Consider the following 113728-nt stretch of genomic DNA (forward strand, 5'->3'; position numbering starts at 1 on the left):
CGTTGGACCCGGACGCGATCAAGGGCTGGGCCGCCGGCACCCCGCTGGAGGGGCGCGACTACACCGAGATCGTCACCTCCCCCGAGGCGCGGGAGATGGTCGAGGGCTACGTGGCCGAGCTGAACACCAAGCTCAACCGCTGGGAGACGATCAAGAAGGTGACGATCCTCCCCCGCGACCTCACCATCGAGGACGGCGAGGTCACCCCGTCGCTGAAGATCAAGCGCCGCAGCGTGGAGACCAACTTCGCCGGCGAGATCGACAAGATGTACGAGGGCACGCTCGCCGAGCTGTAGGCGACGCCCGCGAGGCCGTGCCGGCCGTGCCCCACCGTCCCGGGGCACGGCCGGTCGGCCCCGTCGCGGGGCCGGGACGTCGATCACAGGTGCCGCTGCCGCCACCGGCTCTGCTCGGCCTCCGCGGCGAGCTGCTCCTCCAGGGCCAGCCGGCGCACCCGGCGCCGCCGCCCGTCCTCGCTGCGCGTCTCCCAGGCGATGCCGGCGGCGGTGAGCGCCGCCAGCACGCCCAGCGCGCCCACCTCCGGGATGCGGAACGCGAACGGACCGGCGGCGGCGAGCGCCGCCGCCGTGACCAGCAGCGGCCAGTGCGTCTCGCGCAGCGCCAACCACCAGCAGCCGGCCAGGCTGAGCAGGTAGAGCGCGACGCCGCCGAACAGCACGCCGCCCCAGAAGTCGCCCAGCGGCCACCCCCACGTGGGCGTCTCCCGCGCGGCGACCTCGGCCAGCAGGTCCTTGAGGCCGAGCGCGTAGAGGATGGTGCCGGTGATCATCGGCAGGTGCAGGAACGTGTAGACGTCGCGGGCCAGCCGCAGCCGGGCGACGCGGTCCCGGGCGTGGTGCAACGCCTGCTCCATCGCGAACGCCAGGGTGTCGAAGTACGCCCACCAGAGCGCCGCCACGATCAGGATGCCGAGCAGCGCGGCCACCGCCACCGGGCCGGTCAGCGGCAGTCCCCGCTTCGGGCCGAGCCCGAGTGCGATGATCGACTCACCGAGCGCGACCAGCACCATCAGCGCGTGCCGCTCCGCCCAGTGCCCGGCCGAGACCACCACCCACCAGCGCCGCGCCAGCGTCACTCCGACGCCGTACTCGACCAGCAGCGCCAACGTCCAGAGCGTCAGTTGCAGCCCGACCGCGAACCGTCCCTCCGGCAGCCGGGACGGCACGGTTCCGGCGACCACCAGCAGGACGGTGGCCACGACCGGGACCAGGGCGCGTATCAGGAGACGGCGGCGGCGGACCGGGTCGGCGCGGTCCGTCCAGCCGAGGACGGCGAGCTGGGCCATCCGGATCACGAAGTAGGACCCGGCGAAGACCAACGGCCCGGGCAGCCCGCCCGGGCGGTCCACGAACGCGCCGGGCACGCTGAGCACCAGCAGGAACGTGGCGGCCACGGTGACGAACCCGACCAGCGGCAGCACGCCCTGGTCGGCGCGCAGCGCGTTGCCCATCCGGGCGAACCCGGTCCACGACCACCACAGCAGGGCCAGCACCAGCACGAAGCGGTAGAGGTTGGCCGGGGTGAGTTCGCTGGCGGTGAGCGTGGTGACGCTGAGGAACGCGAAGACGAAGACCAGGTCGTAGAAGAGCTCCAGCCGGGTGGTCCGGGAACCCGGCGCGCCGGGCCGCACCGACCGCGACCACCGCGCACCACCCCCGTTGCCCACCCGCGCAGTCTGCGGGGCCGGGCCGGGCCGGTGACCCGGTTCCCCGGACACCCACCGGATCGGGCGGCGGGCGGGTCAGGCGATGACGCTCGGCTCCCGCCACTGCGGCCGGCCGGCCCGGTCCAGGTCGTAGCGGACCGCGGCGAGCCGCCCGACCGCCTCCACCAGCTCGGCGGCCGGCAGCGTGAAGGGCAGCCGGAGGAACCGCTCCAGCGTCCCGTCCAGGCCGAACCGGGGACCGGGCGCCAGCCGTACGCCGACCTCCTCGGCGGCCCGGGCCAGGGCGCTGGAGATCGGGCCGTCCAGCTCGGCCCAGAGCGTGACGCCGCCGCACGGCACGGTGACCCGCCAGTCCGGGAGCCGCTCGGCGAGCGCCGCGACCAGCGCGTCCCGCTGGGCGGCGAGCTGCGCCCGGCGGGCGGTCACGATGGCCGGCGCCTGGTCGAGCAGGTGCACGGCGACGAGCTGGTCGAGCACCGGGCTGGCCATGTCCACGCCGACCCGGGCCGCGGCCAGGCGCTGCACCTGGGGCGCGGAGGCGCGCACCCAGCCGATCCGCAGGCCGCCCCAGTAGGGCTTGCTCATCCCGCCGATGCTGATCACCCGGGAGTGCCGGTCGAAGACCGCCACCGGCGGTGGCAGCGGGGTGCCGTCCAGCGGCAGGTCGACGAAGGACTCGTCCACCACCAGGTCGGTGCCGGCCGCGTGCGCCGCGCCCACCAGCCGCTCGCGCAGGTCGGCGGCCATCAGGTGACCGGTCGGGTTGTGGAACTCCGGGATCAGGTACGCGAGCTTCGGCCGGGTCTGCCGGATGCTGCCGAGCAGCAGGTCGGCGTCCCAACCGTCGTCGGAGAGCCCGTGGGTGGTGATCCGGGCCCGGCGGGCGGCGAGCGCGGCGAGCGCGTTGGGGTAGGTCGGTGACTCGACCAGCACCCCGCCGCCGGGTGACAGGGCCAGCCGCAGCACCAGGTCCAGCGCGTGCTGGGTGCCGCTGGTGACCATGATCTGCTCCGGGCTGGTGGGCAGCCCGCGCTCGGTGTAGCCGCGGGCGACCGCCTCGCGCAGCTCGATGATGCCGGTGGGGTGGTAGCCGGCGCCGCCGAGGTAGCGGGGCAGGTCCTCGGCGGCCGCCCGGGCGGCCGGGACGAGCTGGGCCGGCGCGGAGAGCGCGGCCACCCCGAGGTCGATCATGTCCCGGTCGTCGAGCGGGGTCCACAGGCCGGTGCTGGCGACCCGGTGGGTGCCCGGCAGCATGGTCCAGCTCCCGGCGCCTCGGCGGCTGGCCAGGTGGCCGGTCTCCCGCAGCTCCCGGTAGGCGGCGGTGACGGTGGTCCGGCTGATCCGCAACGCCTCGGCCAGCTCGCGCTCGGCCGGCAGGCGTACCCCCAGGGGCAGCCGGCCGTCGGCGAGCAGGCCCCGCACGGCGCCGGCGAGCGCGGCGTAGTCGGGGCTGCGCCGGCGGCCGGGCAACGCGTGCCACTGGCCGAGAAGACGCGCCAATTGGACACCGCGCACCTGGGTCGTCATGGCCACACCTCCGGAATTGGCCCCTTTGCACTCCGCAATTGGCCCCTAGGGTGGCATGCATGGCTCAGCTTGGCAATCTCCGGCACCGGCCGGCGCGACGGCTCACCCAGCTCTACGCCGGTCTCGCCCTCTACGGCGTGAGCATGGCGCTGATGATCCGCTCCGGGCTCGGCCTGGACCCCTGGGACGTGTTCCACCAGGGGCTCGCCCGGCAGACCGGCCTCTCCTTCGGCACCGTCACCATCGCCGTCGGCGCGCTCGTGCTGCTGCTCTGGATCCCGCTGCGGCAACGCCCCGGCCTGGGCACGGTGAGCAACGTCGTGGTGATCGGGCTGGTCGTCGACGCCACCCTGGCCGCTCTGCCGCCGGGCGAGGGCCTGCCGGTGCGCACCGCGTTGCTGGTCGTCGGCATCGTCGCCAACGGCGCCGCCACCGGCCTCTACCTGGGCGCCGGGCTCGGCCCCGGCCCCCGCGACGGCCTGATGACCGGGTTCGTCGCCCGCCACCCGCGCTGGTCGGTGCGGCTGGTCCGGACCGTCATCGAGGTCACCGTGCTGGCGCTGGGGTGGCTGCTCGGCGGGACGGTCGGGCTCGGCACCGTGGCCTACGCGCTGGCCATCGGACCGCTCGCGCAGATGTTCATCCCGATCTTCGCCATCCCCACCCGACCGGCGGACGCTTACGCTACGTGACGGCCGCCGGGCCGACCGCCACGGGATGGGACGAGCCGGACGGCCCTGAGCTGCGACGACGTACGGCACCGAAACCAGGTGTTTTCTCCGCCGCCGTCGCCGGGCATCATTCGTGCATGGGGGAGAACGGATGGCGTTGGAGCGACGCCTGGATCTTCGTCGCGTTGGTCATCGCGAGCGGTGCCGGCCGGCACCGCCGGGCCGCCGCCACACGCCGCCCCGAGGGGGTGCGCCTCGCCGACGTCCTCTCCACCGCCGACCACCTCAACCAGGCCATTCCCGAGCGGCACGAGGTCGAGGGGGCGGTCCGCCGGCTCGTCGGCGCGGGGCTGGTCAGCGTCGCCGACGGCTGGTTCCGGGTCACCCCGGACGGTGAGCGGCTCTGGCGCACCCGGCCCAGCGCCGGGCTGGGCACCACCGTCGACACGGTGCAGGGCGTGCTGAGCCGCCGGCACCCGCCGGGCGAGTCCGAGTGGCACCTCGACGAGGACGACCACGCCGCCGCCGTGCAGGAATATGTCGTCCGGTCGATCCCGATGCCGCGCCGCTCCCCCGAGGGACACTCCGGCCGGCCCTGATCCCGCAGTCAGCGCACCGGGTGCCCGGCGCCGCGCAGCGCGTCCTTGACCTCGCCGACGGTCAGCTCGCCGAAGTGGAAGACGCTGGCCGCGAGCACCGCATCGGCGCCTGCGCCGACCGCCGGGGGGAAGTGCGCCACCGCGCCCGCGCCACCGCTGGCGACCACCGGCACCTCGACCACCGCGCGAACCGCCTCGATCAACGGCAGGTCGAAGCCCGTCTTGGTGCCGTCGGCGTCCATCGAGTTGAGCAGGATCTCGCCCGCGCCCAGCTCGGCGCCACGCGCGGCCCACTCGACCGCGTCCAGGCCGGCGCCCCGACGACCACCGTGCGTGGTCACCTCGAAGCCGCTCGGCGTCGTGCCCGCCGGCGCGCGCCGCACGTCCAGCGAGAGCACCAGCACCTGCCGGCCGAACCGGTCGGCGATCTCGGCGATCAGCTCCGGCCGGGCGATCGCCGCGGTGTTCACCCCGACCTTGTCCGCCCCGGCCCGCAGCAGCGTGTCGACGTCGGCGACCTGCCGGACGCCACCGCCGACGGTGAGCGGGATGAAGACCGACTCCGCGGTGCGCCGAACCACGTCGAGCATGGTGCCCCGATCGCTGGAGGAGGCGGTCACGTCGAGGAACGTCAACTCGTCCGCGCCGGCCCGGTCGTAGGCCGCCGCCAGCTCCACCGGGTCGCCGGCGTCGCGCAGGTCGAGGAAGTTGACCCCCTTGACCACCCGACCGGCGTCCACGTCCAGACACGGGATCACGCGTACCGCCACCGTCATGCCCCGAAGCCTAGCCAACGCGCGGGCGGCGGCGACCGGCCTGTGAGGCCGGCCACCGCCGCCGGGTCGCCCGCCGGTCAGAGCCGGACGAGCATCTTGCCGAGGTTCTCGCCGCGCAGCAGGCCGAGGAACGCCTCGGGCGCCTGCTCGATGCCGTCGACCACGGTCTCGTCGTAGGACAGCCGGCCCTCGCGCAGCCAGCCGGCCATCTCCTGGACGAACTGCTCGCGCAGGTGCCCGTGGTCGCCGACCAGGAAGCCGCGCAGCGTCAGCCGCTTGCCGATCACCAGCGCCAGGTTGCGCGGGGCGGCCGGCGGCTCGGTCGCGTTGTACTGGGCGATCATGCCGCAGATGGCGGCCCGGCCATGCAGGTTCATCGCCCCGATCGCGGCCTCCAGGTGGTCTCCGCCGACGTTGTCGAAGTAGACGTCGACGCCGTCCGGGGCGGCGGCCTTGAGCTGCTCGTACACCGGTCCGTCGTGGTAGTCGAAGGCGGCGTCGAAGCCGAGCGCGGTGAGCCGCTCGACCTTCGCCCGGGAACCGGCGCTGCCGATCACCCGGCCGGCGCCGCGCAGCTTCGCGATCTGGCCGACCATGCTGCCCACCGCGCCGGCCGCGCCGGAGACGAAGACGGTCTCGCCCGGCTTCATCGCGGCCACGTCGAGCAGCCCGGCGTACGCGGTCAGCCCGGTCATGCCGAGAACGCTCAGGTAGGCGCTGACCGGGGCGAGGCCGGGGTCGACCCGGCGCACGGCACGGGCGTCGACGAGCGCGTACTCGCGCCAGCCGAAGCCGTGCAGGACGACGTCGCCGGGCTTGACGCCCTCGGCCTCGCCGGCCACCACCTCACCGATCGCGCCGCCGTCGAGCGGGGCGTCCAGCGCGAACGGTGGCACGTACGACTTGACGTCGTTCATCCGGCCGCGCATGTACGGGTCGACCGACATGAACTGGTTGCGGACCACGACCTGGCCCGGACCCGGCGTCGGCACCTCGGTGGTGACCAGCCGGAAGTTGTCGGCGGTCGGCCACCCCTGCGGGCGGGACGCCAGGTGGATCTCCCGGTTCACAGTCACAGTGCCTCCCGGACGGTCAGGGCGACCTCGATGTTGCCGCGGGTCGCGTTGGAGTAGGGGCAGACCTGGTGCGCCGCGTCGACCAACCGCTCGGCGGCCGAGCGCTCGACGGCGGGCAGGTCCACCACCAGCGTGACGGTCAGGCCGTAGCCGCCGCTGCCGTTCGGGCCGATGCCCACCTCGGCCTCGACGACGGAGCCGGTGACGTCCGCCTTGGCCTGGCGCGCGACGATGCGCAGCGCGGAGTGGAAGCAGGCGGCGTAGCCGGCCGCGAAGAGCTGCTCCGGGTTGGCCGCGCCGCCGGCGCCGCCCATCTCCTTCGGCACGGCGAGGTCCAACTCGACGGTGCCGTCGGAGGTGCGGACGTGGCCGTCGCGGCCGTCGCCGGTGGCCCGGGCGGACGCGGTGTAGAGCACCTGCATGTCACTGCTCCTTCTGTGAGTGGATCGTCTCGGTGACCCGGGTGAGGGTGTCGCGCAGGCCGATCAGCTCGGCCTCGGTGAGCCCGGTGGCCATCGCCACCCGCATCGGCACCTCCGCCATCCGCTCCCGCAGGGCCCGGCCCCGGTCGGTGAGGCCCACCTCGACCCGGCGCTCGTCGGCCGCCGAGCGGGTACGCACCACCAGGCCGGCCGCCTCCAACCGCTTGAGCAGCGGGGAGAGTGTGCCGGAGTCGAGCCGGAGCCGCGCGCCGAGCTCGGAGACCGTGGGGGCGTCGTCGTCGCGCTCCCAGAGAACCAGCAGCACGAGGTACTGCGGGTAGGTCAGTCCGTGCGCGTCGAGGATGGGCCGGTAGACGTCGGTCAGGGCGCGCGACGCCGCATAGAGGGCGAAGCACACCTGCCGGCGCAGCACCAGATCATCGGTCACGCGTTGAACAGTAGCGCGCAATCAAGTTGTGCACAACTTGATTGCGCCGACGGTGTCGGACACGGGCGGAGCGGGCCACCGCCGGCCACCGCCTTTCGAGCTGATATCGGAAACGACTCAGGAACCGCGCCGGGCGTCCGGACGGGCCGCGCCCCGCCGCCGCCGGCAGCTCCGGACATCCGGAGCGACCCGGCTCTTCCCGGCCTGCCGCCGCAGCCCCCGCCGCCGCCTCGGGTCAGCCCTCGCCCCGCCGCGGGTCAGCCCTCGCCCCCGCCGCGGGTCGGGCCCCGCCGCCGGACGTGGCCGTGTGGGTGAGTCGTTTCCGATATCAGCTCGAAAGGCACCGGAAAGGCGACCCTCCCCCGCCCGGCCGCGGAACCGGGAGGGGGCCGGCTCAGCCGACGGGGAGATACGCCTCCAGCTCGACCTCGACCAGGTGCTCCGGATCGATCAGCCCGGCCACCACCACCATGGTCGCCACCGGACGCACCGGGCCGAACACCGCGTTGTGCGCCCGGCCGACCTCGTCGACGTAGAGCCGGTCGGTCACGTACATCCGGGTCCGTACCACGTCGGCCGGGGTGGCGCCCACCTCGGCCAGCGCGTCCAGGCCGATCCGGATCGCCTGCGCGGTCTGCGCCGCCGCGTCCCCCACGTGCGCCACCCGGCCGTCCACCGTGGAGGTGCAGCCGGCCGTGATCGCCAGGGACCCGGCCCGGACCACCCGCGAGTAGCCGTAGAGCGCCTCCCAGGGGCCGCCCGAGCCGAGCCGGGTCACCGCCGTGCCGTCGACCGGCAGCTCGCCCGGGCCTGCCGTCACGCGCCGGCCCGCAGCGTGGCGATCGCCTCGGCGACGGTGAACGCGCCGGCGTAGAGCGCCTTGCCGGCGATCACACCCTCGACCCCGACCGGCTCCAAGGTGGCCAGCGCCCGCAGGTCGTCCAGCGTGGACACGCCACCGGAGGCGATCACCGGCGCGTCGGTGCGGGCGCACACCTCGCGCAGCAGGTCCAGGTTCGGCCCCCGCATGGTGCCGTCCTTGGTGATGTCGGTGACCACGTACCGCGCCGCGCCGGCGGCGTCCAGCCGGGTCAGCACCTCCCACAGGTCACCGCCGTCGCGGGTCCAGCCACGCGCCGACAGGGTACGGCCGCGCACGTCCAACCCGATCGCCACCCGGTCGCCGTACTCGCCGCAGATCCGGTCGCACCACTGCGGGTCCTCCAGCGCGGCGGTGCCGATGTTGACCCGGGCCGCCCCGGTGCCCAGCGCCGCCCGCAAGGACTCGTCGTCGCGGATGCCGCCGGAGAGCTCCACCTTGACGTCGAGCTTGCCGACCACCTCGGCGAGCAGCGCGGCGTTCGAGCCACGGCCGAACGCCGCGTCCAGGTCCACCAGGTGGATCCACTCGGCGCCGTCGGACTGCCAGGCGAGGGCCGCCTCCAGCGGGTCGCCGTACGCGGTCTCGCTGCCGGCGGCGCCCTGCACGAGCCGGACGGCCTGGCCGTCGGCGACGTCCACGGCGGGCAACAGGTCAAGGCTCAACGCTTCTCTCCTCGCATCCTCAACGACGGTCCAGCGCGATCACCACGATCGCCGGCAGGACCAGCAGCAACAACACGACCAACGCCAGACGCAGGGCGAGGTCGTCGACGAAACTCCAGATGCCGACCACCGCGACGGCGGTGAACAGCACGATCGCCGCCCGCTCGCCGCGGCTGTGCCGGCGCAGTCGACCGGTACGCCCCCGGCGCAGGCGCGGTGTCAGTCGGCGTACGAGGGCCTGCCGCCACTGGCGACGGGCCGTGCGGCGGGCGCGGGCGGCGCGCTCGCGCTCCTGCTCGGCCTCGCGGGCCGCCCGGCGCCGGGCCCGTTCCTTACTCAAGCGTGCCGAGCCAGTTGCGCAGCAACGCGGCCCCCGTGTCGGCGGACTTCTCCGGGTGGAACTGGGCGGCCGACAGCGGGCCCCGCTCCACCGCCGCGACGAAGTCCGCACCGTGGTGGGCGGTGGTCACGGTGGCGCCGGCGGCGGCCAACGCGGTCGGGTCGGTGACGCCGTAGGAGTGGACGAAGTAGAACCGGGCGTCGGCCGGCAGCCCGGCGAAGAGCACCGAGCCGTCCGGGGCCGCCACCGTGTTCCAGCCCATGTGCGGCAGCCGGGGCGCGGGCAGCCGGGTGACGCCGCCCGGCAGCAGCCCGAGCCCCTTGGTGACCACGCCGTGTTCCTCGCCGTGCCCGAAGAGCACCTGCATGCCGACGCAGATGCCGAGCACCGGCCGGCCGGCGGCGACCCGGTCGGCGATGACCGGACCGGCGCCCAGCTCCTCGATCCCGGCCATGCACGCGGCGAACGCGCCCACGCCCGGCACCACCAGGCCGTCGGCGGAGGCGGCGGCGGCCAGGTCGGCGGTGACCGTCACGGCGGCGCCGGCCCGCTCCAGCGCGCGCTCGGCCGAGCGCAGGTTGCCCGAGCCGTAGTCGAGCACCACCACCCGCGCCATCAGCCCTCCCCAGGCAGCAGCCAGAGCAGCCCGCCGGCGGTGGCCAGCGCGGCCAGCAGGCCGGTGACCACGACGGCGGCCCGGTTGGCGCCCTGCTTGTAGAGCGACCAGGTCCCGCCGACCAGCACCCCGGCCAGGATCAGCAGCAGCGTCGGCCACACCCGCATCAGAGCGCGCCCTTCGTGCTCGGCACCACGCCCGCGTTGCGCGGGTCGAGCGCGGTGGCCTCGCGCAGCGCGCGGGAGACCGCCTTGAACTGGGCCTCGACCACGTGGTGCGCGTCCGGGTGGCCACCGGGACGGGCCGCCCGCAGCACGTCCACGTGCAGCGTGATCCGGGCCGCCTGACCGAACGACTCCCAGATGTGCCGGGTCATGCTGGTCGGGTAGACCGGCCCGATGTACGGGGCCAGCGCCGGCTCGTCGTGCACCACGTACGGGCGGCCGGACAGGTCGACCGCGGCCCGGACCAGCACCTCGTCCATCGGCACGGTGGCCGAGCCGTACCGGCGGATGCCCGCCTTGTCGCCCAGCGCCCGGTCGAACGCCGCGCCCAGCGCGAGCGCGGTGTCCTCCATCGTGTGGTGCGCGTCGATCTCCAGGTCGCCCACGGTGTGCACGGTCAGGTCGAAGCCGCCGTGCCGGGCGATCTGGTTCAGCATGTGGTCGTAGAAGCCGACGCCGGTGGAGATGTCGGCCTCGCCGGTGCCGTCGAGGTCGATCTCGATCAGCACCTTGGTCTCGTTGGTGACCCGCTCGATCCGGGCGGTGCGGCTCATGACAGCTTCTCCGTTGCGGTGAGGAAGGCGTCGGTCTCGGCCGGCGTCCCGGCGGTGACCCGCAGCCAGCCGGGCAGGCCGACGTCGCGGACCAGCACGCCGGCGTCGAGCAGGGTACGCCAGGCGGCGCCCTGGTCGCCGTCGACGGCGAAGAGCACGAAGTTGGCGTCGCTGTCGGCGACGCGGTGGCCCCGGGCGCGCAGCACGGCGACGATCCGGTCGCGCTGCTCCTTGATCGCGGTGACGGTGCCGAGCAGCGCGTCCCGGTGGGCCAGCGCCGCCCGCGCGGCGGCCTGGGTGAGCGCGGAGAGGTGGTAGGGCAACCGGACCAACTGCACCGCCTCCACCACCGCCGGGTCGGCCGCCAGGTAGCCGAGCCGGCCGCCGGCGAAGCCGAACGCCTTGCTCATGGTGCGGGTGACCACCAGCCGCGGGTGGCCGGGCAGCACCGCGAGCGCGCTGATCGTGCCGGGGCGGGCGAACTCGGCGTACGCCTCGTCCACGACCACCATCCCGGGCGCCTCGTCCAGCACGGCGGCGGCCACGGCCGGGTCGAGCGCGGTGCCGGTCGGGTTGTTCGGCGAGCAGAGGAACACCACGTCGGGCCGGTGCCGGCGCACCTGGGCCACCGCGTCGGCGGCGGTGAGGCCGAAGTCGGCGCCCCGGGCCCCCGGGACCCACCGGGTGCCGGTGCCGAGCGCCAGCAGCGGGTGCATCGAGTAGGCCGGGGTGAACCCGAGCGCGGTGCGCCCGGGTCCGCCGAACGCCTGCAACAGCTGCTGCTGGATCTCGTTGGAGCCGTTGGCCGCCCAGACGTGGTCGGCGGTGAGCCCGTGACCCAGGTAGGCGGCCAGGTCGGCGCGCAGCGCCACGGCGTCCCGGTCCGGGTAGCGGTTGAGGTCGCGCAGCTCGGCCGCGACGGCCTTGCCGATCGCCTCGACCACCGGCTCGGGCACCGGGTAGGAGTTCTCGTTGGTGTTCAGCCGCACCGGCACGTCGAGCTGCGGCGCGCCGTACGGCGTCCGCCCGCGCAGGTCGTCCCGGATCGGCAGGTCGTCGAGCGTGGTCACGAGGTGCCGCCCGCGGGGAAGCGGACGCTGACCGCCTGGCCGTGCGCCGGCAGGTCCTCGACGCCGGCCAGCGTGACCACGTGCGGCGCCACCTCGCGCAGCGCGTCCTGCGTGTATTCGACCAGGTGGATGCCGCGCAGGAAGGACTGCACGGACAGGCCGGACGAGTGCCGCGCGCAGCCGCCGGTGGGCAGCACGTGGTTGGAGCCGGCGCAGTAGTCGCCCAGCGAGACCGGCGACCACGCGCCGACGAAGACCGCGCCGGCGTTGCGCACCCGCAGCGCCCACTCGCGGGCGTTCTCGGTCTGGATCTCCAGGTGCTCGGCCGCGTACGCGTCGACCACCCGCAGCCCCGCCTCCAGGTCGTCGACGAGGACCACGCCGCTCTGCTCGCCGCGCAGCGCGGTGCCGATCCGCTCGGCGTGCTTGGCGGCCGGCGCCTGCCGGGCCAGCTCGGCGTCGACCGCGTCGGCCAGCTCGGTGGACGGGGTGACCAGCACGCTGGCCGCGAGGGGGTCGTGCTCGGCCTGGCTGATCAGGTCGGCGGCGACGTGCGCCGGGTCGGCGGTGTGGTCGGCCAGGATGGCGATCTCGGTCGGGCCGGCCTCGGCGTCGATGCCGACCACGCCGCGCAGCAGCCGCTTGGCCGCGGTGACCCAGATGTTGCCCGGCCCGGTGATCATGTCGACCGGCTCGCAGCGCTGTGCGCCGGCCGGGTCGACGGTGGCGCCGTACGCCAGCATCGCCACCGCCTGGGCACCGCCGACGGCGTAGACCTCGTCGACGCCGAGCAGCGCGCAGGCGGCGAGGACGCGCCGGTCGGGCAGGCCGTCGTTGTCCTTCTGCGGCGGGCTGGCCACCACCAGCGAGCGGACCCCGGCCGCCTGGGCCGGAACGACGTTCATCACCACGGTCGACGGGTACATGGCCAGGCCGCCGGGGACGTAGAGGCCGACCCGGTCGACCGGCACCCACCGCTCGGTCACCGTGCCGCCCGGCACGACCTGGGTGGTGTGGTCGGTGCGACGCTGGTCGTCGTGGACCTTGCGGGCCCGGGTGATCGACTCCAGCAGCGCGGCCCGGACCTGCGGGTCCAGCTCGTCCTCGGCGGCGCGGATCACCTCCACCGGCACCCGCAGACGCTCCGGCGAGACACCGTCGAACCGCTCGCTGGCCTCCCGGATCGCCGGGTATCCATGCTCGCGGACCGCCTCGACGAGCGGGCGGATCCGCTCGACCGCCACGGAGACGTCGAGCTGGGCACGGGGCAGCAGGCGGCGCGGGTCGCGTACCCCGCCGCGCAGGTCGATCCGATTCAGCACGTCTGCGAGTCTAGGCCGCCGCCGCGCGGACCGGTCGGGGCCGCCCGCACGCCGGGACGGTGAGCCGGGACACGCCGGACGGGGCGTCCGGGGGATACGCTCGATCACGTGAGCGCACGGCTGCCGGTGTTCCCCCTCGGGACCGTCCTCTTCCCCGGGCTGGTCCTTCCGCTGCACATCTTCGAGGAGCGCTACCGGGCGTTGGTCCGCCACCTGGTCGGGCTGCCCGAGGGCGCGCCCCGCGAGTTCGGGGTGGTGGCGATCCAGGCCGGGTGGGAGGTCGGGCCCGCCGGGCCGCCGGGGCGGTCCGGGCTGGCCGGCGGCCCGGTCACCCTGCACGAGGTGGGCTGCACCGCCGAGCTGCGGCAGGTCACCGAGCTGGCCGACGGCGGTTTCGACATCGTCACCGTGGGGCGGCGGAGGTTCCGCATCGCCGAGGTCGACGACGCCGCCGAGCCCTACCTCACCGCCGAGGTGGAGTGGCTGCCCGAGCCGACCGGCCCGGACGAGACGGCCGATCTGCTGGCCGCCCGGGTGATCTCGGTGTTCCGGCACTATCTGGGCCTGATCCGGCCGGACCCGGAGGACATCTCCGAGCAGCTGCCCGAGGACCCGACCGTGCTGTCGCACCTGGTCGCCGCGACCGCCGCGCTGACCGTCGCGGACCGGCAGCGGCTGCTCGCCATCGACGACACCCCCGGCCGGCTGCGCGCCGAGCTACGCCTGCTGCACCGGGAGACGGCGCTGCTGCGCCAGGTGCGGGCCGTGCCGGTGCCGCTCAGCGAGCTGGCGGGTCTTCCGGCGCCGAACTGATCCCGGGCGGCGGCCGGTCGCCCGCCTGACCCGTCGGGGGCGGCCAGTCGCCCGCCTGACCCGTGGGGGGCGGCCAGTGGCCGCCGGGCTCCGGTTCCGGGCGCAGCGACGGCCAGCGGGACCACCCGGCCAGCAGCGTGTATGTCACGGCCGCGCCGAACGCGGCGAGCAGCAGGCTGCCGTGCGGCACGGGCAGCGGCCCGTACCAGTCGACGCCGCCGGCGCGCAGGTCGGCGGGCTTGGTGAAGTCGGTGCCCGGCGGCGCGGTGTCCAGCAGCCGTTGGAACGTGGCCAGCCCGATCCGGCGGCCCACCTGCCAGGCCACCACGGCCGCGCCGAGCCCGCCCAGCGTCACCGCGAGCAGGCCGGCCGGGCCACGTCGACGACGCAGCAGCACCCAGAGCGCGACCGCGGCGAGCACGCCGAAGCCGAGCGCCAGGAGGCTGAACCAGCCGTCGGCCGCGATCGGCTGCTCCGGCTGCGCCGTGGTGTAGACCGCCCCGTCCGGGGTCTGCCGCACCGGTGTGTCCGGCGCCAGCCACGCCCAGAGCAACCCCAGCGGCGCGCCGAGCGCGGTCAGGAGCGCCGCCAGGCCGAGGACGGTCGCGACCGGGCGGCCGACGGCACGCCGGGCGGCCGGGGACGCTCCGGGCAGCTGGCCGACGACGCCCGGATGGCCGGCGAGCGGGTCCGCGCCGGGCGCGGTGACCGGGGTGCCGGCGGGCACCGGCAGCCCACCCGGCCAGGCGGGCGGCTGCGCGTCGGCCGGGCGGGCGCCCCCGGACGGCTGCGCGTCGGTCGCGCGGGCGCCCTCGGGCGACCGCCCGTCGGTCGCGCGGGCGCCGGCGGACGGCGCCGCCTCGGGCGCCTGCCGGTCGGTCGGTCCGCCGCCGGGACGCTCGGGATCAGGGGTGTCCGGACTCACCCGGTGATCCTCTCAGGCCGGGGCCCGGCGCGGGGCGGTGGTGGGCGGTCAGCGCGCGAACGGCTCCACCATCACCGCGGCCGCCTTGAGCCAGGCGTCCCGGGTCTCCGCCTGGAGCTGGTGGTATTCGATCGAGGAGCCGGTCTCGAGCGCCGGGTCGTAGGGCACCACGGCGACCGCCCGGGTGCGGGTGGCGAAGTGCCGCTCCAGGTCGTCCTGCAGGGAGGTGCGACCCGGGGTCGGGCAGGAGATCAGCGTGACCGCGTTGTCGGCCAGCTCACCCATGCCGACCTCGTGCAGCAGGTCGAGCATCCAGTCGGCGCTGAAGGCGGCGTCCTCGCGCGGCACGGTGGTCACCACGAGCTGGTCGGCGGCCTGCATGACGGTGCGCCAGTTCGGGCTCTCCACGTTGTTGCCGGTGTCCACGCAGACGACCTCGTGGGTCCGGCGCAGCAGCTCCAGCACCCGCTTGACGGTGAACTGGTCGAGGCGCTGGGCGAAACGCGGGCTCTCCTCGCCGGCCAGCACGTCGTAGGAGCCGTCGGAGGCGTGCCGCAGGTAGTCGTCGAGGTGCGACAGCAGCGTGTCGCCCTCCAGGATCTCGATCTGCGCCAGGTCGTGGACCAGGTGGCGGATGGTGCGGGCGTGTCGGGCGCTGCCGGCCCGCAGACCGAGCGTGCCGCGCAGCTCGTTGTCGTCCCAGGCGAGCACGCCGCGCCCGCGCACGCTGCCCACGGTGGCCGCGGCGAGCACGGTCGCGGTGGTCTTGTGCACGCCGCCCTTGGGGTTGGCGAACGCGAGCACCCGGGGCGTGCCCAGCTCGCGGCGGAGCACCCCGGTCGCCCGCTCCAGCTCGGGGTCCTGCTGCGGGGCCCGGGCCCGCCACCGCGCCGGCGCCGGCTCGACCGGGCCGGGCCGGGCCTCCACCGGCCGTCGCGGGGCGGGCAGCACCGGCTCCGGGCCGGGCGGGGTCTCCGGGCGGTAGCGGCCCCGGTCCAACAGCGCGTAGCGGGACTCCGCCGGGGGCGGCGCGGGCCGGTAGCCGCCGTCGAGCAGCGCGTAGCGGGACTCGACCGGCGCCTCGGCCCGCCCGCGCGGCTCGGGGACCGGCTCGCCGCCCCACGACGGTTCCGCGCGTGGTTCCGGGGCGAGGGGCGCCTCGGCGCGCCAGGACGGCTCGGGGGCGTACGACGGCTCGGCCCGCCAGCTCGGCGCGGCCGGCGGCTCCGGGTCGGCGCGGTACGCGGGTTCCGCGCGGTAGGCCGGCTCGCCGTCGAGGCGCGGGTCGGCGCGGAAGGCGGGGTCGACCCGGAACGTGGCCTCGGCGCGGTAGCCGGGCTCGGCGCCGTACGACCCGTCGGCGGCGCGGCCGACGGCGGCGGCGCGGCCGGTCCACCCGTTGCCCGCGCCGCGACGCGGCAACGGCTCGGGCGGTGGTGCCGCGTTCTCCTCGGCGCGCCGGTCGGCGTCGGTGTGCTCCGCGCCGCGACCGCCCAGCCGGGCCCGGTCGAGCAGCGCCCGCCACCGCGGTGCCGGCTCACCCTGCCGACCCCAGCCGGTCTCGCTGCCGTCCAAGGATTCGCCCTCCCCCAGCCCATCGATCTCCGCCTGACAGGCTACGAACGAAACCCTATTCGGACCACTCCCCGCTCCGCACATCGCCCGGTGGCCCTCCTCACCGTGTCACCCGTCGCGCCGTCGCGCACCGGGGTGTCTCAGGAGGTGGGAGCGGGATTGGGCGACCCGGACCCGGTGGTGGCCGGGCGGGCGACGGGTGAGGGTCCGCTCACCGTCGGTGCGGCTTCCGACGAATCACCCATACCGTCGCCGGACGCCAACCCGGTGTCGGCCGGCGGCCGGGCCACGTCGCGCTGCTCCGGCAGCGGCGGGGTGAACACCGTGCGGTCCAGGCGGGTCACCTCCGGCGCCGGGTCGACCCCGCGTACGCCGGGACGGCCGGCGAGGGTGCGCAGCACGTCCGGCCCGCCCCGCACCACGGCGGCGTAGACGCAGGCGCACCCGGCCCGGTAGGCGTCCGCCTCCCGGGCCGCCACGTCGGCCCCGGTGGCGTACACCCGGCGCGCCTCGGGGTCGGCGGTGGCCGCCGGCGCGGCGGCGCGGGACCGGTAGTCCGCCGCCTCGCGGTCCTTGCGCGCGGCGACCTCGGCCATCCCACCGACCACGTCGTCGGGCAGGCGCAGCGCGGCGATGCGCACGATCTCGGTCTGCCGGCCCGGCAGCGGCACCCGCGCGACCACGGCCGAGGCCGGTGTGCCGCCCAGCGTGGACGCCACCCGGGCCGGCGTCAGGTAGGCGGTGAACGAGACCAGGGCGTAGCCGTCGGGCGCCTGGAGCCGGGCCAGCTCGTCCCCGGCGGCGCGCAGGTACGCCGGCACCGCGTCGCCGTCGGCCACGCCGACCCGGGTCACCTCGCCCACCGTACGGTCGCCCACCGGCCGGTCCCGTCGCTGCGCCACGGCCACGACCAGCACGATCAGCGCACAGGCGAGGGCGAGCCAGGTCAGCGCGGCGGTGCGCGACCGGCGCGGCGGCGCGGGACGGTCGGTCACGGTCAGTCGCGCAGGATCTCCAGCGCCCGGGCCAGGTCGTCCGGGTAGTCGCTGACGAAGGTGACCTCGTCGCCGGTGCGCGGGTGCGCGAAGCTCAACGAGCGGGCGTGCAGCCACTGCCGGGACAGGCCGAGCCGGGCGGACAGCGTCGGGTCGGCGCCGTAGGTCAGGTCACCGACGCAGGGGTGCCGCATGCTGGAGAAGTGCACCCGGATCTGGTGCGTACGCCCGGTCTCCAGCCGCACGTCGAGCAGGCTGGCGGAGGGGAACGCCTCCAGCGTGTCGTAGTGGGTGATGCTCGGCTTGCCGCCGGAGACGACCGCCCAGCGGTAGTCGTGGTGGGGGTGCCGGTCGATCGGCGCGTCGATGGTGCCGCGCAGCGGGTCCGGGTGACCCTGCACCACGGCGTGGTAGCGCTTCTCCACCTCGCGTTCCTTGAACGCCCGCTTCAACGCGGTGTAGGCCAGCTCGCTCTTGGCCACCGTCATGATTCCGGTGGTGCCCACGTCGAGCCGGTGCACCACGCCCTGCCGCTCGGCGGCGCCGCTGGTGGAGATCCGGTGACCGATGCCGGCGAGCCCGCCGATCACGGTCGGGCCGGTCCAGCCGGGGCTCGGGTGGGCGGCCACCCCGACCGGCTTGTCCACCACCACGATGTCGTCGTCGGCGTAGACGACGGTCAGCCCGGGCACGGCCTGCGGCACCACGGTCGGCGGCGCGGCCGGCGCGGGCAGCGTGACCTCCAGCCAGGAGCCGGCCCGGACCTTGTGCGAGTTGGCCCGGACCGCGCCGTCGACCAGCGCGTCCCCGGCGTCCACCAGCGCCGCCGCGGCGGTGCGGGACAGCCCGAACAGCCGGGACACGGCCTGGTCCAGCCGCATGCCGTCGAGCCCGTCCGGGACGGGCAGGGACCGGTGGTCGCCGCCGGTGGCGAACGCGGCGGTCACGCGCGCTCCTTCTGGTCGGCCGGGGCGTCCTCGGTGGCGGGTTTCGCGGCGGCCCGGGAGCCGTCGCGCTGCCGGCCGGTCAGCTCCAGGAAGACCGCCAGCACCACGCCGCAGAACAGCGAGCTGTCGGCCAGGTTGAACACCGGGAAGAACTCGCCGTACGGGCCGAACACGCTGATCATGTCGACCACGTGGCCGACGAAGTGCCCCGGCGCGCGGAAGATCCGGTCGGCCAGGTTGCCCAGCGCGCCGCCCAGCACCAGACCCAGCGACACCGCCCAGGGCAGCGAGCGCAGCCGCAGCGCCATCCAGGCGATCCAGCCGATCACGCCGAACGTGATCAGCGGGAAGACCCAGGTGTGGTCGGAGCCGATGCTCCAGGCCGCGCCGCTGTTGCGGGTGAGGGTGAAGTAGACGGCGCCGCCGAGCACCGACACCGGCTCCTCCCGGCCGGGCAGCTCGCTGAGCGCGAGCTGCTTCGTGCCGAGGTCCGCCAGGAGCGAGACCAGGGACACGCCGAGCAGCAGGCCGACCGCCTTTCGGCGGGGCGCGCCGGCGCCCGTCTCGGTGGTGCCGGACCCGGCGGGCGGTGCTGCGGTCATCTGCTCCCCATCGACGCTCGCGACGGTGGCGGTCACCGTCTGCCGTACGGCCGCCGGGGAGCGGACGTCAGCGCCGCTCCTCCAGCTGCTTGCAGCTCACGCAGAGGGTGGCCGACGGGAACGCGGCGAGCCGCTCCACCGGGATCGGGTTGCCGCACCGCTCGCACCAGCCGTAGCCACCCTCGTCGAGGCGCTCCAGCGCGCGCTCGACCTGCGTGATCCGCTCCTTGATGCTGTTGGCGAGAGAGATCTCCTGCTCGCGCTCGAACGTCTTGGTGCCGGTGTCGGCCTGGTCGTCCCCGGCCGAGTCGGTCAGCCGGTCGCGCTGCAGCTCGGTGATCTCGCTCAGCGTCTGATCGTACTCGGCGTTGAGCTCGTCCCGCCGTGCCGCCAGGGCGGCCCGGATCTTCTCGGTCTCCGCCGCGCTGCGGGTGGCCTTCGCCACCGGCTTGCGGCCGGCGGTCCTGGTCTCGGCTGGCTTCGCCATCGTCAGCTCCCTCAGCCGCGTGGGCGCGGCGCTCAGCGGTACGTGGGCAGGGGTCACCGGCGCCGGCGTCCCCCACGAACAGACGGGCGCACGGCGACCGCGCCGCGCACTCCGGAGGTTGGCAAGAATACGGAACGTACAGGCGTCCGACAACGTGCCGCACCGTCGCTCCGCGTTTCCGCCCCGGAATGCCACTAACCGGGGCAAAAGGAACGCTAGCAGATCAGCCGGTCCGGTCCTCCCCGTACTCCCCAAACCAGCGGGCCAACCGGCCCCGGCGACTGACCGCCCGCAACCGCCGCTCGGTGGCGTCCCGCACCCCGGCGGTGGCGACGATGAGCAGGCTGTCCCCCACCTTCAGCCGGGTGTCCGGACCGGGCACGAAGCCGACCCCGTCCCGCAGCACCAGCGTGACCGCGGCGCCCACCGGCAGCCGCAGCTCGTCCACGTGCACCCCGGCCAGCCGGGAGCCGGCCGGCACCTCCAGCTGGAGCAGGTCGGCCCGCATCCGCTCCAGCGGCGCGGTCTCCAGCAGGATCTCGCTCGCCTCCGCGGGCGCGGTCACGCCCAACCGGCGGGCCGCCCGGGCCAGCGTCCCGGCCTGGAGCAGCGTGAAGATCACCACCAGCACGAACACCGCGTCGAAGAGCCGGTCCGCGCCCGGCACCCGCAGCGAGAGCGGGATGGTGGCCAGCACGATCGGCACCGCCCCGCGCAGGCCGGCCCAGGACAGGAAGAGCTGCTCGCGCAGGTTCACCCGGAACGGCAGCGCGGACACCGCCACCGACAGCGGCCGGGCGAGCAGCAGCAGGGCCAGCCCGGTGATCACCGCCGGCAGCACCGCGGCGTCCAGCCGGCTCGGCGACACCAACAGGCCCAGCAGCACGAACAGGCCGATCTGGGCCAGCCAGGCCAGCCCGTCGGCGAAGCCGAGGATCGCCTGCCGGTGCGGCAGCCGGGAGTTGCCGAGCAGCACCCCGGCCACGTAGACGGCCAGGAAGCCGGAGGCGTGCAGCACCGACCCGGCCGCGTACGCCAGCACCGTGAAGCCGACCACCGCGATCGGGTAGAGCCCGGACGAGGGAAGCGCGGCGCGCCGCAAGGCGTACCGCCCGGCCAGGCCGGCGCCCACCCCGACCGCCGCGCCCGCCCCCAGCTCGTAGCCGAGCACCAGCGCCTCGTACCACCAGGGGTGGGCCGCCTCGGCCCCGGCCCGCGACAGCAGCAGCACCAGCAGGACCACCGGGGCGTCGTTCATCCCGGACTCGGCCTCCAGCGTGGCCACCAGTCGCGGTGGCAGGCGCAGCCGGCGCAGGGTGGCGAAGACCGCCGCCGCGTCGGTGGACGACAGCACCGCGCCGTAGAGCAGGGCCAGCCGCCAGTCCAGGTCCAGCAGCAGGTGCACCACCACGCCGACGACCACGATGCTGACCACCACGCCGACCGTGGACAACGCCGAGGCCAGGCCGAGCACCGGGCGCAGCGTGCTCCACCGGGCGCTCAACCCGCCCTCGGCGATGATCACGATGAGCGCGCAGAAGCCGAGCACCCGGGTCAGCTCGACGTCGTCGAAGTCGATCCCCAGGCCCGCCTCGCCGATCAGCACGCCCAGCGCCAGGTAGACCAGCAGGCTGGGCACGCCGAGGCGGGTGGAGAAGCGCACCGCGCCCACCGCGACCAGCAGCACGGCCGCGCCCACCAGCAGCGCGAGGTTCAGCCCCGGGGTCATCGCCGACCGGCCCGACGGTTCCTCACCCGGCGCTGCCGTCGCGCAGCCGACGCAGCACCTCGGGCAACCCGTCGGGCGGGTGCGCCACCAGGAAGATCTTGTCCCGGCTGGCCGCGCCGGACCGCAGCGACACCGCGGCGGGCCGGACGCCCAGCGCGTCCGCCAGCGCCCGCCGGACCGCCTCGGTGGCCCGGCCGTCGACCGGCGGCGCGTGCACGGCGACGACGAGCGCGGGACCGTGCGGCCCGTCGTGGCGACCGCCCACCCGGGCCCGGGACGCGCCGGGCTTCACGCGCACCGCGACGGTGAGCGGGGTGTCCGCGATCGTCATGGTCAGTACGGCCGGGCGTCGGCGAGCAGCGTGGTGCCCGCGGCGCAGTGGGCGCACGGGGTGAAGCCGAGCTCGACCGCCTCGGCGACCGGCAGCGGTTCGTCCGCCCGGCCCACCAGGTGCGGGCAGTCGGTCAGGTGGAAGCGGGGGTGGCCGTCGACGACCCGGACCTCCTCCGGCAGCCGCACCAGCCGGGCCAGTTCGCCGGCGGTGAGGTGTTCGGCCGGGGGCTCACCCTCGGACAGGTCGCCCGGCGCGGGCGAGGTCGGTGTCACCTCGGCGCGGGGCACCGGGGGCGCCCAGGCGTCGGCCGGCGGGTCGTACGGCTCGGCCACCGGCGACCCGGGCGGTTGCCGCCACCCGGATCCGCCGGCGCCGACCGTCGACGTGTGGTGCGGGACCGGGCTCACCGGCTCGTCCGGGGACGGGCCGGAGCGCGCGGTCCGGGTGCGCGGGCCGGCTTCCCGACCCGCCGTGGCCCTCGCGGCGGCCGCCTGGCGGGCGAACGCGACGAAGGCGACGGCGGACAGCAGGCTGGCCGCGATCGACACGATCAGCAGCGGGCTCGACCCACCGGCCAGGCCCACCACCAGCAGCACGACCGCGACGAGGATGAGCAGGACGCTCGCGGCTATCACAGCTCACCCCCGGCCGCGTCGTGTCGGTCTGGGCGGTCGGTGGCCGTCCCGGGGACGGCCACCGACGCGGGATCAGCGGCCGGACTCGAGCGAGCCGGCGCGGCCGCCACCGTACGAGCCGGCGAGGCCGGCCGTGGCGAGGCCGTTGCTGCCGCCGGCGGCACGGGTGCCCTCGGCGCGGTTCATCTCGACCTCGAGGCCCTGCCCGCGACCGTCCAGGTCACGCAGCTGGCTCTCCAGGTAGGCCTTGAGACGGGTGCGGTACTCCCGCTCGAACTGCTTGAGCTCCTCGATGTGCTTCTGCAGCGCGGTCCGCTTGGCGTCCAGGCCGCCCATGGCCTCCTGGTGCCGCTGGCGGGCGTCCCGCTCCAGGGCGTCGGCCTTGGCGCGCGCCTCGCGGGTGACCTCCTCGGCCTTGGACCGGGCCTCGGAGAGCAGGCTGTCGGCCTCGCGCCGGGCGTCGGAGACGTGGTCGTCCGCGGTGCGCTGGGCCATCATCAGCACGCGCAGCGCCTGCTGCTCGCCGTCCCCGGTCACCCCCGCCGGGCCGCCCTGCGTGCGGACCTGCTCCAGCTCGGCCTGCATCGCCCGGGCCGCCTGCTCGGCGGCCGCCTTGTCGCGCTGCACCCGGTCGAGCTGGGCCTTGACGTCGTTGAGCTCCGCCGCGAGGCGGGCGTCGCCGCCGGGGCCGGCGGGCGCGCCACCCCGACCGCCGCGCTCCACCTGGGCGCGCAGCTCGTTGTTCTCCTCGATCAGACGGGCCAGCTCACGCTCGACCTCGTCCAGGAAGGCGTCGACCTCCTCCTCGTCATACCCCCGCTTGCCGATCGGCGGCTTTTTGAAGGCGACGTTGTGGACGTCGGCCGGGGTCAGCGGCATCGAAACTCCTCGGGTCAGTTGCGGCCGCGAAAGCGCTCTGGTCAGGCGAACGCCACGATCAGGCGCTGTAACACGAACTCCATCAGCACGAACAGGATAACCAGGAGCACAAGGGAGGCCAGGTCGATGCTCACGGTACCAATTCGCAGTGGTGGGATCACACGCCTCAACGCTCGCAGGGGCGGATCAGTGACGCTCCACACGACTTCCAGTCCCGCCGATGCGCCACGCCCCGGCTGCCAGCGGCGACCGTAGGCCAGCACCGCGCCGAGAACAAATCGGGCAAGAAGGACGAGCAGGAAGAAGTACAGCAGCAGGTAGAGCACCTGGAACAGGATCGACAACACGGCAGGCGACGTCCCTCGGTCGTGCGGGCTAGCTCAGGCTGAAAAAGCCGCCCTCAGCGATCTTGGCCTTGTCCTCCGCGGTGACCTGGACGTTGGCCGGTGAGAGCAGGAACACCCGGTTGGTCACGCGCTCGATCGTACCGCGCAGGCCGAACGCGAGCCCGGCGGCGAAGTCCACCAGCCGGCGGGCGTCCGCCTCGTCCATCTCGGTGAGGTTGATGATCACCGGCACCCCGTCCCGGAAGTGCTCGCCGATGGTCCGCGCCTCGCGGTACGTCGTCGGGTGCAGGGTGGTGATCTGGTAGCGCTGCTCCTCCTCCGGAGCCACCACCCGCTCGCGCGGCTGGGCCTGCGGCGCGAGGGCGAGGTTGTCCCGGGTGTGGTAGCTCAGCGCGCCGGAGCCGTCGGAGGAGCGGGTGATCGACCGGACGCTGGAGCGCTCGGTCCGCTCGGCCCGCTCCGGGCGCTCGACCTCGGACCGGTCGGCGTCGACGGCGCGGCCGGTGCGCTCGCTCAGCCGACCCCGCTCGCCGACCCGGCTCCGGGTCGTCGGCGCCTCGTCGGCCTCGTCGTCGTCCTCGTCGGCGAACTCCTCGGCGTACCGGCTCGACCGGTAGCGCGACGAGTCCCGGTAGCCACCCTTGTCGTAGCCACCGTCCTCGTACGCCCGCTCGTCGTCCTCCTCGACGAGACCGAGCCAGACCCCCGCCTTGCGCAGTGCACCCATCCCCGCGCCCTTCCGTCCGCCGTGCGGCACGCGCCCCCGTGCCGTGTCGCTTGATCACGAGTGGACGATCATGCCCACCGGACCGGATCGGCAATCCCCTGACGTGCGGTTCGCGGCCCGCCCGCCACGGCCCCCGGCTACGGGAACGCCGTCCTGAACAACACTGATGTAATTTGCTTCCGTCGTGGTCAGGCTACCCCAGCGTGGGGCGCATTCCGAGCAACGCGCTGCCGACGCGGACATGTGTCGCGCCGTGCGCGACAGCGCTCTCCAGGTCGCCGCTCATCCCCGCCGACAGCACCGTGGCACCCGGATGGTCGCCGCGCAGCCGCGCCGCCACCTCGGCCAGCCGGGCGAACGCCCGGTCCGGCTCCCAGCCCAGCGGCGCCACCGCCATCAGACCGGCCAGTCGCAGCCCGTCCGCGCCGGCCACCGCCGCGGCCACCGGGTCGAGCCCCCGATCGGGGTCGGCCAGGCCCGGCAGCGCCCCGCCCCGGGCCGCGTCGCCGTCGATGCTCACCTGCACCAACACGTCCAACGGCCGGTCCCGGGCGGCGGTCGCGGCGGTGGCGAGCGCGGCGGCCAGCCGGACGCTGTCGACCGACTGGACCACGTCGGCGTACCGGACCACCGACCGGGCCTTGTTGCGTTGCAGCTGGCCGATGAAGTGCCAGCGCGGCGTGGCCCCGGCGGCGGCCACCGCCGCCGCCTTCGGCGCCGCCTCCTGGTCCCGGTTCTCCCCCACGTCGCGCACCCCCAGCTCGGCCAGCGCGAGCACGTCGACCGCCGGGTACGTCTTGGTGACCGCGACCAGGGTGACCGAGTCCGGGGACCGGCCGGCCGCCGCGCAGGCGTCCGCGATCCGGGACCGGACCCGGGCCAGCCCGGCCGCGAGCTCGGTGCGACGCTCCGGCCGCACCGTCAGGGGTGACTCCGTCATCGGGGCGGCTCAGGACCCGTTCTTGAGGAAATCGGGCACGTCGACGTCGTCGAAGAGCACCCGGCGCGACGGCTGCTGCGGGGCCGGCATGGTGGCCGGCGGGCTCACCGGCGCGTTCGACTGCGCCGGCGGGTTCTGGTTGCTCTTGCGCGGCGGCTCGACCGCCTTGTACGCCGGAGCGCCCCCGTCGAAGCCGGCCGCGATCACGGTCACCCGCACCTCGTCGCCGAGCGCGTCGTCGATGACCGCGCCGAAGATGATGTTCGCGTCCGGGTGGGCCGCGTCGGTGACCAGCTGCGCGGCGTCGTTGATCTCGAACAGGCCGAGGTCCGAGCCGCCGGCGATGGAGAGCAGCACGCCCCGCGCGCCGTCCATGCTCTGCTCCAGCAGCGGGCTGGAGATGGCCGCCTCGGCCGCCTCCACGGCGCGGTTCTCGCCCCGGGCGCTGCCGATGCCCATGAGCGCACTGCCGGCGCCGCTCATCACGCTCTTCACGTCGGCGAAGTCCAGGTTGATCAGACCCGGCGTGGTGATCAGGTCGGTGATGCCCTGGACACCGGAGAGCAGCACCTGGTCCGCGGTGCGGAACGCGTCCATCATGGAGATGTTGCGGTCGCCGAGGGCCAGCAGCCGGTCGTTCGGGATGACGATGAGCGTGTCGCACTGGTTGCGCAGCTCCTCGATCCCCGCCTCGGCCTGCACCTGGCGGCGCTTGCCCTCGAACGAGAACGGCCGGGTGACCACGCCGATGGTGAGCGCGCCGAGCTTGCGGGCGATGTTCGCCACCACCGGCGCGCCGCCGGTGCCGGTGCCGCCGCCCTCGCCGCAGGTCACGAAGACCATGTCGGCGCCCTTGAGCACCTCCTCGATCTCGTCCCGGTGGTCCTCGGCGGCGTTCTTGCCGACGTCCGGGTTGGCGCCGGCGCCCAGCCCCCGGGTCAGCTCCCGGCCCACGTCGAGCTTCACGTCGGCGTCGCTCATCAGCAGCGCCTGCGCGTCGGTGTTGATCGCGATGAACTCGACGCCCTTGAGCCCAACCTCGATCATCCGGTTGACGGCGTTCACGCCGCCACCCCCGATGCCGACGACCTTGATGACCGCCAGGTAGTTGTGCGGAGGTGTCATCTCCGGTCCTTTCCCTTCGAGATTGGCATGGGCCGACCCCACACGGCTTGGCCGGACCAGCGGCGGAGCATCTGCCCTGAACTCTCCGACGGCTGAACCCTCACCCTCTACTAGAGGCTTAGGGCTATGTCAACCACTGATCTCTTCGGGGCAACGTATGCGCCGCCGCGCCAGGAGCCAAGGACCCTTCCGGCGTGTCGCCGACCGAGCGACCCGGGACACAAGGGCCGCTCGCCGCCCCGGGGCTACTGGAACGTGACCACGTCCGGGGCGCTGACGTCGATGCGGTCGGCCCGGCGCCCCAGCAACGCGGTGGCCACCGTGGACTTGTCCGAGCTGCGCGAGGCGTCCCCCCAGAACACCTCGCGGTCGCCGCGCAGCAGCAACGTGATCCGGGCCAGCCCGGCCACGTCGACCGCGACCAGCTCCGCGCGCAGCTTCGGACCGAGCGCGGCCAGCACCGCCAACCCGGCCCGGGTGCCCGGGTCGTCCGGGCCCGGGCGGGCGACCCTGACCAACGGCATCCCCGTCGGCGCCTGGTCCAGGTGCTGGAAGACCACACCGGAACCGTCGACCACCGCGAACCGCTCGCCCTGCGGCACCGCCGCCACCGCCACCCGCTCCTCGACCCGGATGACCAGCGTCCCCGGCCAGTCCCGCTCCACCGTGGCCCGCGCCACCGGCGGCAGCGCGCCCACCCGGCGCGCGGTCGCGGCCAGGTCCACCCGGGCCAGCGGCGCGTTGTCCGGCACCGCCGCGGCGTCCCGGATCTCCACCGGCGTGACCGTGCGCGCGCCGACCACCCGGACGTCGCGCACACCGAACAGGCCGGTGCCGAGCACCGTCCAGGCGACCAGCCCGGCGACGGCCGCCACCGCGGCGGCGACCGCCCAGGGCAGCGCCGCCCGCATCCGCCGCTGCCGGGCCCGGGCCATGAAGCGACGGGTGGACGGCGGCACCGCGTCCGCGCCGGCGCGCACCAGCTGCCAGCGCCGGACCGGGCTGCGCCGCCCCGACCCGCCGTCCTGGCCGGGGGTGCGGCCGCGGGCCGGCCCCGGGCTCATCCGGCGGTGGCCGCCGCGCCGTCCGGGTCGACGCCGGCGCCCAGCGCCGCGGCGCCTCCGGCCCGCGCCAGCAACGCGTCCAGCAACTGGTCGCCCATCAGCGAGATCGGCGGCGCGCCCATGGTCACCACCACGTCTCCGGTACGGGCCCGGCGGGCCACCTCGGCCGGCACGTCGTCCCACGCCTCGACGAACACCTTGTGCTCGGCCGGCAGCGGCACCGCCTCGATCAACGCGGCCGAGCCCTCGCCGGGCCGGCGCATCTCGCCCGGGCCGAACACCTCCAGCAGCACCAGCTCGTCGGCGATGCCGAGGGCGGCGGCGATCTCCGCCTGCAGGTCCCGGGTGCGGTAGAGCCGGTAGGGCTGGAACACCACGATCAGCCGTCCGTCGCCGGCCACCTCGCGCAGCGTCTGCAGGGCCAGCGTCATCGAGGTCGGGTGGTAGGCGTACTCGTCGTAGACCAGCACGCCGTCCGCGACACCCTTGCGCTCGAAGCGCCGCCGCACGCCGGGGAACGCGCCGAGCGCGGCCTCCGCCGCCGCCACCGGCAACTCCAGCAGGTACGCCGCGAGCACCGCGGCGGCGCTGTTGAGCGCCATGTGCCGACCCGGGATCGGCAGCCGGATCTCGCCCAGCGACCGGCCCTCGACCTCGGCCAGGTAGCGCACCCCCTGCGCGGAGGAGGTGACGTCGCTCATCCGCAGGTCGGCGTCGGCGGACTCGCCGTACGTCCACACCCGACGCCCCTCCGCCCGCAGCGTCTCGGCCAGCCGCCGGCCGCCCGCGTCGTCGGCGCAGGTGACGACGAACCCGTCCGGGTCGGTGAGGCGGGCGAACTCCGCGAACGCGGCCTCCAGGTTGGCCAGGTCGCCGTACGTGTTGAGGTGGTCCGCCTCGATGTTCGTGATGATCGACACGTACGGGCGGTAGATGAGGAAGGACCGGTCGCTCTCGTCCGCCTCGACCACGAAGTGCTCTCCGGTGCCGTGGTGCGCGCCGGAGCCGACCTCGGAGATCTCCCCGCCGATGACGAAGGACGGGTCGGTGCCGGCCTGCTGGAGCACCATGGTGACCATCGACGTGGTGGAGGTCTTGCCGTGCGTGCCGGCGACCGCCACCGTGCGCCGGCCGGTCATCGCCGCCGCCAGCGCCTCGGATCGGTGCAGCACCCGCAGGCCCCGCCGGCGCGCTTCAACCATCTCCAGGTGGTCCTGCGGGATCGCCGAGGAGTAGACGACCGTGTCCACCCCGTCCAGGTTGGCCGCCTCGTGCGTCGAGTGGATCGTCCCGCCCAGCGCCCGCAGGCCGGCCAGGGACGGCCACTCCCGCAGCTCGCTGCCGGAGACCGGCAGGCCCCGGGTGAGGAAGAGCCGGGCCAGGCCGGCCATCCCGACCCCGCCCACCCCGATCAGGTGGATCCGGCCCAGGTCCTCCGCGGTCGTCGTGCCGGCGGGCGTGAACTGCGCGGTGTTCATGAGAGGTACCTTCCCGTCGCGGCGCGGCCCATCACCGGCCCACCGCCTCGTAGACGAAGTTCAGCAACGCCACGTCCCCGTCGCGTCGGCCGTACGCGGCCGCGGCGTGGCTCATCGCCCAGAGCCGCTGCGGGTCCCGGATCAGCGGGATCACCGTGCGCTCCACCCAGGCCGGGGTCACCTCGGCGTCGTCGACCAGCAGGCCGCCACCGGCCTCCACCACGGGCAGCGCGTTGCGCTTCTGCTCCTGGTTGCTGTGCGGGTAGGGCACGTAGATCGTGGGCAGGCCGATCGCGGCGACCTCGGCGCAGGTCATGGCGCCGCCCCGACCCAGCATCAGGTCGGCCGCCGCGTAGCCCAGCTCCATCTCGGACAGGTAGGGCAGCGTCACGTACGGCACCGGCAGGTCGGTGGGGACGGAGACCGCCTCGTTGCGGGCGCCGATCACGTGCAGCACCTGCACGCCGTTGCGGGCCAGCTCCTTCGCTGCGCCGGACACCGCCAGGTTGATCGAGCGGGCGCCCTGCGAGCCACCGGCCACGAAGAGCACCGGCAGGTCGGGGCGGAGCCCGAAGTGGGCGCGGGCGGCGTCGCGCAGGGCGGCCCGGTCCAGCCCGGCGATGCCACGGCGCAGCGGTACGCCGACCACCCGGGCGTCGCGCAGCGCCTCGGCCTGGGCCGGCTGGTGCGGGAAGCCCACCGCGACGTTCTTGGTGAACTTCATGCCGAGCCGGTTCGCCACGCCCGGCGGCACGTTGACCTCGTGGATGACGATCGGCAGGTCGCGGCGCCACGCGGCCAGGTAGCCGGGCACCGAGACGTACCCGCCGAAGCCGATCACCACGTCGGCCTGGACCTCGTCGATCACCTTGCCCGCCGCGCGGGCCGCCTTCCACATCCGGTCCGGCGTGCGCACCAGGCTCATGTTGACCGACCGGGGCAGCTGGTAGGCCGGGATCTGGCGCAGGTCGTAGCCGGCCGGCGGGATCAGCTCGTTCTCCAGGCCCTTGGGTGTGCCCAGACACGTGATCCGGACGCTCGGGTCGTGTCGGCGCAGGCAGTCGGCGAAGGCGAGCAGCGGGTAGATGTGCCCGCCCGTACCCCCTCCGCAGAGCACCACCGAACGCAGCGGACCCATCAGCGTCTCCTCTCGCTCGCCGAGCCGGCGCGCGCCCGGTCGGGCCGGGCGCCGCGCGGCGCGGCCTGGTCGTCCTGCCGTCGCTGCCGGGACCGGGGCACGGACCCACGGTCCGCCGGGGGCGGCGCCGGTCGACGGCGCCGGCCGGGAAGCGGCGGCAACGGGGCCCACACTAGTCGGACCCATCGGGCCGGCGGACGGGCATGCAGGGCGCGGGCCGCGTCCGGCTCGGCGCGGGCGAAGGAGGCGAGCATGCCGATCGCGGCCAGCGTCACCACCAGGGCGCTGCCGCCGTCGGAGATGAACGGCAGGGGTACGCCGGTCAGCGGCAGCAGACCGGTGACGCCACCGATGTTGATCACGGCCTGGCCGACCAGCCAGGCGGTCACACCGGCGGCGGCGAGCCGGCGGAACGGGTCCTCGACCCGGCGGGCGATCCGCATCCCGGTGTACGCGAGCACGGCGAACAGCGCCAGGATCACGGTGCAGCCCACCACGCCCAACTCCTCGGCGACGATGGCGAAGATGAAGTCGTTGTGCGCCTCGGGCAGGTAGTTCCACTTCAGTGAGCTCTGGCCCAGGCCGACGCCGAACCAGCCGCCGTTGCCGATCGCGTAGCGGGCCTGCACGAGCTGGTAGCAGTAGTCCAGCTCCTGCTCGAAGCAGGTCTTCGGCGACGGCGGGTCGAGCCACATGGTGAGCCGGCCGAGCCGGTAGTTGTCGGCGTCCCGCGAGCCCGAGCCCGCGCCGAGCGAGGCGGCGGCCACCAGCAGGCCGATGCCGGCCAGCCCGATCGTGGAGAGCGCGGCGAAGACCCGGCCCCGCACGCCGGCCGCCCACAGCAGCCCGACCACGAGCGCCAGCAGGCAGAGCATGCTGCCCAGGTCGTTGAAGCCGACCAGCACGAACAGCAGACCGACCACCGGGAACAGCGGCGTGGCCAGTTCCCGCCACCAGCCCAGCGCGGCGCCCTTGCGGGCCAGCACGTGCGCCGCCCACAGCACCAGCGCGAACTTCGCCACCTCGACCGGTTGCAGCGAGATCGGGCCGAGGGAGAGCGACAGGAGTTCGGCCTTCAACGGCCCGATGGACGCCACCCCGAACAGCGATTCCAGCGCGACGAGTAGGTTGAGCAGCAGCATCAGCGCCACCGCCACGCCGAGAGCCGGGCGGCTCACCGCCCGGAACGTGCGTGCGGGCAGCCGCTGACAGGCCCAGAACGCGCCGATGCCGATCACCGCGAAGACGGCCTGCTTGGTCAGCGACGCCGACGCGTCGCCGCCCTCGGCGAAATCCTTCACGCTGGTCGCGGAGAAGACCATGGTGAGGCCGATCAGCAGCAGCAGGCCGGTGCTGGACAGCAACAGGTAGTAGGAGGCGAGCGGGCGGGCCAGCAGGCCGCGCAACGCGGCCAGGCCGCCGGCCGGATCCCAGCCCGCCGCGACGGTCGGTGGATCGGCCGGCGGCGTGGCCGCGGGCGCGCGGCGGATCGGCGGGTCGCTGCTGGCCTGGATGTCTCGTCCCTCCCCCACACGCCCATCATGGCGGCTCGACCCGCCCGCCCGTGGCGCAACCGCCCGGTCGGCGTGTCGGAACTGAAGGAAGGGCCCCTTCTTAACAGACGTCTGTTAAGAAGGGGCCCTTCCTTACACCTAGCTGACCGCGGCGAGGAACTCGCTGTAGAACAGGCCCAGCGCGATGGCCACCCCGATCCCGGCGATGATCCAGAACCGGACCACGATGTTGACCTCGCTCCAGCCGGCCAACTCGAAATGGTGCTGCAGCGGCGACATCCGGAACACCCGCTTGCCGGTGGTGCGGAACGAGATGATCTGGATGACCACCGACATCGTGATGATCACGAACAGGCCGCCCAGGATCGGCAGCAGCAGGACGGTCCGGGTGGACATCGCCATGCCGGCGATCAGGCCGCCCAGCCCGAGCGCGCCGGTGTCACCCATGAAGATGCGGGCCGGCGAGGTGTTCCACCAGAGGAAGCCGACGCAGGCCCCGGCCGCCGCGCCGGCGATCAGCGCGATCTCCAGCGGGTCGCGCACGGTGTAGCAGTATTCCCCGGCCGGGTAGTTCGGGTCCGCACACCAGTGCCGGTACTGCCAGAACGCGATCAACGCGTACGCGGCGAGCACCATCACCGAGGCGCCGGTGGCCAGGCCGTCCAGGCCGTCGGTGAGGTTGACGCCGTTGGTCGCCGCCATCACCACCATGATGATGACGATCACCGCGCCGATCTTGCCGATCTCCAGCGCCGGGATGTCCCGGATGAAGCTCAGCGTGGTGCTGCCCACCGTCTCGGTGTTGGTCGCGTTGCCGCTGACGTCGGTCATGCTCGACGGGAAGTAGACCGCCACCGCGCCGAAGACCGCGCCGACGAGGATCTGCCCGGCCAGCTTGCCCCGCTTGTTGAGGCCGCCGCTGTGCCGCTTGCGGACCTTCAGGAAGTCGTCGATGAAGCCGACCGCGCCGGAGAACACCATCAGCCCCAGCAGCACCAGCGCCGTGATGGTCGGCTCGACCTGGGCGATCTGCGCGTCCGGCAGCGTGGTCAGGGCCAGGTGCCCGGCGACGTACGCGATGACCGTGGCCAGGATGAAGACCACGCCGCCCATGGTCGGCGTGCCCTTCTTGCCCTCGTTGCTGGCGAGCCCGAGGTTCGATCGGATCGGCTGGCCGGCCTTCAGCCGGGCGAACACCTTGATCGCGATCGGGGTGCAGAACAGCGAGATCAGGAACGCGACCCCGATGGCGACGATGACCGCCCTCATGCGGCGCCGCCCTCCGTCCCGTCCGCACCGGCGTCCGCGCGCAGCGCGTCGGCCACCTCCCAGGTCCGGTACCGGGAGCCCTTCACCAGCACCACGTCACCCGGACGCAGCTCGCTCCGCAGCACCTCGACGGCCGCCGCCTGATCGGTGAGCAGCACCGACTCTCCTCCCCAGTTGCCTACCGCTGTCGCGCCCTCGTGGATCGGCGCCGCCGGCTCGCCCACCACGAGCAGCCGGTCCACACCCAGCTCGGCCGCGAGCCGGCCGACCTGCTGATGTCCCTCCCGTTCGAAGTCGCCCAGCTCGGCCATGTAGCCGAGCACCGCGACGGTACGCCCCTCGCCGCGCATGCTGGCCAAGGCGCGCAGCGCCACGCCGGTCGAGGCCGGGTTGGCGTTGTACGAGTCGTCGATCAGGGTCACGCCGTCGGAGCGTTCGACGACGTCCATCCGCCGGGTGGAGACCAGACCCAGCTCGTTCAGCGCCGCCGCCAGGTCGGACAGCGGCAGGCCGAGCTCCCGGCCGACCGCCGCGGCCGCGAGGGAGTTGGACACCTGGTGCCGGCCGGTCAACCCGAGCCGCACCGGGGCGCTGCCCTCCGGGGTGACCAGCGTGTACGAGGGCCGTCCCCGGCCGTCCAGCGTCACGTCCACGGCGCGCACGTCGGCGTGCGCGGACTCGCCGTAGCGGACCACCCGGGCCGGCGTCCGCGACGCCATCGCGTCGACCCGGGGGTCGTCGGCGTTCAGCACGGCCAGCCCGTCGGCGGGCAGCGCCTCGACCAGTTCCCCCTTGGCCAGCGCGATGGCCTCCACCGAACCGAACTCACCGAGGTGCGCCACCCCGACGTTGAGCACCACCGAGATCCGCGGCGGCACCACGTCGCACAGGTAACGGACGTGGCCCACCCCGCGGGCGCCCTTCTCCATCACCAGGTAGCGCGTCTCCGGCGTGGCCTGCAACGCGGTGTAGGGGTGCCCCAGCTCGTTGTTGAACGATCCGGGCGGCGCCACGGTCGGGCCGAGCCGGACCGCCAGCTGGGCGATCAGATCCTTGGTGGTGGTCTTGCCGGAGGAGCCGGTCAGCCCGATCACGGTGAGTGCGGGAAGCCGGTCGACCACGGCGCGGGCCAGCCGGCCCATCGCGTCGAGCGCGTCGTCGACCAGCACCATCGGCACGCCGGGCACCTCCCGGGTGCCGAGCACGGCCACCGCGCCGGACTCCACCGCGCCGGCGGCGTAGTCGTGGCCGTCGACCCGCTCGCCGGGGAAGGCGACGAAGAGGCCGCCCGGCGCCACCTTGCGGGAGTCGAACTCCACCGTCCCGGTGACCCGGGCGTCCGGGTCGGCGCCGGTCAGTCGGCCGTCGACCGCGGCGGCCACCTCGGCCAGCGTCAGCGGGATCATCGCCGACCCACCAGGTCACCGAAGCGGGCGCGCAGCGCCGCCGCCAGCTCCACCCGGTCGTCGAACGGCAGCACCTCGCCGCCGATCTCCTGGCCACGTTCCTGGCCCTTGCCCAGCACCGCCACCACGTCACCCGGTTCGGCCACCCGGACCGCCTCCTCGATCGCCGCCCGCCGGCCGGGCACCTCGATGATCCGGGCCGGTGCGGCGGCGGCGTACGCGCCGGCCAGCACCTCGGAGCGGATCAGGGCCGGGTCCTCGGTACGCGGGTTGTCGTCGGTCACCAGCACCACGTCGGCGCCCCGGGCGGCCACCTCGCCCATCACCGGGCGCTTGCCCCGGTCCCGGTCGCCGCCGGCGCCCAGCACGCAGACCAGCCGGCCGTCGGTCAGGCCGCGCAGCGCGGTCAGCACCGCCTCGATGGCGTTCGCCTTGTGCGCGTAGTCGACCACCCCGCGCACCGGGGCGTCGCCGCTGACCAACTCCAGCCGGCCGGGCACGCCGCCGCAGGCGGCCACGCCGCGCGCCGCGACGGCCGGGTCGACGCCGGCGGCGACCAGGGTGGCCACGGCCAGCAACGCGTTGGCCACGTTGTGCCGGCCGGGCAGCGCCACGGCGGTGGGCAGCGTCAGCCCGTCCGGGCCGTGCAGCGTGAAGCGCTGGGCGTAGCCCTCCCCGTCGATCCCGTCGGCCCACCAGGTTGCGGTCGGGTCGCCGGCCGCCGAGTAGGTCACGGTCTCCGGCTTGTGCAGCGGGCGCAGCGCCGGGTCGTCGTGGTTGAGCACCTCCACCCGGCAGCGCCCGTCGAAGAGGCGGGCCTTGGCGGCGAAGTAGTCCGCCTCGTCGGCGTGGAAGTCCAGGTGGTCGGAGCCGAAGTTGGTGTAGCCGCCGACGTCGAACCGGACCCCGCCGACCCGGCCCATGGCGAGCGCGTGGCTGGACACCTCCATGACCACCGCGTCCACTCCCCGCTCGCGGGCCACCGCGAGCATGGCGTGCAGGTCGGTGGCCTCCGGGGTGGTCCGGACGCTGTCCACCACCAGGTCACCGAGGCGGGTCTCCACGGTGCCGATCAGGCCGGTGGTGTGCCCGGCGGCGCGCAGGCCGGACTCGATCAGGTAGCTGGTGGAGGTCTTGCCGGCGGTGCCGGTCACCCCGATCACGGTCAGCCCGGCGGTCGGGTCGCCGTAGACCATGGCGGCGACCTCGCCGAGCGCGGCCCGGGGGTCGTCGACGACCAGCACGGGCAGCCCGGCGTCGGCGGCCAGCGCCACGCCGGCCGGGTCGGTCAGCACGGCCACCGCGCCGGCGCCGGCCGCGGCGGCGGCGAACTCCGCGCCGTGCCGGCGGGCGCCGGGCAGGGCGGCGTACAGGTCGCCGGGACGGACCTCCTGGCTGGCGTGGGTGATGCCGGTGACGGCCGGCTCGGCGGCGGCCTCCGGCGGCGTCAGCGCCAGTCGGGCGGCGAGGTCGCCGAGCCGGACGGGACGCACGGTGGCGGGACGTGGATTGCCGGGCACGGCGTCAGACCCTACCCGGTCGTCCGGTTCCGACCGCACAGCCGCCCCGGTGGTTCGTCGCCACTCACCGATGATGTCCCGCCGTGCCGACTCAGCGCGGAAAGACCTCGAACTTCGGGGACTTGTCGGTCAGCGACGGGGGCACCCGGTTCTGCCGGAGCGTGTAGCCCATCATCTCCCGGAACGCCGGCGCGGCGACCGAGCTGCCCTCGCCGCCGGGGCTCCAGGCGAACACCGCCACCACGTAGCGCGGGTTCTCCGCGGGAGCCATCCCGATGAACGAGCCGACGTCGCCGGGCTGCCGCTTGCCGTTGTCGTAGCGCAGCCCGGTGCCGGTCTTGCCGGCCACCCGGTAGCCCGGCACCGCGGCGGCCAGGCCGGTGGCCCGTTCCCCCGGGCCGTTGTCGACCGTGGTGACCGCCTCCAGCATCCGGCGCAGGTCGGCCGCGTTGTCCGGGCTGAGCACCGAGCGGGTGACCGGGGCGGCGGCGGGCGTCCGGGTGCCGTCCGGCCCGATCGTCTCCTTGATCAGGTGCGGCTGCACGTACGTCCCGTTGTTGGCGATGGCGGCGTACGCGGCGGCCATCTGCAGCGGCGTGGCGTCCACGCTGTGCCCGATCGGCACCGACCCGTACGCCGAGCCGCTCCACTGGTCGGCCGGGAGCAGCCGGCCGGGCGCCTCGCCCGGCAGTCCCTCTCCGGTCGCCTGGCCCAGCCCGAACCGCTTCTGGTAGTCGATCAGCCGCTCCTTGCCCAGCTTCTCGGCGATCTCGATGGTGCCGACGTTGGACGAGAAGGCGAGCATGCCCGGGATGCTCATGGTGCGGCCGTTCGCCGGGTGGGTGTCGCTGAAGGGCACTCCGCCCCGGACGATCGTGTTCGCCACCGGGAACGTGGTGTTCGGCGTGATCACGCCCTCCTGGAGCGCCGCGCCGTAGGTGATCGCCTTGTGGATCGAGCCGGGGTCCACCACGAACGTGGTGGCGGTGTCGTCCCGGTCGGACGGCGAGTCGACCTTGCCCGGGTCGGCCGCGTTGTAGGTGGGCTGGCTGGCCTGGGCCAGCACCTCGCCGGTCGGGACGTCGATGATCACGGCAGCGCCGACGCTGCCCTTGGCGTCGGCCAGGTGCTTGGACAGAATCCGCTGGGTCATGAACTGGAGGTCGCGATTGATGGTGAGGCGCAACGAGCTGCCCGGCTTCGGCTGGGTGGTGCGGCTGTAGCCGCCCGGGATCGGCGCGGCCAGGTCGCCCAGACCCACCTCGTAGGTCCGCTTGCCGGCCTGCCCGCGCAGCACGTCGTCGTACTTCGCCTCCAGCCCCTCCAGGCCGTTCATGTCCTGGCTGACGAAGCCGATCAGGTTGGCGGCCAGGTCGTCGCCGGGCACCTCGCGCCGCTCGTCCCGGTGCACGTTGATGCCGGCCAGGTCCAGCGCCATGATCTGCTTGGCCCGGCCGATCTCGACGCCGCGCGCCAGGTAGACGAACTGCGACGGGGTGTCGGTGCCGGGCAGGGTGCGCTTGCGCATCTTGTCGGCCAGGTCCGAGGCCGGCACGCCGAGCAGCGGGGAGAGCAGCCGCGCGGTGGCGAACCGGTCCTTGACCCGGGTCGGGTCGGCGAAGACGTACCGGGCCTCGACGCTGTGCGCCAGCGGCTCGCCGGCCCGGTCGAGGATGGCCCCCCGCGGCGCCGGCAGCTCGACCACGGCGAGCCGGTTGGGCAGGCCGCCGTCGGCGTACGCCGGGGTGTCCACGGTCTGCAGGTAGACCAGCCGGACGCCGATGCTGGCGAACAGCGTCAGCGCCAGCACGGTGCCGAGCCGCAGCCGGCGGCCCGCGTCGCCCAGCTTGGGCGGGCGGCGGGGCTTGCGTACCGGCCGGCGGGCCGTCGGACGGCGCGGGCCGGGCCGGCGCCGTGGCGGCGGGCCCTCGTCCTCGTCGTCGAACGGTTCGCGGGCGGAGCGGTCCGCGACGGTCCGGACCACGCCGGCGCGGCCGCCCGACGTGGTGGTGCGGCGGCCGGCGCGGGCCGGCTCGCCCGCCGGCGCCGGCTCCCGGCGGCCGGCCCGACCGGCCCGACCGCCGTCGAGCACCTGCAACGCCGGCCGGAACGGGTCGCCGGACCGGCTGCTGCGGGGGGTACGACGCTGCTCGGCGCCGCCCTCCCGGATGGTGCGCCCGCGCGGCGTGTAGGCCCGGGCGTCGGAGATGCCCCCGACGCCCGGCTCCCGTGGCTCGGCCCCCCGTGACGAGCCGCGCCGGGAGCCCGTGGCGTCCCGGCGCGGTTCCTCCGACCTCGGTGGCACTGCTCAGCCTCCGTTGCCCTGCTGGCTGGTGACCGACGGCGCACCCTCGGCGGGGTGCGGGACGCCGATCGTCTTCCCGTCCGGCAGCCGGATGTAGGCCGGGTCCTCCGACTCGACCAGGCCCAGCTTGCGGGCGTTGGCGGTCAGGTTGCCGGGATCCTTCTGCTCGGCGATCTCCTTGTTCAGCTGCTGCTCGTCCACGTCGAGCTTCGCCTGCTGCTGCTGGAGCTTCTCCAGCCGGAAGGCGTTCTCGTTGATCTTCGTGTTGATCGCCAGGATGCCGAGCACCCCGCCGACCACGAGCACCAGGATCAGCCCGACGAACGGCGCCCGCGGCACCCGGATCGGCGGCGGCGGGGCGACCCGCAGCCGCGGCGTCGTCGCGCCGGTGGTCCGGGTGCGCTCGGCCGGCCGCAGCGCGGCGCTGCCCTGGGTCGGGAACTCGCGCGCCCCCCGGGCGCGAGTCCCCTCCCGACGGTCGGTCGCCGCCGTCGTGTCCCGCGTCATGCGCTGCGCCGTGGTCCGGCCCCCCGACCGCGGTGCGCGCTGCCCGACGGCGCCCCGGCCGTCGCGCTTCTCGACGTTCATGTCCCCTCCCCCTCCTCGTCCGTCCCGTTCCCGTCCCCCGGGGCCGACCGCGGGTCCGTCGCGGACCCCGGTGACCCCGTCCCCGGTTGGTGCATCGCCTTCACCCGGCGGCGGTACCGTTCGCGGTCGGTACGCCCCTGCCGGGTCGCCTCCGGGTCGAGCCGTTCCGCGGCCCGCAGCCGCACCGAGGCGGCCCGCGGGTTCGCGGCCACCTCGTCCTCCCCGGGAAGCTCGGCGCCCCGGCTCAGCAGCCGGAACGTCGGGCCCGACCCGGGCAGTTCGACCGGGAGGTCGACCGGGCCCTTGCTGCGGACCCGGTCGGCGAGCGCCTGCTTGGTGAGCCGGTCCTCCAGCGAGTGGTAGGACAGGACCACCATGCGGCCGCCCACGGTGAGCTTGTCCAGAGCGGCCGGCAGCGCCGTCTCCAGCGCTGCCAGTTCTCTGTTTACCTCGATCCGTAAAGCCTGAAACGTTCTCTTTGCCGGGTGTCCGCCGGTTCGTCGGGCCGGTGCCGGAATGGCGTCCCGGACCAGCTCGGCCAGCCGGGCCGAGGAGGTGATCCGGGTGCGCTCCCGTTCCCGGATGATCGCCGAGGCGATCTTCCCGGCGAACTTCTCCTCGCCGTACACCCGCAGCAGCCGGGCCAGATCCGGGTGGGAATAGGTGTTGACCACCTCCTCGGCGGTCACCCCCCGGGTCTGGTCCATCCGCATGTCCAGCGGCGCGTCCTGCGCGTACGCGAACCCGCGGTCGGGCGCGTCCAGTTGCAGCGACGAGACGCCGAGGTCGAACAGCACCCCGTCGATCGCCGGGTAGCCGAGCCGGTCGAGCACCTCGGGCAGTTCGTCGTAGACGGCGTGCTCCAGGTGGATCCGGTCGGCGAACCGGGCCAGGCGGACCCGCGCGTGGGCGAGCGCCTCGGTGTCCCGGTCCAGGCCGATCAGCACCGTCTCCGGGTGCGCCGTGAGCACCGCCTCGGCGTGCCCGGCCAGGCCGAGCGTGGCGTCGACGTGCACGGTCCGGCCGGGGCGGCCCAGCGCGGGGGCCAACAGCTCGAGACACCGCTCGAGCAGCACCGGCACGTGCGTGCCGCGTAGCTCCCCCATCTCGACCCCCACCCGTTCGTCAACCGTTTCCGTCACGTGTCCGTCGTCGCCACGGCGCCTCGCCATACCGCCAGATCCCCATCCGCTCCCGCCCGCCGGAGGCCGCGGCCCTCCGTGTCGGATCGTGCGCCTGGCACCGGGGAAGGGGTGCCAGGAACTCGAAAGCGGCTGGAGATCTCGCAGTACGTCGGGCGCCGTCACGCCCTACAGACCGCCGGGCAGCACCCCCTCCTCGATGTCGGCGAAGTCGTCTTCGCTCTCCGCGAGGTAGGCCTCCCAGGCCGCCCTGTCCCAGATCTCCACCCGGGTGCTCGCCCCGATCACGACCAGGTCCCGATCGAGGGCCGCGTACGACCGCAGGTGACCGGGAATGGTGACCCGGCCCTGCTTGTCGGGCACCTCGTCGTGCGCGCTGGCGAAGAAGACCCGGCTGTAGGCCCGGGCCGCCTTGCTGGTCATCGGCTGCGCGCGCAACTGGTCCGCGATCCGCTGGAACTCGGGCATCGGGAAGACGTAGAGGCAGCGCTCCTGCCCTTTGGTGATCACGACACCCCCCGCCAGCTCGTCCCGGAACTTCGCCGGCAGGATCAACCGGCCTTTGTCGTCCAGGCGCGGAGTGTGGGTGCCGAGGAACATCGGCCCAACCCCCTCGCCCTGAGCGGCGTTCGCGGCGCCGCTGACCCCCCGGGCCGGTGTGGCCCTCCCGGCCTCACCATCGCGCCCCACTCTACTCCACTTCCCTCCACCTGCAACCAGAATCGCCCGTCCGGCGTGGCGTGTCCGCGCGCAAAACCGCACGTCAATGCGGGTGGGGCGGAGTGGAGGGGGTGGCGGCCCCCTCGGCGCGGTCCGCTACCCGACATCGACCGCCGCCGTCCGGGCGAGCGCGGCCCGACCGTCCGCCGCGCCGTCCCCGGCCGAACGGTTCACCGTCGGCGGCGATCTGGCGGGGGCCGTGGTCCGGTAACCTCGCTCGGGTGACGGACGCGAAGATGCCCTTGCGGGCAAAGGTGGCCAGCTCCGTGTCGCGCACCGCCGCGGCGCTGTCGCGGGCCGCGGGCCGGGGCGACGGCTCGGTGATCGGCGGCTGGATCGGCCTCAAGATCGACCCCGACCTGCTCGCCCACCTCTCCACCGGGCGCGCGATCGCCCTCGTGTCCGGCACCAACGGCAAGACCACCACCACCCGGCTCACCACCGCCGCGGTCGGCGTGCTGGGCCGGGTCGCCACCAACTCCTTCGGCGCCAACATGCCCACCGGCCACACCTCGGCGCTGGCCAAGGCCGGCAGCACGCCCTACGCGGTGCTGGAGGTGGACGAGCACTACCTGGCCCAGGTGCTGGAGGCGACCGAGCCGCACGTGGTGGCGCTGCTCAACCTCTCCCGCGACCAGCTCGACCGGGCCAAGGAGGTCGCCATGATGGCGCAGCTCTGGCGCTCCGCCCTGGTCCGGCATCCCGACGTACGGGTGGTCGCCAACGCCGACGACCCGATGGTGGTCTGGGCCGCCTGCCCGCCGGCCGACCCGGCCCAGGGGCACGTGCCGCCGCACGTCACCTGGTTCAGCGCCGGCCAGCGGTGGCACGACGACTCGTGGGTCTGCCCCGAGTGCGGCTCCACCATCCAGCGCTCCGGCGAGCAGTGGTGGTGCACCGGCTGCCCGCTGCGCCGCCCCGAGCCGCAGTGGACCGTCGAGGACGACGGCGTGCTCGACCCCACCGGCGCCTGGCACAAGATCCAGCTCCAGCTCCCCGGCAAGGTCAACCTCGGCAACGCGGCCACCGCCCTGGCGGTCGCCGCCGAGTTCGGCGTACGCCCGGTGGACGCGGTCTCCCGGCTCGGCTCGGTCACCTCGGTGGCCGGCCGCTACGCCCAGGTCGACCGGGACGGGCGCAACATCCGACTGCTGCTGGCCAAGAACCCGGCGAGCTGGCTGGAGGCGTTCGACATGGCCGACGTCGCGCCGACACTGCTCTCCATCAACGCGCGCGACCCCGACGGGCTGGACACGTCGTGGCTCTTCGACGTCGACTTCTCGCCGCTGGCCGGCCGGCAGGTGCTGATCACCGGCGACCGGGCGTACGACCTGGCGGTGCGACTCGACGTCAACGGCGTGCCGTTCCGGCACGTGCGCACGTTCGACGAGGCGGTCCGCGCGGTGCCGCCGGGCCGGCTGGAGGTCATCGCCAACTACACCGCCTTCCAGGACATCCGAGCGGAGCTGGACCGTGTCAACTGAGAGCCTGCGCATCGTCTGGATCTATCCCGACCTGCTGTCCACCTACGGCGACCGGGGCAACGCGCTGATCCTGGCCCGCCGGGCCCAGCTGCGCGGCATGCCGGTCGAGGTGCTGGAGGTCCGCTCCGACCAGCGGCTGCCCGCCACCGCCGACATCTACCTGATCGGCGGCGGCGAGGACGGCCCGCAGGCGCTGGGCGCCCAGCGTCTGATCGCCGACGGCGGCCTGCACCGCGCGGTGGCCCAGGGCTCGGTGGTGTTCGGGGTCTGCGCCGGCTACCAGCTCCTCGGCACCTCCTTCTTCGCCAAGGGCACCAGGTGCGCCGGCCTGGAACTGCTCGACCTCTCCTCCGACCGGGGGCCGACGCGGGCGGTCGGCGAGCTGGCCGGCGAGGTCGACCCGCGGCTGGGCATCCCGCACCTGTCCGGGTTCGAGAACCACGGCGGGCGCACCCACCTCGGCCCGGGCGTGTCACCGCTGGCCCGGGTCACGGCCGGCGTCGGCAACGACGGCACCACCGAGGGCGCGTGGCGGGGCAAGCTGCTCGGCACCTATTCGCACGGCCCGGCGCTGGCCCGCAACCCCGACCTGGCCGACCTGCTGCTGCGCTGGGCCACCGGCATCCACCAGCTCCCCCCGCTCGACGACACCTGGGCCGACCGGCTCCGGTCCGAGCGCCGCACCGCGGTGGCCGCCGCCGCCCGGGCATGACCGGCGCCGCCCGGCCGGGGCGGCGACCGGTGGCCCGCCGGCTCGTCGGGTTGCTGCGGCAACCGTCGGCGCGCCGGTTCGGACTGCTCCTGATGCTGCTCGCCGGGTTCGGCGTGACGCTGCTGCTGGTGCCCCGGCCGGACCCGGCCGAGCTGCCCCGGCTCGCCGACGCGCTCGGCGGCTATGGTCCGGTGGCGGCCGTGGTCGGCGGCGCGCTGCTGCTGGTGGCGCTGGTGCCCCGCACGTTCGTGACGCTGGCCGCGGGCGCGATCTTCGGTCCGGTGCAGGGCGCCGCGTACGCGCTCGGCGCGGCGCTGCTCGCGGCGGCGCTCGGTTTCACCGTCGGCCGGCTGCTGGGCCGCGACTTCGTCGCTGAGCGGGTACGCGGCCGGCTGGCCCGCCTCGACGGCTGGTTCGCCCGGCAGAGCGTGTTCGGGGTGATCACCGTCCGACTGCTGCCGATCGCCGGCTTCGGGCTGGTCAGCTACGGCTACGGCACCACGGCGGCCCGGATCCTGCCGTTCCTCGCCGGCAGCGTGATCGCCTCGGCCCCGACCGCCATCGGCTACGCCGCGATCGGCGCGGCGGTGAGCAGTCCCGGTTCGATCAACTGGTACGCGGCCGCGCCGGCCAGTCTCGGCCTGATCGCCAGCGTGCTGATCATCCATCGGTGGTGGCGGGCCGAACGGCAGCGCCGGATCGGTCCGAGCTGACGTGACCGGCTCCGGCGAGATCCTGCCCGGCGGCTTCGTCGCCGAGGTGGTCCGCGTCGGTGACACGGTCCGCCGGACCCCACCGGCCGACGCCGCGTTCGTCGCCGCGCTGCTGCGCCACCTGGCGGCCACCGCGCCCGGGGTCGCGCCCGCGTACCTCGGGGTGGACGAGCGGGGCCGGCAGGTGCTGTCCCACGTCGAGGGCCGGGTGCCGTGGCGCGACCGGGAGGACCCGGCCTTCTTCACCGACGCCGCGCTGACCCGGCTCGCCGGGCTGGTCCGGTCGCTGCACGACGCCTGCGCCGGCACCGACCTGGCCGCCGGCGCGGAGACGGTCTGCCACCGGGACCTGTCGCCGAAGAACACGGTGTACCGGGACGGCCCGGACGGTCCGGTGCCGGTGGCGCTGCTGGACTGGGACCTGGCCGCGCCGGGGCGGCGGATCGAGGACGTGGCGTTCGCCGGCTGGCACTGGGCCACCCTCGGCGGCGACGCCGACCCGGCCGAGCTGGGCCGCCGCTGCCGACTGATCTGCGACGCCTACGAGGGGCCGGCCGGCCGGCTGCTCCCCCGCGACGAACTGGTCGATGTCCTGCTCGACCAGGTCGAGGGCACGTGGCGCGGCATCGCCACCGGCGCCGACCGGGGCGAGCCCGCCATGCGCCGGCTGCGCGCCGCCGGCGTGGTCGAGACGGTACGCGGCTGGCACGACTGGCTGCGCCGGCACCGCCCGACGGTCGAGGCCGCGCTCTTCACGGGGTGAGTGCTCCGGCACGGCCGGCCACCGGCCCGGCACCGCTCCGCGGCTTCCGGTAGCCGGCCGGCCCTCGGCCGCTGGGCGCCGGCCACTGGGCGTCGGGCGCTGGGCGCCGGCCACTGGGCGTCGGGCGCTGGGCGCCGGTCACTGGGCGTCGGTAGCCGGCCCCGGCCACGCCGACCTCCGGCCGCGCGGCGCCGGCTTGTCGCCTCCGCAACGCCTTTCGAGCTGATATCAGAAACGACTCGGGGCACCGGTGCCCGCCCGCTCCGGGAACGCGTGAGTCGTTGACGACATCAGCTCGAAAGGCACCGTGACAGCATCTGGTGGCCGCCCGGTCGACGCTCACCGGCGAACACGTCGCCGACTACGTCGGGGTCTGACCCGAACCGACGACTGTCAGGTAGCCGGCCAGCACCCGGTCCACCCCCGCCGGCCGTCCGGCCGCCCCACCGGCCGGACGGCCGGACGGTGCAGGGTCACCGGACGTCCCGAGGCGAGCAGCTCACCCACCCGCCGCGGTCGGCGTCCGGCCGGCGGGCACCACCGACGTCCCGCGTCCGCTCGACCGCCCGGAGCGGCGGCAACCGCGTGGGCGCTCGTCCCACCCCGGCGGGACCCGGTCAGCGCGGCGGGAAGACCAGGCCGGCCTCGTAGGCGGCGATCACCAGGTGCACCCGGTCCCGGGCGCCCAGCTTGGTGAAGAGCCGGGCCACGTGCGCCTTGGCGGTGGCCGGGCTGATCACCAGCTCCGCCGCGATCTCCGCGTTGGACAGCCCGCGCGCGACCAGGCCGAGCACCTCCCGCTCCCGGTCGGTGACGCCGGGCAGCGCACGGGGGCGGGGCGCCGGGGCGGGCCGGCGGGCGAACTCGGCGATGAGCCGCCGGGTCACCCCCGGCGCGATCAACGCGTCGCCGGCCGCCACCACCCGCACCGCGCCCAGGATCTCCTCCAGGGCCATGTCCTTGACCAGGAAGCCGCTCGCGCCGGCGCGCAGCGCCGCGTGCACGTGCTCGTCGTCGTCGAAGGTGGTGAGCACGAGGACCCGGGTGGCTCCACCGGAGGCGACGATGTCCCGGGTGGCCGCGATCCCGTCGGTGCCGGGCATCCGCAGGTCCATCAGCACCACGTCGGGCGCCAGCTCCCGCGCCGACCGGACCGCCTCCGCGCCGGTGCCCGCCTCGCCGACCACCACCAGGTCCGGCGCGTCGGCCATGAGCACCCGCAGGCCGGCCCGCACCAGCGGCTGGTCGTCGACGAGGAGCACCCGGATCGTCATGCCGGACCCACCGGCAGCACCGCGGCGACCCGGAAGCCGCCCTCCGGCCGTGGCCCGGCGGCACACCGGCCACCGAGCAGCGCGGCCCGCTCCCGCATGCCGACGATCCCGTGCCCGTCGCCGCCGACCGGGCCGCCCCGCCCGTCGTCGACCACCTCGACGCGTACCCCGTCCGGCGCGTGCCGCACGGTCACCCGGCACCGGTCGACCCGCGCGTGGCGTACCACGTTGGTCAGCGCCTCCTGCACGATCCGGTACGCGGCCAGCTCCACCTCGGCGGGCAGCGGACCCGGCTCGCCGTCGACGGCGAGCGTCACCCGAACCCCGGCGTCGGCCGCGCCCGCGACCAGCCGGTCCAGGTCGGACAGTCCGGGGGTGGGGTCCAGCGACGCCGCCGCGTCGTCGGGGCGGCGCAGCGCGCCGAGGGTACGGCGGAGCCCGGCCAGCGTCTCCCGGCTGGTCGTCTCGATGGTGGTGAGCGCGGCCCGCGCCTGCGCGGGTTGGGTGTCGATGACCCGGGCGCCCACGCCCGCCTGGATGGCGATCACGCCGATGCTGTGTGCCACCACGTCGTGCAGCTCCCGCGCGATGCGGAGTCGTTCGGCGGTGACCGCCTCGGCGGCCGCGTGGGCCCGCATCTGCTCGGCGTACGCGCGACGGGCCAGCACCGAGTTGCCGGCCACCCAGGCGGCGAGGACCGCCGGGACGGAGAGCGTGGCCCGGTCCACCGCGTCGGCGGCCGGGTTCACGAAGGCGGCGGCCACCTGCACCAGGAGCACCATGACCGCCGCGGGCACCGACACCCGACGCGGTGCGCGGGCCGCGACCACGCCGAGCATCACGTCCACGACGAGGAACTGGAGGTACCAGAGGCCGTTCAGATAGCCCTGCTCCCACGCGTTGGTGGTGGCGGTGACCAGCGACGCGCCGGCGAGCATGAGGCCGAGGGCGAGCAGCGGCCGGCGACGCAGCAGGCCGGCGGGGAGCAGCACCACCAGGACCGGCGCGAGGTAGCGCAACGGGAGCACCGGCACGCTGTGGTCGGGGGTGGGCACGACCAGCACCGGCCCGCCCGCGCCGGAGGTGGCCGCGAGCAGCAGCGCCACCGGCAGCAACGCCACCGCGGACCAGATCAGGACCGTCCGCACCCGTCGGGCCACGACGCGCGGACGCGGGACGACCGCCTCCATGGACCCACCGTAGTCAGCGGCCGGTGTCCCGGTCATCGGCCGGCGGGCGTACGCCCGGGGGCGGGTGTCGCCGGGCCGGGTGTGGTCCCCGGCACGACGACCCGGCGGCCGGGACGCGGGAGCGTCGAGGCCATGATCGAGCTCAGGGACCTCACCAAGCGGTACGGCGGGACGACCGCCGTCAATCGACTGACCCTCACCGTCCGGTCCGGACACGTCACCGGATTCCTCGGCCCGAACGGCGCCGGCAAGTCCACCACGCTCCGACTCGTCCTCGGCCTGCACCGGCCGACCGGCGGCGTCGCCCTGGTGGACGGGCGGCCGTTCGCCGGCCGACCACGCGGGCTGCGGTACGCGGGCGCGCTGCTGGACGCCGGCGACGTGCACGGCGGGCGCAGCGCCCGGGCGCACCTGGCGGCGCTGGCCCGCAGCAACGGGCTCCCCCGAACCCGGGTGGGCGAGGTGCTGGAGCAGGTCGGCCTGGCCGAGGTGGCCCGACGCCGGATCGGCGGCTTCTCCCTCGGCATGCGGCAGCGCCTCGGCATCGCCGCCGCGCTGCTCGGCGACCCGCCGGTGCTGATGTTCGACGAGCCCTTCAACGGCCTCGACCCGGAGGGGGTGCGCTGGGTGCGCGGCCTGTTCCGCCAGCTCGCCGCCGAGGGCCGGACCGTGCTGGTCTCCAGTCACCTGATGAGCGAGGTGGAACAGACCGCCGACCACCTCGTGGTCATCGGGCGCGGTGAACTGCTCGTCGACGAGAGCCTCGCCGCGTTCGCCGCCCGCACCGCCCACGACCGGGTCGTCGTGCGTACGCCCGATCCGGCCGCACTCGGCGCCGCGCTCGCGGCGGCCGGCGGGGTGGTCACCCGCGACGGCGACGGCCTGACGGTCACCGGCCTGCCCGCCGGGCGGGTCGGTGAGCTGGCCTTCCGGGCCGGTGTCGTGGTGCACGGGCTGCACGCCGGCGCCGCCTCGCTGGAGGAGGCGTTCATGGCGCTCACCGCAGACCGACTCGACTACGCCGCCGGAGGCCGATGATGCGCGCTCGTTTCCGTGACCTGCTCGCCGCCGAGTGGATCAAGCTGTGGTCGTTGCGCTCCACCTACGGGGCGCTGGCCCTGATCGCGGTCTCGGCGGTCCTGTTCAGCGCCCGGGCCGCGTTGGGCGACCACCACAACTGGCCGGACTACCCGGCCGAGCGCCGGGCCGCCTTCGACCCGATCCACGACGCCTTCCCCGAGGAGGGCTGGCTGTTCGTCGTGCTCGCGGCCGGCGCGGTCGGCGCGGTCATGATCGCCGGCGAGTACGCCAGCGGGCAGATCCGCACCACGTTCCTCGCCGTGCCGGACCGGCGGGCCGTGGTCGCCGCCAAGGTCACGGTGCTGGCCGCCGTCATGCTGGCGGTCGGCGCGGTGGCCGCCTCCGCCTCCTTCTGGGCGTCCCAGACGATCCTCGCCGACCGCGACGCGGGCGCGTCGATCGGCGACCCGGGGGCGTTGCGTGCCGTCGTCGCCTCGACGCTGCTGCTGCCGGTCTGCGCGCTCCTCGGGCTCGGCGTCGGCGCCCTGGTGCGGCACACCGCCCCGGCGATCGTGGTCACCACGACGCTGCTGCTGCTCGCCCCGCTGGCCTTCGACATCGACCGGCGGTGGACCGCGGCGATCCACAACGCGCTGCCGGTGTCGGCCTGGGAACGCCTGGTCGGGAACCCGTACGTGCTGCCGAACCTGCACGTGGCGACCGTGCCCGCGTCCTGGGCGGTGTACGCCGCCTGGCCGGTGGCCGCCGCGCTGCTCGCCGCCGTGGTCGTGCACCGCCGCGAGCCCTGATCCGTCGTGGGCGCGCCGCACCGGGCGCGCCCACGAGCCGGTTCAGACGACGACCGAGACCATCCGGCCCTTCACCACGATCACCTTGCGCGGCTCCTTGCCGGCCAGCGGGCCGGCGACCGCCTCCAGCGCGGCGGCGCGGACGGTGTCCTCGGTCGCGTCGGCGGGCACCTCGATCCGGCCCCGGACCTTGCCGTTGACCTGCACCGGGTAGGTGACCGAGTCGGCCACCAGCAGGGCCGGGTCGGCGACCGGGAAGTCCGCGTACGCCAGCGAGGTGTCGTGGCCCAGCTTGCGCCACAGCTCCTCGGCCAGGTGCGGGGCGAACGGGGCGACCATCAGCACCAGCGGCTCGGCCACCTCGCGCGGCGTCCGCTCCAGCCGGGTCAGGCCGTTGGTCAGCTCGATCAGCTTGGCGATCGCGGTGTTGAACCGGATCCCGTCCATGTCGCCGCGGACCCCGTCGACCACCTTGTGCAGCAGCCGCCGGGTCGCCTCGTCGGCCGGCGCGTCGGTGACCCGCAGCGCACCGGTCTGCTCGTCGACGACCGCGCGCCAGACCCGCTGCAGGAACCGGTACGAGCCGACCACCGCCCGGGTCTCCCACGGGCGGGACACCTCCAGCGGGCCCATCGACATCTCGTAGACCCGGAACGTGTCCGCGCCGTACGCCGCGCACATCTCGTCCGGGGTGACGACGTTCTTCAGTGACTTGCCCATCTTGCCGTACTCGCGCCGGACCTCGGTCTCGCCGTGGAACCACCGGCCGTCGACCTCGACGACCTCCTCGGCGGGCACGTAGGCGCCCCGGGGGTCGGTGAACGCGTACGCCTGGATCATGCCCTGGTTGAACAGGCGGCGGAACGGCTCGAACGACGAGACGTGGCCCAGGTCGTACAGCACCTTGTGCCAGAAGCGCGCGTACAGCAGGTGCAGCACGGCGTGCTCGGCGCCGCCGACGTACAGGTCGGTGCCCCCGGGGTCGCCCGCGCCGCGCGGCCCCATCCAGTACGCCTCGTTCTCCGGCTCGGCGAACCGTCGCGTGTCGGTGGGGTCCAGGTAGCGCAGCTCGTACCAGCAGGAGCCGGCCCACTGCGGCATCACGTTCGTCTCGCGGGTGTAGCGCTTCGGCCCGTCGCCCAGGTCCAGCTCCACCTCCACCCAGTCGCGCCGCCGCGACAGCGGGGTCTCCGGGTCGCTCGCCGCGTCCTCCGGGTCGAACGTCTTCGGCGAGAAGTCGTCGACCTCGGGCAGCTCGACCGGCAGCATCGACTCGGGCAGCGCGATCGGCGCCCCGGTCTCGTCGTACACGATGGGGAACGGCTCGCCCCAGTAGCGCTGCCGGGAGAACAGCCAGTCGCGCAGCCGCCAGGTGACCGCGCCGGCGCCGTGCCCGTTGGCCTCCAGCCACTCGATGATCCGCGCCTTGGCCTCGGCCACGCCCAGGCCGTTCAGGTCGATGCCGCGCTCCGGCGCGGCGCTGTTGACCGCCGGGCCGTCACCGGTCCACGCCTTGCCGGCGAAGCCCTCCGGCGGCTGCACGGTCCGCACGATGGGCAGCTCGAAGACCTCGGCGAAGTCCCAGTCCCGCTCGTCCTGGGCCGGCACCGCCATGATCGCGCCGGTGCCGTAGCCGGCCAGCACGTAGTCGGCGATGAAGATCGGGACCCGCCCGCCGGTGGCCGGGTTGGTCGCGTACGCGCCGACGAAGACGCCGGTCTTCTCCTTGCTGTCCGACTGCCGCTCCACGTCCGTCTTGGCCGCGGCGGCCTTCCGGTACGCCTCGACGGCCTCGCGCGGGCTGCCGTGCCCACCGGTCCAGGCGTCCCGGGTGCCCTCCGGCCAGGCGGCCGGCGCCAGCACGTCGACCAGCTCGTGCTCGGGGGCCAGCACCATGTAGGTGGCGCCGAAGACGGTGTCCGGCCGGGTCGTGAACACCCGCACCGGGGCGGCGTCGGTCGGGAAGTCGATGTGCGCGCCGGTCGAGCGGCCGATCCAGTTGCGCTGCTGCAGCTTGATCGGCTCGGGCCAGTCCAGCGTGTCCAGGTCCTCCAGCAGCCGGTCCCCGTACGCGGTGATCCGCATCATCCACTGCTTCAGGTTGCGCTTGAAGACCGGGAAGTTGCCGCGCTCGGACCGGCCGTCGGCGGTGACCTCCTCGTTGGCCACCACGGTGCCCAGTCCCGGGCACCAGTTCACCGGCGCCTCCGAGACGTAGGCCAGGCGGTGGTCGTCGACGACGCGCCGCCGCTCCCCCACGGTCAGCTCGGTCCACGGACGCCCGTCCGGGGTGGCGCGGGTGCCGCCCTCGAACTCGGCGATCAGCTCGGCGATCGGCCGGGCCTTCTTGGCGTCCGCGTCGTACCAGGAGTTGAAGATCTGCAGAAAGATCCACTGGGTCCAGCGGTAGAAGTCGGTGTCGATGGTCGCCACCGAGCGCCGCTCGTCGTGGGCCAGCCCCAGCCGGCGCAGCTGCGCCTTGAACCGCTCGATGTTGGCCTCGGTGGTGGTCCGCGGGTGGGTGCCGGTCTGCACCGCGTACTGCTCGGCGGGCAGGCCGAACGCGTCGAAGCCCATCGCGTGCAGCACGTTGCGCCCGGCCATCCGCTGGTAACGGGCGTAGCAGTCGGTGCCGATGTAGCCCAGCGGGTGACCGACGTGCAGGCCGGCACCGGACGGGTACGGGAACATGTCCAGCACGTACATCTTCTCGGCGCCCGCCCGCGGGTGGCCCGGGTCGGCCAGCGGGCCGACCGGGTTCGGCGCGTGGAAGGTGCCCTCCCGCGCCCAGGTGTCCTGCCAGCGGGTCTCGATCTCGTCGGCCAGGGCGGCGGTGTACCGGAACGGGGGAATGTCGGTGGCCGGTGCGGCTTCCTCACTCATGGCGTCTCCTCGGCGCGGGTCAGGTCGGATGTGGGAGCTGCGCTGCGGGCACAAAAAAGCCCCTCGCGCAGGAGGGGCGGCCGTGCTGTCGCGCGTCAGCGCATCAGCACGGCTCGGTAAGAAGCAGGAAGACTCCGGCCATGTCCGGCAGTGTACCCCCGTCCCCCGTCCGGCGAATATTCGGGGCGTAACCGACCGACCACCTGCGGGGGTCGGCGATAACGACAAACATGGTTAGCCTGAGAGGCCAGTGAGATTTCTGCGGCAAACGAGGCTCGGCGTCGCGAACCCAACGGCGGGTCCAGGTGCTCTATACAGAGCTGCCGTCCAGGCGACGAGGAGGAGGCCCGTGACACAACAGACCTGGGACGAGGTGGGCGGTCTGCTGCCGCACGACGAGTTCCGTGCCGCCAGCGAGGCCGTCGTGTCCAACATCGAGCAGGTCATCGAGGGCAAGACGGCCACCGTCCGGCTCGCCCTGGCGGTGCTGCTGGCCGAGGGCCACCTGCTCATCGAGGACGTGCCCGGCGTCGGCAAGACCAAGCTCGCCAAGGCGATGGCCCGCTCCATCGACTGCTCGGTCCGCCGGATCCAGTTCACCCCCGACCTCCTGCCCAGCGACGTCACCGGCGTCAGCGTCTACAACCAGGAGACCCACGACTTCGAGTTCCGCCCGGGCGCGGTGTTCGCCAACCTGGTGGTCGGCGACGAGATCAACCGGGCCTCGCCGAAGACCCAGTCGGCGCTGCTCGAGTGCATGGAGGAGCGGCAGGTCACGGTCGACGGGGTGACCTACCAGCTGCAGACGCCGTTCATGGTGATCGCGACGCAGAACCCGATCGAGATGGAGGGGACCTACCCGCTGCCGGAGGCGCAGCGGGACCGGTTCACCGCCCGGATCGCGATGGGCTACCCGGACCCGCGCGCGGAGCTGGCCATGCTCGACGGGCACGGCGCGACCGACCCGTTGCAGGGGCTGCGCCCGGTCTCCGACGCGGCGACCGTGCGCCGGCTGATCGGTCACGTCCGCCAGGTGCACGTCGCCGACGCCGTCAAGCAGTACGCGATCGACCTGGTCACCGCCACCCGCGAGGCACCCGACCTGCGGCTCGGCGCGTCCCCGCGGGCCACCCTGCAACTGCTGCGCACCGCCCGCGCGGTGGCCGCCCTGGAGGGCCGCGACTACGTCCTGCCGGACGACCTGCAGGTGCTCGCGGTGCCGGTGCTGGCGCACCGGATCATCCCGACCGCGGACGCGCAGCTGGCCCGGCGCACCACCGACGCGATCGTCGCCGAGCTGGTGCACCGCCTGCCGTTGCCGCACGACCGGCAGCGTTCCCCGTACGACACCCGGCCCGGCGGCGGCAACAACGGCCGCGGGCCGTACGAGCCGCGGAGGCCGTGACGTGCGCGACGGGCTGCGTGGGCTGACCACCCGCGGCCGCTCCTTCCTGGCGGCCGCGGTCGCCGCCGCGATCTCCGCGGGCATCCTCGGCGAGAAGGATCTGCTCCGGGTGGCCGTGCTGCTCGCCGTCCTGCCGCTGCTCGCGGCGGCCTACGTCGGGCGCAGCCGCTACAAGCTGGCCTGCAACCGCTCGCTCGAACCGCACCGGGCGCCGGTCGGGGCCAGCTCCCGGGTGGTGCTGCGGCTGCAGAACCTGTCCCGGCTGCCCACCGGCACGCTGCTGCTGGAGGACCGGCTGCCCTACGCGTTGGGCAGCCGGCCCCGGGTGGTGCTGGAGCGGCTCGGCGCGCACCAGGCCAGCTCGGTGGCGTACACGGTCCGCGCCGACGTGCGCGGCCGCTACGAGGTGGGTCCGCTGGTGATCCGGCTGACCGATCCGTTCGGCCTGTGCGAGCTGACCCGGTCCTTCCCCAGCACCGACCACCTCACCGTGATCCCGCAGGTCACCCCGCTGCCCTCGGTGCGGCTGCCCGGCGAGTACGCGGGCAGCGGCGACAGCCGGGCCCGCTCGGTGGCGGTGCACGGCGAGGACGACGCCGCCACCCGGGAATACCGGATGGGCGACGACCTGCGCCGGGTGCACTGGAAGTCGACCGCCCGCACCGGCGAGCTGATGGTGCGGCGCGAGGAGCAGCCCTGGGAGAGTCGGGCGACCGTGGTGCTGGACACCCGGGCCGCCGGCCACCGCGGCGAAGGCCCGACGGCCAGCTTCGAGTGGGCGGTCTCGGCCGCCGCCAGCATCACCATGCACCTGCGGCAGGCCGGCTACAAGCTGCGCCTGGTCACCGGCAACGGCGTCGACGTCGGCGCCACCGAGGCCGGCGGCGAGGGCCTGCTCCTCGACCACCTCGCCGAGGTGCACCTGGACCGGCGGGGCGAGATCACCACGCTGGTGCAGCAGGTCCGGCAGCGGGCCGACGGGGGTCTGATCATCGCCCTGCTGGGCACGCTCAGCACCGCCGAGGCGGAGCTGCTGGCCGGGCTGCGTGGCAACGGCGCCACCTGCGTGGCGTTCCTGCTCGACAGCAACACCTGGCTGAACCTGCCGGCGAAGGCGCGGGCCGAGGCGGAGCGGGCGCACGGCAGCGCCGCGCTCGCCCTGCTGCAGAGCGGCTGGCGGGTGATCGGCGTGGAGCACGGCAACCGGCTGCCGGTGCTGTGGCCGCAGGCCGGCCGTGGCTCCCAGGGCTTCGCCCTGCGGGCGGCGCTGGCCGAGACGGTCGCCGGAGGCATGCGATAACCGGAAGGGTGGTCCTGTGACCCCGCACCGCAACATCGGCTTCGTCGCCGCGGCGGCGACCCTGCTGGCATCGGCCCCGCTGTCGGCGATCTTCGAGCGCTGGACCTGGTTGATCCAGGCCGCGATCGTGGTCGCCGTGGTGGCCGGCGCGGCGGCGCTGAGCCGGCTGGGCCGGGCGCCGCTGTGGGGACAGCTGCTGGCCATGCTGGCCGGCCTGACCCTGGGGCTGACCTGGGTCTTCCCGGGCGGCACCGAGGCGTTGGCGTTCGTGCCGACCCCGGCCACGTTCGGCCACTTCGGCGACCTGCTCCAGGCGTCGCTGCAGGACATGCGCACCTACGGCGTCAAGGTTCCCGACGTCGACTCGCTGCTCTTCCTCGCCGTGCTCGGCATCGGCGCGGTGGCCGTGGTGGTGGACGTGCTCGCGGTCGGGCTGCGCCGCCCGGCGCTGGCCGGGCTGCCGATGCTGGCCATCTACTCGGTGCCGGTCGCGGTCTACCTGGACAGCGTCCCCGCGACCCCGTTCGTGGTGGGCGCCTGCGGCTACCTGTGGCTGCTGGTCACCGACAACGTCGACCGGGTCCGCCGGTTCGGTCGCCGGTTCACCGGCGAGGGGCGCGACATCGACGTCTGGGAGGCCTCGCCGCTGGCGGCGGCCGGCCGACGGCTCGCGGTGGTCGGTGTGGCCGTGGCGGTCGCGCTGCCCCTGGCCGTGCCCGGGATGACCGGCGGGCTGATGAACAACGTCGGCAACGGCCCGGGCGACGGCACCGGGCGCCCCGGGCAGGGTGGCAGTCCCGGCCGGATCGACCTGTTCGCCGCGCTCAGCGGCCAGCTCAACCAGAGCGAGGAGGTCGAGCTGGTCAAGGTCAGCACGAACGAGCCGAGCCCGTTCTACCTGCGTCTCGGCGTGGTGGACGAGTTGCGACCGAGCGGCTTCCAGGCCCGGGTGCCGTCGGGCGGGCCGGTCACCCGCGCCCTGCCCGACCCGGGCGACCGCGCTCCCCGTGGGGTCGAGCAGCGGCGCTACCGGGCCACCGTCGAGGTGACGAAGAGCCTGAACATGCCGCTCATGCCGGTCTACGCCGAGCCGGTCGACACCGACGACCTGAGCGGCAACTGGCTCTACGACCCGAACCAGCAGATCGTCTTCTCCAACCGGGAGAACGCCCGCGGCAAGCGCTACTCCTTCGAGTACGTCCGGTCGACGTTCAGCCCGTCGGCGCTGCGCGCCGCGCCGACCCCGCCGGCGGAGAGCGCGGTGATGCGGCAGCAGACGTCCCGGCCGTCGGTCGCCGCCGTCGAGGACCTGGTCCGAAAGCTGGTCAGCGGCCGGCAGAACGACTACGACAAGGTGCGGGCGATCTACGAGTACTTCTCCGTGGAGAACGGCTTCTCCTACTCCCTGTCGACCCGCAACGGCAGCAGCGGGGAGGACATCACCGACTTCCTGGCCACCAAGGTCGGCTACTGCCAGCAGTACGCCGCGGCCATGGCCTGGCTGGTCCGGGCGGCCGGCGTACCGGCCCGGGTCGCGGTCGGGTTCACCAACGGCGGCCGGGCCGACGGCGGCACCTACGTCCTGACCAACCGCAACCTGCACGCCTGGACCGAGGTCTACTTCGGTGGGATCGGCTGGGTGCCGTTCGACGCCACGCCGGCGGCCGCCGTCACCGGCTCGGTCCGCTCGTCCTGGGCGCCGGACACCGACGCCCCGGAGGAGATCTCCCCCTCGGCCGGCACCACCGCCGCGCCGGGTGCCACCGACCCGTCGGCCGGGGCGCAGCAGCCGAACCGTGAGGAGCGGGACATCGACCAGGGCCTGGCGCTCGGCGACGGTGGGCGGGCCCAGCAGAACCCGGTCTGGCCGTGGTGGCTGGCCGGGGCGCTCGCCCTGCTGGTCCTGCTCGCCGTGCCGGCCCTGCGCCGCTCCACGCTGCGCCGACGGCGGGTCCGGACAGCCGCGCCGACGGCCACCGCGGTGACCGTGCCCGGCCAGCGGGGCGGCCCGCGCGAGATCGTGGTCGGGGTGGACGCCGACGCGGTCCGTGCCGACGCGCACGCCGCGTGGGACGAACTGCTGGACACGCTTGTCGACTTCCACGTCCGGGTGGACCGTACGGAGACGCCACGGGCGACCGCCGAGCGGTTGAGTCGGGAGGCGCTGGCCGAAGACACCGGCGCGGCGACCGGGGTACGGCTGCTGGGTCGGGCCGAGGAACGGGCCCGCTACGCCCGGGACCCGCTCGGCGGCGCCGAGCTGCACCCGGCGCTGCGCAGCGTCCGGGGAGCCCTGGCGGCCCGTGCGGACCGGCGGACGAGGCTGCTGGCCGCGTTGCTGCCGCCGTCGGTGTTGGCGCGGTGGCGGACCGCCGCGGCCGAGCGGTCGGCCCGACTGGTGACCACGACCGGGCGGGCGCGGCAGCGGATGCTGCGCTGGAGCCCGCGCCGCCTGTTGGCGGGCCGCCCGGCCCGCTGACCCACCCCGACCCGCTACCCCACCGGCCCCCACTCGCCCCGGCCCGCCGCGTTCCGGTCGATCAAGGACTTTGCGCCAGCGCGAACCCCTCCCTCGACACAAACTCCTTGATCACCGCCGCCGGCCTACGCCGCACCGCGGCGAGATCTTGGTACGCAGCGGCCCCGGTAGGGGCGCTTTCGTACCAAGATCTTCGTGATTCCGGTGAGGTGGACGATCGATCTCGTGAGCGAGGACGGGGGCCGGTCACGGGAGGGGGAGGCACGAACCGGATCAGCCGCAGCGATCGGCTTCCGGTATCGACTGGCGACGGTGGCGGGTGCGGCGGAGGAGACCGGCGCGGCGGTCAGGGGTGCAGGGTCGGCACAACGGACAACGGTCGGCGGTCGGCGCACGACGGACAACGGTCAGCTGTCGGCGCACGACGCACGACGGATAACGGTCAGCTGTCGACGCACGACGCACGACGCACGACGCACGACGGACAACGGTCAGCTGTCGGCGTACGACGCTCGGCGGGCGGCGGGCGCGACACGGGCCGGACCGCGGCCATGGTGACGGGAGCGCGCTCGTCGACGGGTCGACGAGTCGGCGCTGCGGCCCGCCCCGGGTTCAGGGGCGGGGCGCGGTCAGCGGTGGCCCTCCGGGCGCTGCCGCCAGCGGTCCTCCATCCGGTCGAGGAAGGAGCCCCGGCGACCGGCGCTGCGGCCACGGGGACGACGCCGGCTCGTCGTGCCACCCACCACGTGCAGGTCGGGTGACTGGGATCTGCGGTGCGACTGCGCCGCAAAGATCAACGAGGCCAGCATGACGACGAAACCCGCCACGGCCACCGCGGGAATCTTGATCACGGCACCGTAGATCAACAGGGCCAGACCAGCGACGACCACGCCGGCAGCGACGAGCACGCGACGCCGCGCGTGGAAACGCGGGTCGCTGGCGCGCACGGCCGAGGCGAACTTGGGGTCCTCGGCAAGCGACCGCTCGATCTGCTCGAACAGCCGCTGCTCGTGCTCCGAGAGCGGCACGGCACTCCTCCCCGGTCACGTTGGTCGGCCCGGGCGGGCCGACAGACCGTGGCAGCCAACCGGCTGCTTACCCGCAAGTCTACGAGGGCCCTCGCGCGTCGGAAAGCGGGACGACCTACGGCCGGGTCGGTTTTTCGACTCGTCGTGGATCCCGCCTGCCGAGAAGACTGGCCGGACCTATGACGGACCGCCCGAATCGGGCGGCCGCCGCGTCGGCCGCCGCCTCCGCCTCCCGCCAGCCCCGCTCCGGCGCGCCCAGCGTGAGCTGCTGCGGCGTTTCCTCGGCGGCGGCGAGCCCCTCCATCCGGACACCGACCAGTCGGACCGGTTCACCCGGGGCGAGGGCGCCCCAGAGCGCCCAGGCCGTGTCGAACATCTCCCGCGCGGTGTCGGTGGGCACGGCGAGGGTGCGGGAGCGGCTGATCGTGCGGAAGTCGGCGAACCGGACCTTCAGCGACACCGTGCGGCCCACCTGGCCGGCCGCGCGCAGCCGGGCGCCGGCCTTGTCGGCGAGGGCGAGCAGGGATCGCCGGATCTCCGTCGGATCGGTGACGTCGGTGTCGAACGTGACCTCGGCGCCGATCGACTTCTCCACCTGCTCGGGAGAGACCCGGCGCGGGTCCCGCCCCCAGGCCAGCTCGTGCAGGTGGGCGGCGGACGCCTCACCCACCGCCCGACGCAGCAGACCGGCCGGCGCCTCGGCCAGGTCGCGCACGGTGCGCAGGCCGAGCCGGTGCAGCGCCTCGGCCGAGCGCTCCCCCACGCCCCACAGCGCGGACACCGGCAGCGGGTGCAGGAAATCCAGCACCTGGTCGGCGGGCACCACGAGCAGCCCGTCCGGCTTCGCCCGGGTGGAACCGAGCTTGGCCACGAACTTGCTCGACGCCACGCCGACCGAGCAGGTCAGGTGCTGCTCCTCGGCGACCCGGCGACGGATCAGGCCGGCGATGGCGGCCGGCGGACCGAACAGCCGCCGGGCGCCGGTCACATCGAGGAACGCCTCGTCCAGCGAGAGCGGCTCGACCAGCGGCGTGACGTCGCGGAAGATCCGCATCACCGCACGGGACGCCGTCGAGTAGGCGGTGAAGTCGGGCGGCAGGTAGACCGCGTGCGGGCAGAGCGCCCGGGCCCGGGCGGTGGGCATGGCGCTGCGGACGCCGTAGCGGCGGGCCTCGTAGCTGGCGGAGCTGACCACCCCGCGCGGGCCGACGCCACCCACCACCACCGGCCGGCCGCGCAGCTCGGGGCTCCGGCGCACCTCCACCGAGGCGAAGAACGCATCCATGTCGACGTGCAGGATCGCGCAGCCGGTGTCGTCGGCGTCCGGCCCGAAGCGCGGATCCCCGCCCCGGGGCAACGACTGGCTGCGGCCCATGCCCCGCAGGCTAACCCGCCGGTCCGACAGGGTCGCCGGTCAGCCCCGGACCACCAGCAGCGGGACGGTCATCTCCGCGGCGGTGTCCGCGCCGTGGTACGCCACCAGCCGCGACACCACCGGCGGCTCGGAGCGGGTGGCGACCACCGCGTACGTGTCCCGGCAGACCACCACCACGTCGCCGATCCGGCCCAGGTGCGCCTCGGGCACCGGCCCGAACCAGCCGGTGGCCACCGCCTCCGCCCGGGTCAGCACGTCGGCCGCCCCGCCCAGCACCCCGGTCCAGGTGGCCACCACGTCCGCCTCGGCGCCCGGCTCGACGTGCAGGTAGCGGACCCGGGGCTCGCCGGCGACCACCCGTACCCCGGCCCGCAGCCGGGGGTCGGTGTCCAGATCGACCCGGTGCCCGGCGGGGATGTCGAGCTGGCCGTGGTCGGCGGTGACCAGCAGCGCGGCGTCCGGCGGCAACCCGTCCACCAGGCGGGCCAGCAGCGCGTCCACCTCGGCCGCCGCCGTCCGCCACGGCGCGGAGTCGATGCCGCTCAGGTGCCCGTGCCGGTCCAGGTCGGGGTGGTAGCCGGAGACCACTGTGGGCCCGGCGCCGGCGGCCAGCGCGGTCAGCATCCGCGCGGCGAGCGCGTCGACCCCGGTCGCGCCCCGGTAGTCGCCGCCCCGGTTCGCGGCCAGGGTGAGGCCGCTGCCGGCGAACTCGGGTCGGCTGACCACGGTGACCGCCACCCCGGCGGCCCGGGCCCGCTCGTACCAGGTGGGGACCGGCTGCCAGCGGGTCGGATCGGGGTCGGCGGACCAGTCGACGTGGGTGAGCACCCGGTCCGTGCCGGGCACCCGGACGGTGAAGCCGAGCACCCCGTGCGCGCCGGACGGGGTGCCGGTGCCGAGGCTGACCAGGCTGGTCGGGGTGGTGGAGGGGAAGCCGGAGGTGAGCGGCACGCCGGTGGTGGCCGCCAGTCCGGCCAGCGTGGGCGCGTACGGGGCGGCGGTGGGGATCTGGTGCCAGCCCAGCCCGTCGACCAGCAGCACGGCGATGCGGCGTACCCCGGCGAGCCGGGGCGTCAGGTCGAGCAGGTCGACCGCGCCGGGCACGCCGAGCAGCGTGAGCGCGCTGGGCAGCACGTCGACCAGGCTGCCGCCGCCGTAGCGGGGCGCGACCCGGTCGAGAGGGCCGGTCATGCCGGGCGGCGGGCGAAGACGTGCAGCTGGGCGGCCAGGTCCCGGTACGGCGACCGACCGGCCAGGGACCGTTCCAACTCCACCAGGGCGGCCGGCTGACCGTCCGCCACGGCGGCCGGCAGCAGGTCGGCGAGGACGCGTACGCCGTGGATCTCCTCGACGACGAGCCCGGCGGCGGTGAGCAGCGCGGCCGCGCCGTCGGCGTCGTAGCGGCGGCGCAGGCTGTCCCGACCGCCGGCGGTGCCCTGCGGGTCGGCGGCGAGCGCGGCGGCGTTGTCCAACTGCCCGTTCATCGCCCGGCCGAGCACGGCGGCGGCCCGCCCGGCGACCAGTACGCTCGCCGCTCCGCCCGGTCGGAGCGCGGCGACCAGCGCCGTCGTCACCGGTTCCGGGTCGTCGACCACCTCGAGGACGGAGTGGCAGAGCACCAGGTCCACGGAGGCGGGCTCGACCACCCCGGCGAGCGCGTCCGCGTCGCCCTGCCGTGCGCGTACCCGGTCGGCGACCCCGGCCTCGGCGGCCCGGCGGGTCAGCGCGGCGAGCGCGTCGGGGCTGGCGTCGACCACGGTGACCCGGTGACCGGCCTCGGCCAGGGGGACGGCGAAGCCGCCGGTCCCACCGCCGACGTCGAGCACCGAGAGCCGCTCACCGGCCCGCCGGTCCAGCTCGGCCCGGAGCACGGCCCAGATCACGGCGGTGCGGGGGGTGAGGGTTCGGGTCTGCTCCACGTCGCCGAGCCTAGTCACCCCCGGCCCGCGGGTCAGGACTCGCCGCCGCCGGCCGGGTCCTCCTCGGCGCGGGAGCGCTGGGCGTTGGCCACCGGTCCCTCGGTCACCTGGTATTCCCGCGGCTCGACCTCGTGGGTGGGCGCCCACCCGGTGCCGAGGCGGGTCCGTCGGGCGTTGGCCACGCCACCGGGGTACGTGCTGTGAAAGGTCATCTGGTTCATCCCCCATACCCGGGTGGGCCACTCTGCCCAACCCGTGTCCGGGAGTCTCCCGCCTCGGGCTCCGGGAAACCGTAATGTGGATCACTCCACTCAGCGGAAATCCCGGGACGCCGGCGTGACGGGCGGCTCGATCGCGTCCAGCCGGTCCGCGGTGAGGTTCGTGACGCCCTCGTGCCGCTGCAGCCGGCCCCGCACCACCAGTGCTCCGCTGGTGCGGGCGATTCGACGGTAGCGCTGCCACAGCCCCGGGGAGCAAGTGACATTCAGCATTCCGGTCTCGTCCTCCAGGTTGAGGAACGTGACCCCGCCGGCGGTCGCCGGCCGCTGCCGGTGGGTGACGATCCCGCCGACCCGGATCCGCTGCCCGGGCGGCACCTGACCGAGCCGGGCGATCGGCACCGCGCCCAGCGCGTCGAGCCGGTCCCGGATGAACCGGGCCGGGTGGCTCTCCGGGGACAGGCCGGTGGCCCACACGTCGGCGACCAGCCGGTCCACGTCCGCCATGCCGGGCAGCGTGGGCGGGTCCGCGCCGGTCACCGTGCCGGGCAGCCGACCGGGCCGGTCCTGGGCCGCCGCGCCGGCCGCCCAGAGGGCCTGCCGCCGGGTCAGCCCGAAACAGGCGAAGGCGTCCGCGGTGGCCAGCGCCTCCAGCTGCGCGGCGGTGAGACCGACGCGGCGGGCCAGGTCCGGCATGTCCCGGTACGGCCCGTGCGCCGCCCGCTCCGCCTCGATCCGCTCGGCCACGTCCGCGCCGAGGGTACGGACGCTGCCCAGCCCGAGCCGGACCACCGGGCCGCCCAGCCCCCAGGCGTGCGGCGGCTCGCCCGGCACGCTGCCCCACCGGGTCTCCGGCGTGGACTCCAGCACCGCCTTGGCGCCGCTGGCGTTGATGTCCGGCCGGCGCACCTCCACGCCGTGCCGGCGGGCGTCGTCGGTGAGCGTCTGCGGCGAGTAGAAGCCCATCGGCTGGGCGTTGAGCAGCGCGGCCAGGAACGGGCCGGGGTGGTAGCGCTTGAGCCACGAGCTGGCGTAGACCAGGTAGGCGAAGCTCATCGCGTGGCTCTCCGGGAAGCCGTAGCTGGCGAACGCGGTGAGCTTGCGGTAGACGTCGTCGGCCAGCTCGCCGGTGATGCCCCGCTCGGCCATCCCGGCGTAGAGCCGGTCGGCGATCTGCGCCATCCGCTCCACCGAGCGTTTCGCCCCCATGGCCCGGCGCAGCTGGTCGGCGCCGGCCGCGTCGAACCCGGCCAGGTCGATGGCGAGCTGCATGAGCTGCTCCTGGAACAGCGGCACGCCGAGCGTCTTCTCCAGCGCGTTGCGCATCAGCGGGTGCGCGTACGTGACCGGCTCCTGGCCGTTCTTGCGCCGGATGTACGGGTGCACCGAGCCGCCCTGGATCGGGCCGGGACGGATCAGCGCCACCTCCACCACCAGGTCGTAGAACTCGCGGGGCTTGAGCCGGGGCAGCGTGGCCATCTGGGCCCGGCTCTCCACCTGGAACACCCCGACCGAGTCGGCCCGGCAGAGCATGTCGTAGACCTCGGGGTCGTCCAGCGTCATGTCGCCCAGGTCCAGGCTCATCCCGATCAGGTCGTAGCCGTAGTGCAGCGCGGAGAGCATGCCGAGGCCGAGCAGGTCGAACTTGACCAGGCCGACGGCCGCGCAGTCGTCCTTGTCCCACTGGAGCACGCTGCGCCCGGGCATCCGGCCCCACTCCACCGGGCAGACCTCGATCACCGGCCGGTCGCAGATCACCATGCCGCCGGAGTGGATGCCCAGGTGCCGGGGGAAGGTCTGCAACTCGTTGGCGTACGCGACCACCTGCTCCGGGATGTCCGCCACGTCGACCGCGGCGACCGAACCCCACCTGTCGATCTGCTTGCTCCACGCGTCCTGCTGCCCGGGCGAGAAACCGAACGCCTTGGCCACGTCCCGCACCGCCGACCGGGGCCGGTAGGAGATGACGTTGGCGACCTGCGCGGTGTGCTCCCGGCCGTAGCGGGCGTAGACGTGCTGGATCACCTCCTCCCGCCGGTCGGACTCGATGTCCACGTCGATGTCGGGTGGCCCGTCGCGTTCCGGGGCGAGGAACCGTTCGAACAGCAGCCGGTGCCGGACCGCGTCCACGTTGGTGATGCGCAGCGCGTAGCAGACCGCCGAGTTGGCCGCCGACCCCCGGCCCTGGCAGTAGATGTCCTGCGCGCGGCAGAACGCGACGATGTCGTAGACCACCAGGAAGTAGCCGGGGAAGCCGAGGTCTTCGATCATCCGCAGCTCGTGCTCCAGCTGCGCGTACGCCTCCGGGTGCGCCTCGGGTGGGCCGTACCGCTCGCGGGCGCCGTCCATGGTCAGCCGGCGCAGCCAGCTCATCTCCGTGTGCCCGGCCGGCACCGGGTACGCCGGCAGCTGCGGCGCGACCAGGTGCAGGTCGAAGGCGAGTTCCGCGCCGAACTCCGCGGCCCGCGCCACCGCCCCGGGGTACGCGGCGAACCGCGCCGCCATCTCCGCGCCGCTGCGCAGGTGGGCGGTGGCCGCGGCGGGCAGCCAGCCGTCGATCTCGTCGAGGCTGCGCCGGGCCCGGACCGCCGCCACCGTGGTGGCCAGCCGCCGCCGGCCCGGGGTGGCGTAGTGCACGTTGTTGGTGGCGACCGTGGGCAGCCCGGACGCGGCGGCCAGCTCGGCGAGCGCGTCGTTGCGGTCGGCGTCGACCGGGTGGCCGTGGTCGGTCAGCTCCACCGCCACCGTCTCCGCGCCGAACAACGCGGTGAGCCGGTCCAGCTCCCGGGCCGCCGCGTCGACGCCCTCGGTGAGCAGCGCGGCCGGCACGTGCCCCTTGCGGCAGCCGGTGAGCACGAGCACGTGGTCCTTCAGCTCGGCTGCGATCTCCTCCAGCTCGCCGTAGACCGGGCGGCCCTTCTCCCCGCCGCGCAGCTGGGCCCGGGAGATGGTGGCGGCGAGGCGGGCGTACCCCTCGTGGCCGTGCGCGAGCACCAGCAGGTGCCGGCCGAGCGGGTCGGGTTCGCCGTTCTGCGGGCCGGGCAGCCCGAGGGACAGCTCCGCCCCGACGATCGTCGGCAGCCGCAGCGCGCGGGCCGCCTCGGCGAAGCGCACCACGCCGTAGAAGCCGTCGTGGTCGGTGACGGCGAGCGCGGTGAGCCCGAGCCGGGCCGCCTCCTCGGCCAGTTCCTCCGGGTGGCTGGCCCCGTCGAGGAAGCTGAAGTTGGAGTGCGCGTGCAGTTCCGCGTAGGGGACGACGCCGTCCGGACGGTCCAGCTCCGGCGGTTGGTATTCCTGGCGCTTGCGGCTCCAGGCCGGGGAGTCGCCGCCGTCGGCGTCGACCGCGAGCGGGTCCACCACGTGCAGGTGCCGCTCGCCCCGGCCCGGCTCGTCCCCGCCCCGCCCGGAGAGCACCTGCTCCAGCTTCGACCAGGGCATCTTCGGGTTGTGGAAGCTCATCCCGCGCTCCCCCGCCCCCGGTTCGCCGAGATCTTGGTACGAAATGGCCCCCACAGGGGCACTCTCGTACCAAGATCCTTCGGCCTCCGGCGGCCGGTGCCGGTGGAGCCCCGGGCCGGGGCGGGGACCCGGCGCTCAGTCATAGATCGCCTCCACCAGCCACTGCCCGCCCTCGACCGCGAGCAGCAGGGCGGTGCCGTCGGCCAGGCAGACCTGGAACCGGGCGCGACGACGCGCCTCGGCCGGCGCCCACCAGCGCTCGTCCACCGGCCACGGGCCGACCCATCCGGAGATGTCGGCGGGGCGGCCGGTGCCCACGGTCAACCGGGCCGGCGGCGCGCTGACCGCCAGCCGGGCGCTCACCACGACCGGCTGGCCGGACGCGTCGTGCACCTCGGCCGACACCGGGGTGGGCAGCACCACGGCCGGTGACGGTGGCGGGATCCGCCCCGGCCACGGCGGCTCGGGCACCGTCCGACCCCGGCCGGCCCGGCCACCGGCCCGCCTCGCCGGCGCGCCCGGACCGCCGGACGCGACCGGCGCGGCAGCCGCACCGGACCGCACGGCCGGAACAGCGGCCGGACCCGACGACCCGACGCCAGACGACGCGACCCCCGACGACGCGGCGCCCGACGACGGAAGAGCCGACGACGGAGCCCCCGAAGACGGAAGGGCCGACGGCGAAAGGGCCGACGACGCGGCGCCCGACGACGGAAGGGTCGGCAGGGGCGGGGGGCCGGGGCGGGCGGGCGCCCGTTCGTCCCCCCACGGCACCAGGCGCACCTGCTCGGCCGGGGAGCGCCCGCCGCCGAGAACGGCGGTGACCACCGCCTCGGGGCCGAGGATGCCCTGCACCCGGCTCAGCGCGCGGTGCGCCCGCTCCCGCTCCGCGCCGGTCTCCCCCCACAGCCCGGGTTGCAGGCCGGCCTGGGCGAGCACGCCGTCCGGCACCAGCCGCAGCCGAATGATGCCGGCGGTCGGACGGGCCGGCCGGGCCCCGCCCCGGCCGTTGCTGCCGGAGAGCCAGCCGTCGAGCTGCCACCGGACCCGGTCGGCGATGGCCGCGGCGGTGAGCAGGCCGTCGTGTCGCCAGACCCGGTGCAGTTCCTGGCCGTGCGCGGTGACCGCCTCGATGCCGAGCCGGGTGCAGGCCAGTCCGTACGCGGCGAGCCGCTCGTGCAGCCGCTCGGCCAGCGTGCGGGCGGCGAACGCGGCGGCGTCGACCCGCTCGATCGGCTCGTCGTGGTCGGCGGTGACGGTCAGGTCGACGGGCGGCTGCCGGACCGCGAGCGGCCGGTCGTCCCGGCCGGCGGCGAGCCGGTGCGCCAGCGCCCCGTCGAAGCCGAACCGGGCCAGCACGTCCCCCGCGGGCAGCGCCGCGAAGTCGCCGAGGGTACGGACGCCGAGCCGGCGCAGCAGGTCGGCCAGGGCGGGCCGGCCCAGCGCCTCGACCGGCCGGCCGGCCAGGAACTCCGGGGTGCCGCCGGGGGGCAGGATGCGCCCCTCCCGGGCGGCCAGCCCGGCCGCGAAGACCCCGTCGGCGATGCCGACCTGGCTCTCCACCGCACAGCTCTGGGCGACGTGCTCGACGATCCGCTCGGCCGCCGCCTCCTCGCCGCCGAGGTAGCGGCTCGGCCCCCGGGCGGCCGTGACACACGCGCCGGGGCGGATCACCTCGACCCCGGCGACCACCTCCTCGACGGCGGCCACCACCGGTTCGAACGCCCGCGCGTCCCGGCCGGGGTCGTGGTCGACCACGGTGAGCTGCGGGCAGCGCCCCTGGGCCTCCCGCCGGCGCAGCCCGCGCCGGATCCCCTCGGCCCGGGCCCGCTCGGAGCAGGCGACCACCCGGTTGGCGTGCAGCACCACGACCGGGTCGGTGGCCGGCACGCCGTCGACGATCTCGGCGGCGAGGACGGGCCAGTCCGGGCACCAGAGCAGCAGGGCCCGCGGCGGGGCGGTGCTCACCGGCCCACCGCGGGGGCCACCACGCGCAGCCGACGGGCCGGGGCGGTGACGGACGGGACGCCGGCCCCGGACGCGCGGGGGATCACCCGGGTCAGCTCGTCGCCGGGCAGCCACACCTTGATCTCCTTGGGCCGGGCGGCCGCTCCCCGGCCGCGGGCCGAGACGGTCACCTCGCGGCGGCGCAGCCGCCCCCGGCCGGGCCCGAGCCCCTGCCAGACCCCACGGACCACCTGGAGCGTCACGTCCGCGCCGTCCCACCGCCCGTACGGGACCAGCACGCTGCCGCGCTGCCGGGCCCGGGCGGCCAACCGGGTGGCGACCGAGGCGGCGACCGTGGTCGGCACGGCGGTGACCACCACGTCGACCCCGTCGATGAGCGCGGCGACGACGGTGGGCCACTCCGGGCCGGGGTGCGGCACCAGCGCGAGCCGGTCCAGGGCGATCCCGGCCTCGGCCGCCGCACCGGCCCCGAAGGTGGGTACGCCGACCACGGCGCACCACGAGCCGGCCCGGGACGCCTCGGCGAGCAGGGCGAGGATCAGCGAGGTGGCGCCGCTGTGCCGGGGCTGGCCGGCGCCGATCGCGACGGTGCTGCCACGACGCAGGCCCCGGTTGGGCAGCAGCCCGGTCAACTCGGACCGGACGGGGAGCACCCGGTGGCCGCCGGCCGGGTCGGGCGCGCTCGCCGGCCGGACCAGCTCGGCCAGGGCGGCGGAACCGACCACCATGCGGCCCGCCATCGGACCAACCCCCCGTCGTGTTTCGCCACGGGCCCCGCCCGCGGATGGTGCTGTGGATCATGTGCTGCGCGGCACGCGCGTGCCGTGGGAGCGGCGCCCGGCCGCCCGGGGTCCCGCCGACGGCGGCCGGGCGCCACGTCAGGCGGCGGCCGCCCCGGATCGCGCCGGGGCGTCGGAACCGCCGAGCCGCAGGGGCCGGTGCAGGCCGTCGAGCGTCGGTTGGTGGGCCAGCCCGAGTGCGGTCTCCACCACGGTGACGAACTGCTCGGCGGAACGGAGCAGATCGTCGGCCTCCCGGGCGGTGACCACCCGGGGGATGCCCGCCTCGGCGGCGGCCCGCTTGCTCGCGCCGGCGGCGAAGTAGGCGGCCCACTCGTCCAGCTCGGGGGCGACGGTGGCGAGCAGCACCCAGACGCTGGTGATCCGGTTGCGCCGGGTGGGTGCGGGGCGGGCCCGGGCGGCGAGCACGGCGGCGGCGGCGCGCAGCGCCGCGAGGTGGGCGGCGGCGTAGCGGAGGCCGTCGGGACGGGTGCGGGCGGCCTCGGCCAGCCCTTCGCGCGCCACCACGAGCAGCTGGGCGGGGGTGCGGTGCGGCAACACGTGCGCGGGCACCGTGGGCGCCTGGGCCGGACTGGTCGGCATGGGTCTCTCCTCCGCGTGTGGCCGGGGCGGGCGGTCGCGCGACGGGATCCGTCGCCCGGTCGCCCGGAGCGGTCGGTGCGGAGGAAGACGCACCTCAGGTGGCGGCCGGCCGGGTGTGGACGCTTCCCCACACCCACACCCGGCCGGCGTACCGGCGGGTCCGTCGCCCGCCGCCCGGGGGTCGTGGGCGGCGGGCGACGACCTGCCTGTCGGGCCTGGACTCGCGACTGTCCGAGGCCCGGTGCGGCCCGCGGAGCCGCACCTTCCGGAGGCCGGTGCCGCGAAACACCGTCTCCGGAGCCGTGGAACGAGGTGTGCGACCCGGGGGTCGGAATCGAACACTCGTTCTAACTACCCTGACAGTACACCTCCCCACCGACGAAAACGCAACGTGTGACGCGCCGGGGACACGCCGGCACCCCGTCGGATTCCCAGCCGGGGCACAGCAGCGGCAAAGGAGAACCGGAACTCGCCGGCCCAGGGTTTACCCCATGAGCGTCAGCCGTACCGAGAAGACCCTCCGGTGACCGCCGCCGTGGCCGGCCGGCAGGCCCCACGCCGCCCGCCGCCGACCGCCCCCGCCTGGTGGGCCGACGTCGCCGGCGCCCTCGCGGCGCTCAGCCTGCTGGTCGTCACCGCCCTCTGGACCGCCGACCGTGGCGTGCAGGAGCTGCTGGCCGGCGCGGCCACCGGGCTCACCTCGCTCGGCCGGCTCGCCGGCCTGGTCAGCGCCGACCTGATGCTGGTCCAGGTGGTGCTGATGGCCCGGGTGCCGCTGCTGGAACGCCGCTTCGGCCAGGACCGGATCGCCCGCTGGCACCGGCTCGCCGGATTCGCCTCGTTCCACCTGCTGCTGACGCACGTGCTGCTGACCGTGCTCGGATACGCCGGCACCGCCCGCCGGGGGGTGCTCGCCGAGACCTGGGACCTCGTCGTCACGTACCCCGGGATGCTGCTGGCCACCGCGGCGCTGGCGCTGCTGACGCTGGTGGTGGTGACCTCGGTCCGCGCGGCCCGGCGGCGGCTGCGCTACGAGTCCTGGCACCTGCTGCACCTCTACGCCTACCTGGGCGTCGCGCTGGCTCTGCCGCACCAGCTCTGGACCGGCGCCGACTTCCTCGCCTCGCCGCTCGCCCGCGCCTACTGGTGGACGGTCTACCTGCTGGCGCTGGCCAGCGTGCTGATCTGGCGGCTCGGCCTGCCCGCCTGGCGCTCGCTGCGCCACCGGATCGAGGTGGCCGCGGTGGTCGCCGAGGCGCCCGGGGTCACCTCGGTCTGGCTGCGCGGGCGAGACCTGCACCGGCTGCCGGTACGGGCCGGCCAGTTCCTGCTCTGGCGGTTCCTGGACGGTCCCGGCTGGTCCCGCGCCCACCCGTACTCGCTGTCCGCGCCGCCGCGGGGGGACCTGCTCCGGATCACGGTCAAGGACCTGGGCGACGGCAGCGCCCGGGTGGCCGCCCTGCGCCCCGGCACCCGGGTGCTGATCGAGGGGCCGTACGGGCGGCTCACCGGGCAGCACTGGCGGGGCGGCGGGATCACGCTGCTGGCCTGCGGTGTCGGGCTCACCCCGCTGCTGGCGCTGCTCTGGGAGCTGCCGTACACGCCCGGCGAGGCGGTGCTCGTCCACCGCGCGCGCACCCCGGAGGACCTGGTCTTCTCCGCCGAGCTGGACCGCCTCGTCACCGAACGCGGGCTGGTGGTGCACCACCTGGTCGGGCCCCGGGCGGCGCGGCCGTCCTGGCTGCCGAGGTACGCCGAGGGGCTCTCCGACGCCGAGGCACTGCGCCGGCTCTCCCCCGACGTGGCCGGACACGACGTCTTCCTCTGCGGGCCGGACGGCTGGGTCGACGCCGTCCGGGTCGCGACCCGCGCGGCCGGGGTGCCCGACGCGCACGTCCATCACGAACGCTTCGCCTGGTGACGGGCGCGAAGGGAGGATCCGTGCGACGGATCACCGTCTGGCTGCTGTCCACCGTGGCCGCGCTGGTGCTGCTGTTCAGCTACCGGACCAGCACCATGGGCGCGGGTGGGGAGACCGGCGCGGTCGCCACCGGCGGCGCCACGACCGACAGCGGCGGCAGCGGCACGGCCACCGGGTCGGTGGCGCAGACCCGGTGGGGGCCGGTGCAGGTACGGATCACCGTCTCCGCCGGGAAGATCACCGACGTGGCCGCCGTCCAGGTGCCCGACGGCAACCACCGGGATCAGGAGATCAACGACTACGCGGTGCCGATCCTGCGGCAGGAGGCCCTGGCGGCGCAGAGCGCGCGGATCGACACCGTCTCCGGGGCCACCGTCACCAGCGACGGCTACCGGGAGTCGCTCCAGTCCGCCATCGACGCGGCGCACCTGCGGTGACCACGCCGGCCGGACCGGACCGGCGCGCCTGGGTGGAGCAGGTGATGGGGCTGCCGGTCAGCATCCACCTGCGCGGTCCGGCGGTGCGCACCGAGGCGGTGGCGGAGCGGGTGGCCCGGGTCTTCGCCGAGCTGCGCCGGGCCGACGCGGTGTTCAGCACGTACCGGCCGGACAGTCAGCTGGGTCGCCTCGGCGGCGCGCCGCCCGATCCGGCCACCACCACGAACCCGCTGCTGCGCGAGGTGGCCGCGCTATGCGAGACCGCCCGCGCGCGTACCGGCGGGTGGTTCGACGCCCGTCGCCTGCCGCTGCCCCTCGGCGGCGTGGGCTTCGACCCGTCCGGGCTGGTCAAGGGCTGGGCGGTGGCGCGCGCCGCGCGGCACCTGACCGACCTGGCGGGGCACGACCTGTGCCTCAACGCGGGCGGTGACGTGCTGCTGCGGGCCGCGCCGGGCCGGCCGCCCTGGCGGGTCGGCGTCGAGGACCCCGACCGGCCGGACCGGATGCTCGACGTGGTCGAGCGGGCCGACGGCGCGGTGGCCACCTCGGGCACCGCCCGGCGCGGCACGCACATCACCGACCCCCGCGCCGGGCGACCGGCCGGGGCCGTCCGGTCGGTCACCGTGGTCGGCCCCGACCTGCTCTGGGCCGACGTGTACGCGACCGCGGCGGTCGCCCGCGGCCCGGACGCCCCGGACTGGCTGGCCACCCTGAACGGGTACGCCGCGCTGGTGGTGGACGCCGCCGGGCGGGTCCGGACCACGCCGGGCTGGCCCGGTTCCCGATTCCCGGCCCGGCCCGGCGCGGGCCGGGCCGGGTCCGGAGCGCAGGTGGCCGTATCGTCGGCGTAGCGGGCGGACCGGCGCCGCCCGGCGAGGTGGGAGGGCGATCCGTGCGGGCCGGCGAGGTCGACAAGAAGCGGCTGTTCGAGCTGCTCTGGGGCGCGCCCGCCGGCCCCCGGCGGGGCCCCCGCCCCACCCTCTCGCCGGCCGCCGTGGCCCGCGCCGGCATCGCCGTCGCCGACGTGGACGGGCTGGACGGGCTCACCATGCAGCGGGTCGCCGAGTCGCTCGACGTCACCAAGATGGCGCTCTACCGCTACGTGCCCGGACGGGCCGAGCTGGTCGCGCTGATGCTGGACGCGGCGCTGGGCGAACCCCCTCCGGCGCCGGCCGGGGCCGACTGGCGCGGTCAGCTCGACGACTGGACCCGGCGGCTGGTCGAGCGGTTCCGCCGGCACCCGTGGGCGCAGGCGGCGGCCGTGGGCGCCCGGCTGCCCGGACCGCACGAACTGTCCTGGGTGGAACGGGTCGTCGCCGCGCTCGCCGGGACGGGGCTCACCGCGACCGAGCGGCTGGACGTGGCGTCGCTGCTGGTCGGGCACGCCCGCAACCTGGCCGGCCTGCCGCCCGGGTCCGGCCGGGAGGCGGCGTTCGGCGCGCTGGTGCGGGGCCGCGAGGAACGCTACCCGGCGCTGGACGCCGCGCTGCGCCCCGGCCCGGACGGCCCGGCCGACCACGACACCCTCGACTTCGGCCTGGCCCGGATCCTCGACGGCATCGCCGCGTTCGTCGCCGCCCGCGCCAGCGGCGGCGACCCGCCGTGACCCCACCGGCTCGTCCGGCGGCGGCAGACTGACGCGCATGGCTGACAAGAACGACCCGAAGACGGCGCTGCGCCACTACCTCCAGGCGTGCCGCGACGACCTGATCTGGAAGCTCGACGGGTTGGGCGAACGCGACGCCCGGCTGCCCCGTACCCCGACCGGCACCAGCCTGCTGGGCATCATCAAGCACTGCCTCAACGTCGAGGCCGGCTACTTCGGGCCCACCTTCGGCCGCGAGTTCCCGACGCCCGAGGAACTGGTCTCCCTGGCCGCGCAGGAGGAGGACCCCCAGGCGGACTGGTACGCCCGGGAGGACGAGACGAAGGACGGGCTGATCGACCTCTACCGGCGCGTCGGGGCCTTCGCCGACGAGACGATCGCCGAGCTGCCGCTCGACGCCCCGGGACGGGTGCCGTGGTGGGGGCCGGACGCCCCGGACGTGACCCTGCACGAGATCGTCGTGCGGGTGGTCTACGACCTCGCCCGCCACGCCGGGCAGGCCGACATCCTGCGCGAACAGCACGACGGGGCGATCGGTTGGCAGCAGGGGAACACCAGCCTCCCCCGGGACCACGACTGGCCCGCGTACGTCGCCAAGCTGACCGGGCTCGCCGACCGGTTCCGGTAGCCGGGCCGGCGGGACGCGGCGTGGGTGGCTGCGCGCCGGGCGGGCGCGGCGGGGAGAATGGCCGGCATGCAGCCACACCCGAACGTGCAGGCGGTGCAGCGGGCGCTCGACGACGCGGGAGCGCGGGACGGCTCCGGCGGTCCGAGCCGCGTCCGCCTGCTGCCGGAGGCGGTGCACACCGCCGCCGCGGCGGCCGACGCGCTCGGCGTCGCCGTCGGCGCCATCGCCAACTCGCTGATCTTCGACGCGGACGACGCGCCGCTGCTGGTGCTCACCTCCGGCGCGCACCGGGTCGACACCGCCGGGCTGGCCGCCACGCTGGGCGTGACCCACCTGCGCCGGGCCAGCCCCGACTTCGTCCGGCGGCACACCGGCCAGGTGATCGGCGGGGTCGCCCCGGTCGGCCACCCCGGACCGTTGCGCACCCTGGTCGACACGGCCCTGGCCGGATACGACGAGGTGTGGGCGGCCGGCGGCGTGCCCCAGGCGGTGTTCCCCACCACGTACGCGGAACTGCTGCGGATCACCGCCGGCACCCCGGCCGAGGTGGCGTGAACCCCGACCTCGTCACGCTGCACGTGTGGCGCATCCCCCGCCGGTCCGTGCCCGGGGCGCTGGCCCGGATGGCCACCCACCCGGCCCGGTTGCGCCGGCTGCCCGGCGTCCGCTTCGCCAAGCTGCTCGGCACCGGGACCGGCACCGGCTTCGGGCCGGGCGACGCCGACCTGACCCGCTGGGCCGCGCTGGTGGTGTGGGACTCCCCCGCCGACGCGGCAGGCTTCGACTCCTCCCCGGTCGCCCGGTCCTGGGCCCGGATCGCGAGCGCCGCGGTGCGGGTGGAGCTGCGTCCGCTGACCAGCCGGGGCCAGTGGTCCGGCCGGGAGCCGTTCGGCGCGCCGGCCGGCGGCCGGGCAACCGGGCCGGTGCTGGCGCTGACCCGGGCCCGGCTGCGGGCCCGGCGGGCGGCCACGTTCTGGCGGGCGATCCCGCCGGTCGCCGGCGCGCTGCACGCCGCGCCCGGGCTGCTCGCCCGGTTCGGCGTGGGCGAGGCGCCGCTGGGCTGGCAGGGCACGGTGAGCGTGTGGCGCGACCCGGCGGACCTGGTCGCGTTCGCGTACCGTTCCCCCGAGCACCGCGCCGCGATCACCCGCACCCCCACCGAGGGCTGGTACGCGGAGGAACTGTTCGCGCGGTTCGCGGTGGGCGACGTGGTCGGCGACCGTGGGGTGCTCGGCTGGGTCGCCGCCGAGGGCGACCCCGACTCGGCGAGAGGGAACGCATGAGGCTGGTGCGGTGGACGCCGGACGACCTGGTCCGGCGTCTGGACGACGTGGTGGCCGTCTACGGCGAGGCGATGGGCTACCGCCCCGACCTGCTGGAGGCCCGGCGCGGCTACATCGCCACCCACGTCCGCCGGCCCGGCTTCCGCGCCGTCGCCAGCCTGACCACGGAGGGACACCTGGCCGGCTTCGGGTACGGCTACCTCGGCGCCAGCGGCCAGTGGTGGCACGACCAGGTGCTGCGGGCGTTGACCCCGCCGGCCCGGCAGCGCTGGCTGACCCATCCGTTCGAGGTGGTCGAGCTGCACGTCCGCCCACCCGCGCAGGGACACGGCCTGGGCGCCCGCCAGCTGCGCGCGCTGCTCGCCATGGCCGAGGGCGACACCACGCTCCTCTCCACCCCCGAGGCCGACGAGCAGACGTCCCGGGCCTGGCGGCTCTACCGCCGGTTCGGCTTCACCGACGTCCTGCGGCACTTCCACTTCCCCGGTGACGAGCGGCCGTTCGGCGTGCTCGGCCGGGACCTGCCACTCCCCCCGCCGGACCGGACGTGAGCGCGAGGAGTGAGCCGGGCCTGCGAGCCCCGCAGTCGCGAACGAAAGGCGGCACGGTGAGAGGCGTGCGGCTGCCCTGGGCGCTGCTGGCCGTCCTGGTCCTCGCCCAGATCTGCTACCCGCTCACCGGCGGCGCGACCCGGGCCGGGCTGACCGTGGCCACCGTGGTGCTCGGCTGGCTGCTCTCCGTCGGCCACGCACTGCTCACCCGGGGCGTCCGGGCCGCGGCCGCGCTGGTCGCGGTCGCGACCGGCGGCGGGTTCGCCGTCGAGGCGCTCGGCGTGGCCACCGGGTTCCCGTTCGGCAGCTACGACTACTCCGGCGAGCTGGGCCCGAAGCTGGCCGGCGTGCCGCTGATCATCCCGTTGGCCTGGACCTGGATGGCCTGGCCGGCGTGGCTCACCGCAGTCCGGCTCACCCAGGCGTTAAAAGGGGGCCCTTCCTCTACCGGAGGCGTTAAGAAGGGGCCCCTCCTTGCACGGGTCGCGCTCGCGGCGGTGGGGCTGGCCGCGTGGGATCTGTTCCTCGACCCGCAGATGGTGGCCGAGGGCTACTGGACCTGGCTCGACGCCACCCCGGCGCTGCCCGGACTTCCCGGCATCCCGGTCAGCAACTACCTCGGCTGGCTGGGCTTCGCGGTCCTGTTGGCCGCCGCGCTGCGCCCGCTCGCCGGGCCGTCCGTCGACCGGGTCGACGGCCGGGACGCCCCGATGTTCGCGCTCTACCTCTGGACGTACGCCTCCAGCGTGCTGGCGCACGCGGTCTTCCTCCGGCTGCCCGCGTCCGCGCTCTGGGGCGCGGCCGGCATGGCGGTGGCCGCGGTGCCGCTGGCGGTGGCGCTGTGGCGGGGCCGCCGGGACCGGGCCGCCGCGCCGGATCCCACGCCGCGCGTCGACGCGCCGGCATGACCGCCGCCCTCGCGTCGGTGGTGGCGGTCGCCGCGCTCACCGGGCACACGCTCGTCAACGCGCTCGCCTGGCTGCGCCGCCCGGGCGCCGCCCCGGTGGAGGCCGCCGAGGCGGTGGCGGTGCTGCTGCCGCTGCGCGACGAGGCTGGCCGGGTCACCCCGTGCCTGCGCGCGCTGCTCGCCCAGCGCGGGGTGCCGGGGCTGCGGATCGTGGTGCTCGACGACGGCTCGACCGACGGCACCGCCGACGTGGTCCGCGCGGTGGCCGGCGCCGATCCCCGGGTGACGCTGCTCAGCGGCGTCGCCCCACCGCCCGGCTGGCTGGGCAAGCCGCACGCCTGCTGGCAGCTCGCCACCCGGGCCGACCCGGAACCGACGGTGCTGGCGTTCGTCGACGCCGACGTGGTGCTCACCCCGTACGCGGTCGCGGCGGCGGTGGCCGAGTTGCGCGCGGCGGGCGCGACGCTGCTGTCGCCGTACCCCCGGATCGTGGTGCGGACCGCGGCCGACCGGCTGGTGCAGCCGTTGTTGCAGTGGTTGTGGCTGACGTTCCTGCCGCTGCGCGCGATGGAACGCTCGCGGCGGCCCTCGCTGGCCGCCGCCGGCGGGCAGTTCCTGGTCGTGGACCGGGCCGGCTACCTGCGGGCCGGCGGGCACGCGGCGGTGGCCGACAAGGTGTTGGAGGACATCGAGCTGGCCCGGGCGGTGAAGCGGGCCGGCGGCCGGATCGCGCTGGCCGACGGCTCCCGGCTGGCCTCCTGCCGGATGTACGACGACTGGCCGCAGCTGCGCGACGGCTACACCAAGTCGCTCTGGGCGTCGTTCGGGCACCCGGCCGGCGCGGCCGCCGTGCTGACCCTGCTGCTCCTGCTCTACACGGCGCCCCCGCTGCTGGCCGTGGCGGCGCTGGTGGCCGGCGCGCCGGCGGTGGCCGCGGTGGCGTTCCTGGCCTACCTGGGCGGCGTCGCGGGGCGCGTGGTCAGCGCCCGTGCCACCGGCGGCCGGGCCTGGCCCGACGCGCTGGCGCACCCCGTGTCGGTCGTGGTCCTCGGTTGGCTGACCGTCCGGTCGTACCATCTGCGGAAGCGACGCCGGCTCACCTGGCGGGGTCGCCCGGTCACCTAGGAGGGGCACGTCATGGCGCGCATCGTGGTCATCGGCGCCGGCGTGGGCGGCCTCGCCGCCGCCGCCCGGCTCGCGGTCACCGGGCACGAGGTCACCGTCCTCGAACGGGCCGGCACGGTCGGCGGCAAACTCGGCCGTTACACCCACCACACCCCGGAGGGGGCGTGGCGCTTCGACACCGGGCCGAGCCTGGTCACCCTGCCGCAGGTCTTCTCCGACCTGTTCGAGGCGACCGGCGCGAAGCTCGACGAATACCTCGACCTGGTCCCGCTGGACCCCATCGTGCGGCACGTCTTCCCGGGCGGCGGTCCCACGCTGGACTCCTGCGCCGACCCGGACGAGTTCGCCGCCCGTGTCGGCGCCGCGTTCGGCGACCGGTCCGCCGCCGACTGGCAGCGGCTGTGGCGCCGGGCCGACCGGGTGTGGGCGGCCTCGCACCGGGACATCCTGCGCCGCACCGTCGACTCCCCGCGCGACCTGGCCGCGCTGGCCTGGCGGCTGGGCGACCTCGCCGCGATCGGCCCCGGCCGCACGCTGCGCGGCCTGGGCCGCAAATACCTGTCCGACCCGCGACTGCGGATGCTGCTCGACCGCTACGCCACCTACACCGGCGCCGACCCGCGCCGCGCGCCCGCCGCGCTGGTCGCCGTCCCCTACGCGGAGCTGGCGTACGGCGGCTGGTATCTGCGCGGCGGGCTGGGCACGCTCGCCGACGCGCTGCTGTCGCGTTGCCTGGACCTGGGCGTGGTGGTGCGCACCGACGCCGCGGTCACCCGGATCGACGCCGCCGGCGGCCGGGTGCACGGGGTACGCGTCGCCGGGTCGGCCGCCCCCGTTCCGGCCGACGTGGTGGTGGCCAACGTGGACGCGCTCACCGTCTACCGGGACCTGCTGCCCGACCCGCGCCGGCTGGCCGCGCTCACCGACCGCAGCCTGGCCGGCTTCGTGCTGCTGCTCGGCGTCCGCGGCGACTCCGGGCTGGCCCACCACACCGTCTTCTTCCCCGGCGACTACGACGCCGAATTCGACGCCGTCTTCGGCGACCCCGGTCGCGGCGTGCGGGCCCGTCCGGCGCCCGACCCGACCGTCTTCGTCACCGCCGCCGACGACCCGACGGTCCGGCCGGACGGCCACGAGGCGTGGTTCGTGCTGGTCAACGCGCCCCGGCACGGCACCGCCGCCGGGGCGGTGGACTGGCGGCGGCCCGGGCTGGCCGACGCGTACGCGGACCGGATCCTCGACGTGCTCGCCGAACGCGGCGTGGACGTGCGGGACCGGCTGGTGTTCCGGGAGATCCGCACCCCGGCCGACCTGGACGCGGCCACCGGCGCGCCGGGCGGGGCGATCTACGGCACCGCGGGCGGGCTGCTGCGCCCGGCCAACCGGGGGCCGGCGGCCGGGCTCTGGCTGGTCGGCGGCTCCAGCCACCCGGGGGGCGGGCTGCCCATGGTGACGTTGTCCGCGGAGATCGTCGCCGAGGCGGTCGGCCCGGCCTGGTGAGGGTGTAAGGAAGGGCCCCTTCTTAACGCCTCGGGTAGAGGAAGGGCCCCTTGTTAACGCCCACCCCACGCGACGCGCCCACTGCGCCCGCGCGGCCGGTCAGCCGGCGTCGACCAGGGCGCGACGCACGGCGGCGAGCAACTGGCCGAGGCCGAACCCGGCGAGCAGCACCCACACCGTGGTCGCCATGGTGATGGTGCCGGCGGTGAGGTCGGCGTCGATCAGCCCGGTGAGCCCGGCGACCAGCAGGCCGACCAGGGCCACACAGACCCGCGTGGGCCGCTCCCCCACGGTCACCGCGCCGATCTCCCGCATCCCGGCGGACACGGCCCGGGCCCGCACGTACTCGTGCAGCCAGGACAGTCCCCCGGCCGCCGCGACCAGCGCGCCGGGCGCGCCGAGCAGCCAGAACGCGATCAGCCAGGCCACCTCGCCGAGGCGGTCGGCGACCGAGTCGTAGACGTAGCCCAGCCGGGTGGTCCGGTTGGTGGCCACCGCCACCGCGCCGTCGACGCTGTCCGCCACCGCGGCGAGCAGCACGAACAGCGAGCCCAGGAACGGTCCGTCGCCGACCCGGCCCACCAGCAGGGGTACGCAGAAGCAGAGCAGCACGCCGAACACGGTCACCGCGGTCGGGCCGACCCGCAGCCGGCCCAGCACGTAGCCCACGTGGTAGGCGAAGCGCAGCCAGGCGCGCACCACCGGCGCCGCGGTCCGGGGATCGAACCCGCCGTGCAGCCGCGCCCACGCGGTCGCGTACTGGTCCCAGTTCAGCTGTGTGCCCACCACGGATCAACCGTAGAAGGGCGGCGCGGGTGTCGTCCGGCGGGTGGTCACACCCGGGCGTCGGCACGCAGCCGCTGCCAGACCTCGCGGGTGGCGGTCGACCGGTTGAGGGTGATGAAGTGGATCCCCGGCACGCCCTCGTCCAGCAGGCGGGCGCACATCTCGCCGGCCTGCTCGACGCCGAGCCGGTGGACCGCCGCGGGGTCGTCGGCCACCCGCTCGAACCGTTCGGCCAGCGCCCGCGGGAACGGCGCCCCGGAGAGCTGCACCGACCGCTCGATGGTGCCGATCTGGGTCACCGGCATCACGCCGGCGAGGATCGGGGTGTCGCAGCCGGCGGCGGCGACCCGGTCGCGCAGCCGCAGGTAGTCGTCGGCGTCGAAGAACATCTGGGTGACGGCGAACTCGGCGCCGGCCCGGCACTTGCGGACGAAGTGCGCGGTGTCGCTGGCCACGTCCGGCGAGCGCGGGTGCTTGTACGGGAAGGCGGCCACCCCGACGCTGAAGTCGCCGCTGTCGCGGACCAGCCGGACCAGGTCCTCGGCGTAGTGGACGCCCTCGGGATGCGGGACCCACTCGCCGCCCGGGTCGCCGGGCGGGTCGCCCCGCACGGCCAGCACGTTGCGCACACCGACCGAGGCCAGCCGCCCGATGACGTGTCGCAGCTCGGCGACCGAGTGGTTGACCGCGGTGAGGTGCGCCATCGGCAGCAGCGTGGTCTCGGTGGCGATCCGCTCGGTCACCGCGACCGTGGTGTCCCGGGTCGAACCGCCGGCGCCGTAGGTGATCGAGACGAACGACGGGCGCAACGACTCCAGCTCGCGGATGGCCTGCCAGAGCAGCTTCTCGCCGGCCGGCGTCTTCGGCGGGAAGAACTCGAAGGAGAAGGTCGGCCGGCCGTCACGGATCAGCTCCCCGATCGCCGGCTGGGAGTTGGGGAGGACCGAGGGAAGACCGAGCGCCACGGACCGACTCTAGCCGGACCGGGCGGGCGCACCGAGGATGTTCCCAGCCCGCGAGCAGGCCCCGCCGGAGCGTCGTACCCCGGGGGTAGAAACGACGGCAGCGCGGTGGGGTGGCCGGTGGCCGGCCCGGGGGCCCGCGTCGGGGGTCGCCACGACGGCGACGCGCCGGTCCGGCACGACCGGTGTCCGTGCCGCCGTCCCGCGCCGTCACCCCGGAGGACCCGATGATCCCGTCTTCGCCGTCCGGCCCCCGCCTGCTCGGGCCGCTCCTGGCCGAGCTGCGCTCCGCCCGCGGCTGGAGTCAGCAGCGGGTCGCCGCCGAGCTCTGCGCCGCCTCCGGCGTGCCCACCCTGACCCGCCACGAGGTGTCCCGGTGGGAACGCCAGGTCCGCCTCCCCGGTGACTTCTGGTCCGCGTGGCTGGCCACCGTCCTGGGGGTGCCCGGCGAGCTGATCGCCGAGGCCGCCGCGCGCAGCCGCCGCCTCGGCGTGGCGCCGGCGGCGGTCGACCCGGCCGGGTCGCGCGCCCGGTTCGCGTTGCTCACCCTGGCGCACCGCTGGGCCGCCGACCCGACCGGCGGCACGTCGGCCGGGCCGCTCGGCGACGCGCTGCTCCGCGACGACCCGGTGGCCGGCGTCTCCCCGACCGCGCCCGAGGGTCCGGACGCGCCGTCGGGCGGCGCCCGTCCCCGCGCCGCGCCGGACGGGGTCGGGCTGGCCGCGCTGCGGCGCTGGGACGATCTGCTCGGCGGGGGTGACCTGGCCGTGCTCGGCGCCCGCCGGCTGCGCCGCGCCGCACGTGGCTACCGGCTCGCCGGGCCCGCCGGCCGCCGCCGGCTGCTGCCGGTCCTGGCCGAGTCGGCCCAGCTGGCCGGATGGCTGGCCGCCGACGCCGGTGACCCGGCCGCGGGTCTGGCGGCCTACCGGCTGGCGCTGCGCGCCGCCCTGGCCGCCGGGGACCGGCCGCTCGCCGCGTACGTGCTCGGGTCCGCCAGCCACCTGCTGGCCGACGCCGGCGATCCGGCCGGCGCGCTCACGTTGGCCCGGATCGGGTACGCCGCCGGCCGCGCCACCGCCTCAGCAGGCCTGCGGGCGCTGCTGCTGCACCGGGTCGCGCTCGCGGCGGCGCTCGCCGGCCGGCACCGCGCCGCCGACCGGGCGCTCGCCGGCGCGGCCGGGGCCGGTGCGCCGGAGCCGGGCCGGGAACCGCCCTGGCTCTACTGGCTCGACGAGGCCGAGTTGGCGGCGATGACCGGGCGGACGCTGGTCGCCTCGGGCCGGCCGGCGCGCGCCGTCCCGTTGCTGGCCCGGGCGGCGACGGTCCCGGGCCGGCCGCGCCGGGCCGCCGTCTACGGCAGTTGGCTGGCCCGGGCGCACCTGGGACTCGGTGAGGTGCCCGAGGCGTGCGAGGTGGCCTCGGCGGCGCTGCTCGACGCCGTCCGCTCCGGCTCGCACCGGGCCGTCGGCCAGCTCACCGAGTTCCGCCGCGCCCTGGCCGCCCACCCGTCCGAACCGGCCGCCCGGCGCTACGCGGGGCTGACCGCGTCCGCCCGCCCCTACCTCCCCGGGCCGGCCCCCGGCTGGTCCGGGGAGGCGCGGGCGCGACGGGCGCACCCGGCGCGTCGCGCGGCACGCCGGGGTGGGGGCGCGCCACGACCGGTCGGGAGCGACTAGCGTCGGGGCGTGACCCACGCTGCTCCCGTCTCCCCGGTCGACCGCGCCGGCCTGCGCCAGCGGATCGACAAGGCGCTCACCGAGTTCCTCTCCGGCCAGCGTGGCTGGCTGACCGCCGTCGACGACGGCCTGCTGCCGGTCGCCGAGGCGATCGAGGCGTTCGTGCTGGGCGGCGGGAAGCGACTGCGCCCGGCCTTCGGCTACTGGGGCTATCGGGGCGCCGGCGGGGTCGACTCCGACCAGGTCGTGGCCGCCCTGGCCGCGCTGGAGTTCGTGCAGGCCAGCGCCCTGATCCACGATGATCTGATGGACCGTTCCGACACCCGCCGGGGTGAGCCGGCGGTGCACCGGCGGTTCGCCGCGCGCCACCGGGCGGCGGGCTGGGGCGGCGACGCCGACTCGTTCGGCGACGCCGCGGCGATCCTGCTGGGCGACCTCTGCCTGGTCTGGTCCGACGAGCTGCTGCACTCGGCCGGCCTGGCGCCGACGACGGTGGCGCGGGCCCGGCCGGTCTTCGACGAGATGCGCACCGAGGTGACCGTCGGGCAGTACCTGGACGTGCTGACCCAGGCCACCGGCGACACGTCGCTGGAACGGGCCGGCAAGGTGGCCCGGTACAAGTCGGCGAAGTACACGGTCGAGCGTCCGCTGCTGCTGGGCGCCGCGCTGGCCGGCGCGCCGGCCGAGGTGCACGCGGCCTACTCGGCGTACGGGCTGCCGCTGGGCGAGGCGTTCCAGCTCCGCGACGACGTGCTGGGTGTCTTCGGCGACCCGGAGCGCACCGGCAAGCCGGCCGGCGACGACCTGCGCGAGGGCAAGCGCACCTACCTGGTGGCGGCGGCGCTGGAGACGCTCGACCCGACCGGCCGGGAGCTGCTCCTCGGCGGTCTGGGCGCGCCGGATCTGGACGCCGCCGGGGTGGACCGGCTGCGCGAGCTGATCACGTCGAGCGGTGCGTTGGCGCGCACCGAGCGCCGGATCGCCGGCCTGACCGAGGGCGCCCTGGCCGCGCTCACCACCGTCGACCTCGACACCGAGGCCCGCCAGGCCCTGGTCGACCTGGCCATGGCCGCCACCCGCCGCACCGACTGACCCCACCCCACCCCGCCCGCGCCCCGTCGATCATGAAGTTGACGGCGGAGTTGATCTCCGATCGTGCCGTCAACCTCATGATCGACGGGCGGGGGCGGGGTCGGGTCAGAAGGCGACGGCCTGGGCGCGGCGCTTGACCTCGCGGGCCAGGTCGCCGCCGAGCGCGACGGCCGGCGTGCCGGGCAGGGACGGGTCCTCCCGGTAGAGCCAGCGCAACGCCTCCTCGTCGTCGTAGCCGGCGTCGGCGAGCAGGTTGAGCACGCCGGGCAGGTGCTTGAGCACGGTGCGGTTGGCCACCAGGTCGGCGGGGATCCGGCGGACACCGTCGCGGCGGATCGCGAGCAGCTCGCGGTCCCGGATCATCTGGTGCACCTTGCTGATCGACAGGTCGAGGCGCTCGGCCACGTCCGGCAGCGTCAGCCAGCCGGCCGGGTCGGTCGGTCCGGGCAGGTCGGCGCCCGTCTCGGTGGGTACGGAATCGGTCACCCGACCACCCTGCCACGTGCCCGCCCCACCGGCTGCACGGCACCCCGGACCCGGTGGCGGCAGCGCGGCGGTCCCCCCTCGTCCGAACCCGGCGGTAGCATCCTGTTCAACCTTCACCGTCCCGACACATAGACTGCCTGCCGATGGACACACAGGTCGCCGACACGTTGCTGGGCTCGCTGATCGACGGGCGCTACCGCATTCGCGGTCGCGTGGCTCGTGGCGGCATGGCGACCGTGTACACCGCCACCGACGAGCGCCTGGAGCGCACCGTGGCGGTCAAGATCATTCACCCGACCCAGGCGCCGCAGGCGCGGGCCCGGATGGCCGGCTTCGTCGAGCGCTTCACCGACGAGGCCAAGACCATCGCCCGGCTCACCCACCCCAACGTCGTCGCGGTCTACGACCAGGGGATCCACGCCGGTTTGCCCTACCTGGTGATGGAGTACGTCCGCGGCCGGACCCTGCGCGACGTGCTCGCCGAGCGGCGCCGGCTCGCCCCCGACGAGGCGCTCGCGATCGCGGAGCAGATGCTCGCCGCGATCGCCGCCGCGCACCGCGCCGGTCTCGTGCACCGCGACGTCAAGCCGGAGAACGTGCTGGTCGCCGAGGCGCCCACCGGCGGCAGCGGCAACCTGGTCGACGGCGTGGTCAAGGTGGCCGACTTCGGGCTGGCCCGGGCCGTCGAGGCGAGCGCCGAGGAGGAGAACGGCAACCAGCTCATGGCGACCGTCGCCTACGTGGCGCCGGAGCTGGTCACCCAGGGGCACGCGGACCCGCGCACCGACGTCTACTCCGCCGGCATCGTGCTGTTCGAGATGCTCACCGGCCGGGTTCCCTACGACGGCGACCGGCCGGTCGAGGTCGCCTGGCAGCACGTCGACCGCGACGTGCCGGCCCCGTCGACCCTGGTCCCGGCGCTGCCGCCGGTCCTGGACGCGCTGGTCGCCCGGGCCACCCGCCGCGACCCGGCCGCCCGCCCGGCCGACGCCGGCGCGCTGCTGACCGAGGTGCAGGCGGCTCGCGACGAACTGGGCAACCCGCACGCGCACACCGCGGTGCTGCGCCGGGTGAGCGACGACACGGCGGTGCTGAGCCAGCCGACCCAGGTGGTGGCCGCGGTCCGGCCCGCCGAGCGTCCCCCGTGGGCCCGGCTGCCCGAGAGCGGCGGGCAGCGCCCGCACCGGCGTCGGGCCGACGAGCCGGAGGGGCTGGGCGCACGGCTGTCCGCCCTGCGTACCCGGGTCATGGGCTCGCCGCGCGGCCGCCTCGCCGTCGCCGCGGCGGTCGTGGTGCTCGGCCTGGTGGCGGCGATCGGCGGCTGGTGGTTCGGGGTCGGCCGTTACACGGTCGCGCCGCAGATGGTGAGCCTGACCAAGGCCGAGGCGGAGGCGCAGGCCCAGCGCGGTGGTTTCACGCTGCGCTACGCCGACCCCCGCCACGACGAGAAGGTGCCGAAGGACACCGTGCTCGGGCAGGCGCCGGCGTCGGCCGCCCGGATCGTCAAGGGCGGCACGATCACGCTGACCCTGTCGCTCGGCCCGGAGCGGCTGCCGGTGCCGGACGTGGTGGGAAAGGACTTCGAGCTGGCCCAGGCCGAGCTGACCGGCCTCAAGCTGGTGCCGGCCAAGGGCCCCTCCCGCTACGACGACGTGCTGCCGGCCGGCGTGGTGCTGGCCACCGACCCGAAGGTCGGCACGGTGGTCAAGCCCGGGTCGAAGGTGACGCTGATCCTCAGCAAGGGCCGCGCCCCGGTGAGCGTGCCGAACCTGGTCGGCAAGAACGTCAACGAGGCGCGGACGATCCTCGGGCAGCTCGGGCTGACCCCGGAGGAGAACTACAAGGACTCCGACAAGCCGAAGGACGAGATCCTCGGTCAGAGCCCGGCCGACGGCACCGGCGTGGAGAAGGGCGCCAAGGTCAAGCTGGAGATCAGCAAGGGCCCGGCGCAGGTCGCCGTCCCGCGGGTGATCGACATGCCCTGCCAGCAGGCCAAGCAGACGCTGGAGAGCCAGGGCTTCCCGGTCAACATCCAGCTCAACCCGAACGGCGTGGCCCGGTTGCAGAACCCGGCCGAGAACACGCCGGTGCCGCCGGGCACGACGGTCACGGTGACCTGCCTGTGAGCGCAGATATGAACGCGAGGAGCGAGCGCCGGCGGGTCGGGTCGCACACGCCCACCTCCGGCGGCCTGGCCCGGGCGGCACTGCCGTACGCCGAGGCGGCCGCCTCCGAGGTGGTGCAGGTCTACGTCTCCAACTCGCGCGGCTGGGCGCTGCCGGCGGGCGACCCGGCGCAGGACGCGCTGTTCCGGGACGGCTGCGGCGAACGCGGGCTGCCCGTGTTCATCCACGCCTCGCTGCTGGTCAACCTCGGCTCCCCCACCCCGGCCACGGTCACCCGGTCGGCGGAGACGCTGGCGCACGCGCTGCGGCGGGGCCGCGCGATCGGCGCCGAGGGTGTGGTGTTCCACGCCGGCAGCGCGGTCGACGCCGGGCACGCGGAGGCGGCCCTGCGGCAGGTCCGGGAGTCGCTGCTCCCGCTGCTGGACGAGGCGGCGGCGGTCGGCGGGCCGATGCTGCTGGTCGAGCCGAGCGCCGGGGGCGGCCGGTCACTGGCCTCGCGGGTCGAGCACCTGGGCCCCTACCTCGACGCGGTGGACCGGCACCCCATGCTGGGCGTCTGCTTCGACACCTGTCACGCGTGGGCGGCCGGGCACGACCTGGCCGCCGAGGGCGGCATGACCGCCACGCTGGACACGCTGGTCGCCACCGTCGGCGCGGACCGGCTGCGGCTGGTGCACGCCAACGACTCGAAGGACCTGTGCGGCTCCACCCGGGACCGGCACGAGAACATCGGCAAGGGCAGCATCGGCGAGCCGGCGTTCGCCGAGCTGATGCGCCACCCGGCGACCGCGGGCGTACCGGTGCTGGTGGAGACGCCGACGGAGAAGCACGTCGGCCACGCCGCCGACATCGCCGCCCTCAAGCGCCTCCACCCCTGACCGGCCGGGCGGGGCCGACCAGCTTCGTGATCAAGGAGTTCGCGCCGGCGCCGACGCGAACTCCTTGATCATCGGAGGCAGCGCGGGGTCAGGCGCGGAGGATGGTGGCGAGGGTCTCGGCGGCGCGGTCCACCTGCGCGTCGGTGACGTCCAGGTGGGTGACCAGTCGGGCCGTACGCGGGCCGAGCACCGAGATCAGCAGGCCCTCCGCCCGCGCGGCCGCCGCCAGGGCGGGCGCGTCGAGCGGGTGCTTGGTCAGGTCGAGCGGCACGATGTTGGTGCGTACCACGGTCGCGAGCACACCGTGCGGCGCGACCGCCTCGGCCAGCCGGGCGGCCTTGGCGTGGTCGTCGGCGAGCCGCTCGACGTGGTGCGCCAACGCGTAGCGGCCCGCAGCGGCGAGGATGCCGACCTGCCGCATGCCGCCGCCCATCCGCTTGCGCAGGAACCGGGCCCGGGCGATCTTCTCCGCGCTGCCCACGACCAGCGAGCCGACCGGCGCGCCGAGGCCCTTGGACAGGCAGACCGAGAGGGTGTCGAACAGCGCGCCGTACTCCGCCAGCGGCACCCCGTCGGCGACGTGCGCGTGCCAGATCCGGGCGCCGTCGCAGTGCAGGGCGAGCCCGTGCGCGTCGGCGACCTCCCGCAGCCGGCGCAGCGTCGACAGCGGGATCACCCCGCCGCCACCCCGGTTGTGCGTCTGCTCCACCGCGATCGCCCGGGTGGGCACCGCGAAGTAGCCGTCCGGCCGGACCATCCCGGCGACCACGTCCGGGTCGATCTCCGCGCCGACCGCCGGCCAGGTCCGCGACGAGATTCCGGCATACGCGGCCGCGGCCCCGATCTCGTACGTGACCACGTGCGCGTCGGCGTCGCAGAGCAGCTCGTCGCCGGGCGGGACGTGGAGCTGAAGGGCGATCTGGTTGGCCATCGAGCCGGACGGGGCGAACAGCGCGGCCTCGTGCCCGAACCGGGCGGCCACCTCGGCCTCGAGGGCGGCGACGGTGGGGTCCTCCCCGTAGACGTCGTCACCCACCTCGGCGGTGGCCATCGCCTCCCGCATCCCCGGCGTCGGCCGGGTCACGGTGTCCGACCGAAGATCGATCACACTATCCACGGTGCCTCCTTTCGGCTGCCGACTGCGGGGCTCGCAAGCTCACTCCTCGCGTCAGCCACGGTGCCTCCTTCGGCTGCCGACTGCGGGGCTCGCAAGCTCACTCCTCGCGTCAGCCACGGTGCCTCCTTCGGCTGCCGACTGCGGGGCTCGCAAGCTCACTCCTCGCGTCAGCCACGGAGCATCTCCGCAACCAGGAAGGCCAGCTCCAGCGACTGCTGGGTGTTCAGTCGCGGGTCGCAGGCGGTCTCGTACCGGTCGGGCAGGTCGAGGTCCTCGATGCCCTGGGCGCCGCCGAGGCACTCGGTGACGTCCTCGCCGGTCAGCTCGACGTGCAGGCCGCCCGGGTGGGTGTCCAGGCCGCGGTGCACCTCGAAGTAGCCGAGCACCTCGTCGACGATCCGGTCGAAGTGCCGGGTCTTGTAGCCGTTGGAGGACTCGTGGGTGTTGCCGTGCATCGGGTCGCACTGCCAGACGACCTTGGCCCCGGCGGCGGTCACCTTGGCGACGATCGGGGGCAGCGCGTCGCGCACCCGGTGGTTGCCCATCCGGCTGATCAGCGTGAGCCGACCGGGGATGTTGTCCGGGTTGAGCTTCTCGCAGAGCTCGATCGCCTCGTCCGGCGTCGTGGTCGGGCCGAGCTTGACCCCGATCGGGTTGGCGATCCGGGAGATGAAGTCGATGTGCGCGCCGTCGATCTGGCGGGTCCGCTCGCCGATCCAGAGGAAGTGCCCGGACAGGCCGTACGCCTTACGGTTGGAGATCCGGGTGAGCGCCCGGTCGTACTCCAGGGCCAGGGCCTCGTGCGAACAGTAGAGCGTGACCGTGCGCAGCGCCTCGTCGTCGGTCATCCCGCAGGCGCGGATGAAGGCGAGCGCCCGGTCGATCTCCCGGGCGATGGCCTCGTAGCGCTCGCCGGCCGGCGACTGCCGCACGAAGTCCTTGTTCCAGTCGTGCACCGCGTGCAGGTCGGCGAGCCCGCCGGCCAGGTACGCCCGGAGCATGTTCATCGCGGCGGCCGAGTTCGCGTACGCCCGGATCATGCGCTGCGGGTCGGCGACCCGCGCCTCCGGCGTGGCCTCCAGCGAGTTGATCATGTCGCCGCGGTAGGCCGGCAGCCCGCGCGCGTCGGTGGGCAGCGACCGGGGCTTGGTGTACTGCCCGGCGACCCGGGCCACCTTGACCACCGGCAGCGACGCGCCGTAGGTGAGCACGATCGCCATCTGGAGCAGGGTGCGGGCGTTGGCCAGCAGGTGGCTCTCGGTGTTGTCGGCGAAGGTCTCCGCGCAGTCGCCGCCCTGGAGCAGGAACGCCTTGCCCTCGCAGACCAGGGCCAGCCGCTGCCGCAGCTGGTCGACCTCGTAGGGCGCGACCACCGACGGCACCGTGTCCAGCACCGTGCAGACCTCGGCGACCTGGTCCTGGTCGGCCCAGGGCGGGGTCTGCGCGCGTGGCAGCTCCCGCCATCGGTCCAGGCCGAGGGCAGCGTCCTCGGCGGAGTCGGCGGTCGGGCGGCTGGTCTGCAGACCGGGGCTGCCCACGGCGGGGTGACTCAGCTGATGCCACTCATGGCGCATGAAGGAAAGCGTACGGCGACCGTCGAGGCCGCCCACCGCCGAGGGGGACGGTTCCGGTGGTTGGGAGATCAGCGCCACACCGGCGCCCGGGTCAGGGCGAGACGGTCGGCTGGGCGGTCCGGCCGCCCGGCGTCTCGCCGGAGATGCACCAGTCGGCGCCGGTGCGGGTGACCGTGAACAGCAGCGCGCGGGTCGCGGTGCGGGACCCGGCGGCCACCGTGACCGTGGCGCTGACCTCCTGGCCGTGCGGCCCGGACCGGACGTCGGTGATGGTCGCCTGCGGCACCGTGAAGTGGTCGGCGAAGTCGCCGTTCGGGCCGGTGGCCCCGGCGTCGAACGCGGCCTGCATCGGCGCGCAGAGCTGGCTGCGGCCGGCGGCGGCGTCGCGGGCGGCCAGCGCGTCCAGGTATGCCTGCACCCGCTCCCGGCTCTTTGCCGCCGCCTCCTGCGCCGGCGCCTGCTGCGCCGCGGGAGTGGCTCCCCCCGGGGCCCCGTCGTCGCCGCAGGCGGTCAGGGCGACCGGCAGGAGCGCGAGCAGGACGGTGGCGGTCGCCGCCCTCCGGTGCTGCTGACCCATCGGTTCCTCCCATCGGGGCATCATGGCTGCCCGGCCACCGAGTCTGACACACCGACCGGCGCCCCGGCCGACGCCGTCCCGCGCCCTCGTCCGATCACCCGGCCCGGCACGCACCTCGATCCCCGGCAGCCGCCGGGGGTCGATAGTCTCGGGTCGCGGGACGGTACCGGACCGCGCCATCCCCCGGAGGTGACGGACCATCCTCGCCGTGACATCCGTCGACACCGCGCGGCTGCCCCCGGCCGAGCGCTTCGACTTCTGGCAGGATCTCGTCGCCCGGCAGTCGTCGACGGCCACCATCCGCAGCGCGCACGCGGACGACTTCACCGCCTCGGCCCGGGTGGTCGATCTCGGCACGATCCGCCTCGGCGTCTGGCGTTACCCGTCGTTGGAGTTCACCCGCCCGGCCCACCTGATCGACAGCGGCGACCCGGAGCTGTACCAGCTCGCCCTGCCGTTGTCCGGGCGTGGGGTGATGACCCAGCAGCGCCACGAGACGCCGCTGGACCCGTCCGCGTTCGCCCTGGTCGACACCGTCCGGCCGCACGGCTCCCGGCTGCGACCGGACGGCGCGACGCCGGGAGCGGTGGAGACGTTGACGGCCCTGGTGCCGCACCGGGCGTTGCCGTTGGCCCCGCACCGACTGGCGGCGCTGTTCGCCGCCGGTATCCCGGCCCGCACCGGGATGGGCGCGCTGCTCGCCGCGTTCCTGCGGCGGATCGCGGCGCACCCGGAGCAGTACGCGCCGGCCGACGCCCCGCACCTCGACCGGGTCGCCCTGGACCTGATCGCCGGCACCCTGGCGGGGCTGCTGGACGTCGAGCGGGAGCTGCCGGTCGACGTCCGGGTCACCGGGCTCCGGGCCCGGGTGACGGCGTTCGTCCGGCGGCACCTGACCGACCCGGACCTCTCCCCGGCCGCCGTCGCGGCGGCGCACCACCTGTCGGTGCGGTCGCTGCACCGGCTCTTCGAGGGCACCGGTACGACGGTCGGCGAGCTGATCCGGACCGGCCGGCTGGAGCGGGCGGCGCGGGACCTGGCCGACCCGAGGCTGCGAGGGCTGAGCGTCGCGCAGATCGGCGCCCGGTGCGGGTTCGCGCACCCGGCGCACTTCAGCCGCGCGTTCCGGGCCGCCTACGGGTCGTCGCCCCGGGAGCACCGGGAACGGGCCGTGCGGGGCTGACCACGCGGGCGGGGAGGGGCCGGTGCGGCCCCTCCCCGCCGGGTGGGTGGTGCGTCGGCCCTCGGCTCAGCCGAGGGTTGGTGCGTCGGCCCTCGGCTCAGCCGAGACCGCCCTTGATGGCGCTGATCAACTCACCGTTGCTCGTGTCTCCGGAGAGTTCCCAGAAGAACGCGCCACCGAGGCCCTGGGTGTTGGCGTAGCTCATCTTCCCGCCGATGGTCGCCGGGGTGTCGTAGCTCCACCAGTTGCTGCCGCACTTGGCGTACGCCGTGCCACCGACCGTGGCCGTGGCCGGGCAGGTGTTCTTGAGGACCTTGTAGTCCTCGATGCCGGCCTCGTAGGTGCCGGGCGCCGCGCCGGTGGCGCTGCCGCCGGGTGCGGTCTGGGTCACGCCGGTCCAGCCCCGGCCGTAGAAGCCGACGCCGAGCAGCAGCTTGTTGGCCGGCACGCCCTTGGACTTGAGCTTCTGGATCGCCGCGTCCGACCAGAAGCCCTGCTGCGGGATCCCGCTGTACGAGTAGAGCGGGGAGTGCGGGGCGGTCGGCCCCTGGGCGGCGAACGCGCCGAAGTAGTCGTACGTCATCGGCATCAGCCAGTTGAGGTTCGCCGCGGCGCCGGCGTAGTCGGTGGCGTCGATCTTGCCCCCGTTGCTGCCGTCGGCGGTGATCGCCGCGGTGACCAGGGCCGAGGAGCCGAACTTGCTCCGCAGTGCGGCGATCACGTTCTTGAACGCGTTCGGGCCGCTGCTGTCACAGCTGAGACCGCAGGCGTTCGGGTACTCCCAGTCGATGTCGATGCCGTCGAAGACGTCCGCCCAGCGCGGGTCCTCGACCATGTTGTAGCAGCTCTCGGCGAACGCGGCCGGGTTCTGCGCGGCCTGGGTGAAGCCGCCCGACCAGGTCCAGCCGCCGATCGAGTAGATGACCTTGAGGTGCGGGTACATCTTCTTCAGCTTGCGCAGCTGGTTGAAGCTGCCGCGCAGCGGCTGGTCCCAGGTGTCGGCGACGCCGTCGACGCTGTCCGCCGCGGTGTACGCCTTGTCGTAGTCGGCGTAGCTGTCACCGATGCTGCACCGCCCGCCGGTGGTGTTGCCGAAGGCGTACAGGATGTGGGTCAGCTTGGCGGCCGAGCCGCTGGTGTGGATGTTCTTGACGTGGTAGTTGCGGCCGTAGACGCCCCACTCGGCGAAGTAGCCGACCACCTTCTTGCCGCCGGTGGGCGGCGTGGTGGTGGGCGGCGTGGTGGTCGGCGGCGTCGTCGTCGGCGGGGTGGTCGTCGGCGGCGTCGTGGTGGGCGGCGTCGTCGTCGGCGGGGTCGTGGTCGGCGGGGTGCCGCCACCGGCGCAGGATCCACCGTTGACGGTGCAGTTCAGCGGCCCCTTGTAGGCGCCGCTGCCGTTGTAGCCCCAGCTGAAGCTGGCGCCCGGGGCGAGCGTCCCGGCCCAGCTCTTGTTGACCGCGACGTAGTGGTTGCCGCTGCGGGTCACGTCGGCGTCCCAGGAGCTGCTGATCGCGGTCCCGGAGGGCAGGTCGAACTCGATGCGCCAGCCGTTCACGCTGGCGCCGGTGCCGTTGGTGACGGTCACCCGCGCCTCGTGACCGGTCCCCCAGTCCTGCACCTTGGTGAACGTGGCGGTGACGCTGCCGGCGGCCGACGCGGTGGTCATGGGCACCGCGGCGACCGCGAGCGCGACCACGGCGCCGGCCCACAGGGCCCGGCGGAGCGATCTCTTCATACGGCGTCTCCCCAATAGTTAGGAAACTTTCCAAATTGATTGCTGAGACGCTACTCACGCCGTCATCACTTCGTCAAGATGTAGATGCGTCTATTTCACGGGTGGCGCGGGACGGTCGACGCGACGGGCCGTAGCCTCGTCGCATGACCGTTTTCGACGTGCAGATCGACGCCCTGAGCGGCGGCCCGGCCGACCTCGACCGCTACCGCGGTCGCGCCCTACTGGTGGTCAACGTGGCCTCCCGCTGCGGCCTCACCCCGCAGTACGCGGGCCTCCAGGCGCTCGCCGACGGGTACGCCGACCGGGGGCTGACCGTGCTCGGGGTGCCCTGCAACCAGTTCGCCGGCCAGGAGCCGGGCAGCGCCGCGGAGATCGAGGAGTTCTGCCAGGTGAACTACGGCGTGACGTTCCCGCTGACGGAGAAGGTCGACGTCAACGGGCCGGACCGGCACCCGCTCTACGCCGCGCTGGTGTCCACCCCGGACGCCGAGGGACACAGCGGCGACGTGCGCTGGAACTTCGAGAAGTTCCTCGTCGCGCCGGACGGCTCGGTGGCCGCCCGGTTCGGCCCGCAGGTCACGCCCGAGGACCCCGAGCTGCGCGCGGCGATCGACAAGGTCCTGCCGGCCTGAGGAGCACGGTGAAGCGGCATGCCTCCCACCGGAGGCATGCCGCTCGCGGTCGACGGGCCGGTCAGCCGGCGGCGGACCGGAACACCGGGTAGTAGCCGCCGGACTGGCCCGCGGCCGTCGGGTGGTACGAGACGGTCAGGTTCAGCACGTTCAACGCGTGCAGCCACTTCGTGCCGTAGCTGCACAGCTGGTGCCCGACGAAGATGGACCGGACGTCGGCGAACGTGAAGCCGGCCGAGGTGGCGGCAGTCCGGGTGATGTCGTCCAGCAGGTTGATGCCCTCGTTGATCTTCGCGCGCGAGGTCGCGCTGAGCCCGACGCAGGTCGTGCCGAGCTGGTAGAAGACCGGGTAGCCGACCACCACGACCCGGGCCGACGGCGCCCGGTTCCGGATGCCGTTGTAGACGTTGGCGAGTCGCCCGGGCATCTGCGTGCGGGCGATGTTCATGGCCGACTCCACGGCCGCCACGCACTGGGTCTCGCCCTGGAGCACACAGGTGCTCATGATCGAGGCGAAGCCGACGTCGTTGCCGCCGATCGTGACGCTGACCAGCGTGGTGGTCGAGGAGAGCGCGGAGAGCTGGCTGTTGATGACGTCCGCGGTGGTCGCGCCGGAGCAGGCGACCGAGCGGTACGAGGCGGGCCGGATGTTGGCGTTGTAGAGCGCCGGGTAGGCGTTCGTGCTGCGCAGGCAGTTGCCGCTCTCGGAGGTGTAGCTGTCGGCGCCGACGCCGGAGGCGTACGAGTCGCCGAGTGCGACGTACCGGTCGGACGGGGCGGCCTGGGCGGGCGCGGCGGCCAGGGTCAGCGCGACCCCGATCGACGTGGCGAGGGACAGGGCGAGGGTGGCAAGACGGGATCTCCGCACGTCGCACTCCTGGGGGTGGGAAGTGGTGGTGAGAGATAGATATCAATGAGATCACCATGCATGGAAGATCACCGATTTGCAGTCCCAGCAGATAGAGACTTGTCCATACAAATCGTTGCCGGCTTTGCGTTGGTAGTTGAAGGATTTCGCCAGGGAATGCGGCCGCGTCCCGCCGGGGTTGGCATCGGACATGACGACTGTGGGACTGATCGGCAGCGGCAACATCGGCGGCACGGTGGCCCGACTCGCGGTGGACGCCGGCCACGACGTGGTACTCAGCAACTCGCGGGGCCCGGAGACGCTGCGGGACCTGGTGGCCGAGCTGGGCCCCCGGGCCGGCGCGGCCACCCCGGACGAGGCGGCGACCGCCGGCGACCTGGTGGTCGTCACGATCCCGCTGCGGGCCTACCGCGAGGTGCCGGCGGCACCGCTCGCCGGAAAGATCGTGATCGACACGAACAACTACTACCCGGAGCGCGACGGGAGCTTCCCGGAGCTGGACGACGAGTCGACCACCACCAGCGAACTGCTCCAGCGGCACCTGCCGCGGTCGCGTGTGGTCAAGGCCTTCAACAACATCTACTTCGCACACCTGCGGGTGCTGGGCCGCCCGGCCGGCGCGGCGGAGCGGACCGCCCTGCCGATCGCCGGTGACGACGACGGGGCCAAGGCCACCGTCACGGCGTTCCTCGACTCACTGGGCTACGACGCGGTCGACGTCGGGCCGCTCGCCGAGGGCTGGCGGTTCCAGCGCGACACCAGCGCGTACGCGGGCATCTACGCCACGGACGGCGACTGGGAGCGGCCGGGACCGGTCGACGCGCAGCGGCTGCGCGCCGCCCTCTCCGCCGCCCGCCGCTACGCGGACAGCTGACGCACGGAGGTCGGGCCGGCGGGACCGCCCGCCGGCCCGACGCTCAGTCCACCTCGGTGGGAAGGGTCAACCGCATCGCCGGGTCCGCTGTCTCCCGGAAGCCCAGCGCGCGGTAGAGCGGCCGGCCGGCGGCCGTCGCCCGCAGATCGATCCGGCGTACGCCCCGACCACGGAACCAGGCCAGCAGCCCGGCGACGCAGGCGCGACTGTGGCCCCGCCGCCGGTGTGCCGGGTCGGTACTGACGTTGAAGACGTACCCGACCAGGCCACTCGGATCGTCCGGGCCACCCAGCCGCCGCTCGACCGTGCCCACCGCGCACGCCGCCAACGAGGTGCCCTCCGGCGCGTCGACCACGAAGGCGGCCAGCCACGGATCGGGCTCCACCAGCCAGGCGCGCAGGTTGTCCCGCGCCACCTCCTGCCACCGGCCCCGCGCGGTCGGCGTGCCACTCATCGCGGCGAGCATGAGCCCGCGCAGCCGGACCAGCTCGTCGGCGTCCGCCGGCACCGCCCGACGCACGGCACCCGTCGCCACGCCGGCTCAGACCGGGCGGCGGCCGGCGAAGCCGCACTCGACCCGGTGGTACCAGCGGACGTCGGTGTCCCCCTCCAGCCAGCACCAGAGCACCGCCCGCCCCTCCCGCTCGCCGGGGAAGTCGAGCAGCACCGGGGCGATCCCCTTGACCTCGATGCCGTGCTGGTGGAACTCCTCCACGACCGCGTGCAGCCGGGCCTCCAGGGCCTTCACCTCCGCGAGCCCGCCGAGCGCGCTGGCGCCGTGGTCGGCCAGGTCGACCCGCAGCTCGGCGAGGTCGGCCCGGTGCCGGATCAGCTCGTCGACGCGCGGCCGCAGCGTGGCGACCAGGTGTCGCGCCTGGGCGAGAGTGAACACCGGGCCAGTATGGGGCACGACATGACCCGAAGGCGGCCCGTCATCCGCGCCTCGCGGTGGTGTCGCACCCGGCCTCCCGCACGTCAGCCTGCCAGGCGGCTCGATCCGGTCGTTCTTGTCCGGGGCGTCGTCCGACAGGCGGGCCCGCTCCGGCACCTCGTGGACGAGCCGGTGCGGCAACAGGTCGACGTCGTCTGGCCGGCAGCCGCGCCGGCCCGATGGCGTGGGAGCCGCCGTCGTCGCAGCCCGACCACCGTCGACGGCGGCCCGCACAGGAAGACCTCCCGGCCGGGTTCGGGCACCGACGACCAGCGACGCCGGGTGACCCGGAGCGGTCAAGCGGACCCCGGCCTCCACCGAGGAGGTCGAGCGGCGGACCACCTTCGAGCGATTGTCGAGAGTTGCCGATGAAAGATCCTGATTGAGTCGCTGCCGCGATGGGTGTCGTTCACCCTTCGCGTTGTGTGGTGAGGTCGCCGACGGCGTCGGCGTAGAAGGTGTTGTCGAGGTGGAAGGCGACCTGGCGCAGCGTCCAGGCGTCTCCTTCGACCCGGTCGAGGCGCTCGTCGTCGAGCGCGCGGAGACGCAGTGACCAGATCTGCGCCAACCTGGTCAGTCGGCTGCGGGCTTCGTCCAGATCCTCGAGGGTGAAGGGGGCGAGGTCGGCCGGGGTGGTGATGGCGGAGGCGTGCCAGTGGTCGGGCAGGGGAGGTTGCCCTGCCAGGCGCGCCTCGAGTTCGGCGAGGTGGTCCAGAAGGTGGTCGGCGAGACGACGAATCGCCTTGTGCGGGGTGTAGACCCGGTCCCCGGCGGTGCGGGGCTGCCCGTCCCACGCCGGCCAGGTCTCCGCCAGCCGTAGGGCATGTGCGACGGCGTCCTCGATGACTCGGGCCGGGTCGCGGTCATCGGTGATGGGAGTGTCGTCGCTCATTCCGTCTGTTCCCCTCTCAGCTGTCCGAGTCCTCGACCTTAGGACTGGGATGGTGCGGCCCAGACCGAACTGTGCAGCTCGTGTGACGAGTCGGGGTGCGTTGACCACCCGCCGCCGCGCTCATCCACAGGTTTCGAGCGTTGCTCCCGCCTTGCCCCTCAGTCGGCCTGGGCGGCCAGTTCGCGGGCGCGGTCGCGGGCCGCCTCCAGCGCCGCCAGCATGGCCGCGCGTACGCCGTGGTTCTCCAGCTCGCGGATCGCGGAGATGGTGGTGCCGGCCGGTGAGGTGACCGCCTCGCGCAGCTTGACCGGATGCTCACCGGAGTCGCGCAGCATCACCGCCGAGCCGATGGCGGTCTGCACGATCAGCTCGTGCGCCACCTGGCGGGGCAGTCCGAGCAGGATGCCGGCGTCGATCATCGCCTCGACCAGCAGGTAGAAGTAGGCCGGGCCGGAGCCGGAGAGCGCGGTCACCGCGTCCTGCTGGGACTCGGGCACCCGGACGGTGGCGCCGAGCGGGGAGAACATCTCCTCGGCCAGCGCCAGATGCTCCCCGGTGGCGTGCGCGCCGGCCGAGATGGCGCTCATCGCCTCGTCGACCAGCGCCGGGGTGTTGGTCATCACCCGGACCACCGGGGTGCCCTCGGGCAGCCGCCGGTTGAAGAACGCGGTCGGCAGGCCGGCGCAGAGCGAGATCACCAGCTTGCCGGCGGGGACCTTCGGGCCGATCTCGTCGAGCAGCGCGGCGGCGTCCTGCGGCTTGACCGAGACGGCCAGCACGTCGGCCTCCTCGACCGCGGTCGGGTTGTCCACCACCCGCACGCCGTAGCGGTCCGTCAGCTCCTGCGCGCGGGCGGGGCGCCGGGCGGTGGCGAGCAGCCGCTCGACCGGCCAGCCGGAGCGGAGCAGCCCGGAGAGCATCAGCTCGCCGATCTTGCCCGCGCCGATCACCGCGACCGTGTGCCCGCCCACCGTGCCTCCTCGTCCCGCTCCGACAACTGTTAAGAGGGGGCCCCTGCTCTGCACGAGGCGTTGACAGGGGGCCCCTCCTTACACCTCAGCTGCCGAAGAAGACCTCGGCCTCGGCGTACCGCTCCAGCGGCACGGTCTTCAGCTCCCGGGTGGCCTCGGCCAGCGGAACCCGGACGATGTCCGTGCTCTGCATCGCGACCATCTTGCCCCAGTCGCCCTCGTGCACCGCGTCGATGGCCTGCAGGCCGAGCCGGGTGGCGAGCACCCGGTCGAACGCGGTCGGGGTGCCGCCGCGCTGGATGTGCCCGAGCACCACGGTGCGGGCCTCCTTGCCGGTCTTGGCCTCCAGCTGCTCGGCCAGCCACTGGCCGATGCCGCCGAGACGGACGTGGCCGAAGGAGTCGAGCTCCTGGTTGTGCAGCACCATCTGGCCGTCCAGCGGCTGGGCGCCCTCGGCGACCACGACGATCGGGGCGTACTGGTGCTGGAAGCGCTTCTCGACGTAGCCGGCGACCTGCTCGACGTCGAACTGCCGCTCCGGCAGCAGGATCACGTTGGCGCCGCCGGCGAGGCCGGCGTGCAGGGCGATCCAGCCGGCGTGCCGGCCCATCACCTCGACGACCAGGGTGCGGTGGTGGCTCTCCGCGGTGGTGTGCAGGCGGTCGATCGCCTCCATCGCGATGTTGACCGCGGTGTCGAAGCCGAACGTGTAGTCGGTGGCGCCGAGGTCGTTGTCGATCGTCTTCGGCACGCCGACCACGTTGACGCCCAGCTCGTGGAGCTTGGTGGCGACGCCGAGGGTGTCCTCGCCGCCGATCGCGATCAGGGCGTCCACGCCCTGCGCGGCGAGGTTCTCCTTGATCCGCTCCACGCCGTTCTCGATCTTGAACGGGTTGGTCCGGGAGGAGCCGAGGATGGTGCCGCCGCGCGGCAGGATGCCGCGCACCTCCGCGATGCCCAGCGGCTTGGTCAGGCCCTCCAGCGGGCCCTTCCAACCGTCCCGGAAGCCCACGAACTCGTGACCGTAGGTGGCGACGCCCTTGCGGACCACCGCCCGAATGACCGCGTTGAGACCTGGGCAGTCGCCGCCGCCGGTGAGCACGCCGATACGCATGATCTGCTCATCCTCCTGGAGCATCAGGTGAAGCCCGGATAAGCCCCAGGATATGTGTCAGATCAGACCATCGGCGCCGTTGCCGGCCCGGGGCGGGCCGTCAGTGCGAACTGTAGTCGTCGCTGGTGCGCGCCGACACCGCGCCCCGGCCCGTCCCGACCCCCGGACCGGCTACCGGTCAGTAGCTGACCTCGTGGTTCTCCCCCGCCTTCGGCGGCTTGCCGGTGACCGCCGCCTTGGCGAAGCCGAGCAGGTTGACCACCGTGCTGCCCGGCGAGTCCCAGTACTCCGCCGAGCCCGCGTGCACCTTGATCAGCGTGATGCCCGGCGTGTCCAGGCCGTCCGGGAACCACGCCTTGAGCAGCGGGTTCCACAGCTTCTCGGCGCGCGCCCGGTCCCACTCCTCGGTGGCGGTGCCGGCCACCGAGACCCAGGCGTTGTGCCGCTGGTCCGAGAAGCCGACGTTGACCTGCGGATTCACCCGGATCTGGCGGACCTTGGCCGAGTCGGCGTAGGCGAAGAACCAGAGGTCCCCGTCGAACTCCGCCTCCTGCAGCCCCATCGGGCGGCTGACCAGGCGCCCGTCCACCGCGCTGGTCGTGAGCAGGCAGATCCGGGCGTCCCGGATCAGTTCGGTGACCCGGCCGCGGGCCTCGGCGGCGTTGGTCGGCTCGTTGCTCATGGGGGCACTCCTGTCTCGGATCGGCGTGATGCCGCTCCGGTGCCCCGGGCGGAACGGGTCAAACCTCCCGAGTCGTCATCGCCCGCCAGCGGGCCAGATTGTGCCGGGCGTCGACGAGCGCGTCGTGCCGGTCCGCCTCGGCGTCGGGCAGCCGGGGCCGCCCCCGGTCGTCCCAGAGCTGGCGCAGCTCCTTGGTGAACCGCGGGATCTCCCGGGGCAGCGCCGGCATGGCGCCCCAGAGCTGGGCCAGCACGACGTGGTCGTACGCCGCGTACCAGGCCCACAGCTCCAGCTGCTCGCCCGGGCGGTCCCGCACCGGCGCCAGCAGGAACTCGTGCAGGTCGTCCCGGATCCGCTCGCGCGAGCGCCAGGCCCGGTCGGCCGGCGACGGCAGCTTGTCCAGCACGTTGCGCCGCACCCAGGGCACCGCCCGGGAGTCGTCGAACTCGGTGGAGACCGCGTAGAACTCGCGGCCGTACTCGTCGACGACGCCGATCGACACCAGGTCGACGGTGCGGCCGTCCTCGATGAATTCGCAGTCGTAGAAATAGCGGTAGACCATCGCCCCCATCCTCGCCCATCACCGTCGCGGGGTCGTCGCCGGGGCGTCCGCCGAGGTCGGCGCGGTACCGCCGGCAGACCGGGCATGGTCACGGAAGTGTTTCCAGGGGTGTACAGCACGCGACGGGGGCGTCATGATCTGATGTGTACCGCCGTCGGGCGCCGAACCGGTTGAGCTGCCTCGTACCGGGACTGACAGCTTCACCCGGTGTGCGAGTGGTGACTTCTGACCGGGGAGGGGTTGGGCCGTGGAGTCTCGCCTGCCGGAGCCGGGTGACGCGCTCACGGGTGTGGAGATGTTCGCCGGGCTGGAGCCGGAGGTGCGCCAGCGGGTCATCGCCGCGGCCGTCCCGCGCACCTACCGCAAGGGGCAACTTCTCTTCGTCGAGAACGACCCCGGCGAGTCGCTGATCGTGCTGCGCCGCGGCGCCGTGGCGGTGTTCCGCACCGCGCCCACCGGCGAGCGGGCCGTGCTGTCGGTGATCCGACCCCCGGACGTGCTGGGCGAGGTCTCCCTGCTGGACGCCTCGACCCGGTCCGCCTCGGCCGAGGCCATCGAGGACTGCGCCGCGCTGGCGCTGTCCCGGCCCGCCTTCATGGAGCTGGTCCACTCCAACCCGCGCATTCTCGACGCGGTGATGCGCTCGCTGGGCCAGCTGATCCGCCGGCTCACCGAGCAGAACGCCGACCACGTCTTCCTCGACCTGCCCGGCCGGGTGGCCAAGACGCTGGTCCGGCTGGCCGGCGAGAGCCAGGCCCCGATGATCACGATCGAGCTGAACCAGAGCCAGCTCGCCGAGATGGCCGGCGGCTCGCGGCAGAGCGTCAACCAGGCCATCGGCTCGTTCGCCAGCCGCGGCTGGCTGCGCACCGAGGGGCGCCGGATCGTGGTCACCGACGTGGCCGCGCTGCGCCGCCGCGCCGGGATGAACGACCGCTGACGGATACGCGACGAGGGCCGGGGCGACACGCCCCGGCCCTCGTCGTACGCGTCGGTCAGACGCCGGCGCTGCCCGGTCCCGCCCAGGCGGTGGTGCTGCCCGGGCCGGCCCACTCGTTCTTGTCCTTGCCCCCGGCGGAGCCCTCGCTGACGATGCCCTCGGCCTGCAGGCTGGCCAGGGTGGCCGCGTCCACGTCGACGGACTCGCCCGCCGAGTGGGCGACGCCGTCGCCGTCGGTCCAGTCGCTCTCCAGCTTCACGAACACCATGAGATCCCCCTTGGTCACGTCGTCCTCGTCCGGCGGGGATGAATGTAGTCGCCGCACGCGCCCTCGACCGCCCGGACGAGTGTCCACAAACCAACAGCCCGGTACCTGACATTGGCGGCGCCCGGGATACTCACGGTGACGCCGCGGGGGGCGGCGCCCGGCCGACACCGGCCGACCGACCCAGTGGAGGCCTGTCATCTCCGCGCAGTGTGACCGTTGTGGACGTACCGCGGCCGACGGCGACCGGTTCTGCGGTGGCTGCGGCGCCGAGCTGGGCGCGGTCTGCCCGCACTGCCTGCGCCCGCTCGCGACCGACGTGGCCTTCTGCACCACCTGCGGCTCGCCGCGCCCGGGCGCCCGGCAGTCGGTGCCCACGCCGCAGGAGGACCGGCGCCGGGTCAGCGTGCTCTTCGTCGACCTCATCGACTTCACCCCGTACGTCGAGCGCGCCGACCCGGAGCAGGTGCGCGGCATGCAGACCGGCTTCTTCTCCGCCGCCCGCCGGGTGGTCGGGCAGTACGGCGGCGTGGTGGAGAAGTACATCGGCGACGCGGTCATGGCGCTCTTCGGCGCGCCGGTGGCCACCGAGACCGACGCGCTGCGGTGCGTCCGGGCCGGGCTGGAGCTGCAACGGGTGCTGACCCGGTTCACCCCCACCGGCCACGACGAGCTGCGCTTCCGGGTCGGGGTGGCCACCGGGGAGGCGCTGGTGGACGTGGCCGCGGCCCGCGACGGCGGGCAGGCGATCGTCGCCGGCGACGTGGTGAACACGGCCTCCCGGATGCAGTCGGTCTCCCCGCCCGGCGGCGTGCTGGTCTGCGGCGTCACCCACGCGCTCACCAAGGACGCCATCCGCTACGACGAGCAGCCGCCGGTCACGCTGCGGGGCCGCTCCTCCCCCACCGAGGTCTGGCTGGCGCTCGCCCCGGTCCGCCGGCAACCCACCGACCGGGAGCCGGACACCACCCCGCTGATCGACCGCGAGCACGAGCTGGGCCTGCTGGTCAACGCGCTGCACCGTTCGCTGCGCGACCGGCTGCCGCAGGTGGTGACCGTGTTCGGCCGGGCCGGGTTGGGCAAGAGCCGGCTGGTGCGGGAGCTGCACCGGCACGCCGGCCGGCTGGTCGACGAGCCGCTGACCTGGCGCACCGGGCGGTGCCCGCCGTTCGGCGAGAACGTCACGTTCGCCGCGCTGGCCGACATCGTCAAGACCGAGGCCGGCATCCTCGACACCGACCCCGCCTCCACCGCGGCCCAGCGCCTCACCGCCGCGGTCGCCGAGCTGGTCGGCCCCGGCGAGCGGAACCGCCTGGTGGACGCGCTGCGCCCGCTGGTCGGGCTGACCGGCACGACGCTGCCCGCCGAGGAGGCGGAGTCGGCGTGGCGACGGTTCCTGCTGGCGCTCGCGGCCCGCCGCCCGACCGTGCTGGTCTTCGAGGACCTGCACTGGGCCGACGACGCCATGCTGCGCTTCGTCGAGCTGCTCGGCGCCGCCGCCCGCGAGGTTCCCCTGCTGCTGCTCTGCACCGCCCGCCCGGAGCTGGTCGACCGGGACCCGAGCTGGGCCGGGACGATCACCGGCTCGGTCACCGTCACGCTGCCGCCGCTGCGGGACACCGGCATCGCGTCGCTCTACGCGCACATGTTCGGCCAGGCCGCGTTCCCGGCCGAGATGCTCACCCCGCTGGTCGAGGTGGCCGGCGGCAACCCGCTCTACGCCCACGAGTACGTCCGGATGCTGATCGAGCAGGGCGCGCTGCGCCAGTCCGGGCGCGGCTGGTCGCTGGAGAAGCACCTCGACCTGCCGATGCCGGAGAGCGTGCACTCGGTCATCGCCAACCGGGTCGACCTGCTCGACGCCAAGGACCGGGCGGTGCTGCTGGCCGCCTCGGTGGTCGGCGTGCAGTTCTGGCCCGGCGCGGTCGCCGCCGCGCTGGGGCAGCCGGTGGAGTCGGTGGAACGCGCGCTGCGCCGGCTGGAGCAGCGCGACTTCGTGCACGAGCAGTCGGCGTCCACGATGGCCGGGCAGGCCGAGTTCCGGTTCCGGCACGTGCTGGTCCGCGACGTCTGCTACCAGCGGCTGCCCCGCACCGAGCGGGTGGCCCGGCACGAGCGGACCGCGGACTGGCTGGACGCGCTGTCGCAGACCCGGGACACCGACCTGGCCGAGGTCCTCGCCCACCACCGCTGGGCGGCCCACGAGATCGCCCGCACGCTCGGCCTCCCGACACACCGCTACGCCGGCCCGGCCCGCGCCGCGCTGCACCGGGCGGCCCGGCGGGCGTACGCCCTGCACGGGCTGGACGCCGCCGCCGCGCACGCCGGGCGCGCGCTCGGCCTGGCCGACGACAGCGACCCGGTGGGCCGGCTGCAACTGGAGCTGCTGGCCACCGAGATCTCGTTCTACCGCGACGGCAACGCGTTCCTCTCCGGCGGGGGGCCGGAGCAGTTGCAGGCGCTGGCCGACCGGCTGCTCGCGCACGGCGACGACGCCTGCGCGGCCCGGGCGTGGACGCTGCTCGGCCAGGCCGCCTGGCTGCGCGCCGACCGGACGGCGGCGGTGGCCTGCCTGGACCGGGCGGTGGGGTTGTTCGAGCCGCTGCCGGACAGCTCGCAGAAGGCCGACGCGTACGCCGAGCTGGGCCGGCTGCACATGCTCAACTACGAGCGGGACGCGGCGGTGTCCGCCGCCGAGACCGCGGCGGAGATCGCCGAGCGGCTGGGCCTGACCGAGACGCGCACCAACGCCCGGGTCACCGCCGCCACCGCCCGGTACCAGGCCGGTGACCGGTCCGGGCTGGACGACCTGCGCGCCATCGTCGAGTTCAGCCGGGGGCAGCAGCTGCTGGCGCTGCACCGGGCGGTGCAGAACCTCGCGTACGCGGTCCGCGAGGAGGGTGACTGGCTGCGCTCCGACGCGCTGCTGACCGCCGGCCCGACCCGGACGGCCAGCGGGCAGACGCTGACCACGAGCTATTCCGGCGAGGCTATGCGGGCCTACTTCGACGGGGACTTCGCCCGGCTGCTCGCCGCCGCCGACGCGTTCGTGGACACGCCCACCGGCGGGTGGGACATGCAGGTGCGCGGCCTGCGGTCCTGTCTGCGGGTGCTGCGCGGCCAGCCGGTGCCGCCCGCGCCCCGCGCGGCCGAGGTGACCGGGTCGGCGTACCGCGACGACGTGTCCGCGGCGCTGGACACCGCCCGGCGCAGCGGCTTCCACCGCCCGCACTGGACCATGCTCGGCATGGCGGCGCTCTGCCGGGCGCTGCAGGGCCGGGCCGAGGAGGCGGCGGAGCTGGTCGACGAGCTGGCCGGCTCCTGGTCGAGCGTGCCGGCCCTGGCCAGCGGCGAGTGGATCGCCGCGGCGGCGTACGCGGCGGCCCTGTCCGGGCGGGACGCGGCGGTGCGGGTGCGCGCGATGCTGGACCGGCTCGGACACCGGACGCCCTGGTCGGAGGCGGCGCTGCGGACGGTCACCGGCGCCGTGGCGGCGGCGGACGGCGACCATCGCCGGGCCGCCGAGCTGCACCTGGCCGGCGCGGAGATCTACGCCGGGATCCCGGACGTCACCGACCGGATGCTGGCCCTGGCGCTGGCCGTGGGGGAGCTGACGCTGGCCGGCGACCCCGGGGCGGCCGGGCCGCTGGCCGAGGTGCACGCGTTCGCCCAGCGCAACGAGGCCCCCGGGCTGTTGGCGCTGGCCCGGCGTCCGGTGCCGGACGCCGGTCCGGCGATGGCCTGCTGACCCGGCCCGCGGCGCCTCAGGCCGGCACCGGCTCCCGGGGCGCGGCCTTCGCCTTCTGGGCGTACGTGTCGACGTACTCGCGGCCGGAGAGCTCCATCAGCTCGTACATGATCTCGTCGGTGACGGCCCGCTCGACGAACCGGTCGCCGACCATGCCGGCGTAGCGGGAGAAGTCCAGCGGGGGCCCGAAGCGGATCCGGACCCGACCGAGGTTGGGCACGATCTGCCCGGTGGGCTGGATGGCGTCGGAGTTGAGCATGGCCATCGGGACCACCGGCGCGCCGCTCTCCAGGGCGAGCCGGGCGACGCCGGTCTTGCCCCGGTAGAGCCGGCCGTCCGGGGAGCGGGTGCCCTCGGGGTAGATGCCGGCGATGCCCCCGGCGCGCAGCACCTGGAGCTGGGTGTCGAGCGCCGCCCGGGCGGCCCGGCCGCCGGTGCGGTCGACCGGGATGGTGCCGGATCCGACGAAGAACATCTTGGTCAGCCAGCCCTTGAGGCCCCGGCCGGTGAAGTATTCCGCTTTTGCGATGAAGGTGACTTTTCGCTTGACGATCAGCGGTGTGAAGATGGAGTCGGAGAACGAGAGGTGGTTGCTGGCCAGGATCACCGGGCCGGTCGCCGGCACGTGCTCCAGACCCTCGACCTGCGGGCGGAAGACCAGCCGCAACACTGGGCCGAGGATGATGTACTTCAGCAGCCAGTACAGCACCGGGGTCCTTCCGGGTGGGGTGGCGACGCGCGGGACCGTGCGGGAAGAGGGTACGAAGCACGAGCGGCACGCCACAACGCACTCCCGGAACCGGGTGCCGGCGTGTCAGGATTCAGAGCACGACGGCGAAGGGGGTGTCCGGTGTCAGGGGGTGGGCCCCGTCGGGGACGGCGGGACAACGGGCTCGACGCGGCCGAGTACGCGGTCGCGGGCGACGTCGATCCGCGTGTGGGTGAGCACCTGCTCGACGTGCTCGCCGCCGGCGGCATCGCCGCATACCTCCAGCCCTCGGCCGACCTGAACCCGGTGACCCGCACCACCACCGTGCCGGCCCGACCGGTCGACCGGCTCTACGTCGACCGGTCCCACCTGACCACCGCGCGGGACTACCTCACCCAGCTCGCCGACGAGGGGTCCGACGACCCGCCGCGCCCGGACGAGCCGGACATCGAGGCCGAGTGGGCCAAGATCGTGGCCGGTTTCCACACCACGCCGACCGCGGGCAGCCACCCCTGGCCGGCCGCCGAGGACGTGGACGACCCGGTCCCGCCGGCCGGCGCCACCGCCGGCCGCGCCGAGGAGCCGGCCGGCCCGACCGCCACCGACGTGCGGCGGCTGCCCTACGCGGCGGACGTCTCCGGCGTCTCGCTCGGCCGTGACCGGTCCGACGAGCCCTCCCTGCTGGACGGGCTGGACACGTTCGGCGCCGACCTGCCGGGCGACGCCGAGGAGGAGCACTACACCCCGCCCCCGCCGCCACCGCTGCCGCGCTTCTCGAAGTACGCGGTGCTGGGCGTGCTCTGCGTCGTGCTCGGCTTCCTGCTCTTCCTCTCCCCCACCGTGGTGTCGCTGGTCGACCCGTCGGTGGTGACGCTGCTCGGCTTCACCGGCATCCTGGCCGGCTTCGTGATGCTCGTGTGGCGGCTGCGCCCGGGCGACCGGGACGAGGACGACCCGGACAACGGCGCGGTGGTCTGAGGCGCGGACAGCGGCCGCCCGGATCGCGGGACGCCGCGCGCCCCGGCTCGCCGTGTAACAGGGGTGTAACTTACGGTCAGTAGGAATACCGCTGAACGTCACTTCCCGCACCGGCTGTCCGGCTTGCGTCCCCTCCGGGCACCGGTCCCCTGCTGAGCGGATTGCCCGAGATGCGACAGAGCCCCCTCGTGGTGGTGGCCAACCGCCTCCCCATCGACGACAGTGTGGCGCCCGACGGCGCCTTCGAGTGGCGCCGCAGCCCCGGCGGCCTGGTGAGCGCCCTGCACCCCCTGCTCCGGCACACCCCCGCCACCTGGGTGGGCTGGGCCGGCGGCACCGGTCCGGCGCCCGCCCTGCCCGACGTGGACGGGGTCCGGATGCACACCGTCCCGCTCACCGGTGAGGACTTCCGCGACCACTACGAGGGCTTCGCCAACGCCACCCTCTGGCCGCTCTACCACGACGCGGTGGAGCAGCCGGAGTACCACCGCCGCTGGTGGGAGGCGTACCAGCGGGTCAACCAGCGGTTCGCCGAGGCCGCCGCCGAGGTGGCCGAGCCCGGCGGGCTGGTCTGGGTGCAGGACTACCACCTCCAGCTGGTGCCCGGCCTGCTCCGCGGCCTCCGCCCCGACCTGCGGATCGGCTTCTTCCTGCACGTGCCGTTCCCGCCGCCGGAGCTGTTCATGCAGCTGCCCCGCCGGGCCGAGCTGCTGCGCGGCATGCTCGGCGCCGACCTGATCGGCTTCCAGCGGGCCCAGGCCGCGCACAACTTCGCCCAGCTCGCCGCGAAGGTGCTCAGCCTGTCCGCGACCGACCGGCGGATCGCCGTCGACGACCGGGTGGTGCGCATCGGCGCGTTCCCGGTCGCCATCGACACCGCCGAGATGTCCGCGCTCGCCGCCCGGCCCGAGGTCGCCGACCGGGCCCGCCGGCTGCGGCAGGACCTGGGCCAGCCGGAGAAGGTGATCCTCAGCGTCGACCGGATGGACTACACCAAGGGCATCGAGCAGCGGTTGAAGGCCTACCGCGAGCTGCTGGCCAGCGGCGACGTCAAGGTGCGCGACACCGTGCTGGTGCAGGTGGCGGTGCCCAGCCGGGACCGGGTCGGGCAGTACCAGATCCTGCGCGACCGGGTGGAGCACCAGGTCGGCCGGATCAACGGGGAGTTCGGCCGGGTCGGCGAGCCGGCGATCCACTACCTCACCCAGCCGTTCGACCGGGCCGAGCTGGTCGCGCTCTACCGGGTCGCCGACGTGATGGCGGTGACCCCGCTGCGCGACGGGATGAACCTGGTCGCCAAGGAATACGTCGCGGCCCGGGTCGACGGCACCGGCGCGCTGCTGCTCAGCGAGTTCGCCGGCGCGGCCGCCGAACTGGAGCAGGCGTACCTGGTCAACCCGCACGACCTGGACGGCCTGAAGCAGGGGCTGCTCGCCGCGCTGCGGGCCGGCCCCGAGGATGTCGCGGCCCGGATGCGCGCCATGCGGGAGCACGTGGCCCACAACGACATCCACGCGTGGGCGGCGTCCTACCTGAGCGCGCTGGAGGAGAGCGGGTCGCTGGTCGCCCGGCGGTCCGCTCCCCGCTGAGCGCTCAGCCGGGCGGGGCGGGCGCCGGGTCCTTGTCCAGCCAGTCCAGGAGCGCGTCGAGCGGCTCCCGCCAGCGGGCGTCGAGCATCAGGTCGTGGCCCATGCCGGGGAACAGCAGCGGCGCGGAGGCGTAGCGGCGGGCCGCCCGGGTCAGCGCGGCCGGCGGCAGCACCCGGTCGTCCGGGCTGCCCAGCACCAGCACCGGCGGCCGGCCCACCGCCGGCTCGGGCTGCCGGCCGGTGAGCAGCTGCCACTGCGCCCGGCGCCCGGCCCGACCCAGCCGCGCCACGTGCCGGCGGGCGTCGGCGTCGGGCAGCTCCCGGCTGAACAACTGCCGCCGGTTGAGCCGCAGCCCCGCCCCGAAGACCGCCGGCAGCGTGCCGGCCGGGTTGCGGCGCAGGGCCGTGCCGACCGTCGCCCAGCCGCCGAGCACCGGCGCCACCAGCACCGCGGCCCGCGCCGGGTAGCGGGACATCGCGTGCGCCACCACCCGGGCGCCCGCGCCGTGCCCCACCAGCACCGCCTGCCGCGGCAGGCTCGCCGCCACCTGGACCACGTCATGGGTGTACGACCGCAGCGTCGCCTCCGGCGCCGGCTCGCTGCCGCCGTGCCCGCGCAGGCTCAGCGCGTACGCCGGGAAGCCGCGCTCGGCGGCGTGGCCGAGCCAGTGCTCGGCGAACGCCCAGGCGCCGTGCCCGAACCCGGGCACGAACAGCAGCGGCGGCTTCGCCTCCTCCCGCTCGGGCACCGCGGCCAGCACCTCCCGCCGCACCGGCCGCTCCGGTCGGGCCCACTCCCAGCCCCGCACCACCCGCACCCGCTCGCTGGTCATTTGCCCTCCTCCAGCTCGTGCAAGGCGCGCTGCAGAGCGCGCAGGTAGTCGGCGTGCCCGACCTCGAACCAGTGCCGGGTGCTGTCCTTGACCTTCGCCGAGTACCGCTCGCCGAGCCCGGCACGGACCCGGCGGTCGAACGCCTCGGCCCGCTCCGGTCGGGTCGCGCGCAGCGTGAGCAGCCGGGCGAAGAGCACGCTCTGCCAGTGCGAGATGGTGAAGATGCCGGAGTCCGGCTGCACCAGACCGACCACGGCCAGCGTGGGATGGCCGGCGGTGAAGGCGTTCAGCCAGAGCCGGGGGCGGCCGGAGCCGTCCTCGTCGCCGAGCACCCGGCCCTTGAGGAACTCGAAGCGCGGCAGGTAGCCGGTGGCGAAGACGACCAGCTCCGGGTCGATCCGCCGCCCGTCGGCCAGCTCCACCGTGCGGTCGTGGAACCGGGCCACGTCCGGCACCGGGGTGATCTCGCCGTGGCCGACGTAGTAGACGAGCTGGCTGTTGGCGATCGGGTGCGTCTCGTAGACCCGGTGGTCGGGCTTCGGCAGGCCGAACCGGGTCAGGTCGCCGACGGTCAGCCGCAGCGTCCAGTGGTAGAGCCACTGCCGCACCCGCAGCGGCACCCGCAACGCCAGCAGCGTGTCGTTCACCTGGTCGGCGGGGCGGCCGAGGACGTACTTCGGGGCGTACCAGTAGCCGCGCCGGGTGGAGTGCCAGCAGTGCGACGCCTGCTGGGCCGCCTCGACCGCGATGTCGCAGCCGGTGTTGCCGGCGCCGACCACCAGCACCCGCTTGCCGCGCAGCTGCGCCGGGTCCTTGTAGGACGAGGCGTGCATGACCTCGCCGCGGAACTCCTCCAGCCCTTCGTAGCGGGGCAGCTTCGGCGACCAGTTGTGCCCGTTGGCCAGCACCACGGCGGCGTAACGGGAGGTGCGCTCCGGGCCGTAACCGCCGGTGCTGCGGGTGGTCACGTCCCACCGGTCCCCCTCGACCGGCTCGACCCGGACCACCTCGGTGCCGAACCAGACGTGCTGGCGCAGGTCGAAGTGGTCGGCGTACCGCTCGAAGTAGGACAGCAGCTGGCTGTGGTGCGGGTAGTCCGGCCAGTCGTCCGGCATCGGGAAGTCCGGGAACTGGGTGAACGGCCGGGACGAGATGAGGTGCGTGCTGGCGTACACCGGGCTGCGGTCGTGCCGCCAGTTCCACGCGCCGCCGACGCCGGTCTCCCGCTCGTAGCAGTCCACGCCGAAGCCGGCCTCGCGGAGGTTCTTGACGGCGGTCAGGCCGCTGGCGCCGGCGCCGATGACGCAGACCGTGTCGCCCCGGTCGGAGACCGGTCGGTCGTCCCGGCTCGGGACGACGGTCGGGTCCGGGTCGGGGCGACCGAGGTCGGTGGAGGAGGACACCGGGACATCTCCTTTTGTGCGGCACGCGTGCCGGTCGGTGCGAAATCCTGCCGACAATGCCCGCCGTTGTCCAGCCGTCCGGTCCGCCACGGCCCACCCGGACGCGCGGCCCCGGCGCGCGCCGGGGCGGTCATTCGGTGGGCAGCAGCAGATCGACCAGGACCGGGAAGTGGTCGCTGGCCCGGCGGGTGCGCGGGGTGTCGACCACGTCGTAGTCGGCCACGGTGATCCGCGGGTCGACGAAGAGCGCGTCGATACGGCGGCGCGGGTCGGCGCAGGAGAACGTGTGCCGGTCGGCCCGGTCGGCGGCCACCGCGGCGTCGGTCAGCCCCTCGGCGACGGTCCGCCAGGCCGGCCCGTCCGGCCCCTCGTTGAGGTCCGCGCCGGCCACCACGGGCAGCGGCGACGCGGCCAGCTCCCGCTTGAACGCCGCCGCCTGAGCCGGCCGCTCCGTCGGGTCGGTGGACAGGTGCGAGCCGGCCAGCAGGAAGTCGACCCCGCCCACCCGGCACCGCGCGTACGCCGCGCCACGCAGGTGCCGGCCCGGGGTCAGCGGATACCGCTGGCACCGCGTCTCGGTGACCCGCACCCGCAGGGTGGTCAGCAACAGATTGCCCAGCGACGGCAGGCCGCCGGCCGCCACCACCATGCCGAACGACTCGGCCAGCGTGGCGGACTTCTGCCGCCACCGGAACCGGCGCGGTCCCTCCTGGACGATCACCACGTCCGGGGCGACCTCCCGGACCACCTCGGCCAGCGCGGCGGTGTCGTCGCGCTGGCTGTGGACGTTGTACGACAGCACCCGCAGCGGCACACCCGGACCCGCCACGTCAGATCCGCCGGGCCAGGTCGGCGGCGCCGATCACGCCGGCGGTGTTGCCCAGCTCGGCCGGGCGCACCTCGGCGACGGGCAGGCGGCTGCGCTGCGCCAGGGCGTCGGTGAACGACCGCCGGGTCGGGCCGAGCAGCAGGTCGCCGGCGTCGATCACGCCGCCGCCGACCACCAGCACCTGCGGGTCGAGGATCTGCGCCATGTCGGCGAGGCTGGTGCCGAGCCAGCGGCCGACCTGGGCGAACGCCTCGGTGGAGACCGGGTCGCCGCCCTTGGCCGCGGCGGTCACCATCGGGCCGGTGATCGCCTCGGCCTCGCCGTCGGCCAGCTCCAGCAGCGCGGTGGCCCGGTGCGGCTCCTGCCGGGCGGCGGCCCGGGCGAAGCGGACCAGGGCGCTGCCGCTGGCGTACTGCTCGATGCAGCCCAGCCGGCCGCAGCCGCACTGGTGGCCGTCCGGCACGGTGAGCATGTGCCCCAGCTCGGCGGCGATGCCGTGGGCGCCCCGGACCAGCTCGCCGCCGAGGACGATGCCGCCGCCGACGCCGGTGCCGATGGTGAACATGACCATCGAGTCGTCGGCGTCGCGGGCGGCGCCGTAGCGGAACTCCGCCCAGGCGGCCACGTTCCCGTCGTTCTCCACGATCACCGGCAGGCCGGTGGCGTTGCCGACGTACTCGCGCAGCGGCTCGTCCCGCCAGGCCAGGTTGGGGGCGAAGAGCACGGTGGAGCGGGAGGCGTCGATCCAGCCGGCCGCGCCGATGCCGACGGCCTCGACCGTGCGGCCGGTGGCCAGCTCGGTGACCACCTCGATGATGACGTCGCGGGTCTTGGCCACGTCGTCGGCGGGGGTGTCCCGTCGCGTCTGCACGAGTACCGCGCCGGTGTCGTCCACGACACCGCCGGCCACCTTCGTGCCACCGACGTCGACTCCGATGGTCAGCGTCACCGCTGCCACTCCCCTCTGCTGTGCTGCCCCGGCACCGGCCGAACCGGCCGTTGCGGTCCCGGGATGTCCGGTGGTCAGGCCCCGTCGCCTGATGCGTCCGCGCCCACCTCGCCGGACGCCCGCGAGGCGGGCACCACGGGTTGGCCGGCCGGCGGCCGGCTCGACGCCGGCTCGTCCGGCCCGGCGGCGTCGGCGGGCGGTTGCGACGAGGCACCCGGGTCGGAAGCGTCCGCCCCCCGGGTGGCGGCGGACCAGACGTCCTGCTCGGGTGCCGGCTGAGAATCATGCCCGGTACGGGTCGCCTCGCGCCACACGTGGTCCCCGGGTTCGCCGGGAGCGGCACCGCTCGGGGTGGCCGGTCCGGCCGGTTCGGCCGGGGCGAACGCCCGCAGCAGGCTGGCCACCCCGGCGGCCAGGTCGCCGGCGCCGGTGGCCAGCCGCTCGGCGAATTCCGGACTCGGGTCACGCAACGCCGCGATCCCGCGACAGACCGGACAGACGCAGCATTCCGGGGAACCGGTGGCGAAACCGGCGCCCCCGGCCGCCGGGGCCGAGGCGTGCGACGAGGGGCGCCCCGGGCCGGCCCCGCCCGGGGTGTGACCGAGGACACCGGAGAGGATCCCACCGAGCGGACCCCACGGGCCCGAACCGGGGGCCGCGGCGGCCAACCTGGCGGAGGCCAGCAGCGTGGCGACGAGGCGCTCGGCCTCTTCCCGGGCCGAACCCGGATCAGTGGTGCCCATGGTTCGGCTCCTCCAGCGTGGCAACCGGGACGACGGTCGGGTCAGTGCGCCGCACCGGGTGCTTCTACCCGGCGCTTGAGCTGCTTCAACGCGGCATCCATGATCATTTTCTCGGCCTTGCGGCGGAACATGCCGAGCATCGCCACGGACAGCTCCACCTCGAGCGTGTAGGTCACCGTGGTCGTCCCGTCCGGATTGCCGACCAGGTCGTACGAGCCGCGCTGGGACCGCTGCATCTTCGACGGCGCGACCAGGTGCCACTCGATCCGGGAGATGTCCTCGGCGTACTCGTAGGCCAGCACGTACTCGTCGGCCAGCACGCCCGCGTCCAGCGTGAACCGGACCTGGCTGGCGTAGCCGTCCTCGTACTCCTCGACCACCTCGGCCTGCCGCACCGCCTCGGCCCACTCCGGGTAGCGGGGGAAGTCGCAGATGACCGCCGCCACCCGGTCCGGTGCGGCGCCGATGATGATCGACTGGGTGGAGGTGTCCGCCATGGGGGGAGGCTACCCGGCCACCGGCCGGACCGCGCCGCTCCACCCGCCCGCCGGGTGTCCCACCAGCCGGGCGGGCAACCTCCCTGGCCGACCCACCGGGGCGGGCGGGTAGGTTTCGACTAGCCGACCAGGCCGGCCCCCGCCGGTGCGAGCACGAGGGAGTGCAGGTGCGCGAGTTCTCCGTTCCGCCGATCGTCACCGTCGGCGACGCGGCCAACCTGACCGACCCGGTCTGGGAAAACGCCGAGGTCGCCCCGGACACCGTGCAGTTCGTCCGCCAGATCGGTGACGCGGGGCCCGCGTCCCGGTCCGAGGTGACCTGCCGGCAGTTCCGCGACGAGGTGGTCGCGGTGGCCCGGGGCCTGGTCGCGGCCGGCGTCTCCCCCGGCGACCGGGTCGCCCTGATGAGCCGCACCCGCTACGAGTGGACCCTGTTCGACTACGCCATCTGGGCCGCCGGCGCGGTCACCGTGCCGATCTACGAGACCTCCAGCGCCGAGCAGGCCGCCTGGATCCTCGGCGACTCCGGCGCCGTGGCCGTGGTCGTGGAGAGCACCGCGCACGCCACCCTGGTCGCCGGCGTCCGGGACCGGCTGCCCGAGCTGCGCGAGGTCTGGCAGATCGAGCTGGGCGCGGTCGACGACCTGGTCGCCGCCGGCGCCTCGGTGGACCCGGCCGAGATCGAGGTCCGCCGGTCGATGCTGAAGGCCGACGACGTCGCCACGATCATCTACACCAGCGGCACCACCGGCCGGCCGAAGGGCTGCGTGCTGACCCACCGCAACATCTACGCCGACATCGCCAACGCGGTGCCGGTGCTGCCCAACCTGTTCCGCGAGGGCGCCTCCACCCTGCTCTTCCTGCCGCTCGCACACGCGTTCGCCCGGCTGATCCAGGTCGGCGTGGTGCAGGCCCGGGCCACCATGGCGCACTGCGCCGACACCAAGGACCTGGTCGGCGAGCTGCAGGAGTTCAAGCCGACGTTCGTGCTCTCCGTACCCCGGGTCTTCGAGAAGGTCTACAACGGCGCGCGGCAGAAGGCCGAGGCCGACGGCAAGGGCAAGATCTTCGACCGGGCGGAGAAGGTCGCCATCGCCTGGAGCGAGGC

At 74.8% G+C, this 113728-nt stretch carries 110 protein-coding genes (2 of these 110 only partly in view); 36 read left to right on the forward strand and 74 right to left on the reverse strand.

The features are described from left to right. Positions 1-296 carry the 3' end of an AMP-dependent synthetase/ligase gene (locus ACN27B_RS00495; protein ID WP_099164310.1) on the forward strand. 1531 nt of this gene lie to the left of the window's left edge, so only the last 296 of its 1827 coding nucleotides appear in the window; its start codon lies off the left edge, out of view; the stop codon is at positions 294-296. An 83-nt stretch (positions 297-379) separates the two neighbouring features. On the opposite strand, the gene ACN27B_RS00500 is transcribed toward ACN27B_RS00495, so the two are convergent. Together ACN27B_RS00500 and ACN27B_RS00505 are read right to left on the reverse strand one after the other, a co-directional pair. After that, positions 380-1687 carry a low temperature requirement protein A gene (locus tag ACN27B_RS00500; protein ID WP_422742979.1) on the reverse strand — a complete coding sequence of 436 codons (1308 nt, stop codon included), beginning with the start codon at positions 1685-1687 and terminating at the stop codon, positions 380-382. Positions 1688-1762: 75 nt separating this feature from the next. Then, a complete protein-coding gene (locus ACN27B_RS00505; RefSeq protein WP_091573310.1) occupies positions 1763-3214 on the reverse strand; it encodes a PLP-dependent aminotransferase family protein in 1452 nt (483 codons plus the stop codon). Positions 3215-3273: 59 nt separating this feature from the next. Between ACN27B_RS00505 and ACN27B_RS00510 the strand changes: the two genes are divergently transcribed. After that, on the forward strand, positions 3274-3906 hold the full coding sequence (locus ACN27B_RS00510) for a YczE/YyaS/YitT family protein (protein ID WP_099164308.1): 633 nt from the start codon (positions 3274-3276) through the stop codon (positions 3904-3906). A 116-nt stretch (positions 3907-4022) separates the two neighbouring features. Further along, on the forward strand, positions 4023-4484 hold the full coding sequence (locus ACN27B_RS00515) for a hypothetical protein (protein WP_091573308.1): 462 nt from the start codon (positions 4023-4025) through the stop codon (positions 4482-4484). Positions 4485-4492: 8 nt separating this feature from the next. Here ACN27B_RS00515 and hisF read toward each other — a convergent pair whose 3' ends face one another. The 12 genes from hisF to hisD all read right to left on the reverse strand — a co-directional run bounded on the left by hisF (position 4493) and on the right by hisD (position 12877). Further along, entirely contained in the window at positions 4493-5260 is a 768-nt protein-coding gene (gene hisF, locus ACN27B_RS00520) for an imidazole glycerol phosphate synthase subunit HisF (RefSeq protein ID WP_422742982.1), read from the reverse strand. 77 nt (positions 5261-5337) lie between these two features. Next, a complete protein-coding gene (locus tag ACN27B_RS00525; protein ID WP_099164306.1) occupies positions 5338-6336 on the reverse strand; it encodes an NADP-dependent oxidoreductase in 999 nt (332 codons plus the stop codon). Next, positions 6333-6758, reverse strand: a complete 426-nt coding sequence (locus ACN27B_RS00530; protein ID WP_091573305.1) for an organic hydroperoxide resistance protein — start codon at positions 6756-6758, stop codon at positions 6333-6335. The genes ACN27B_RS00525 and ACN27B_RS00530 overlap by 4 nt, the downstream gene beginning before the upstream one ends. A 1-nt stretch (position 6759) precedes the next feature. Continuing rightward, positions 6760-7206, reverse strand: a complete 447-nt coding sequence (locus tag ACN27B_RS00535; RefSeq protein ID WP_098748064.1) for a MarR family winged helix-turn-helix transcriptional regulator — start codon at positions 7204-7206, stop codon at positions 6760-6762. 394 nt (positions 7207-7600) lie between these two features. After that, a complete protein-coding gene (locus ACN27B_RS00540; RefSeq protein WP_099164305.1) occupies positions 7601-8026 on the reverse strand; it encodes a RidA family protein in 426 nt (141 codons plus the stop codon). After that, positions 8023-8751, reverse strand: coding sequence for a bifunctional 1-(5-phosphoribosyl)-5-((5-phosphoribosylamino)methylideneamino)imidazole-4-carboxamide isomerase/phosphoribosylanthranilate isomerase PriA (gene priA, locus ACN27B_RS00545; protein WP_396824167.1), 729 nt, complete (start codon positions 8749-8751; stop codon positions 8023-8025). Before priA ends, ACN27B_RS00540 begins: the two co-directional genes overlap by 4 nt. 19 nt (positions 8752-8770) lie before the next feature. Beyond that, on the reverse strand, positions 8771-9091 hold the full coding sequence (locus ACN27B_RS00550; protein WP_099164303.1) for a hypothetical protein: 321 nt from the start codon (positions 9089-9091) through the stop codon (positions 8771-8773). Continuing rightward, on the reverse strand, positions 9084-9707 hold the full coding sequence (hisH, locus tag ACN27B_RS00555; protein ID WP_422742986.1) for an imidazole glycerol phosphate synthase subunit HisH: 624 nt from the start codon (positions 9705-9707) through the stop codon (positions 9084-9086). The genes ACN27B_RS00550 and hisH overlap by 8 nt, the downstream gene beginning before the upstream one ends. Further along, on the reverse strand, positions 9707-9874 hold the full coding sequence (locus tag ACN27B_RS00560) for a hypothetical protein (protein WP_172967956.1): 168 nt from the start codon (positions 9872-9874) through the stop codon (positions 9707-9709). Before ACN27B_RS00560 ends, hisH begins: the two co-directional genes overlap by 1 nt. Beyond that, entirely contained in the window at positions 9874-10485 is a 612-nt protein-coding gene (hisB, locus tag ACN27B_RS00565) for an imidazoleglycerol-phosphate dehydratase HisB (protein ID WP_091573299.1), read from the reverse strand. The genes ACN27B_RS00560 and hisB overlap by 1 nt, the downstream gene beginning before the upstream one ends. Beyond that, positions 10482-11555, reverse strand: a complete 1074-nt coding sequence (locus tag ACN27B_RS00570; RefSeq protein WP_422742989.1) for a histidinol-phosphate transaminase — start codon at positions 11553-11555, stop codon at positions 10482-10484. The genes hisB and ACN27B_RS00570 overlap by 4 nt, the downstream gene beginning before the upstream one ends. Beyond that, the gene (gene hisD / locus ACN27B_RS00575) at positions 11552-12877 is read right to left on the reverse strand and encodes a histidinol dehydrogenase (RefSeq protein ID WP_099164300.1); all 1326 of its coding nucleotides are present in this window, start codon (positions 12875-12877) and stop codon (positions 11552-11554) included. The genes ACN27B_RS00570 and hisD overlap by 4 nt, the downstream gene beginning before the upstream one ends. Before the next feature lie 108 nt (positions 12878-12985). On the opposite strand from hisD, the gene ACN27B_RS00580 reads away from it, so the two are divergent. Further along, positions 12986-13690: an LON peptidase substrate-binding domain-containing protein gene (locus ACN27B_RS00580; protein ID WP_422742991.1), complete on the forward strand. Its 705-nt coding sequence runs from the start codon at positions 12986-12988 to the stop codon at positions 13688-13690. Here ACN27B_RS00580 and ACN27B_RS00585 read toward each other — a convergent pair. The 25 genes from ACN27B_RS00585 to mraZ form a co-directional block, all read right to left on the reverse strand. Continuing rightward, positions 13656-14615: a DUF2567 domain-containing protein gene (locus ACN27B_RS00585; protein WP_422742993.1), complete on the reverse strand. Its 960-nt coding sequence runs from the start codon at positions 14613-14615 to the stop codon at positions 13656-13658. The genes ACN27B_RS00580 and ACN27B_RS00585 overlap by 35 nt on opposite strands. Positions 14616-14663: 48 nt before the next feature. Then, on the reverse strand, positions 14664-16190 hold the full coding sequence (locus ACN27B_RS00590; protein WP_099164298.1) for an ATPase: 1527 nt from the start codon (positions 16188-16190) through the stop codon (positions 14664-14666). Positions 16191-16330: 140 nt separating this feature from the next. Further along, complete coding sequence (locus ACN27B_RS00595) at positions 16331-17185, reverse strand: hypothetical protein (protein WP_099164297.1); 855 nt, start codon at positions 17183-17185, stop codon at positions 16331-16333. 2 nt (positions 17186-17187) lie between these two features. Beyond that, on the reverse strand, positions 17188-18132 hold the full coding sequence (locus tag ACN27B_RS00600) for an RluA family pseudouridine synthase (RefSeq protein WP_099164296.1): 945 nt from the start codon (positions 18130-18132) through the stop codon (positions 17188-17190). Next, positions 18129-18734, reverse strand: coding sequence for a signal peptidase II (lspA, locus tag ACN27B_RS00605; RefSeq protein WP_091577199.1), 606 nt, complete (start codon positions 18732-18734; stop codon positions 18129-18131). Before lspA ends, ACN27B_RS00600 begins: the two co-directional genes overlap by 4 nt. A 67-nt stretch (positions 18735-18801) precedes the next feature. Continuing rightward, a complete protein-coding gene (locus ACN27B_RS00610; protein WP_098748056.1) occupies positions 18802-19221 on the reverse strand; it encodes a TraR/DksA family transcriptional regulator in 420 nt (139 codons plus the stop codon). Positions 19222-19444: 223 nt separating this feature from the next. Continuing rightward, a complete protein-coding gene (locus tag ACN27B_RS00615; protein WP_099164295.1) occupies positions 19445-20950 on the reverse strand; it encodes a potassium/proton antiporter in 1506 nt (501 codons plus the stop codon). Between the two features lie 22 nt (positions 20951-20972). After that, positions 20973-21281, reverse strand: a complete 309-nt coding sequence (locus tag ACN27B_RS00620; protein ID WP_099164294.1) for a DUF167 domain-containing protein — start codon at positions 21279-21281, stop codon at positions 20973-20975. Positions 21282-21283: 2 nt separating this feature from the next. Then, positions 21284-21919: a hypothetical protein gene (locus ACN27B_RS00625; RefSeq protein WP_422742997.1), complete on the reverse strand. Its 636-nt coding sequence runs from the start codon at positions 21917-21919 to the stop codon at positions 21284-21286. 72 nt (positions 21920-21991) lie between these two features. Next, a complete protein-coding gene (locus ACN27B_RS00630) occupies positions 21992-22798 on the reverse strand; it encodes a DivIVA domain-containing protein (RefSeq protein ID WP_091573288.1) in 807 nt (268 codons plus the stop codon). Positions 22799-22839: 41 nt separating this feature from the next. Next, on the reverse strand, positions 22840-23145 hold the full coding sequence (locus tag ACN27B_RS00635) for a YggT family protein (protein WP_091059628.1): 306 nt from the start codon (positions 23143-23145) through the stop codon (positions 22840-22842). Between the two features lie 28 nt (positions 23146-23173). Beyond that, positions 23174-23872, reverse strand: coding sequence for a cell division protein SepF (locus ACN27B_RS00640; RefSeq protein ID WP_422743000.1), 699 nt, complete (start codon positions 23870-23872; stop codon positions 23174-23176). Between the two features lie 193 nt (positions 23873-24065). Then, positions 24066-24812: a YggS family pyridoxal phosphate-dependent enzyme gene (locus tag ACN27B_RS00645; protein WP_396824176.1), complete on the reverse strand. Its 747-nt coding sequence runs from the start codon at positions 24810-24812 to the stop codon at positions 24066-24068. Positions 24813-24821: 9 nt separating this feature from the next. Beyond that, positions 24822-25937, reverse strand: coding sequence for a cell division protein FtsZ (gene ftsZ, locus ACN27B_RS00650; RefSeq protein WP_091573285.1), 1116 nt, complete (start codon positions 25935-25937; stop codon positions 24822-24824). A gap of 245 nt (positions 25938-26182) precedes the next feature. Further along, entirely contained in the window at positions 26183-27001 is an 819-nt protein-coding gene (locus ACN27B_RS00655; protein WP_422743003.1) for a cell division protein FtsQ/DivIB, read from the reverse strand. Then, the gene (murC, locus tag ACN27B_RS00660) at positions 26998-28479 is read right to left on the reverse strand and encodes a UDP-N-acetylmuramate--L-alanine ligase (RefSeq protein ID WP_099164289.1); all 1482 of its coding nucleotides are present in this window, start codon (positions 28477-28479) and stop codon (positions 26998-27000) included. The genes ACN27B_RS00655 and murC overlap by 4 nt, the downstream gene beginning before the upstream one ends. Before the next feature lie 31 nt (positions 28480-28510). Further along, on the reverse strand, positions 28511-29617 hold the full coding sequence (gene murG, locus ACN27B_RS00665) for an undecaprenyldiphospho-muramoylpentapeptide beta-N-acetylglucosaminyltransferase (RefSeq protein ID WP_422743005.1): 1107 nt from the start codon (positions 29615-29617) through the stop codon (positions 28511-28513). Continuing rightward, the gene (locus ACN27B_RS00670) at positions 29617-31107 is read right to left on the reverse strand and encodes an FtsW/RodA/SpoVE family cell cycle protein (RefSeq protein ID WP_422746148.1); all 1491 of its coding nucleotides are present in this window, start codon (positions 31105-31107) and stop codon (positions 29617-29619) included. Before ACN27B_RS00670 ends, murG begins: the two co-directional genes overlap by 1 nt. A gap of 162 nt (positions 31108-31269) precedes the next feature. Beyond that, the gene (gene mraY / locus ACN27B_RS00675; RefSeq protein ID WP_098748050.1) at positions 31270-32400 is read right to left on the reverse strand and encodes a phospho-N-acetylmuramoyl-pentapeptide-transferase; all 1131 of its coding nucleotides are present in this window, start codon (positions 32398-32400) and stop codon (positions 31270-31272) included. Then, positions 32397-33806: a UDP-N-acetylmuramoyl-tripeptide--D-alanyl-D-alanine ligase gene (locus tag ACN27B_RS00680; protein ID WP_355522485.1), complete on the reverse strand. Its 1410-nt coding sequence runs from the start codon at positions 33804-33806 to the stop codon at positions 32397-32399. The genes mraY and ACN27B_RS00680 overlap by 4 nt, the downstream gene beginning before the upstream one ends. Continuing rightward, positions 33803-35365, reverse strand: a complete 1563-nt coding sequence (locus tag ACN27B_RS00685; protein ID WP_422743008.1) for a UDP-N-acetylmuramoyl-L-alanyl-D-glutamate--2,6-diaminopimelate ligase — start codon at positions 35363-35365, stop codon at positions 33803-33805. The genes ACN27B_RS00680 and ACN27B_RS00685 overlap by 4 nt, the downstream gene beginning before the upstream one ends. A gap of 52 nt (positions 35366-35417) precedes the next feature. Further along, positions 35418-37631: a peptidoglycan D,D-transpeptidase FtsI family protein gene (locus tag ACN27B_RS00690; RefSeq protein WP_099164285.1), complete on the reverse strand. Its 2214-nt coding sequence runs from the start codon at positions 37629-37631 to the stop codon at positions 35418-35420. A 3-nt stretch (positions 37632-37634) separates the two neighbouring features. Beyond that, the gene (locus ACN27B_RS00695; protein ID WP_099164284.1) at positions 37635-38219 is read right to left on the reverse strand and encodes a hypothetical protein; all 585 of its coding nucleotides are present in this window, start codon (positions 38217-38219) and stop codon (positions 37635-37637) included. Further along, complete coding sequence (gene rsmH, locus ACN27B_RS00700; RefSeq protein ID WP_099165001.1) at positions 38216-39325, reverse strand: 16S rRNA (cytosine(1402)-N(4))-methyltransferase RsmH; 1110 nt, start codon at positions 39323-39325, stop codon at positions 38216-38218. The genes ACN27B_RS00695 and rsmH overlap by 4 nt, the downstream gene beginning before the upstream one ends. A gap of 204 nt (positions 39326-39529) precedes the next feature. Continuing rightward, the gene (gene mraZ, locus ACN27B_RS00705; protein WP_073831045.1) at positions 39530-39961 is read right to left on the reverse strand and encodes a division/cell wall cluster transcriptional repressor MraZ; all 432 of its coding nucleotides are present in this window, start codon (positions 39959-39961) and stop codon (positions 39530-39532) included. A 356-nt stretch (positions 39962-40317) separates the two neighbouring features. On the opposite strand from mraZ, the gene ACN27B_RS00710 reads away from it, so the two are divergent. Genes ACN27B_RS00710 through ACN27B_RS00725 form a run of 4 tightly spaced genes read left to right on the forward strand, consistent with a single transcriptional unit; the run spans position 40318 to position 43753 of the window. Then, positions 40318-41565, forward strand: a complete 1248-nt coding sequence (locus ACN27B_RS00710; protein WP_099165000.1) for a MurT ligase domain-containing protein — start codon at positions 40318-40320, stop codon at positions 41563-41565. Further along, positions 41555-42277: a type 1 glutamine amidotransferase gene (locus ACN27B_RS00715; RefSeq protein WP_091573276.1), complete on the forward strand. Its 723-nt coding sequence runs from the start codon at positions 41555-41557 to the stop codon at positions 42275-42277. Before ACN27B_RS00710 ends, ACN27B_RS00715 begins: the two co-directional genes overlap by 11 nt. Then, positions 42274-42990 (forward strand): TVP38/TMEM64 family protein, encoded by a 717-nt coding sequence (locus ACN27B_RS00720; protein WP_099164283.1) that lies wholly within the window; start codon positions 42274-42276, stop codon positions 42988-42990. The genes ACN27B_RS00715 and ACN27B_RS00720 overlap by 4 nt, the downstream gene beginning before the upstream one ends. A gap of 1 nt (position 42991) precedes the next feature. Beyond that, positions 42992-43753: a phosphotransferase gene (locus tag ACN27B_RS00725; protein ID WP_422743012.1), complete on the forward strand. Its 762-nt coding sequence runs from the start codon at positions 42992-42994 to the stop codon at positions 43751-43753. A gap of 617 nt (positions 43754-44370) precedes the next feature. On the opposite strand, the gene ACN27B_RS00730 is transcribed toward ACN27B_RS00725, so the two are convergent. Together ACN27B_RS00730 and ACN27B_RS00735 are read right to left on the reverse strand one after the other, a co-directional pair. After that, on the reverse strand, positions 44371-45027 hold the full coding sequence (locus tag ACN27B_RS00730) for a response regulator (RefSeq protein WP_422743014.1): 657 nt from the start codon (positions 45025-45027) through the stop codon (positions 44371-44373). Continuing rightward, a complete protein-coding gene (locus ACN27B_RS00735; protein WP_422743016.1) occupies positions 45024-46217 on the reverse strand; it encodes a sensor histidine kinase in 1194 nt (397 codons plus the stop codon). Before ACN27B_RS00735 ends, ACN27B_RS00730 begins: the two co-directional genes overlap by 4 nt. A 132-nt stretch (positions 46218-46349) precedes the next feature. On the opposite strand from ACN27B_RS00735, the gene ACN27B_RS00740 reads away from it, so the two are divergent. Further along, the gene (locus ACN27B_RS00740; RefSeq protein ID WP_422743018.1) at positions 46350-47255 is read left to right on the forward strand and encodes an ABC transporter ATP-binding protein; all 906 of its coding nucleotides are present in this window, start codon (positions 46350-46352) and stop codon (positions 47253-47255) included. Beyond that, the gene (locus ACN27B_RS00745; protein ID WP_157779190.1) at positions 47255-48046 is read left to right on the forward strand and encodes an ABC transporter permease; all 792 of its coding nucleotides are present in this window, start codon (positions 47255-47257) and stop codon (positions 48044-48046) included. Before ACN27B_RS00740 ends, ACN27B_RS00745 begins: the two co-directional genes overlap by 1 nt. A 42-nt stretch (positions 48047-48088) precedes the next feature. Here ACN27B_RS00745 and leuS read toward each other — a convergent pair whose 3' ends face one another. Then, positions 48089-50929 (reverse strand): leucine--tRNA ligase, encoded by a 2841-nt coding sequence (gene leuS, locus ACN27B_RS00750; protein ID WP_422743020.1) that lies wholly within the window; start codon positions 50927-50929, stop codon positions 48089-48091. A 349-nt stretch (positions 50930-51278) separates the two neighbouring features. Between leuS and ACN27B_RS00755 the strand changes: the two genes are divergently transcribed. Genes ACN27B_RS00755 through ACN27B_RS00765 form a run of 3 tightly spaced genes read left to right on the forward strand, consistent with a single transcriptional unit; the run spans position 51279 to position 56113 of the window. Further along, positions 51279-52334, forward strand: a complete 1056-nt coding sequence (locus tag ACN27B_RS00755; protein ID WP_099164277.1) for an AAA family ATPase — start codon at positions 51279-51281, stop codon at positions 52332-52334. A gap of 1 nt (position 52335) precedes the next feature. After that, on the forward strand, positions 52336-53634 hold the full coding sequence (locus ACN27B_RS00760; RefSeq protein ID WP_422743022.1) for a DUF58 domain-containing protein: 1299 nt from the start codon (positions 52336-52338) through the stop codon (positions 53632-53634). Between the two features lie 16 nt (positions 53635-53650). Further along, positions 53651-56113, forward strand: a complete 2463-nt coding sequence (locus ACN27B_RS00765) for a transglutaminase TgpA family protein (RefSeq protein WP_422743024.1) — start codon at positions 53651-53653, stop codon at positions 56111-56113. 629 nt (positions 56114-56742) lie between these two features. Here the strand turns inward: ACN27B_RS00765 and ACN27B_RS00770 are convergent. From ACN27B_RS00770 to ACN27B_RS00810, 9 genes are all read right to left on the reverse strand, one after another. Further along, the gene (locus tag ACN27B_RS00770) at positions 56743-57141 is read right to left on the reverse strand and encodes a DUF3040 domain-containing protein (protein WP_091573265.1); all 399 of its coding nucleotides are present in this window, start codon (positions 57139-57141) and stop codon (positions 56743-56745) included. Positions 57142-57256: 115 nt separating this feature from the next. Next, entirely contained in the window at positions 57257-58516 is a 1260-nt protein-coding gene (locus ACN27B_RS00775) for a DNA polymerase IV (RefSeq protein WP_099164274.1), read from the reverse strand. Positions 58517-58555: 39 nt separating this feature from the next. Next, positions 58556-59707: an alkaline phosphatase family protein gene (locus tag ACN27B_RS00780; RefSeq protein WP_099164273.1), complete on the reverse strand. Its 1152-nt coding sequence runs from the start codon at positions 59705-59707 to the stop codon at positions 58556-58558. After that, complete coding sequence (locus ACN27B_RS00785; protein ID WP_172967954.1) at positions 59704-60453, reverse strand: methyltransferase domain-containing protein; 750 nt, start codon at positions 60451-60453, stop codon at positions 59704-59706. The genes ACN27B_RS00780 and ACN27B_RS00785 overlap by 4 nt, the downstream gene beginning before the upstream one ends. A gap of 14 nt (positions 60454-60467) precedes the next feature. Then, complete coding sequence (locus tag ACN27B_RS00790; RefSeq protein ID WP_091573261.1) at positions 60468-60647, reverse strand: hypothetical protein; 180 nt, start codon at positions 60645-60647, stop codon at positions 60468-60470. Positions 60648-60746: 99 nt separating this feature from the next. Further along, complete coding sequence (locus ACN27B_RS00795) at positions 60747-64112, reverse strand: error-prone DNA polymerase (protein WP_422743028.1); 3366 nt, start codon at positions 64110-64112, stop codon at positions 60747-60749. A 135-nt stretch (positions 64113-64247) separates the two neighbouring features. Further along, positions 64248-66080: a DNA polymerase Y family protein gene (locus ACN27B_RS00800; protein WP_422743030.1), complete on the reverse strand. Its 1833-nt coding sequence runs from the start codon at positions 66078-66080 to the stop codon at positions 64248-64250. Beyond that, on the reverse strand, positions 66077-66820 hold the full coding sequence (locus tag ACN27B_RS00805; RefSeq protein ID WP_099164269.1) for a hypothetical protein: 744 nt from the start codon (positions 66818-66820) through the stop codon (positions 66077-66079). Before ACN27B_RS00805 ends, ACN27B_RS00800 begins: the two co-directional genes overlap by 4 nt. Positions 66821-66958: 138 nt before the next feature. After that, the gene (locus tag ACN27B_RS00810; protein WP_099164268.1) at positions 66959-67462 is read right to left on the reverse strand and encodes an SAV_6107 family HEPN domain-containing protein; all 504 of its coding nucleotides are present in this window, start codon (positions 67460-67462) and stop codon (positions 66959-66961) included. 523 nt (positions 67463-67985) lie between these two features. Here ACN27B_RS00810 and ACN27B_RS00815 point away from each other — a divergent pair. From ACN27B_RS00815 to ACN27B_RS00865, 11 genes are all read left to right on the forward strand, one after another. Then, positions 67986-69383, forward strand: coding sequence for a ferredoxin reductase family protein (locus ACN27B_RS00815; protein ID WP_422743032.1), 1398 nt, complete (start codon positions 67986-67988; stop codon positions 69381-69383). 20 nt (positions 69384-69403) lie between these two features. Then, positions 69404-69820, forward strand: a complete 417-nt coding sequence (locus ACN27B_RS00820) for an FMN-binding protein (RefSeq protein ID WP_172967953.1) — start codon at positions 69404-69406, stop codon at positions 69818-69820. Next, the gene (locus ACN27B_RS00825; RefSeq protein ID WP_422743034.1) at positions 69817-70671 is read left to right on the forward strand and encodes an FAD:protein FMN transferase; all 855 of its coding nucleotides are present in this window, start codon (positions 69817-69819) and stop codon (positions 70669-70671) included. Before ACN27B_RS00820 ends, ACN27B_RS00825 begins: the two co-directional genes overlap by 4 nt. Positions 70672-70712: 41 nt before the next feature. Continuing rightward, positions 70713-71426 carry a TetR/AcrR family transcriptional regulator C-terminal domain-containing protein gene (locus ACN27B_RS00830; RefSeq protein ID WP_422743036.1) on the forward strand — a complete coding sequence of 238 codons (714 nt, stop codon included), beginning with the start codon at positions 70713-70715 and terminating at the stop codon, positions 71424-71426. Between the two features lie 37 nt (positions 71427-71463). Then, positions 71464-72054: a DinB family protein gene (locus ACN27B_RS00835; protein WP_422743038.1), complete on the forward strand. Its 591-nt coding sequence runs from the start codon at positions 71464-71466 to the stop codon at positions 72052-72054. A 66-nt stretch (positions 72055-72120) separates the two neighbouring features. Beyond that, complete coding sequence (locus ACN27B_RS00840) at positions 72121-72609, forward strand: YbaK/EbsC family protein (protein ID WP_091577184.1); 489 nt, start codon at positions 72121-72123, stop codon at positions 72607-72609. After that, entirely contained in the window at positions 72606-73337 is a 732-nt protein-coding gene (locus ACN27B_RS00845) for a monooxygenase (RefSeq protein WP_422743040.1), read from the forward strand. Before ACN27B_RS00840 ends, ACN27B_RS00845 begins: the two co-directional genes overlap by 4 nt. Continuing rightward, positions 73334-73888: a GNAT family N-acetyltransferase gene (locus tag ACN27B_RS00850; RefSeq protein ID WP_099164266.1), complete on the forward strand. Its 555-nt coding sequence runs from the start codon at positions 73334-73336 to the stop codon at positions 73886-73888. Before ACN27B_RS00845 ends, ACN27B_RS00850 begins: the two co-directional genes overlap by 4 nt. 56 nt (positions 73889-73944) lie before the next feature. Continuing rightward, entirely contained in the window at positions 73945-74796 is an 852-nt protein-coding gene (locus ACN27B_RS00855) for a carotenoid biosynthesis protein (protein ID WP_099164265.1), read from the forward strand. Further along, entirely contained in the window at positions 74793-75920 is a 1128-nt protein-coding gene (locus ACN27B_RS00860; RefSeq protein ID WP_099164994.1) for a glycosyltransferase, read from the forward strand. The genes ACN27B_RS00855 and ACN27B_RS00860 overlap by 4 nt, the downstream gene beginning before the upstream one ends. A gap of 12 nt (positions 75921-75932) precedes the next feature. Continuing rightward, the gene (locus tag ACN27B_RS00865) at positions 75933-77420 is read left to right on the forward strand and encodes a phytoene desaturase family protein (protein ID WP_099164264.1); all 1488 of its coding nucleotides are present in this window, start codon (positions 75933-75935) and stop codon (positions 77418-77420) included. 99 nt (positions 77421-77519) lie between these two features. Here ACN27B_RS00865 and ACN27B_RS00870 read toward each other — a convergent pair whose 3' ends face one another. Further along, on the reverse strand, positions 77520-78209 hold the full coding sequence (locus ACN27B_RS00870) for a CDP-alcohol phosphatidyltransferase family protein (RefSeq protein ID WP_098746681.1): 690 nt from the start codon (positions 78207-78209) through the stop codon (positions 77520-77522). Positions 78210-78253: 44 nt separating this feature from the next. Further along, positions 78254-79171 (reverse strand): methylenetetrahydrofolate reductase [NAD(P)H], encoded by a 918-nt coding sequence (gene metF / locus ACN27B_RS00875; protein WP_091573248.1) that lies wholly within the window; start codon positions 79169-79171, stop codon positions 78254-78256. A gap of 224 nt (positions 79172-79395) precedes the next feature. Between metF and ACN27B_RS00880 the strand changes: the two genes are divergently transcribed. After that, positions 79396-80844: a helix-turn-helix domain-containing protein gene (locus ACN27B_RS00880; RefSeq protein WP_422743044.1), complete on the forward strand. Its 1449-nt coding sequence runs from the start codon at positions 79396-79398 to the stop codon at positions 80842-80844. Positions 80845-80853: 9 nt separating this feature from the next. Beyond that, entirely contained in the window at positions 80854-81936 is a 1083-nt protein-coding gene (locus ACN27B_RS00885; protein ID WP_099164263.1) for a polyprenyl synthetase family protein, read from the forward strand. Between the two features lie 105 nt (positions 81937-82041). Here the strand turns inward: ACN27B_RS00885 and ACN27B_RS00890 are convergent, their stop codons facing one another. Further along, a complete protein-coding gene (locus ACN27B_RS00890; RefSeq protein WP_091573246.1) occupies positions 82042-82422 on the reverse strand; it encodes an Rv2175c family DNA-binding protein in 381 nt (126 codons plus the stop codon). Positions 82423-82565: 143 nt separating this feature from the next. Between ACN27B_RS00890 and pknB the strand changes: the two genes are divergently transcribed. Then, positions 82566-84548: a Stk1 family PASTA domain-containing Ser/Thr kinase gene (gene pknB / locus ACN27B_RS00895; protein ID WP_396824229.1), complete on the forward strand. Its 1983-nt coding sequence runs from the start codon at positions 82566-82568 to the stop codon at positions 84546-84548. Positions 84549-84556: 8 nt separating this feature from the next. After that, entirely contained in the window at positions 84557-85426 is an 870-nt protein-coding gene (locus tag ACN27B_RS00900; protein ID WP_422743048.1) for a deoxyribonuclease IV, read from the forward strand. A gap of 88 nt (positions 85427-85514) precedes the next feature. Here ACN27B_RS00900 and ACN27B_RS00905 read toward each other — a convergent pair whose 3' ends face one another. The 3 genes from ACN27B_RS00905 to ACN27B_RS00915 form a co-directional block, all read right to left on the reverse strand. After that, positions 85515-86534: a threonine aldolase family protein gene (locus ACN27B_RS00905; protein ID WP_099164260.1), complete on the reverse strand. Its 1020-nt coding sequence runs from the start codon at positions 86532-86534 to the stop codon at positions 85515-85517. 176 nt (positions 86535-86710) lie between these two features. Continuing rightward, positions 86711-88117 (reverse strand): class II 3-deoxy-7-phosphoheptulonate synthase, encoded by a 1407-nt coding sequence (locus ACN27B_RS00910; protein WP_091573243.1) that lies wholly within the window; start codon positions 88115-88117, stop codon positions 86711-86713. Positions 88118-88208: 91 nt separating this feature from the next. Next, the gene (locus ACN27B_RS00915; RefSeq protein WP_091573242.1) at positions 88209-88694 is read right to left on the reverse strand and encodes a hypothetical protein; all 486 of its coding nucleotides are present in this window, start codon (positions 88692-88694) and stop codon (positions 88209-88211) included. 208 nt (positions 88695-88902) lie between these two features. Here ACN27B_RS00915 and ACN27B_RS00920 point away from each other — a divergent pair, with 208 nt between their 5' ends. After that, positions 88903-89877, forward strand: a complete 975-nt coding sequence (locus tag ACN27B_RS00920) for an AraC family transcriptional regulator (protein ID WP_099164259.1) — start codon at positions 88903-88905, stop codon at positions 89875-89877. A 97-nt stretch (positions 89878-89974) separates the two neighbouring features. Here the strand turns inward: ACN27B_RS00920 and ACN27B_RS00925 are convergent, their stop codons facing one another. Continuing rightward, positions 89975-91612: a glycosyl hydrolase family 18 protein gene (locus ACN27B_RS00925; RefSeq protein ID WP_099164258.1), complete on the reverse strand. Its 1638-nt coding sequence runs from the start codon at positions 91610-91612 to the stop codon at positions 89975-89977. A 143-nt stretch (positions 91613-91755) separates the two neighbouring features. On the opposite strand from ACN27B_RS00925, the gene ACN27B_RS00930 reads away from it, so the two are divergent. Continuing rightward, complete coding sequence (locus tag ACN27B_RS00930; RefSeq protein ID WP_099164257.1) at positions 91756-92244, forward strand: glutathione peroxidase; 489 nt, start codon at positions 91756-91758, stop codon at positions 92242-92244. Positions 92245-92305: 61 nt separating this feature from the next. Here ACN27B_RS00930 and ACN27B_RS00935 read toward each other — a convergent pair whose 3' ends face one another. Then, positions 92306-93112: an SGNH/GDSL hydrolase family protein gene (locus ACN27B_RS00935; RefSeq protein ID WP_099164256.1), complete on the reverse strand. Its 807-nt coding sequence runs from the start codon at positions 93110-93112 to the stop codon at positions 92306-92308. Positions 93113-93302: 190 nt separating this feature from the next. On the opposite strand from ACN27B_RS00935, the gene ACN27B_RS00940 reads away from it, so the two are divergent. Beyond that, positions 93303-93986 (forward strand): NADPH-dependent F420 reductase, encoded by a 684-nt coding sequence (locus ACN27B_RS00940; protein ID WP_099164255.1) that lies wholly within the window; start codon positions 93303-93305, stop codon positions 93984-93986. 43 nt (positions 93987-94029) lie between these two features. Here ACN27B_RS00940 and ACN27B_RS00945 read toward each other — a convergent pair whose 3' ends face one another. The 7 genes from ACN27B_RS00945 to ACN27B_RS00975 all read right to left on the reverse strand — a co-directional run bounded on the left by ACN27B_RS00945 (position 94030) and on the right by ACN27B_RS00975 (position 99138). Beyond that, positions 94030-94521, reverse strand: a complete 492-nt coding sequence (locus tag ACN27B_RS00945; RefSeq protein ID WP_253866257.1) for a GNAT family N-acetyltransferase — start codon at positions 94519-94521, stop codon at positions 94030-94032. 6 nt (positions 94522-94527) lie between these two features. After that, positions 94528-94878 (reverse strand): DUF2203 domain-containing protein, encoded by a 351-nt coding sequence (locus ACN27B_RS00950; protein ID WP_099164254.1) that lies wholly within the window; start codon positions 94876-94878, stop codon positions 94528-94530. A gap of 448 nt (positions 94879-95326) precedes the next feature. Further along, positions 95327-95809, reverse strand: coding sequence for a hypothetical protein (locus tag ACN27B_RS00955; RefSeq protein WP_099164253.1), 483 nt, complete (start codon positions 95807-95809; stop codon positions 95327-95329). A 158-nt stretch (positions 95810-95967) separates the two neighbouring features. Further along, a complete protein-coding gene (proC, locus tag ACN27B_RS00960) occupies positions 95968-96780 on the reverse strand; it encodes a pyrroline-5-carboxylate reductase (protein WP_091573234.1) in 813 nt (270 codons plus the stop codon). An 85-nt stretch (positions 96781-96865) separates the two neighbouring features. Beyond that, the gene (locus tag ACN27B_RS00965; protein ID WP_091577173.1) at positions 96866-97894 is read right to left on the reverse strand and encodes a 6-phosphofructokinase; all 1029 of its coding nucleotides are present in this window, start codon (positions 97892-97894) and stop codon (positions 96866-96868) included. Positions 97895-98072: 178 nt separating this feature from the next. Next, entirely contained in the window at positions 98073-98576 is a 504-nt protein-coding gene (locus ACN27B_RS00970; RefSeq protein WP_099164252.1) for a pyridoxamine 5'-phosphate oxidase family protein, read from the reverse strand. Between the two features lie 58 nt (positions 98577-98634). Further along, positions 98635-99138: a polyadenylate-specific 3'-exoribonuclease AS gene (locus ACN27B_RS00975; RefSeq protein ID WP_099164251.1), complete on the reverse strand. Its 504-nt coding sequence runs from the start codon at positions 99136-99138 to the stop codon at positions 98635-98637. A gap of 247 nt (positions 99139-99385) precedes the next feature. Between ACN27B_RS00975 and ACN27B_RS00980 the strand changes: the two genes are divergently transcribed. Next, the gene (locus ACN27B_RS00980) at positions 99386-100078 is read left to right on the forward strand and encodes a Crp/Fnr family transcriptional regulator (protein ID WP_013287664.1); all 693 of its coding nucleotides are present in this window, start codon (positions 99386-99388) and stop codon (positions 100076-100078) included. 55 nt (positions 100079-100133) lie between these two features. On the opposite strand, the gene ACN27B_RS00985 is transcribed toward ACN27B_RS00980, so the two are convergent. Continuing rightward, positions 100134-100364 carry a hypothetical protein gene (locus ACN27B_RS00985; protein WP_245666182.1) on the reverse strand — a complete coding sequence of 77 codons (231 nt, stop codon included), beginning with the start codon at positions 100362-100364 and terminating at the stop codon, positions 100134-100136. 178 nt (positions 100365-100542) lie between these two features. On the opposite strand from ACN27B_RS00985, the gene ACN27B_RS00990 reads away from it, so the two are divergent. Then, a complete protein-coding gene (locus ACN27B_RS00990; RefSeq protein ID WP_157779204.1) occupies positions 100543-104091 on the forward strand; it encodes an ATP-binding protein in 3549 nt (1182 codons plus the stop codon). A gap of 16 nt (positions 104092-104107) precedes the next feature. Here the strand turns inward: ACN27B_RS00990 and ACN27B_RS00995 are convergent, their stop codons facing one another. Next, on the reverse strand, positions 104108-104800 hold the full coding sequence (locus tag ACN27B_RS00995; protein WP_099164250.1) for a lysophospholipid acyltransferase family protein: 693 nt from the start codon (positions 104798-104800) through the stop codon (positions 104108-104110). A gap of 141 nt (positions 104801-104941) precedes the next feature. Here ACN27B_RS00995 and ACN27B_RS01000 point away from each other — a divergent pair, with 141 nt between their 5' ends. Together ACN27B_RS01000 and ACN27B_RS01005 are read left to right on the forward strand one after the other, a co-directional pair. Next, a complete protein-coding gene (locus ACN27B_RS01000) occupies positions 104942-105778 on the forward strand; it encodes a DUF308 domain-containing protein (protein ID WP_355522542.1) in 837 nt (278 codons plus the stop codon). Positions 105779-105948: 170 nt separating this feature from the next. Beyond that, positions 105949-107367, forward strand: coding sequence for an alpha,alpha-trehalose-phosphate synthase (UDP-forming) (locus ACN27B_RS01005; RefSeq protein WP_091573228.1), 1419 nt, complete (start codon positions 105949-105951; stop codon positions 107365-107367). 4 nt (positions 107368-107371) lie between these two features. On the opposite strand, the gene ACN27B_RS01010 is transcribed toward ACN27B_RS01005, so the two are convergent. The 6 genes from ACN27B_RS01010 to ACN27B_RS01035 all read right to left on the reverse strand — a co-directional run bounded on the left by ACN27B_RS01010 (position 107372) and on the right by ACN27B_RS01035 (position 112620). Next, the gene (locus ACN27B_RS01010; RefSeq protein WP_357961753.1) at positions 107372-108199 is read right to left on the reverse strand and encodes an alpha/beta hydrolase; all 828 of its coding nucleotides are present in this window, start codon (positions 108197-108199) and stop codon (positions 107372-107374) included. After that, positions 108196-109602: a flavin-containing monooxygenase gene (locus ACN27B_RS01015; RefSeq protein WP_099164246.1), complete on the reverse strand. Its 1407-nt coding sequence runs from the start codon at positions 109600-109602 to the stop codon at positions 108196-108198. Before ACN27B_RS01015 ends, ACN27B_RS01010 begins: the two co-directional genes overlap by 4 nt. A 130-nt stretch (positions 109603-109732) precedes the next feature. Continuing rightward, positions 109733-110431: an endonuclease/exonuclease/phosphatase family protein gene (locus tag ACN27B_RS01020; protein WP_422743057.1), complete on the reverse strand. Its 699-nt coding sequence runs from the start codon at positions 110429-110431 to the stop codon at positions 109733-109735. Between the two features lies 1 nt (position 110432). Further along, complete coding sequence (locus tag ACN27B_RS01025; protein WP_099164244.1) at positions 110433-111380, reverse strand: ROK family glucokinase; 948 nt, start codon at positions 111378-111380, stop codon at positions 110433-110435. Positions 111381-111454: 74 nt separating this feature from the next. Next, positions 111455-112123, reverse strand: a complete 669-nt coding sequence (locus ACN27B_RS01030; RefSeq protein WP_099164243.1) for a hypothetical protein — start codon at positions 112121-112123, stop codon at positions 111455-111457. Between the two features lie 41 nt (positions 112124-112164). Continuing rightward, a complete protein-coding gene (locus tag ACN27B_RS01035; protein ID WP_091573222.1) occupies positions 112165-112620 on the reverse strand; it encodes an SRPBCC family protein in 456 nt (151 codons plus the stop codon). Positions 112621-112787: 167 nt separating this feature from the next. On the opposite strand from ACN27B_RS01035, the gene ACN27B_RS01040 reads away from it, so the two are divergent. Further along, positions 112788-113728, forward strand: partial view of an AMP-dependent synthetase/ligase gene (locus ACN27B_RS01040; RefSeq protein ID WP_099164990.1) — the 5' portion only. Its footprint extends 868 nt past the window's final position; 941 of the gene's 1809 nt are visible here — the first part of the coding sequence; it begins with the start codon at positions 112788-112790; its stop codon lies off the right edge, out of view.

The organism is Micromonospora sp. WMMD754 (genome assembly GCF_049315235.1).
GTDB classification, from domain to species: domain Bacteria; phylum Actinomycetota; class Actinomycetes; order Mycobacteriales; family Micromonosporaceae; genus Micromonospora; species Micromonospora sediminicola.

What these genes read in the sequence shown, in the direction of transcription:
- ACN27B_RS00735 (WP_422743016.1), bottom strand. Translation starts at nt 46,217, where the DNA reads ATGGAGGCGGTCGTCCCGCGTCCGCGCGTCGTGGCCCGACGGGTGCGG.
- ACN27B_RS00530 (WP_091573305.1), bottom strand. Translation starts at nt 6,758, where the DNA reads ATGCAGGTGCTCTACACCGCGTCCGCCCGGGCCACCGGCGACGGCCGC.
- ACN27B_RS00710 (WP_099165000.1), top strand. Translation starts at nt 40,318, where the DNA reads ATGCCCTTGCGGGCAAAGGTGGCCAGCTCCGTGTCGCGCACCGCCGCG.
- ACN27B_RS00865 (WP_099164264.1), top strand. Translation starts at nt 75,933, where the DNA reads ATGGCGCGCATCGTGGTCATCGGCGCCGGCGTGGGCGGCCTCGCCGCC.
- ACN27B_RS00620 (WP_099164294.1), bottom strand. Translation starts at nt 21,281, where the DNA reads ATGACGATCGCGGACACCCCGCTCACCGTCGCGGTGCGCGTGAAGCCC.
- ACN27B_RS00810 (WP_099164268.1), bottom strand. Translation starts at nt 67,462, where the DNA reads ATGCCGACCAGTCCGGCCCAGGCGCCCACGGTGCCCGCGCACGTGTTG.
- ACN27B_RS00510 (WP_099164308.1), top strand. Translation starts at nt 3,274, where the DNA reads ATGGCTCAGCTTGGCAATCTCCGGCACCGGCCGGCGCGACGGCTCACC.
- ACN27B_RS00860 (WP_099164994.1), top strand. Translation starts at nt 74,793, where the DNA reads ATGACCGCCGCCCTCGCGTCGGTGGTGGCGGTCGCCGCGCTCACCGGG.
- ACN27B_RS00730 (WP_422743014.1), bottom strand. Translation starts at nt 45,027, where the DNA reads ATGACGATCCGGGTGCTCCTCGTCGACGACCAGCCGCTGGTGCGGGCC.
- ACN27B_RS00780 (WP_099164273.1), bottom strand. Translation starts at nt 59,707, where the DNA reads ATGACCGGCCCTCTCGACCGGGTCGCGCCCCGCTACGGCGGCGGCAGC.
- ACN27B_RS01035 (WP_091573222.1), bottom strand. Translation starts at nt 112,620, where the DNA reads ATGGCGGACACCTCCACCCAGTCGATCATCATCGGCGCCGCACCGGAC.
- rsmH (WP_099165001.1), bottom strand. Translation starts at nt 39,325, where the DNA reads ATGGGGGAGCTACGCGGCACGCACGTGCCGGTGCTGCTCGAGCGGTGT.
- ACN27B_RS00615 (WP_099164295.1), bottom strand. Translation starts at nt 20,950, where the DNA reads ATGACCCCGGGGCTGAACCTCGCGCTGCTGGTGGGCGCGGCCGTGCTG.
- lspA (WP_091577199.1), bottom strand. Translation starts at nt 18,734, where the DNA reads ATGACCGCAGCACCGCCCGCCGGGTCCGGCACCACCGAGACGGGCGCC.
- ACN27B_RS00795 (WP_422743028.1), bottom strand. Translation starts at nt 64,112, where the DNA reads ATGAGCTTCCACAACCCGAAGATGCCCTGGTCGAAGCTGGAGCAGGTG.
- ACN27B_RS00910 (WP_091573243.1), bottom strand. Translation starts at nt 88,117, where the DNA reads ATGCGCCATGAGTGGCATCAGCTGAGTCACCCCGCCGTGGGCAGCCCC.
- ACN27B_RS00680 (WP_355522485.1), bottom strand. Translation starts at nt 33,806, where the DNA reads ATGATCCCGCTGACGCTGGCCGAGGTGGCCGCCGCGGTCGACGGCCGA.
- ACN27B_RS00965 (WP_091577173.1), bottom strand. Translation starts at nt 97,894, where the DNA reads ATGCGTATCGGCGTGCTCACCGGCGGCGGCGACTGCCCAGGTCTCAAC.
- hisF (WP_422742982.1), bottom strand. Translation starts at nt 5,260, where the DNA reads ATGACGGTGGCGGTACGCGTGATCCCGTGTCTGGACGTGGACGCCGGT.
- hisH (WP_422742986.1), bottom strand. Translation starts at nt 9,707, where the DNA reads ATGGCGCGGGTGGTGGTGCTCGACTACGGCTCGGGCAACCTGCGCTCG.
- murG (WP_422743005.1), bottom strand. Translation starts at nt 29,617, where the DNA reads ATGGGTCCGCTGCGTTCGGTGGTGCTCTGCGGAGGGGGTACGGGCGGG.
- ACN27B_RS01030 (WP_099164243.1), bottom strand. Translation starts at nt 112,123, where the DNA reads ATGGGCACCACTGATCCGGGTTCGGCCCGGGAAGAGGCCGAGCGCCTC.
- ACN27B_RS00805 (WP_099164269.1), bottom strand. Translation starts at nt 66,820, where the DNA reads ATGGCGGGCCGCATGGTGGTCGGTTCCGCCGCCCTGGCCGAGCTGGTC.
- ACN27B_RS00640 (WP_422743000.1), bottom strand. Translation starts at nt 23,872, where the DNA reads ATGGGTGCACTGCGCAAGGCGGGGGTCTGGCTCGGTCTCGTCGAGGAG.
- hisB (WP_091573299.1), bottom strand. Translation starts at nt 10,485, where the DNA reads ATGAGCCGCACCGCCCGGATCGAGCGGGTCACCAACGAGACCAAGGTG.
- ftsZ (WP_091573285.1), bottom strand. Translation starts at nt 25,937, where the DNA reads ATGACACCTCCGCACAACTACCTGGCGGTCATCAAGGTCGTCGGCATC.
- ACN27B_RS00740 (WP_422743018.1), top strand. Translation starts at nt 46,350, where the DNA reads ATGATCGAGCTCAGGGACCTCACCAAGCGGTACGGCGGGACGACCGCC.
- ACN27B_RS00955 (WP_099164253.1), bottom strand. Translation starts at nt 95,809, where the DNA reads ATGAGCGACGACACTCCCATCACCGATGACCGCGACCCGGCCCGAGTC.
- ACN27B_RS00930 (WP_099164257.1), top strand. Translation starts at nt 91,756, where the DNA reads ATGACCGTTTTCGACGTGCAGATCGACGCCCTGAGCGGCGGCCCGGCC.
- ACN27B_RS00775 (WP_099164274.1), bottom strand. Translation starts at nt 58,516, where the DNA reads ATGGGCCGCAGCCAGTCGTTGCCCCGGGGCGGGGATCCGCGCTTCGGG.
- ACN27B_RS00515 (WP_091573308.1), top strand. Translation starts at nt 4,023, where the DNA reads ATGGGGGAGAACGGATGGCGTTGGAGCGACGCCTGGATCTTCGTCGCG.
- murC (WP_099164289.1), bottom strand. Translation starts at nt 28,479, where the DNA reads ATGAACACCGCGCAGTTCACGCCCGCCGGCACGACGACCGCGGAGGAC.
- ACN27B_RS01005 (WP_091573228.1), top strand. Translation starts at nt 105,949, where the DNA reads ATGCGACAGAGCCCCCTCGTGGTGGTGGCCAACCGCCTCCCCATCGAC.
- mraY (WP_098748050.1), bottom strand. Translation starts at nt 32,400, where the DNA reads ATGAGGGCGGTCATCGTCGCCATCGGGGTCGCGTTCCTGATCTCGCTG.
- ACN27B_RS00835 (WP_422743038.1), top strand. Translation starts at nt 71,464, where the DNA reads ATGGCTGACAAGAACGACCCGAAGACGGCGCTGCGCCACTACCTCCAG.
- ACN27B_RS00915 (WP_091573242.1), bottom strand. Translation starts at nt 88,694, where the DNA reads ATGGGTCAGCAGCACCGGAGGGCGGCGACCGCCACCGTCCTGCTCGCG.
- pknB (WP_396824229.1), top strand. Translation starts at nt 82,566, where the DNA reads ATGGACACACAGGTCGCCGACACGTTGCTGGGCTCGCTGATCGACGGG.
- mraZ (WP_073831045.1), bottom strand. Translation starts at nt 39,961, where the DNA reads ATGTTCCTCGGCACCCACACTCCGCGCCTGGACGACAAAGGCCGGTTG.
- ACN27B_RS00850 (WP_099164266.1), top strand. Translation starts at nt 73,334, where the DNA reads ATGAGGCTGGTGCGGTGGACGCCGGACGACCTGGTCCGGCGTCTGGAC.
- ACN27B_RS00610 (WP_098748056.1), bottom strand. Translation starts at nt 19,221, where the DNA reads ATGGCGAAGCCAGCCGAGACCAGGACCGCCGGCCGCAAGCCGGTGGCG.
- ACN27B_RS00790 (WP_091573261.1), bottom strand. Translation starts at nt 60,647, where the DNA reads ATGACCTTTCACAGCACGTACCCCGGTGGCGTGGCCAACGCCCGACGG.
- ACN27B_RS00505 (WP_091573310.1), bottom strand. Translation starts at nt 3,214, where the DNA reads ATGACGACCCAGGTGCGCGGTGTCCAATTGGCGCGTCTTCTCGGCCAG.
- ACN27B_RS01010 (WP_357961753.1), bottom strand. Translation starts at nt 108,199, where the DNA reads ATGACCAGCGAGCGGGTGCGGGTGGTGCGGGGCTGGGAGTGGGCCCGA.
- ACN27B_RS00900 (WP_422743048.1), top strand. Translation starts at nt 84,557, where the DNA reads ATGAACGCGAGGAGCGAGCGCCGGCGGGTCGGGTCGCACACGCCCACC.
- ACN27B_RS00560 (WP_172967956.1), bottom strand. Translation starts at nt 9,874, where the DNA reads ATGCGGGTGTGGCCGACGCTGCTGCTGATCCTGGCCGGGGTGCTGGTC.
- ACN27B_RS00645 (WP_396824176.1), bottom strand. Translation starts at nt 24,812, where the DNA reads ATGACGGAGTCACCCCTGACGGTGCGGCCGGAGCGTCGCACCGAGCTC.
- ACN27B_RS00695 (WP_099164284.1), bottom strand. Translation starts at nt 38,219, where the DNA reads ATGAACGTCGAGAAGCGCGACGGCCGGGGCGCCGTCGGGCAGCGCGCA.
- ACN27B_RS00925 (WP_099164258.1), bottom strand. Translation starts at nt 91,612, where the DNA reads ATGAAGAGATCGCTCCGCCGGGCCCTGTGGGCCGGCGCCGTGGTCGCG.
- ACN27B_RS00655 (WP_422743003.1), bottom strand. Translation starts at nt 27,001, where the DNA reads ATGAGCCCGGGGCCGGCCCGCGGCCGCACCCCCGGCCAGGACGGCGGG.
- ACN27B_RS00975 (WP_099164251.1), bottom strand. Translation starts at nt 99,138, where the DNA reads ATGGTCTACCGCTATTTCTACGACTGCGAATTCATCGAGGACGGCCGC.
- ACN27B_RS00880 (WP_422743044.1), top strand. Translation starts at nt 79,396, where the DNA reads ATGATCCCGTCTTCGCCGTCCGGCCCCCGCCTGCTCGGGCCGCTCCTG.
- ACN27B_RS00630 (WP_091573288.1), bottom strand. Translation starts at nt 22,798, where the DNA reads ATGCCGCTGACCCCGGCCGACGTCCACAACGTCGCCTTCAAAAAGCCG.
- leuS (WP_422743020.1), bottom strand. Translation starts at nt 50,929, where the DNA reads ATGAGTGAGGAAGCCGCACCGGCCACCGACATTCCCCCGTTCCGGTAC.
- ACN27B_RS00720 (WP_099164283.1), top strand. Translation starts at nt 42,274, where the DNA reads ATGACCGGCGCCGCCCGGCCGGGGCGGCGACCGGTGGCCCGCCGGCTC.
- ACN27B_RS00745 (WP_157779190.1), top strand. Translation starts at nt 47,255, where the DNA reads ATGCGCGCTCGTTTCCGTGACCTGCTCGCCGCCGAGTGGATCAAGCTG.
- ACN27B_RS00940 (WP_099164255.1), top strand. Translation starts at nt 93,303, where the DNA reads ATGACGACTGTGGGACTGATCGGCAGCGGCAACATCGGCGGCACGGTG.
- ACN27B_RS00840 (WP_091577184.1), top strand. Translation starts at nt 72,121, where the DNA reads ATGCAGCCACACCCGAACGTGCAGGCGGTGCAGCGGGCGCTCGACGAC.
- ACN27B_RS00970 (WP_099164252.1), bottom strand. Translation starts at nt 98,576, where the DNA reads ATGAGCAACGAGCCGACCAACGCCGCCGAGGCCCGCGGCCGGGTCACC.